The organism is Variovorax saccharolyticus, from assembly GCF_030316765.1.
Lineage (GTDB): Bacteria > Pseudomonadota > Gammaproteobacteria > Burkholderiales > Burkholderiaceae_C > Variovorax > Variovorax saccharolyticus.
Window position 1 is genome coordinate 1 of the sequence record NZ_JASZYT010000004.1, and the last position, 109,178, is coordinate 109,178.

At 69.6% G+C, this 109,178-nt stretch carries 110 protein-coding genes (1 of these 110 running past the window's edge); 46 read left to right on the forward strand and 64 right to left on the reverse strand.

Annotated elements, in window-relative coordinates:
- Positions 1-706, forward strand: a 706-nt coding sequence (gene phaZ, locus QTI45_RS13775) for a polyhydroxyalkanoate depolymerase (protein WP_286654732.1), incomplete at its 5' end; no start/stop codon positions are given.
- A gap of 22 nt (positions 707-728) precedes the next feature.
- Here the strand turns inward: phaZ and QTI45_RS13780 are convergent.
- The 4 genes from QTI45_RS13780 to QTI45_RS13795 form a co-directional block, all read right to left on the reverse strand.
- Positions 729-1,103, reverse strand: a complete 375-nt coding sequence (locus QTI45_RS13780) for a helicase SNF2 (RefSeq protein ID WP_286654733.1) — start codon at positions 1,101-1,103, stop codon at positions 729-731.
- Positions 1,104-1,218: 115 nt separating this feature from the next.
- Complete coding sequence (locus tag QTI45_RS13785) at positions 1,219-2,286, reverse strand: class I SAM-dependent methyltransferase (protein ID WP_286654734.1); 1,068 nt, start codon at positions 2,284-2,286, stop codon at positions 1,219-1,221.
- Positions 2,287-2,412: 126 nt separating this feature from the next.
- Positions 2,413-3,456 carry a GlxA family transcriptional regulator gene (locus QTI45_RS13790; RefSeq protein ID WP_286654735.1) on the reverse strand — a complete coding sequence of 348 codons (1,044 nt, stop codon included), beginning with the start codon at positions 3,454-3,456 and terminating at the stop codon, positions 2,413-2,415.
- Between the two features lie 145 nt (positions 3,457-3,601).
- Positions 3,602-4,840, reverse strand: a complete 1,239-nt coding sequence (locus QTI45_RS13795) for an MFS transporter (RefSeq protein ID WP_444813278.1) — start codon at positions 4,838-4,840, stop codon at positions 3,602-3,604.
- A 94-nt stretch (positions 4,841-4,934) separates the two neighbouring features.
- On the opposite strand from QTI45_RS13795, the gene QTI45_RS13800 reads away from it, so the two are divergent.
- On the forward strand, positions 4,935-5,378 hold the full coding sequence (locus tag QTI45_RS13800; RefSeq protein ID WP_286654736.1) for a winged helix-turn-helix transcriptional regulator: 444 nt from the start codon (positions 4,935-4,937) through the stop codon (positions 5,376-5,378).
- 56 nt (positions 5,379-5,434) lie between these two features.
- Here the strand turns inward: QTI45_RS13800 and QTI45_RS13805 are convergent, their stop codons facing one another.
- Together QTI45_RS13805 and QTI45_RS13810 are read right to left on the reverse strand one after the other, a co-directional pair.
- Positions 5,435-8,479 (reverse strand): FAD-binding and (Fe-S)-binding domain-containing protein, encoded by a 3,045-nt coding sequence (locus QTI45_RS13805; RefSeq protein WP_286654737.1) that lies wholly within the window; start codon positions 8,477-8,479, stop codon positions 5,435-5,437.
- Positions 8,480-8,489: 10 nt separating this feature from the next.
- The gene (locus tag QTI45_RS13810) at positions 8,490-9,185 is read right to left on the reverse strand and encodes a GntR family transcriptional regulator (RefSeq protein WP_286654738.1); all 696 of its coding nucleotides are present in this window, start codon (positions 9,183-9,185) and stop codon (positions 8,490-8,492) included.
- Between the two features lie 125 nt (positions 9,186-9,310).
- On the opposite strand from QTI45_RS13810, the gene QTI45_RS13815 reads away from it, so the two are divergent.
- Together QTI45_RS13815 and QTI45_RS13820 are read left to right on the forward strand one after the other, a co-directional pair.
- Positions 9,311-10,552 (forward strand): pyridoxal-phosphate-dependent aminotransferase family protein, encoded by a 1,242-nt coding sequence (locus tag QTI45_RS13815; protein WP_286654739.1) that lies wholly within the window; start codon positions 9,311-9,313, stop codon positions 10,550-10,552.
- A gap of 36 nt (positions 10,553-10,588) precedes the next feature.
- Positions 10,589-11,566 (forward strand): Bug family tripartite tricarboxylate transporter substrate binding protein, encoded by a 978-nt coding sequence (locus tag QTI45_RS13820; protein ID WP_286373330.1) that lies wholly within the window; start codon positions 10,589-10,591, stop codon positions 11,564-11,566.
- A gap of 24 nt (positions 11,567-11,590) precedes the next feature.
- On the opposite strand, the gene QTI45_RS13825 is transcribed toward QTI45_RS13820, so the two are convergent.
- The 5 genes from QTI45_RS13825 to QTI45_RS13845 form a co-directional block, all read right to left on the reverse strand.
- A complete protein-coding gene (locus tag QTI45_RS13825) occupies positions 11,591-12,070 on the reverse strand; it encodes an SRPBCC family protein (RefSeq protein ID WP_286654740.1) in 480 nt (159 codons plus the stop codon).
- On the reverse strand, positions 12,067-12,408 hold the full coding sequence (locus tag QTI45_RS13830; protein ID WP_286654741.1) for an ArsR/SmtB family transcription factor: 342 nt from the start codon (positions 12,406-12,408) through the stop codon (positions 12,067-12,069). The genes QTI45_RS13825 and QTI45_RS13830 overlap by 4 nt, the downstream gene beginning before the upstream one ends.
- The gene (locus tag QTI45_RS13835; protein ID WP_286654742.1) at positions 12,408-13,058 is read right to left on the reverse strand and encodes a glutathione S-transferase family protein; all 651 of its coding nucleotides are present in this window, start codon (positions 13,056-13,058) and stop codon (positions 12,408-12,410) included. The genes QTI45_RS13830 and QTI45_RS13835 overlap by 1 nt, the downstream gene beginning before the upstream one ends.
- 87 nt (positions 13,059-13,145) lie before the next feature.
- Positions 13,146-14,354, reverse strand: a complete 1,209-nt coding sequence (locus QTI45_RS13840; protein WP_286654743.1) for a M20 family metallopeptidase — start codon at positions 14,352-14,354, stop codon at positions 13,146-13,148.
- 7 nt (positions 14,355-14,361) lie between these two features.
- On the reverse strand, positions 14,362-15,255 hold the full coding sequence (locus QTI45_RS13845; protein ID WP_286654744.1) for a LysR family transcriptional regulator: 894 nt from the start codon (positions 15,253-15,255) through the stop codon (positions 14,362-14,364).
- Between the two features lie 95 nt (positions 15,256-15,350).
- Here QTI45_RS13845 and QTI45_RS13850 point away from each other — a divergent pair, with 95 nt between their 5' ends.
- Positions 15,351-16,103, forward strand: coding sequence for a sulfite exporter TauE/SafE family protein (locus tag QTI45_RS13850; RefSeq protein WP_286654745.1), 753 nt, complete (start codon positions 15,351-15,353; stop codon positions 16,101-16,103).
- A 60-nt stretch (positions 16,104-16,163) separates the two neighbouring features.
- Complete coding sequence (locus QTI45_RS13855) at positions 16,164-16,865, forward strand: Crp/Fnr family transcriptional regulator (protein WP_286373337.1); 702 nt, start codon at positions 16,164-16,166, stop codon at positions 16,863-16,865.
- A 10-nt stretch (positions 16,866-16,875) separates the two neighbouring features.
- Here the strand turns inward: QTI45_RS13855 and QTI45_RS13860 are convergent, their stop codons facing one another.
- Together QTI45_RS13860 and QTI45_RS13865 are read right to left on the reverse strand one after the other, a co-directional pair.
- Positions 16,876-17,529 carry a peroxiredoxin family protein gene (locus QTI45_RS13860; protein ID WP_286373338.1) on the reverse strand — a complete coding sequence of 218 codons (654 nt, stop codon included), beginning with the start codon at positions 17,527-17,529 and terminating at the stop codon, positions 16,876-16,878.
- A 23-nt stretch (positions 17,530-17,552) separates the two neighbouring features.
- Positions 17,553-20,723, reverse strand: coding sequence for an adenylate/guanylate cyclase domain-containing protein (locus QTI45_RS13865; protein WP_286654746.1), 3,171 nt, complete (start codon positions 20,721-20,723; stop codon positions 17,553-17,555).
- 116 nt (positions 20,724-20,839) lie between these two features.
- Here QTI45_RS13865 and QTI45_RS13870 point away from each other — a divergent pair, with 116 nt between their 5' ends.
- Positions 20,840-21,511: a hypothetical protein gene (locus tag QTI45_RS13870; RefSeq protein WP_286654747.1), complete on the forward strand. Its 672-nt coding sequence runs from the start codon at positions 20,840-20,842 to the stop codon at positions 21,509-21,511.
- A 17-nt stretch (positions 21,512-21,528) separates the two neighbouring features.
- Entirely contained in the window at positions 21,529-21,993 is a 465-nt protein-coding gene (locus QTI45_RS13875; RefSeq protein ID WP_286654748.1) for a guanylate cyclase, read from the forward strand.
- Here the strand turns inward: QTI45_RS13875 and QTI45_RS13880 are convergent.
- From QTI45_RS13880 to QTI45_RS13895, 4 genes are all read right to left on the reverse strand, one after another.
- Positions 21,990-22,406, reverse strand: a complete 417-nt coding sequence (locus QTI45_RS13880) for a GFA family protein (RefSeq protein ID WP_286654749.1) — start codon at positions 22,404-22,406, stop codon at positions 21,990-21,992. The genes QTI45_RS13875 and QTI45_RS13880 overlap by 4 nt on opposite strands.
- 26 nt (positions 22,407-22,432) lie before the next feature.
- Entirely contained in the window at positions 22,433-22,897 is a 465-nt protein-coding gene (locus QTI45_RS13885; RefSeq protein ID WP_286373343.1) for an SRPBCC family protein, read from the reverse strand.
- Between the two features lie 2 nt (positions 22,898-22,899).
- The gene (locus tag QTI45_RS13890; RefSeq protein WP_286373344.1) at positions 22,900-23,214 is read right to left on the reverse strand and encodes an ArsR/SmtB family transcription factor; all 315 of its coding nucleotides are present in this window, start codon (positions 23,212-23,214) and stop codon (positions 22,900-22,902) included.
- Positions 23,215-23,305: 91 nt separating this feature from the next.
- Entirely contained in the window at positions 23,306-24,259 is a 954-nt protein-coding gene (locus tag QTI45_RS13895) for a hypothetical protein (protein ID WP_286654750.1), read from the reverse strand.
- A gap of 103 nt (positions 24,260-24,362) precedes the next feature.
- On the opposite strand from QTI45_RS13895, the gene QTI45_RS13900 reads away from it, so the two are divergent.
- From QTI45_RS13900 to QTI45_RS13945, 10 genes are all read left to right on the forward strand, one after another.
- Positions 24,363-25,115: a GntR family transcriptional regulator gene (locus QTI45_RS13900; protein ID WP_286654751.1), complete on the forward strand. Its 753-nt coding sequence runs from the start codon at positions 24,363-24,365 to the stop codon at positions 25,113-25,115.
- Positions 25,112-25,915, forward strand: coding sequence for a transporter substrate-binding domain-containing protein (locus tag QTI45_RS13905; protein WP_286654752.1), 804 nt, complete (start codon positions 25,112-25,114; stop codon positions 25,913-25,915). The genes QTI45_RS13900 and QTI45_RS13905 overlap by 4 nt, the downstream gene beginning before the upstream one ends.
- Positions 25,916-25,928: 13 nt before the next feature.
- The gene (locus QTI45_RS13910; protein ID WP_286654753.1) at positions 25,929-26,756 is read left to right on the forward strand and encodes an IclR family transcriptional regulator; all 828 of its coding nucleotides are present in this window, start codon (positions 25,929-25,931) and stop codon (positions 26,754-26,756) included.
- A 170-nt stretch (positions 26,757-26,926) separates the two neighbouring features.
- A complete protein-coding gene (locus QTI45_RS13915; RefSeq protein WP_286654754.1) occupies positions 26,927-27,562 on the forward strand; it encodes a TRAP transporter small permease subunit in 636 nt (211 codons plus the stop codon).
- The gene (locus QTI45_RS13920; RefSeq protein WP_286654755.1) at positions 27,559-28,866 is read left to right on the forward strand and encodes a TRAP transporter large permease; all 1,308 of its coding nucleotides are present in this window, start codon (positions 27,559-27,561) and stop codon (positions 28,864-28,866) included. The genes QTI45_RS13915 and QTI45_RS13920 overlap by 4 nt, the downstream gene beginning before the upstream one ends.
- A 44-nt stretch (positions 28,867-28,910) precedes the next feature.
- On the forward strand, positions 28,911-29,951 hold the full coding sequence (locus tag QTI45_RS13925; RefSeq protein WP_286373350.1) for a TRAP transporter substrate-binding protein: 1,041 nt from the start codon (positions 28,911-28,913) through the stop codon (positions 29,949-29,951).
- Positions 29,952-29,957: 6 nt separating this feature from the next.
- Positions 29,958-31,328, forward strand: coding sequence for an amidase (locus QTI45_RS13930; RefSeq protein ID WP_286654756.1), 1,371 nt, complete (start codon positions 29,958-29,960; stop codon positions 31,326-31,328).
- Between the two features lie 49 nt (positions 31,329-31,377).
- Positions 31,378-32,148, forward strand: coding sequence for a fumarylacetoacetate hydrolase family protein (locus tag QTI45_RS13935; RefSeq protein ID WP_286654757.1), 771 nt, complete (start codon positions 31,378-31,380; stop codon positions 32,146-32,148).
- A 19-nt stretch (positions 32,149-32,167) separates the two neighbouring features.
- Positions 32,168-32,893 carry a maleate cis-trans isomerase family protein gene (locus tag QTI45_RS13940; protein ID WP_286654758.1) on the forward strand — a complete coding sequence of 242 codons (726 nt, stop codon included), beginning with the start codon at positions 32,168-32,170 and terminating at the stop codon, positions 32,891-32,893.
- A 123-nt stretch (positions 32,894-33,016) separates the two neighbouring features.
- Positions 33,017-34,918: a methyl-accepting chemotaxis protein gene (locus QTI45_RS13945; RefSeq protein WP_286654759.1), complete on the forward strand. Its 1,902-nt coding sequence runs from the start codon at positions 33,017-33,019 to the stop codon at positions 34,916-34,918.
- Between the two features lie 18 nt (positions 34,919-34,936).
- Here the strand turns inward: QTI45_RS13945 and QTI45_RS13950 are convergent, their stop codons facing one another.
- Genes QTI45_RS13950 through QTI45_RS13970 form a run of 5 tightly spaced genes read right to left on the reverse strand, consistent with a single transcriptional unit; the run spans position 34,937 to position 39,581 of the window.
- Positions 34,937-35,383: an OsmC family protein gene (locus tag QTI45_RS13950; RefSeq protein ID WP_286654760.1), complete on the reverse strand. Its 447-nt coding sequence runs from the start codon at positions 35,381-35,383 to the stop codon at positions 34,937-34,939.
- On the reverse strand, positions 35,380-36,759 hold the full coding sequence (locus tag QTI45_RS13955; protein ID WP_286654761.1) for an LLM class flavin-dependent oxidoreductase: 1,380 nt from the start codon (positions 36,757-36,759) through the stop codon (positions 35,380-35,382). Before QTI45_RS13955 ends, QTI45_RS13950 begins: the two co-directional genes overlap by 4 nt.
- A gap of 3 nt (positions 36,760-36,762) precedes the next feature.
- Complete coding sequence (locus QTI45_RS13960) at positions 36,763-37,887, reverse strand: ABC transporter substrate-binding protein (RefSeq protein ID WP_286654762.1); 1,125 nt, start codon at positions 37,885-37,887, stop codon at positions 36,763-36,765.
- Positions 37,888-37,938: 51 nt separating this feature from the next.
- Complete coding sequence (locus QTI45_RS13965) at positions 37,939-38,679, reverse strand: ABC transporter ATP-binding protein (RefSeq protein WP_286654763.1); 741 nt, start codon at positions 38,677-38,679, stop codon at positions 37,939-37,941.
- Entirely contained in the window at positions 38,676-39,581 is a 906-nt protein-coding gene (locus QTI45_RS13970; protein WP_286654764.1) for an ABC transporter permease subunit, read from the reverse strand. Before QTI45_RS13970 ends, QTI45_RS13965 begins: the two co-directional genes overlap by 4 nt.
- 179 nt (positions 39,582-39,760) lie before the next feature.
- Here QTI45_RS13970 and QTI45_RS13975 point away from each other — a divergent pair, with 179 nt between their 5' ends.
- Entirely contained in the window at positions 39,761-40,636 is an 876-nt protein-coding gene (locus QTI45_RS13975; RefSeq protein WP_286654765.1) for an SMP-30/gluconolactonase/LRE family protein, read from the forward strand.
- Here QTI45_RS13975 and QTI45_RS13980 read toward each other — a convergent pair whose 3' ends face one another.
- Positions 40,637-41,467, reverse strand: coding sequence for an IclR family transcriptional regulator (locus tag QTI45_RS13980; protein ID WP_286654766.1), 831 nt, complete (start codon positions 41,465-41,467; stop codon positions 40,637-40,639). It abuts the gene before it with no gap.
- A 126-nt stretch (positions 41,468-41,593) separates the two neighbouring features.
- On the opposite strand from QTI45_RS13980, the gene QTI45_RS13985 reads away from it, so the two are divergent.
- Both QTI45_RS13985 and QTI45_RS13990 read left to right on the forward strand, forming a co-directional pair.
- The gene (locus QTI45_RS13985; protein ID WP_286654767.1) at positions 41,594-42,277 is read left to right on the forward strand and encodes a hypothetical protein; all 684 of its coding nucleotides are present in this window, start codon (positions 41,594-41,596) and stop codon (positions 42,275-42,277) included.
- 44 nt (positions 42,278-42,321) lie between these two features.
- Positions 42,322-43,338, forward strand: coding sequence for a TRAP transporter substrate-binding protein (locus QTI45_RS13990; RefSeq protein WP_286654768.1), 1,017 nt, complete (start codon positions 42,322-42,324; stop codon positions 43,336-43,338).
- An 18-nt stretch (positions 43,339-43,356) separates the two neighbouring features.
- Here the strand turns inward: QTI45_RS13990 and QTI45_RS13995 are convergent, their stop codons facing one another.
- Positions 43,357-44,541 carry an amylo-alpha-1,6-glucosidase gene (locus QTI45_RS13995; RefSeq protein WP_286373364.1) on the reverse strand — a complete coding sequence of 395 codons (1,185 nt, stop codon included), beginning with the start codon at positions 44,539-44,541 and terminating at the stop codon, positions 43,357-43,359.
- Between the two features lie 79 nt (positions 44,542-44,620).
- On the opposite strand from QTI45_RS13995, the gene QTI45_RS14000 reads away from it, so the two are divergent.
- From QTI45_RS14000 to QTI45_RS14010, 3 genes are read left to right on the forward strand one after another with little or no spacing between them, the layout of a single operon-like run.
- Positions 44,621-45,121: an Lrp/AsnC family transcriptional regulator gene (locus QTI45_RS14000; protein ID WP_286654769.1), complete on the forward strand. Its 501-nt coding sequence runs from the start codon at positions 44,621-44,623 to the stop codon at positions 45,119-45,121.
- Positions 45,122-45,169: 48 nt separating this feature from the next.
- The gene (locus QTI45_RS14005) at positions 45,170-46,123 is read left to right on the forward strand and encodes an MlaD family protein (RefSeq protein ID WP_286654770.1); all 954 of its coding nucleotides are present in this window, start codon (positions 45,170-45,172) and stop codon (positions 46,121-46,123) included.
- Positions 46,120-46,959, forward strand: coding sequence for a tetratricopeptide repeat protein (locus QTI45_RS14010; protein ID WP_286654771.1), 840 nt, complete (start codon positions 46,120-46,122; stop codon positions 46,957-46,959). The genes QTI45_RS14005 and QTI45_RS14010 overlap by 4 nt, the downstream gene beginning before the upstream one ends.
- Before the next feature lie 45 nt (positions 46,960-47,004).
- Here the strand turns inward: QTI45_RS14010 and argC are convergent, their stop codons facing one another.
- Positions 47,005-47,922 carry an N-acetyl-gamma-glutamyl-phosphate reductase gene (argC, locus tag QTI45_RS14015; RefSeq protein WP_286654772.1) on the reverse strand — a complete coding sequence of 306 codons (918 nt, stop codon included), beginning with the start codon at positions 47,920-47,922 and terminating at the stop codon, positions 47,005-47,007.
- A gap of 82 nt (positions 47,923-48,004) precedes the next feature.
- Between argC and QTI45_RS14020 the strand changes: the two genes are divergently transcribed.
- The 7 genes from QTI45_RS14020 to QTI45_RS14050 all read left to right on the forward strand — a co-directional run bounded on the left by QTI45_RS14020 (position 48,005) and on the right by QTI45_RS14050 (position 53,882).
- Positions 48,005-48,883, forward strand: a complete 879-nt coding sequence (locus QTI45_RS14020) for a LysR family transcriptional regulator (protein WP_286654773.1) — start codon at positions 48,005-48,007, stop codon at positions 48,881-48,883.
- Between the two features lie 72 nt (positions 48,884-48,955).
- Positions 48,956-49,798, forward strand: a complete 843-nt coding sequence (locus QTI45_RS14025) for a MurR/RpiR family transcriptional regulator (protein WP_286655124.1) — start codon at positions 48,956-48,958, stop codon at positions 49,796-49,798.
- Between the two features lie 243 nt (positions 49,799-50,041).
- Complete coding sequence (locus tag QTI45_RS14030) at positions 50,042-51,499, forward strand: MFS transporter (RefSeq protein WP_286654774.1); 1,458 nt, start codon at positions 50,042-50,044, stop codon at positions 51,497-51,499.
- A gap of 19 nt (positions 51,500-51,518) precedes the next feature.
- Complete coding sequence (locus QTI45_RS14035) at positions 51,519-52,199, forward strand: aspartate/glutamate racemase family protein (protein ID WP_286654775.1); 681 nt, start codon at positions 51,519-51,521, stop codon at positions 52,197-52,199.
- A 146-nt stretch (positions 52,200-52,345) separates the two neighbouring features.
- Positions 52,346-52,726 (forward strand): DUF3597 domain-containing protein, encoded by a 381-nt coding sequence (locus QTI45_RS14040; protein ID WP_286654776.1) that lies wholly within the window; start codon positions 52,346-52,348, stop codon positions 52,724-52,726.
- 117 nt (positions 52,727-52,843) lie between these two features.
- On the forward strand, positions 52,844-53,215 hold the full coding sequence (locus tag QTI45_RS14045) for a type II toxin-antitoxin system Phd/YefM family antitoxin (protein ID WP_286373373.1): 372 nt from the start codon (positions 52,844-52,846) through the stop codon (positions 53,213-53,215).
- 10 nt (positions 53,216-53,225) lie between these two features.
- A complete protein-coding gene (locus QTI45_RS14050; protein ID WP_286654777.1) occupies positions 53,226-53,882 on the forward strand; it encodes an ATPase in 657 nt (218 codons plus the stop codon).
- A 9-nt stretch (positions 53,883-53,891) separates the two neighbouring features.
- Here QTI45_RS14050 and QTI45_RS14055 read toward each other — a convergent pair whose 3' ends face one another.
- The 12 genes from QTI45_RS14055 to QTI45_RS14110 form a co-directional block, all read right to left on the reverse strand.
- Positions 53,892-54,806, reverse strand: a complete 915-nt coding sequence (locus tag QTI45_RS14055; RefSeq protein WP_286373375.1) for a LysR family transcriptional regulator — start codon at positions 54,804-54,806, stop codon at positions 53,892-53,894.
- A 27-nt stretch (positions 54,807-54,833) separates the two neighbouring features.
- The gene (locus QTI45_RS14060) at positions 54,834-55,172 is read right to left on the reverse strand and encodes a 4Fe-4S dicluster domain-containing protein (RefSeq protein ID WP_286654778.1); all 339 of its coding nucleotides are present in this window, start codon (positions 55,170-55,172) and stop codon (positions 54,834-54,836) included.
- A 26-nt stretch (positions 55,173-55,198) separates the two neighbouring features.
- Complete coding sequence (locus QTI45_RS14065) at positions 55,199-55,975, reverse strand: enoyl-CoA hydratase-related protein (protein ID WP_286654779.1); 777 nt, start codon at positions 55,973-55,975, stop codon at positions 55,199-55,201.
- Complete coding sequence (locus QTI45_RS14070; RefSeq protein WP_286654780.1) at positions 55,972-57,138, reverse strand: CaiB/BaiF CoA transferase family protein; 1,167 nt, start codon at positions 57,136-57,138, stop codon at positions 55,972-55,974. The genes QTI45_RS14065 and QTI45_RS14070 overlap by 4 nt, the downstream gene beginning before the upstream one ends.
- Positions 57,135-58,514, reverse strand: coding sequence for an FAD-dependent oxidoreductase (locus QTI45_RS14075; protein ID WP_286373379.1), 1,380 nt, complete (start codon positions 58,512-58,514; stop codon positions 57,135-57,137). The genes QTI45_RS14070 and QTI45_RS14075 overlap by 4 nt, the downstream gene beginning before the upstream one ends.
- A 61-nt stretch (positions 58,515-58,575) precedes the next feature.
- Positions 58,576-59,424 (reverse strand): ABC transporter permease, encoded by an 849-nt coding sequence (locus tag QTI45_RS14080; protein WP_286654781.1) that lies wholly within the window; start codon positions 59,422-59,424, stop codon positions 58,576-58,578.
- Between the two features lie 11 nt (positions 59,425-59,435).
- Positions 59,436-60,218, reverse strand: coding sequence for an ABC transporter ATP-binding protein (locus tag QTI45_RS14085; RefSeq protein WP_286654782.1), 783 nt, complete (start codon positions 60,216-60,218; stop codon positions 59,436-59,438).
- A 4-nt stretch (positions 60,219-60,222) separates the two neighbouring features.
- A complete protein-coding gene (locus QTI45_RS14090; protein WP_286654783.1) occupies positions 60,223-61,251 on the reverse strand; it encodes an ABC transporter substrate-binding protein in 1,029 nt (342 codons plus the stop codon).
- Positions 61,252-61,499: 248 nt separating this feature from the next.
- Positions 61,500-61,937 (reverse strand): CBS domain-containing protein, encoded by a 438-nt coding sequence (locus QTI45_RS14095; RefSeq protein WP_286373383.1) that lies wholly within the window; start codon positions 61,935-61,937, stop codon positions 61,500-61,502.
- A gap of 44 nt (positions 61,938-61,981) precedes the next feature.
- Complete coding sequence (locus QTI45_RS14100) at positions 61,982-63,037, reverse strand: 2-oxoacid:ferredoxin oxidoreductase subunit beta (RefSeq protein WP_286373384.1); 1,056 nt, start codon at positions 63,035-63,037, stop codon at positions 61,982-61,984.
- The gene (locus tag QTI45_RS14105; protein WP_286654784.1) at positions 63,034-64,860 is read right to left on the reverse strand and encodes a 2-oxoacid:acceptor oxidoreductase subunit alpha; all 1,827 of its coding nucleotides are present in this window, start codon (positions 64,858-64,860) and stop codon (positions 63,034-63,036) included. The genes QTI45_RS14100 and QTI45_RS14105 overlap by 4 nt, the downstream gene beginning before the upstream one ends.
- Positions 64,857-66,668: an FAD-dependent oxidoreductase gene (locus tag QTI45_RS14110; RefSeq protein WP_286654785.1), complete on the reverse strand. Its 1,812-nt coding sequence runs from the start codon at positions 66,666-66,668 to the stop codon at positions 64,857-64,859. Before QTI45_RS14110 ends, QTI45_RS14105 begins: the two co-directional genes overlap by 4 nt.
- 198 nt (positions 66,669-66,866) lie before the next feature.
- Here QTI45_RS14110 and QTI45_RS14115 point away from each other — a divergent pair, with 198 nt between their 5' ends.
- Complete coding sequence (locus QTI45_RS14115; RefSeq protein ID WP_286654786.1) at positions 66,867-67,142, forward strand: hypothetical protein; 276 nt, start codon at positions 66,867-66,869, stop codon at positions 67,140-67,142.
- 11 nt (positions 67,143-67,153) lie between these two features.
- On the opposite strand, the gene QTI45_RS14120 is transcribed toward QTI45_RS14115, so the two are convergent.
- The 5 genes from QTI45_RS14120 to QTI45_RS14140 form a co-directional block, all read right to left on the reverse strand.
- Positions 67,154-67,489, reverse strand: coding sequence for a hypothetical protein (locus QTI45_RS14120; protein ID WP_286373388.1), 336 nt, complete (start codon positions 67,487-67,489; stop codon positions 67,154-67,156).
- Positions 67,490-67,513: 24 nt separating this feature from the next.
- Positions 67,514-68,146, reverse strand: a complete 633-nt coding sequence (locus QTI45_RS14125; protein WP_286654787.1) for a LysE family translocator — start codon at positions 68,144-68,146, stop codon at positions 67,514-67,516.
- A 72-nt stretch (positions 68,147-68,218) separates the two neighbouring features.
- Positions 68,219-68,950, reverse strand: coding sequence for a hypothetical protein (locus QTI45_RS14130; protein ID WP_286373390.1), 732 nt, complete (start codon positions 68,948-68,950; stop codon positions 68,219-68,221).
- Positions 68,951-69,071: 121 nt separating this feature from the next.
- On the reverse strand, positions 69,072-69,545 hold the full coding sequence (locus QTI45_RS14135; RefSeq protein WP_286654788.1) for an RES family NAD+ phosphorylase: 474 nt from the start codon (positions 69,543-69,545) through the stop codon (positions 69,072-69,074).
- The gene (locus QTI45_RS14140; RefSeq protein ID WP_286654789.1) at positions 69,545-70,117 is read right to left on the reverse strand and encodes an Xre family toxin-antitoxin system antitoxin; all 573 of its coding nucleotides are present in this window, start codon (positions 70,115-70,117) and stop codon (positions 69,545-69,547) included. Before QTI45_RS14140 ends, QTI45_RS14135 begins: the two co-directional genes overlap by 1 nt.
- 187 nt (positions 70,118-70,304) lie before the next feature.
- Between QTI45_RS14140 and QTI45_RS14145 the strand changes: the two genes are divergently transcribed.
- Entirely contained in the window at positions 70,305-71,012 is a 708-nt protein-coding gene (locus tag QTI45_RS14145; RefSeq protein ID WP_286654790.1) for a DUF899 domain-containing protein, read from the forward strand.
- A gap of 21 nt (positions 71,013-71,033) precedes the next feature.
- On the opposite strand, the gene QTI45_RS14150 is transcribed toward QTI45_RS14145, so the two are convergent.
- From QTI45_RS14150 to QTI45_RS14185, 8 genes are all read right to left on the reverse strand, one after another.
- Positions 71,034-73,772 carry a winged helix-turn-helix domain-containing protein gene (locus QTI45_RS14150; protein WP_286654791.1) on the reverse strand — a complete coding sequence of 913 codons (2,739 nt, stop codon included), beginning with the start codon at positions 73,770-73,772 and terminating at the stop codon, positions 71,034-71,036.
- Positions 73,773-73,839: 67 nt separating this feature from the next.
- The gene (locus QTI45_RS14155) at positions 73,840-75,726 is read right to left on the reverse strand and encodes an acyl-CoA synthetase (RefSeq protein ID WP_286654792.1); all 1,887 of its coding nucleotides are present in this window, start codon (positions 75,724-75,726) and stop codon (positions 73,840-73,842) included.
- A 14-nt stretch (positions 75,727-75,740) separates the two neighbouring features.
- Complete coding sequence (locus tag QTI45_RS14160) at positions 75,741-76,874, reverse strand: DUF5938 domain-containing protein (RefSeq protein WP_286373394.1); 1,134 nt, start codon at positions 76,872-76,874, stop codon at positions 75,741-75,743.
- A 25-nt stretch (positions 76,875-76,899) separates the two neighbouring features.
- Positions 76,900-77,667: an SDR family NAD(P)-dependent oxidoreductase gene (locus QTI45_RS14165; RefSeq protein ID WP_286654793.1), complete on the reverse strand. Its 768-nt coding sequence runs from the start codon at positions 77,665-77,667 to the stop codon at positions 76,900-76,902.
- On the reverse strand, positions 77,664-78,425 hold the full coding sequence (locus QTI45_RS14170) for an SDR family NAD(P)-dependent oxidoreductase (protein ID WP_286373396.1): 762 nt from the start codon (positions 78,423-78,425) through the stop codon (positions 77,664-77,666). Before QTI45_RS14170 ends, QTI45_RS14165 begins: the two co-directional genes overlap by 4 nt.
- Positions 78,426-78,530: 105 nt before the next feature.
- The gene (locus QTI45_RS14175) at positions 78,531-79,013 is read right to left on the reverse strand and encodes a GNAT family N-acetyltransferase (RefSeq protein WP_286373397.1); all 483 of its coding nucleotides are present in this window, start codon (positions 79,011-79,013) and stop codon (positions 78,531-78,533) included.
- Positions 79,014-79,082: 69 nt separating this feature from the next.
- A complete protein-coding gene (locus QTI45_RS14180) occupies positions 79,083-80,990 on the reverse strand; it encodes an acyl-CoA synthetase (protein ID WP_286654794.1) in 1,908 nt (635 codons plus the stop codon).
- A complete protein-coding gene (locus QTI45_RS14185; protein WP_286654795.1) occupies positions 80,987-81,889 on the reverse strand; it encodes a phytanoyl-CoA dioxygenase family protein in 903 nt (300 codons plus the stop codon). Before QTI45_RS14185 ends, QTI45_RS14180 begins: the two co-directional genes overlap by 4 nt.
- Before the next feature lie 178 nt (positions 81,890-82,067).
- Between QTI45_RS14185 and QTI45_RS14190 the strand changes: the two genes are divergently transcribed.
- The 3 genes from QTI45_RS14190 (at position 82,068) to QTI45_RS14200 (ending at position 84,407) form a co-directional block, all read left to right on the forward strand.
- Positions 82,068-82,856, forward strand: a complete 789-nt coding sequence (locus QTI45_RS14190; RefSeq protein ID WP_286654796.1) for an SDR family oxidoreductase — start codon at positions 82,068-82,070, stop codon at positions 82,854-82,856.
- A 65-nt stretch (positions 82,857-82,921) separates the two neighbouring features.
- On the forward strand, positions 82,922-83,938 hold the full coding sequence (locus tag QTI45_RS14195) for a DUF2272 domain-containing protein (RefSeq protein WP_286654797.1): 1,017 nt from the start codon (positions 82,922-82,924) through the stop codon (positions 83,936-83,938).
- A gap of 124 nt (positions 83,939-84,062) precedes the next feature.
- Entirely contained in the window at positions 84,063-84,407 is a 345-nt protein-coding gene (locus QTI45_RS14200) for a hypothetical protein (protein WP_286373400.1), read from the forward strand.
- Here the strand turns inward: QTI45_RS14200 and QTI45_RS14205 are convergent, their stop codons facing one another.
- The 7 genes from QTI45_RS14205 to QTI45_RS14235 form a co-directional block, all read right to left on the reverse strand.
- On the reverse strand, positions 84,408-85,475 hold the full coding sequence (locus tag QTI45_RS14205) for an ABC transporter ATP-binding protein (RefSeq protein WP_286654798.1): 1,068 nt from the start codon (positions 85,473-85,475) through the stop codon (positions 84,408-84,410).
- A gap of 18 nt (positions 85,476-85,493) precedes the next feature.
- Entirely contained in the window at positions 85,494-86,381 is an 888-nt protein-coding gene (locus QTI45_RS14210) for a carbohydrate ABC transporter permease (protein WP_286654799.1), read from the reverse strand.
- The gene (locus QTI45_RS14215; protein ID WP_286654800.1) at positions 86,368-87,276 is read right to left on the reverse strand and encodes a carbohydrate ABC transporter permease; all 909 of its coding nucleotides are present in this window, start codon (positions 87,274-87,276) and stop codon (positions 86,368-86,370) included. Before QTI45_RS14215 ends, QTI45_RS14210 begins: the two co-directional genes overlap by 14 nt.
- An 11-nt stretch (positions 87,277-87,287) precedes the next feature.
- Positions 87,288-88,640, reverse strand: a complete 1,353-nt coding sequence (locus QTI45_RS14220; RefSeq protein ID WP_286654801.1) for an ABC transporter substrate-binding protein — start codon at positions 88,638-88,640, stop codon at positions 87,288-87,290.
- 20 nt (positions 88,641-88,660) lie between these two features.
- Complete coding sequence (locus QTI45_RS14225) at positions 88,661-89,626, reverse strand: TauD/TfdA dioxygenase family protein (RefSeq protein WP_286654802.1); 966 nt, start codon at positions 89,624-89,626, stop codon at positions 88,661-88,663.
- Positions 89,627-89,667: 41 nt separating this feature from the next.
- Positions 89,668-90,630, reverse strand: coding sequence for a CysB family HTH-type transcriptional regulator (locus QTI45_RS14230; RefSeq protein ID WP_286654803.1), 963 nt, complete (start codon positions 90,628-90,630; stop codon positions 89,668-89,670).
- Between the two features lie 131 nt (positions 90,631-90,761).
- Complete coding sequence (locus QTI45_RS14235; RefSeq protein WP_286373407.1) at positions 90,762-91,241, reverse strand: Lrp/AsnC family transcriptional regulator; 480 nt, start codon at positions 91,239-91,241, stop codon at positions 90,762-90,764.
- A gap of 125 nt (positions 91,242-91,366) precedes the next feature.
- Between QTI45_RS14235 and hppD the strand changes: the two genes are divergently transcribed.
- The 5 genes from hppD to QTI45_RS14260 are packed head-to-tail and all read left to right on the forward strand — an operon-like array spanning position 91,367 to position 95,834.
- Positions 91,367-92,455 (forward strand): 4-hydroxyphenylpyruvate dioxygenase, encoded by a 1,089-nt coding sequence (hppD, locus tag QTI45_RS14240; RefSeq protein ID WP_286654804.1) that lies wholly within the window; start codon positions 91,367-91,369, stop codon positions 92,453-92,455.
- A 28-nt stretch (positions 92,456-92,483) separates the two neighbouring features.
- Positions 92,484-92,789: a 4a-hydroxytetrahydrobiopterin dehydratase gene (locus tag QTI45_RS14245; protein WP_286654805.1), complete on the forward strand. Its 306-nt coding sequence runs from the start codon at positions 92,484-92,486 to the stop codon at positions 92,787-92,789.
- 22 nt (positions 92,790-92,811) lie between these two features.
- Positions 92,812-93,720 (forward strand): phenylalanine 4-monooxygenase, encoded by a 909-nt coding sequence (phhA, locus tag QTI45_RS14250; protein ID WP_286370891.1) that lies wholly within the window; start codon positions 92,812-92,814, stop codon positions 93,718-93,720.
- The gene (locus QTI45_RS14255; RefSeq protein WP_286654806.1) at positions 93,717-94,418 is read left to right on the forward strand and encodes an SDR family oxidoreductase; all 702 of its coding nucleotides are present in this window, start codon (positions 93,717-93,719) and stop codon (positions 94,416-94,418) included. The genes phhA and QTI45_RS14255 overlap by 4 nt, the downstream gene beginning before the upstream one ends.
- Positions 94,419-94,475: 57 nt before the next feature.
- Positions 94,476-95,834 (forward strand): class II 3-deoxy-7-phosphoheptulonate synthase, encoded by a 1,359-nt coding sequence (locus tag QTI45_RS14260; protein WP_286654807.1) that lies wholly within the window; start codon positions 94,476-94,478, stop codon positions 95,832-95,834.
- A gap of 21 nt (positions 95,835-95,855) precedes the next feature.
- On the opposite strand, the gene QTI45_RS14265 is transcribed toward QTI45_RS14260, so the two are convergent.
- The 7 genes from QTI45_RS14265 to QTI45_RS14295 all read right to left on the reverse strand — a co-directional run bounded on the left by QTI45_RS14265 (position 95,856) and on the right by QTI45_RS14295 (position 104,894).
- Positions 95,856-97,058, reverse strand: a complete 1,203-nt coding sequence (locus QTI45_RS14265) for a PP2C family protein-serine/threonine phosphatase (RefSeq protein ID WP_286654808.1) — start codon at positions 97,056-97,058, stop codon at positions 95,856-95,858.
- A gap of 14 nt (positions 97,059-97,072) precedes the next feature.
- Positions 97,073-97,567: a Rab family GTPase gene (locus QTI45_RS14270; RefSeq protein ID WP_286654809.1), complete on the reverse strand. Its 495-nt coding sequence runs from the start codon at positions 97,565-97,567 to the stop codon at positions 97,073-97,075.
- A gap of 15 nt (positions 97,568-97,582) precedes the next feature.
- Positions 97,583-99,445, reverse strand: a complete 1,863-nt coding sequence (locus QTI45_RS14275) for an OmpA family protein (RefSeq protein WP_286654810.1) — start codon at positions 99,443-99,445, stop codon at positions 97,583-97,585.
- A gap of 49 nt (positions 99,446-99,494) precedes the next feature.
- Positions 99,495-100,115, reverse strand: coding sequence for a hypothetical protein (locus QTI45_RS14280; RefSeq protein ID WP_286654811.1), 621 nt, complete (start codon positions 100,113-100,115; stop codon positions 99,495-99,497).
- A gap of 60 nt (positions 100,116-100,175) precedes the next feature.
- Entirely contained in the window at positions 100,176-100,616 is a 441-nt protein-coding gene (locus tag QTI45_RS14285) for an ATP-binding protein (protein ID WP_286654812.1), read from the reverse strand.
- The gene (locus QTI45_RS14290; RefSeq protein ID WP_286370883.1) at positions 100,616-100,972 is read right to left on the reverse strand and encodes an STAS domain-containing protein; all 357 of its coding nucleotides are present in this window, start codon (positions 100,970-100,972) and stop codon (positions 100,616-100,618) included. Before QTI45_RS14290 ends, QTI45_RS14285 begins: the two co-directional genes overlap by 1 nt.
- A 166-nt stretch (positions 100,973-101,138) precedes the next feature.
- The gene (locus tag QTI45_RS14295; protein ID WP_286654813.1) at positions 101,139-104,894 is read right to left on the reverse strand and encodes a response regulator; all 3,756 of its coding nucleotides are present in this window, start codon (positions 104,892-104,894) and stop codon (positions 101,139-101,141) included.
- Between the two features lie 188 nt (positions 104,895-105,082).
- Between QTI45_RS14295 and QTI45_RS14300 the strand changes: the two genes are divergently transcribed.
- From QTI45_RS14300 to QTI45_RS14320, 5 genes are all read left to right on the forward strand, one after another.
- Complete coding sequence (locus QTI45_RS14300) at positions 105,083-105,613, forward strand: hypothetical protein (RefSeq protein WP_286654814.1); 531 nt, start codon at positions 105,083-105,085, stop codon at positions 105,611-105,613.
- 14 nt (positions 105,614-105,627) lie between these two features.
- Positions 105,628-105,891 carry a hypothetical protein gene (locus QTI45_RS14305; protein WP_286370880.1) on the forward strand — a complete coding sequence of 88 codons (264 nt, stop codon included), beginning with the start codon at positions 105,628-105,630 and terminating at the stop codon, positions 105,889-105,891.
- A gap of 44 nt (positions 105,892-105,935) precedes the next feature.
- Complete coding sequence (locus QTI45_RS14310) at positions 105,936-106,850, forward strand: LysR substrate-binding domain-containing protein (protein WP_286655125.1); 915 nt, start codon at positions 105,936-105,938, stop codon at positions 106,848-106,850.
- A gap of 102 nt (positions 106,851-106,952) precedes the next feature.
- Complete coding sequence (locus QTI45_RS14315; RefSeq protein ID WP_286654815.1) at positions 106,953-108,434, forward strand: MBL fold metallo-hydrolase; 1,482 nt, start codon at positions 106,953-106,955, stop codon at positions 108,432-108,434.
- A 153-nt stretch (positions 108,435-108,587) separates the two neighbouring features.
- Positions 108,588-109,178 carry the start of a DUF4387 family protein gene (locus QTI45_RS14320; RefSeq protein ID WP_286654816.1) on the forward strand. It continues 1,491 nt past the right edge of the window, so the window shows 591 of its 2,082 coding nt (coding positions 1-591); the start codon lies at positions 108,588-108,590; the stop codon falls past the right edge of the window.

Genomic DNA, 109,178 nt, shown 5'->3' on the forward strand with positions numbered 1-109,178 from the left:
GGCCGCGGTGTCGCTGATGGCCAGCCGCGGCGAGAAGACGCCGCTGTCGATGACCATGATGGGCGGCCCGATCGACGCCCGCAAGTCGCCCACCGCGGTCAACAACCTGGCGATGAACAAGAGCTTCGAGTGGTTCGAGAACAACGTGATCTACCGGGTGCCGGACGGCTTCCCGGGCGCCGGACGGCGCGTCTATCCGGGCTTCCTGCAGCACACCGGCTTCGTGGCGATGAACCCCGACCGCCATGCCAGCAGCCACTACGACTACTTCAAGGACCTGATCAAGGGCGATGACGCCAGCACCGAGGCGCACCGCAAGTTCTACGACGAGTACAACGCGGTGCTCGACATGGACGCCGACTACTACCTGGAGACGATCCGCACGGTGTTCCAGAAGTTCGACCTCGTGAACGGCACCTGGGAAGTCAAGAACCCCGCCGGCGAGCGCGAGCCGGTGCGCCCGCAGGACATCCATTCGACAGGCCTGCTGACGGTCGAGGGCGAACTGGACGATATCTCCGGCTCGGGCCAGACCCGCGCGGCGCATGAGCTGTGCACCGGCGTCTCGGCCAAGGAGCAGCGCCATTTCGAGGTCAAGGGCGCCGGCCACTACGGGATCTTCAGCGGACGCCGCTGGCGCGAGCAGGTCTACCCCGAGGTCCAGGCTTTCATTGCGCAGCAGGAGCGCGGCAATCCCCGAGGCTGAGCGCTTCCTGGCTTGGCGGGCCTCAGATCGCGAGGCGATCGCCGCGTGCGGTCGCGCGGGCTTGGGCCCGCACGCTGGCGCGGTCGACGCTCGGCGCCACGCGGGTCACGCCCTGGCCGTAGCCCTCGGCGTAGGGGTTCGCGCTGTGCGCGGCGGCGACGCCCTGCGAGCGCATCGCGGCGCGGTCGGTCGAACTGGCGACGCTGACGACGCCTTGCCCGGCCACATCGCTGAACGGGTCGCCGCTGCGAGCGGTCGCCACGGCTTCGGCGCGCACTGCGGCACGGCTCTGGGTCGAAGTGACCTTGATGACGCCGTCATAGGTTTCTGCCTGAACGCCGGCGGCAGCGAGGATCGCGAGCGCAAAGCCGGAGAGGAGCTTGGAGGCGGTGTTCATTGTCGGATTCCTTCAGGTGGATGGATGGGCTGGCATGGGGCGAAGTTTGCGCCTGCAGGGTGCGGTCTGAATGTGCGTTTTCGCACCCCTGAATGCATGTCGTGCGGCAACCCGGTCATCGCCGCACTTCGAAGATGCGGTTGAAGGGCGTCTCGGCGACACACCGGAAGCGAGTGAACCCGGCCCTGAAGAAGACCTCCTCCAATCGCTTCGGGCCCGCCTGCGCACCGAGCACCAGCTTGCCGCCTTCGGAGATTGCGTGGGCGCAGCACATGACCGATGAACCCGCGTAGTAGAGCTGCCCCACAGGCGAGAGGTTCTGCTCGATCCGGTCGTGAGCGAAGGGCTCGACCAGCAACACCGTGCCGTCCGGCGCCAGCGCATCGGCCGCGTGACGCGCCGCGGCGACAGGGTCGCCCAGGTCGTGCAGCGTGTCGAAAAAGCAGATGAGCCCGTAGCGCCGGCCGGGATAGTCGACCGCCCGGGCCAGCGAGAAAGCCAGGTTCGACGAAAGGCCGGCAGCTGCCGCGTGGGCCCGGGCTGCGCCGATCGAAGCCGCGTGGGTGTCGAAGCCGGAGAAGTGCGAATTCGGAAAGGCCTGCGCCATCAGCAGGGTCGAGTGCCCATGGCCGCAGCCCACGTCCGCCACCTCGATGCCCGCTTCGAGCTGCGAGACCACGCCGTCCAGCGCGGGCAACCATTGCGGCACCAGGCTTGCGCGATAGCCATTGCGGTAGAACGCCGCCACGCCGCATGACATCCGGGCATCGTGCTCTCCCCATGCGACCCCATCGCCGCTCCGGAAGGCGTCGATCGCCAGCTGTTCATCGGCCCACATGGCCGCCGGCACGTTCCAGGCATGCGGGATGAAGCAGGGGCTGTCCTCGTCGGCCAGCACCAAGGCATGTTCGCCGGAGAGCTCGTAGGTGTCGCTGCCGGCGTGATAGACGAGGTAGCCGCCGGCGGCCTGCGAGTTGAGCCATTCGCGCACGTAGCGTTCAGCGCAGCCGCAGCGACCGGCGACTTCCTTGGCGCTGAGCGGGCCGGCGCCGGCCATGGCCCTGTAGAGGCCGAGTTTGCTGCCGAGGCTGACCATGACGCCGGTGTAGCCGGCAGTGACGTCGCCGATGGCGCGCATGGCAAAGGCCTCGAGCTTTGCGGAGTCGATGACAGGTGATTGCATGGTGTTCGGGGGATGAGTTGCGATGACCTGATCGTCTCGAAACTGCGTCGACCCCGGTAGAGCTGATCGCTCCCTCGAACGGTTCTTTCGTGCCACCGCCGCCTGGCGAATCACCGGACAAGGCACTCAGGAGCGTGCGAAATCGGGGATGGCGAAGCGTGTGCGATAGGCCCCCGGTGCGAGGCCCGTCGTGCGCTTGAACAGGCGGCGGAAGAACGCGGCGTCTTCGTAGCCGACGCGCCAGCTGATCTCGTCGACCGACGCGTCGGTGCGTTCGAGCCGGCGCTTGGCGTCTTCGACGCGAAGGCGCTGGACATAGGCGATCGGAGCGATGCCGGTGGCTGCCGTGAAACGCCGCTTGAAGCTTCGTTCTGCCAGCTTCGAGCGCTTGACCAATTCCTCGACCGGGCTGGCGACAGCGAAGTGGGTGGCGAGCCAATCCTGTGCGGCCCGGATCTCTGCATCGCCGTGATCGGTACGGCCTTCGAAGCTCATGTAGGGTGCCAGGCCATCCTGATGCCACTGCAGCGCAAACAAGCGTGCCACCTCTTGCGCATCCGTGGCTCCCGCGTAGCGGGCGATGAGGTAGAGCACCATGTCGTGCCAGGTCGTCGATGCGCCCGAACTGATCAGCTCCTCGCGCACCCCCGAGACCACGAGCACGCGCTCGGGATGGATCGGAACGTCGGGATGCGCGCTCGCGAAGTAGCCGGCGTAGCTGAAGTGCACCGTGGCGTCTCTTCCGTCGAAGAGACCGGTCTCGGCCAGCAGGAACACGCCCGAGCAGGCCGAACAGAGGACCGCGCCGCCGGCGTGCATGCGCTGCAGCCAGTCCACCAGTTCGGGGTAGCGGCCTTTTTGCCAGCCGGACCCGCGCACCAGCACCGACGGCACGATCACGATGTCCGTGGCATCGATCGACTCGACAGTGCGCTGGACGTGGATCGGAACGCCGCTGGCCAGCAAGAGAGGGCCGGTCGACTCGCCGACGATCTCGACCTCGAAAGGCGGGCAGGCGTGGGCGCTCCGCAAGCCCATCAGCGCAGGCGCATTCATCACGTCGTAGATGCCGGCCAGTGTCGCGATCACCGCGTCGGGCAGCGCCAGCAGCGAGACGTGGCGGACGGACGCGCCTGAGCACGCAGCGGCCTGGGCATGGGTGTTGGACATTTCGGGCACCAAGGTGGAGCTTGGCACGAATCGGCAGATTCGTGTGCGCCTCTGGCATCGGCGAGGCCCGGCCTGTACTGCAATCATCGGGGCACCGGGCAGCTTCTTCGCATGCCGAACGAAAGACCATGTCTTTGCCGCTTCCCTACGGTACGCAAGCATCGTTCGCCAATCGCTCCGAAGAATCGCCCGGCGCCGCCTGGTACGTCGTCGCGATCCAGACGGCGAGCGCGACTGCGCTCACGGAGGCTCCCAGGATGCACACGCCGGACCAGCCGGCGTGCGCGTACGCGGCGGTCGATGCGATCGCACCGGCCCCGCTGCCCACGGCGTAGAACAGCATGTAGCACCCGATCAGGCGACCATGCAGTTCGGCCGGCCCTCGGAGGATCATCGCCTGGTTGGTGACATGCAAGGCCTGGCTGCCCACATCGAGCACCAGGATGCCCGCAGCCAGCCACCACAGGGAGGACTGCGTGAAGCTGAGCGGTATCCAGGCCAGAAGCAGCAGCACGAGCGCGGCCGCGCTGGTGTGCTGGCCCCGACCCTGGTCGGCCCATCGCCCCGCTCGCCCGGCGAAGAACGCGCCGACAGCGCCAAGCAGACCGAAGGCGCCGACCGCCGAGTGCGACAGCGACAGCGGTGGTGCCGTGAGCGGCAATGCCAGCGCACTCCAGAAGATGCTGAAGGCAGCGAACATCAGCAGGGCCAGGGTGCCTCGGGTTCTGAGCACCCGGTCCGTCCGCAAGAGTCCCAAGGTCGACCTCAGCAGCCTCAGGTACGGGAGACGCGGGGCCGTGGGCGGCTGTGCGGGCAACTGTCTCCAGATGAGCGCACCGAGCGCAGCCATGACTGCCGCGGAACCGAGGTACACGCCGCGCCAGCCGACCAGGTCCGAAACGCTGCCCGACCAGACCCTCGCGAGCAGGAGTCCGACGACCACCCCCGCCTGTGCGGCCCCGACGACGCGCCCGCGCTCCCGAGGGGCAGCGGTACTCGCCGCATAGGCAATCATCCCTTGCGTCATGGCGGTCCCGAGCAGGCCGACAGCGAGCATGCCGGCCATCAGGGCGACAGTGCTGCGGGCCATGGCGACGCCGCAGAGGGCCAGCACCAGGCCCAGCAGCTGGAGGCGGGCGAGCCGCCGGCGGTCATGCTGGTCGCCCAGGGGAACGAGCAGCAGCAAGGCCAGCACCGACCCGGCCTGAGTGGCCGTCACGACGCCGCCGATGGCGGCGGCTGCTACCTCGAAGTCCACCGCCAGGGTATCGAGCAAGGGCTGGGCGAAGTACACGTTCGCGACGCTGACGCCGCTCGTGCAGGCAAAGAGTGCGACCAGCTTCCGCGGCATCGCCGGGGTGGTGCTCGGAGTCATCGTGGGCATGGCTTTTCTGGTTTTAAAATGAAACCAAAACGAGTCTAGCCTATCGGTTTTAAAATGCAACCAGAAGGCGGTCTGTTGCTGCCAGGAGATCCAGATGGCTGAACGAAAGCGAATGAACACGGCCAGTTGTCCGGTGGCGCGGGCGCTGGACGTCGTCGGTGACCGTTGGTCGCTGCTGATCGTGCGGGACGCGTTCGACGGGGTCAGTCGATTCAGCGACTTTCAAGCGAGCCTGGGCGTCGCGCGCAACATCCTGGCCAGCAGGCTCAAGGCGCTCGTGGAAGAAGGCGTGCTGGAGGCCCAGCCGGCGTCGGACGGTACCGCGTACCACCAATACGTCCTGACGCCCAAGGGGCAGACGCTCTTTCCAGTCATCGTCGGCCTGAGGCAATGGGGCGAGCGCAACCTCTTCCGCCGCGGCGAGCGTCATTCACGGCTTGTCGAAAGAGCGACCGGCAAGCCGGTCGCACGCCTGGAGGTCGCCGATGCCGAGGGGCGCGCCCTGGCATTCGGCGATGTGGTCGTGGTCGAGAAGTAGGGGCTGCCAGAAAGCACCGGCCCGACCCATGCTCGATGCCGCAGCGCCCTGCCGCCTCAGGCGAGCTGCGCGTCGAGCAGGCGGGCCACGTGCACCGCTTCGCGCTGCGCTCCGTCGGCGATCTGGTGGCGGCAGCTGGTGCCGTCGGCGACGACGATGGCGGCCGGGTTCCGGCGCACGGCGGGCAGCAGGGCGGCCTCCGCCATCTGCATCGAGACCTCGTAGTGCGAAGCCTCGTAGCCGAAGCTGCCGGCCATGCCGCAGCATGAACTTTCGATCAACTCCGGCTTGGCACCGGGAATCAGCCTGAGCACGTCGAGGATCGGGCTCACCGCGCCGAAGGCCTTCTGGTGGCAGTGCCCGTGCAAGAGGATCGGCCGGTCGATCGCCTTGAGTGCCAGCTGGAAGCGCCCGGCCGCCACTTCTTGCGCGATGAATTCCTCGAACAGCAGCGCCCGGCCCGCGACGGTCTCGGCCTTCGCGCCCAGGCCCATCACCAGCGTCTCGTCGCGCAGCGTCAGCAGGCATGAGGGTTCGAGCCCGACGATCGCGATGCCCGCATCGGCCAAGGGCAGCAGGGCGTCGATCAAGGCGCCGGCCCTGGCCTTGGCCTCGTCCACCATGCCGTTGGCGAGATAGGTGCGGCCGCAGCAGTGGTGGCCGCCGTCCTTCTGCACGGTGTGGAGCAGGTAGCCGGCGGCCTTGAGCACGCGCGCGGCGGCGAGTGCGTTCTCGCTCTCGAAGTGGCCGTTGAAGGTATCGACGAAGAGCACCGCGACCTTGCCGCCTTGGCCCGCGGCGGCGATCGCCTCTTCGCGGCTCGCGAACATCGAAGGATCGCCCACGCGCCAGAAGGTGTCGCTGCGCCATTCGGGCAGCGAGCGCTGCGCGGAAAGCCCCAGCAGCTTCTCGCCGAGCCAGCGCGCGCCCGGCACGGTGTTGCGCAGATTCAGCAGCCACGGCATGCGGCTGGCCGCATGGGCATAGTCCGGCAGCCGGGCGATGAGCCTGTCCTTGAGCGTGTGGCCGTGCTTCTTCTTGTAGTGCGACAGGAACTCGATCTTCATCTTCGCCATGTCGACGCCGGTCGGGCAATCGCGCTTGCATCCCTTGCAGCCGACGCACAGGTCCATGGTCTCGTGCATGGCTTCGCTGGTGAAGGCGTCGGGGCCGAGCTGGCCGGAAATCGCCAGCCGCAGCGTGTTGGCGCGGCCGCGCGTGAGGTGCTGCTCGTCTCGCGTCACGCGGTAGCTGGGGCACATGGTGCCGGCATCGAACTTGCGGCAATGGCCGTTGTTGTTGCACATCTCCACGGCCTTGGCGAAGCCTCCGGTGATGTCGCCGCCGGTGCCCGGGGCCGTCGTCACTTCCGTCACCGGGTCGGCTTGCACGTTCCACGCCGACCAGTCGAGCACCGGCGTGAGCGGAATGCGCTTGTAGGGCCTGGGAGCGGTCGCCGGCGCGAAGCGGAACAGCGCGCCGTCGTCCATCTTCGGCGGATCGATGATCTTGCCGGGGTTGAAGAGGTTGATCGGGTCCAGCTTCTGCTTGATGGAGCGGAAGGCCTCGTTGAGTACCGGCCCGAACTGCCACTCGATCCATTCGCCGCGGCACAGGCCGTCGCCGTGCTCGCCGCTGAAGGCGCCCTTGTACTTGCGCACCAGCGCGCTCGCCTCCTCGGCGATCGCACGCATCTTGGCCGCGCCGTCGGTGCGCATGTCCAGGATCGGCCGCACGTGGAGCGTGCCCACCGAAGCGTGCGCGTACCAGGTGCCGCGGCTGCCGTGCCTCGCGAACACCTCGGTGAGGCCGTCGGTGTATTCCGCCAGATGCTCCAGCGGCACGGCGCAGTCCTCGATGAAGCTCACCGGCTTGCCGTCGCCCTTGAGGCTCATCATGATGTTGAGGCCCGCCTTGCGCACTTCCCAGAGGTTCTTCTGCGGCGCGTCGTCGCGCATCTCGACCACGCTGCCCGGCAGGCCGAGTTCGCCCATGAGCTCGACCAGGTCCTTCAGCTTCGGCAGCAGCGATGTCTTGTCGCTGCCCGAGAACTCGACCAGCAGGATCGCGGCAGGCCGGCCGATCAGCGCGGTCTCGACCGTGGGCCGGAAGGCGGGGTTGGCGAGGCTCAGCTCGATCATCGTGCGGTCGACCAGCTCCACCGCGGTGGGGCCGAGCTTCACGATGTGCTGCGCCGAATCCATCGCGGCGTGGAAAGTCGGGAAGTTGACGATGCCCAGCACCTTCGCGCGCGGCAGTTCGGAGAGCTTGAGCGTCAGGCTGCGCGTGTAGGCCAGCGTGCCTTCGGCGCCGACCAGCAGGTGCGCCAGGTTGACGCTGCCGTCCGCGGTGTAGGGCTTCTCGCTCTGGTTGTCGAAGATGTCCAGGTTGTAGCCGGCGACGCGCCGCAGCACCTTGGGCCAGTTCGCCTGGATCTGGCTGCGGTGCTGCACCACCAGGTTCCGCACGTGCAACGCGATGTCGCTGGCGCGGGCGCCCAGGTTCGACACCGGACCGAAGTCGACCAGTTCGCCGTCCGAGAGCCACGCGCTGGCGCCCGCGACGTTGTGAACCATGTTGCCGTACGCGATGGAGCGCGAGCCGCAGGAGTTGTTGCCCGCCATGCCGCCGAGCGTGGCCTGCGCGCTGGTGGACACATCGACCGGATACCACAGCCCGTGCGGCTTGAGCTGCGCATTGAGGTGGTCGAGCACGATGCCCGGCTCCACCGTGACGGTGCGGTGTTCGAGATCGAGATCCAGCACGCGCCGGAAGTGCTTGCTGTTGTCGATCACGAGTGCCGCGCCGGTGGTCTGGCCGCACTGGCTGGTGCCGCCGCCGCGCGCCAGCACCGGCACCTTGAGATCGCGCGCCACGTCGATGGCGGTCGCGATGTCGCGCTCGGTCTTCGGCACCAGCACACCGACCGGCATGATCTGGTAGATCGACGCATCGGTCGCATAGCGGCCCCGCGATGCGTCGTCGAAGAGCACTTCGCCCTGCGTCTCGACCGCCAGGCGCCGCGCGAGCGCCGCGCAGATGTCGTTGGGCGGAAGGACGGTACCGGCTGGCTGCAGATGGCTGGCGGGCTCGATGCGCATGGCTGGGGCTTCAGGACTTGGCCGCGTGCGACCGTGGATAGATTTCACCGGCGCGCAGCAGCTCCAGCACGGTGTCGCGCTTGCGGTTCAGGTGTTCGACCAGGACCTGGCGCATCGCGACCGGGTCGCGCGCGCTCAGGGCTTCGATCATTCGTTCGTGCTCGGCCACCGCGCCGGCCCACTTGGCTTCGTTCTGGTTGGTGCGAAAGCGCAGCGACTGCACGCGCGCGTTGATCGAGCGGTAGGTGCTCGTCAGCACCGGGTTCCTGGCCGCCTCGTTGATGGCCGCATGGATGCGCGCGTTGATGCGGTAGTAGCCGGAGAGGTCGCGCCGTGCGAAGCAGGCCATCATTTCGTAGTGCAGCGCGCGCAGCTCGGCCAGTTCTTCGTCGGTGATGCGCTGCGCCGCCAGTTCGCCGGACATGGCTTCGAGCGTCGCCAGCAGCTCGAAGGTGTTGACCACATCGGCCTCGGTCAGCTTGACCGCCACCGCGCCCCGGTTGGGCAACAGGTCGACCAGCCCCTCCGCCGCCAGCAGCTTGATGGCCTCCCGCAGCGGGGTGCGCGAGACGCGCAGCTGCTCGCACAGCTCGCGCTCGTTGAGCTTGGCGCCGGGTGCGATCAGGCCTTCGATGAGCATCGTTCGCAGCCGCGATGCCACCTGGTCGTGCAGCGCCAGCCGCGAGATTTCGATCACTTCCGCCATGCGTTCATTCCTCTTGATTTGTATTTTGAATGCAAATTAATCGGGTGGCAACCTCGTGTTCTAGGGGATAACCAGCATACATTTTTGTGTTTTGAATGCAAAACTAAAAAGGAAAGGACGGCTCCATGCTTCAACTCGACTCCCATCCCACCGGCAGGCACTTCCTGCAGATCCCGGGCCCGAGCCCGGTACCCGACCGCATCCTGCGCGCGATGAGCCTGCCCACCATCGACCACCGCGGCCCCGAATTCGGGGCCCTGGGCCGGCAGGTGCTGGGCGGCATCCGGAAGATCTTCAAGACGCAGCATCCGGTCATCATCTATCCGGCCTCGGGCACCGGCGCCTGGGAGGCCGCGCTGTCGAACACGCTGAGCCCCGGCGATCACGTGCTGATGTACGAGACCGGCCACTTCGCCTCGCTGTGGCAGAAGATGGCCACCCGGCTCGGCATCTCGACCGAGTTCCTGGCCTTCGACGGCACCGACGACGAGCTGCCGCAGGCCCCGGGCTGGCGCCGCGGCGTGCAGGCCGAGCTCATCGAGGCGCGGCTGCGCAAGGACACCGGGAAGAAGATCAAGGCCGTGTGCGTGGTGCACAACGAGACCTCGACCGGCGTCACCTCCGACATCGCGTCGGTGCGCCGCGCCATCGATGCGGCGGGGCATCCCGCGCTGCTGATGGTCGACAGCATCTCCGGCCTCGCGAGCGCCGACTTCCGCCACGACGAATGGGGCGTCGACGTCACCATCAGCGGCTCGCAGAAGGGCCTGATGCTGCCGCCGGGCATCAGCTTCAACGCCATCTCGCCGCGCGCCCTCGAAGCGATGAAGAGCGCCAGGCTGCCGCGCGCGTTCTGGGCCTGGGACGAGATCGTCGAGATGAACAAGGACGGCTACTGGCCCTACACGCCCAACACCAACCTGCTCTACGGCCTCTCGGAGGCGCTGGACATGATCCTCGACGAGGGCCTGGACAACGTCTTCGCGCGCCACCAGCGCTGGGCCGCCGGCGTGCGCGCCGCAGTGAATGCTTGGGGCCTGCCGATCCAGTGCGCCGACCCGGCCGTGTACTCGCCGGTGCTCACCGGCGTGATCACGCCCGAGGGCGTCGATGCGGATGCGGTGCGCCGGCTCATCCACCAGCGCTTCGACCTGTCGCTGGGCACGGGCCTGGGCAAGCTCAAGGGCCGCATGTTCCGCATGGGCCATCTCGGCGACAGCAACGACCTGACGCTGGTCGCGATGGTCGCCGGCGTCGAGATGGGTCTGAAGCTCTCCGGCGTGAAGCTCGCCGGCAGCGGCGTGCAGGCATCGATGGACTACTTCGCCGGCCATGTCGCGCCGGCCGCCCTGCAGAAGGCGGCCTGAGCGCCCAGGCGTTCATTCAAGAAAAACGGAGACAACATGCAACGACGTTCCTTCATCCAGGCCGCAGGCGCAGCGGCGGCCACCCTCGGCGTGCCCGGCGTGTTCGCGCAGGAATGGCCCTCCGGCCCGGTGCGCATCGTGGTCGGCTTCCCGCCGGGCGGCGGCACCGACGCACTGGCCCGCGTGGTCGCGCAGAAGCTGGCATTGATGTGGAACCAGACGGTCATCGTCGAGAACAAGGGCGGCGTGGCCGGCGTGCTGGCGGCCGAGTACGTGGCGACCCAGCCGAGCGACGGCAGCACGCTGCTGATGGCGCACATCAACAGCCATGCGCTGGCGCCGAGCCTGCAGCCCAAGCTGCGCTACGACGTCCAGCGCGACTTCGTGCCGATCGTGCTGGTCGGCGTCACGCCCAACCTGCTGATCGCGAGCCCGACGCAGAAGGCCGTGACGGTGAAGGACATCGTCGCCCTGTGTGCCGCGGAGCCGGGCAAGGTGAGCTTCGGCTCGGCCGGCGCCGGATCGGCCCAGCACCTGGCGCTGGAGATGTTCAAGCTGCAGGCAAAGGTCGATGCGATGCACGTGCCCTACAAGGGCAGCGGACCGCTGCTGGCCGACCTGATGGGCAGCCAGATCCAGTACAGCTTCGAGACGATGACCGCAGCGACCCCGCACGTGAAGAGCGGCAAGGTGATCGGTGTCGCCCAGACGCGGCTCAAGCGCGCCAAGGGCCATCCGAACATCCCGACCATGCAGGAGCAGGGCTTCGACGGCTTCGAGGCGACCACCTGGTACGGCCTCGCCGGCCCGGGCAAGCTGCCGTCCGGTATCGCCGACAAGATCAACCGCGACGTCAACACCGTGCTGGCGATGCCCGATGTGCAGGAGCGGCTCGACACCTACGGCGCCGAGGACGGCGGCGGGTCGCGCGACAAGTTCGCCAAGTTCATCTCGAGCGAGATCGACAAGTGGGCGCGCGTCGTCAAGGACGGCAAGGTGAAGGTCGACGCCTGATCGGCTGGCCGGCGCATCCGGGCATCAGCCCTCCAGCCAGGCGCTGAGCTTGTCCACGATCTCGCGGCTGCCGCGCTCGCGGCTGCCGTTGTCGTCGTAGCCGTCGAGGAAGGCGCCTTGCTCCGTCATGACCAGCCTGGCGCCGGTGCCCGACGGCTTGAACTCGAAGGTGGCGAGCGAGACCGAGATCTTGCGCCCGTCCAGGCGCATCTCGTATGTGTAGACGATCCGCTCGCCCGGGATGATGTCGAAGTAGGTGGCGTCGAACTCGGTGACGAGGCCGTTTTTCCAGCGGCCCTTCAGCCGCTCGCGGCCACCGACCCGGAAATCCAGGGTTCGCTCGACGACCTCCCATCGGTCGTTGGGCGCGGTGAACCAGCCGTTCTTGCCCTCGATGGTCGCGAACGCGTCGAACACCCGCTGCGGTGTCACCGACGCATAGCTGCGCTCGATGGTGAAGATGCCGTGGGCGACGCTGCGCCGGGTTGCGGTCGGGGTGGTCATTCGGGTTCTCCGTCGGGAAAGCGTTGGAGGTGGTCGCCGAGACGGTCCAGGCGCCGGTCCCATTCGGCCCGGCGCTGGTTGAACCACTGCTCGGCGAGGCTGAGTGCGGCGGGATCGATCCGGCAGGTGCGCACCCGGCCGAGCTTCTCGGACTGCACCAGGCCGCTGTCCTCCAGCACCGCGAGGTGCTGGACGATGGCCGGCAGCGACATGCCATAGGGCCGGGCCAGTTCGCTGACGGTCGCAGGGCCGCGCGACAAGCGCTCGACCATGTCGCGGCGTGTCGGATCCGCCAGTGCCTGGAAGGTCAGGTCCAGATCGGCAGCCAGGGTCGGCATCAGCCGTCCTTCAGGGGAAAGTACTGGAAGAAGGGTTCGGCCTCGGCCAGCACCCTGGCCACGCTGGGCCGCGCCCTCAGGCGGCCGAGGTAGGCGGCGAGCTCGGGCGAATCGGCCAGGGAAACCGAGTGGTCGGCGTAGAACAGCGCCGGCAGCGCCGCGCAGTCGGCCATGGTGAAGGTCTCGCCCAGCGCCCAGGGGCCGGCGATCATCGGGGCGATCAGCTTGTAGCCGGCGCGGATCTGGCCGCGCGCCTGCTCCACTCCGAAGGCATCGTGTTGCCCGGGCGGGCGCAGGCGCTCGGCAACCACCTGCTGGAAAGGAAGGTGGATGTAGGCGTCGATGAGCCTGTCGATCAGGCGGGTCTGCAGCGACAGGTCCGGGTCGCTCGCCAGCAGGTTGGAGGCCGAGTGCTCGCTTCGGGCCAGGTACTCGATGATGATGCTCGACTCGGGGACCGTGCGGCCCAGCAGGTTGTCGCGCAGGACCGGGAACCTGGCCAGCGGCCAGACCGCCTCGAAGGCGGCGTGATCGGCTGCATCACCGAGGTTGATCTGCCGCGGCTCGAAGGCGATATCCGCCTCGTAGAGGGCGATCAGCGCCTTCCAGCAGAAGGAGGACAGCGGGTGGTAGTAGAGGCTCCAGCGCATGTGGCGAATCTCAATACTTAAGTGATTGCCTAAGTATGTGCGTGCACCAGCCGGGCGTCAAGCGGACGTCGGCGCCGAAGGCGCAGGCTAGGCCGCTGGTGCCGCGCGCTGCAGCCGGCGCAGCGCGTCGCGATAGATCCGGTAGACCGGGCCGATGCTGTCGAGTGCGATGCGCTCGTCGGCGGCGTGGATGTTCTCGCCGCGCAGCCCGAAGCCGCACAGCGCCGGCACCCCCAGGCCGTGCAGGTAGTTGCCGATGTTCGAGGGCCCGGCCACGCCGGTCGGCAGCGCGTGGCCCAGTTCGGCGCGGCTGGCCTCGCGCAGCGCCGCGACCATCGGGTTCGAATCGGGGACCCGGTAGGCCGGCCAGCCGGCGGTCCATTCGATCGTGGTCGCGGCCCCGCCTGCCCAGGCCGCGTCCAGACCATCGACCGTGTGCCGCATCCAGTCGCGCGCCTGCGCATCGGCGAAGTCCGGCGTGAGCCGCAGGTCGACGCGCAGCTCGCAGAGGTCGGGCACCTGGCTGTAGCCGCCGTCCCCGGCCTCGATGCCGGTCAGCGTCAAGCGGGGCGCCAGGCCGAAGGCCGGGTCGGTCCCGGGCAGCGGGGCCGCCTCCAGGGCCTGGACCAGCGCGGCGGCTCGCGTGATCGCGTTCAGGCCGCGCTGGCGCGTGGCGCCGGAGTGGGCGGCGATGCCGTGCACTCCGAGCCGTGCGCGCAGGAAGCCGCGTCCGCCGGTGACGATCCGCTCGATGCCCGGGTAGCCGATCAGGACCCCGTCGGGCCGCGGCGGCGGCGCGCCATCGTGCGGCTGGTCGAAGAAGGCGCGGGCACCGCCGAAGCGGCCGGAGTGCTCGTCGAGATCGAACAGCACGCCGAGCCGGCCGGCGAAGCGATCCCGCTCGCGGCCGAAGTCCTGCAGCAGGTGGGCGAAAAGGGCAGCGCCACCCTTGGAGTCGGCGCTGCCGCGCCCGTGCAGCCAGCCGTCGGCGATGCGCGGATCGGTGGCCGACGCGCCGGTCCAGGTCGCTGCATCGCCGAAGCCCGCGGTGTCGAGCGTGGCGTCGAGCACGGTCCAGGGCCCGTCGGGCCGGCTGCCGGCGACTTCGGCGTAGAGGCCGAGGATTTCGCCATCGGCGCCGCGCAGGCGGCGGAAGGCCAGGCCGCGGGCGTCCAGCCAGTCCTGCATGCGCCGCACGACCGGCGCTGGCGCATCGATGCCGGCGCGGCTCGGCGTGCGCACCAGCGTCTGGAGCAGGGCGACGATCGAGTCGATGGGAACCGCGGGATCGGGCATGGCGTCGCTAGGATGCTGCTGGAGCCAGCAGGTGGTTCAGCATGCGGCGCGCGTGCAGCGGCAGCGCATCGGCATCCCGCACGCAGGCCAGCAGTTGCCGGGCCGCCCACGCCTCGGCGATCGGCACCGCACGGATGCGCGGCAGCGAAGGCGAGCGGTCCGCCGCCGCCTTGGGCACGATGCCGACGCCGATGCCCTGTTCGACCATGCGGCACACCGCCTCGAAGCTGCGCACGCGGACCCGGTAGGACAGCCGGCGGCCGAGGCGGCGCGCGTGCAGCGCCACGTGCTCCTGCAGCGGGCTGCCCTCGGGCAGGCCGACGAAACTGCAGTCGATCACCTCGGCCAGGCCGACGCGCCGGCGGCGCGCCAGGGCGTGGCCGCGCGGCAGCACCAGCACCAGGTCGTCAGGCCGGAAGACGAAGTGCTGCAGGCCCTCGACATCCACCACGTCGGAGACGATGCCGATATCGCCGAGCCCGGCGCGCAGCGCATCGACGATGTCGCTGCTGGCCTGCTCCTCGAGGTCGACCGAGACCCGCGGATGCTGCACCAGGAAGGCCCCCAGCGCCTCGGGCAGGTGTTCGGTCATGGCCGAGGTGTTGCACAGCATTCGCACGTGCCCCTGCAGGCCGGCGCCGTACTCGCCGAGCTCGCCGCGCAGGCGCTCCATCTGCTGCAGCACCAGCCGCGCGTGATGGGCCAGCGTGCGCCCCGCCTCGGTCGGCCGCACGCCGAGCCGGGATCGCAGCAGCAGCGGCGTGCCGAGGCCGGCCTCCATGCCGAGCACGCGCTGGCTGGCCGAAGCCAGCGTCATGTGGGTCTGCGCGGCGCCGCCGGTGATGCTGCCGGCCTCGACGATGTTCTCGAACAGCCGCAGGTCGGTGAGGTCGAATCGCATGGGAGCAAGTTAACACGACAGGCTCAGGCTGCGCCTGAGGCCGGGTCCGCGAGATCCGCATTTTCAGGCGCGGCCGCGGCCGCGACACTGGGCCGATGCTGGAATCCGATCTTTTGCTGTGGGCCGGGGTGTCGGCCGTGTTCGTGCTGGCGGGCGTGGTCAAGGGCGTCATCGGCCTCGGCCTGCCGACCCTGTCGATGGCGCTGCTGGCCGTGTGGATGCCGCCGGCGACCGCGGCCGCGCTGCTGATCGTGCCCTCGCTCGTGACCAACCTGTGGCAACTGCGGCCCTGGGCTGGCGTGCGGGTCCTGCTGCGCCGCCTGGCCGGCATGCAGCTCGGCATCGGGGCCGGCACCCTGCTCGGCGCCTGGTGCTTTGGTGCCGCTTCCGCTCCGGGGGCGATGCTGGCGCTCGGGCTGGCCCTGTCCGGCTATGCCGCCTGGGGGCTGCTGGGGCGTCCGCTGGCGCTGCCGGCGCGCCACGAGGCCTGGCTCGGGCCCGTCGCGGGCGCGCTCACCGGCGCGATCACGGCGCTGACCGGCGTGTTCGTGCTGCCGGCGGTGGTCTACCTGCAGGCGCTGGGCCTTTCTCGCGACCAGTTGATCCAGGCGATGGGGCTGTCGTTCACGAGCTCCACCATCGCGCTCGGCATCGCGCTGGCGGGGCAGGGCGGCTATTCGGCGCCGTGGGCCGGCGCCTCGCTGGCCATGCTGGTGCCCGCGCTGGCCGGCATGTCGCTCGGCCAGCATCTGCGGCAGCGGCTGCCGCTGGCCGTGTTCAGGCGCTGCTTCTTCCTGGGTCTGGCACTGCTGGGGCTCTACATGGCGGGCCGTGAAATGCTGCGTTGAGAATCGGGCGCTCCGACGCACAATCGGCGCGAGGCGAATCGGCCGAGACAAGGAGCATGCATGGCACTGGCACTGTGGGACACCGCGATCGTGACTCTCACGGCGTCGATCGCCACCCCGGCAGGCATCGTCGCCGTGTGTTCGGCGGCGGTGGCCGGCGCGCTGGTGGTGGTGAGCTCGTTCGTCAAGACCATGATCCCGCTGCGCTGCCTGGCGGTGGGGGGCAACCTCGGCTTCCTGGTCTATGGCGCGCTGCACCCGTCCCTGATCATGATGCTGCTGCACGGGGCCCTGCTGCCCATCAACATCTGGCGCACCGCGGAGATGGTCCGGCTGACGCGCCGCGTCACCGCGGCGGCGGCCGAGAACGACCTGTCGGGCGTCTGGCTCAGGCCCTACATGCGCAGCCGGCGCATGAAGGCCGGCCGCGTGCTGTTCCGCAAGGGCGATGCCGCCACCCACCTCTACTTCCTGGCGTCGGGCCGGATCGAGTTCGTCGAGATCGGCGAGATGATGGAAGAGGGCCGCCTGTTCGGGGAGATCGCCTTCTTCGCCCCCGACAAGCGCCGCACGCTGACCGCGCGCTGCGCGACCGACTGCACCGTGCTGCGCATCGACGAAACCACCTTCAAGCAGCTGTACTTCCAGAACCCGGCCTTCGGCTTCCAGGTCGTCAACCTGGTGACCTCGCGCCTGATCGCCGACCGCCAGCGGCTCGAGTCGGTGGTCGAGGCCAGCCGGCCGGCGTCGCTGGGGAGCTGAGCGCGCGGGTTCAGGCGACGCAGGCGCGCGCCGCCTCGAGGATCATGTCCTCGGAGGGCAGCTTGCCGATGCCGGCCAGCCCTTCGCGGGCGCACTCGATGTCGTGCCAGCGCACGATGCCGTCGCGGTCGATCATGAACAGGGCCTTCAGCTGCGGCCATTGCCGGTCGACATCCCCCAGGTCGGCGGGCGTGCAGACATAGCCGTCGAGCTTCTCGATGGCCTTGGCGGCCGCCGGGACCGGCAGCGCCTCGGGCAGCTCGCCGGTCGGATTGACGCGGGTTTCCTGCATCGCCTGCAGCATGGCGGGCGTCGGTTCGGGCTTGGGCACCCGGTAGGCCCGGTGGGTCGACAGGGCCGGGTCGGAGGCCAGCCGCAGCGCGGTCGGCCTGAACTTGAAGTAGAGCCTGGCGTTCTCGGGGTCGGTGGCCAGCACCACCAGGCTCTCGATGCCGAGCGGCTTGAGCTTGACCTCGAACTTGCCGAGCTGCACCAGCTGGCGCCGGCAGAACGGGCACCACAGGCCGACCATCAGCGACAGCAGCAGCGGGCTGCGTCCGCGGTAGTCGGCCAGCGACACGGTGCCGGGGCCGGCCACGGCCGGCAGCGCGAAGTCGGGGGCGGCTTCGCCCGGTGCCACGGGGGGGATGGTCGAGGAGGTCATGTTCGAGACTCCTTCGGGCAGGTTCAGCAGAGGAACGGCAGCACCATCAAGGCGTCGGGTTCGAGCCCGGCGCGCTCGCAGACGGTTTGTGCCTTGGCCAGGTAGGCCTCGGCCTGTGGGATGCGTCCGGCGTCGAGATACAACGTCGCCAATCCATCGTAGCAGGGAAAAAGCAGCTGGGGCTCGTCCACCTGCTCGGCCAGCTGCAGGGCTTCGCTGTAGGAGGCGAAGGCCCGCGCATGGTCGCCGTGGCACTGGTAGATCTGCCCCAGCACGATCAGCGGCACCGCGAGATGGTCGAGCAGGCCGAGCCGCCGGTCCAGGCTGGCGGCGGCGCGCGCGGCCTCGATGCCTTCCTCTTCGCAGCGGTTGGTCAGGGCACAGTAGGCCACCGCGAGATTGGCATACAGCCGCGACTGGAAGCCGAGGTCGCCGACCTTGCGCGCGGTCTCCAGGCCGCGCAGGCAGGTCTCGATGCTGCGCTGCGGATCGAGCGTCGCATATAGTACGCCGAGATTGGTGTAGCCCCGGCAGGCGGCCTGCAGCAGCTGGTGCGCCTCGGCCTGGGCCACGCTGTTCTCGATCTGCGCCACCGCCTCGGCGGGGCGGCCCAGCCGTGCCAGCGCGACACCGAGGGTGTTGCAGGCCTCGGCCCGCACGACGGTGGCCTCGCGGCCGCTTCCGGGGGCGTCGGCGGCGGGCAGCTCGGCCAGTGCCCGCTCGGCCAGCGCCAGGGCGGCGGGGCTGTCGCCGGCACGAAAGGCGAGCCGGCCCATCTCCTGGAACAGATGGGCGCGCTCGATCGGGTCGCCGTCCGCGCCCAGGCGCTCGAGGCCGGCGCTGAAGCAGGCGCCGGCGCGTTCGCGCTCGCCGGCTTCCCAGTGCAGGCCGCCGGTCTTGCGCAGTGCCCGCGCGGCCCGTACCGGGTCGCACCGTGTCTCGGCGGCGCGCTGCACCAGGTCGTACTGCGCCAGCGCCTCGGCCCGGCGTCCCTTCAGCCCGTAGAGGTCGGCCAGCCGCTCGCGCGCATCGAGCACCAGCGGCTCTGCCTCGGGCGCCGCCGCCGGCGCCTCCGCCGGCTCTTCGGCCAGCGTGCGCAGCGCCCGTTCGTAGTGGCGGATCGCGTCGTCGTTCGCATAGACGGCCCGCGCGCGGTCGCCGGCGGCCAGCAGGTAGCGGGCGCCGCGCCGGGTGTCCGGCGACAGGCTCCAGTGGTGGCCGAGCGCCTCCAGCTCGGCCAGGCGAAGCGGGTTGCGGGCCTCGTCGCCGGCGGCTTGCTGCCGGTCCGCCGCGAATGCTTCCTCCAGGGCGCGGCCGGCCCGCTGATGCAGTTCGCTGCGCCGTGCCAGCAGCAGGTTCTGGTAGGCGACCTCGTGCAGCAGCGCGTGCGTGAAGCGCCAGCGGCGCGCATTCGACGGCTCGGCCCGGATCAGGTCGGCGGCGGCCAGCCGGCCCAGCGAGGCTTCGGCCGACGGCGGGTCGGTGGCGATGCACTGCAGCAGCGCGGCATCGAAATCGGCCCCGAGCACGGCCGCTTCCTGCAGCGTCCGCCGGTCCTGCGCAGCCAGCCGGTCGATGCGCGACAGCAGCAGGCCGTACAGCGTGGGCGGCACGTCCGCCGCCTCCTGGGTGGCCTCGCAGATCCAGCGGTCGCCCTGGCGCAGCAGCAGCCCGCAGCCGGCCAGGCTGCGCACGATCTCCTCGACGAACAGCGGATTGCCGCCGGCCCGCGTGCGCACCAGATCGCGCACGGGGGCCAGGCCGTCGTCGGCCGGGGCGCCCAGCAGGTGGCTCACCAGCGCCGCGGCGTCCTGGTCGCTCAGCGGGCCCAGCTCGATCACCAGATGCGCGGCCCGCACCGGTCGCAGGGCGCGCGCGTCGGGGCGCTGGGCCGCCAGCAGCATCAGCGGGCGGTCGGCCAGCTGGTCGACCACCTCGCGCAGCAGGTCGACCGATGCCGCATCGGCCCATTGCAGGTCGTCGATCACGATCAGCACCGGCTGTCGGGCGAGGCGGCGCTCGAGCAGCGCCCGCGCCGCCAGCGTGATCTGGCGCTGCAGCTGCTCGGGCTCGATGTCGCGCGGGCCGGCATCCTCGATGCCGAGCAGGTGGTTCACCACCCGGGCAACCGCGTCGACCTCCTCGGCATCGGCCCCGAGCGCCTGCAAGCCCTGGTGCAGCTTGTGCCGCGCGACCTCCAGCGAGTCGCCGGCGTCGACTTGGTAGACCTCGCGGAACAGCGTGCCGAAGGTGCCGTAGGTCGGCTCCCCGTGCGAGGAGCAGGTGGCGCGGCGCACGCCGGTGGCGGCGAGGCGGCTGTCGCCTTCCAGCTTTGCGAACAGTTCGGCCAGCAGCCGCGACTTGCCGGCGCCGGCTTCGCCGACGATGCTGACCAGCTGGGCCTGGCCGCCCTGCATGCGCTCGAAAGCGCCGATCAGCCGCTCGACGGCATCGTCGCGGCCGACCAGCGGCGCCGCCAGTCCGAGTTCGGCGAGGCCACGCGCGGAGACCGCGTCGGTGCGCGCGCCGCGCAGCCGGTGGACCCGCATCGGCTGCGCCTTGCCGCGCAGCGCCAGCTCGGTGGCCGGCTCGAAGTCGAAGCGGTGCCGCACCATCGACCAGGTGGCCTCCGACACCAGCACGGTGCCCGGCTGCGCGGCCGCGAGCAGCCGCGAGGCGGTGTTGACGGTGTCGCCGGTGACCGCATAGGCGCCGCCGGCGCCGCTGCCCAGGCTGCCGGCGACCACCGGGCCGCTGTGGACGCCGATGTGCAGCGTCACCGGCCGCCCGAGCCGCGCGGCCCACTGCAGGCTCAGGCGGCCGACGCGCTCGAGCAGGTCCTGGGCCGCCTCGAGCGCCCGCAGCGGATCGTCCTCGTGCGCGCGCGGGGCGCCGAACACCGCCATCACCGCGTCGCCGACGAACTTCTCGACGAAGCCGTCGCAGCGTGCGATGGCCTGTGCCATCGACTCGAACAACGCGTTCTGGAAGGCGCGCACGGTCTCCGGGTCGAGCTCCTCGGCCAGGGCCGTGAAGCCGGTCAGGTCGGCGAACAGCACCGTGACCTGGCGCCGGTCGGCCGCGGGCTCCGGCTCGGGCGGCGGGCGCGGCGCGTCCAGCCGGCAGCCGCAGCGCTGGCAGAAGGAAGAGGAGGGCAACACCTCGGCGCCGCAGCCTGCACAGGTCATGGTCATGGCGAGTCCCGAGCCGGATGCTGCGCCAGTTCGGGCGCTGGCGCCACTCGGGGCGCCCCGGGGCGCCATCGGCCCTCGGCGCCATCGGGAAAATCCGCGATGATCCCGCCACCGCCATGGAATTCCTCAAGTTCATCCGCTCGCTCGAAGAACTGCTCTACGAGGTGATGACGTGGCTGCTGTTCTATCCGCGCACGCTGTGGCGCGTGCTGCGGCATCCGCTGGCGCTGGCGGCGCAGGCCGAGGCCGAGATGAGCGAGCGGCCGGAGGACCAGTTCATCGACCTGGTCAGTCCGCCGCTGTTCCTGATGCTGTCGATCCTGCTGGCCCATGCGCTGGAGATCGGCCTGCACGCCAACCTGGCGCCCTTCACCTCCGAGGTGGCCAAGGAGGTGCTGTCCTCCGACGCCAACCTGCTGATCTTCCGGGCCATCACCTTCAGTCTCTTCCCGCTGATGATGGCGTCCGGCCTGCTGCGGCGCCAGCGTCGCGAGATCGATCGCAAGACTCTGCGCCGCCCCTTCTTCCTGCAGTGCTTCATCGCCTCGCCGTTCGTGGTGGCGCTGTCGGTGGCGTCGGTCTTCGCCCGGCTCGGCTTCCCGATCGTCGCCACCGCGATGACCAGCAGCGCGGTCGTCTGGTACCTGGCTGTCGAGACGGAGTGGTTCCGCACCCGCCTGGGCATCGGGCGGCTGCGCGCCTTCGGCATCGCGATGAAGCTGGCGTCGATCGCCTTCCTGCTGGCCTTCGGCATCGCCTTCCTGCTGCTGGGGCCCGAGACGTCGTGAGGCGATACAGTGCGCACATGACATCCCCTCGCGACATCCAGACCTTCTCGCGCATGCTGGCAAGCCAGGGACCGGAAGCAGCGCTGGCCTATCTCAACGACGCGGTGCCGCATCGCTACTCGGCCATCTACCGCGTCGACGGCGGCATGCTGCGGAACATCTTCCTGCACGACAAGAAGCACGAGACCCGGCCGGAGTTCCTCGCGGTCGTGCCCTTCGAAGTCAGCTTCTGCCAGTTCGTCCTGCGCGACGGCGCATTCCAGACCAGCGATTCGGGCGGCGACTCCCGGCTCGACGGCCATCCGTACCAGGGCGTGATGGTCAGCTACCACGGCGTTCCGCTGACCGACGCAGCGGGTGCGCTGATCGGCACGCTGTGCCATTTCGATGTGGTCGCGCACGGGCTGGCCGACGAGGAGTTCGACCTGCTCCAGCGCGCCGGGCGAGTGCTGCCGGAGTACCTGCCGCCGCCGGCAGCCTAGCCGGCCGGCATTCGCTCGAAGGCCTGCAGCGAGGGATCGATGGCGTCCCACGCCAGTCCGCGCATGCTGTAGGTGAGTACCTGCGGCGCGAAGCGGCCCGGGTCGTCCAGGCTTCCCGCCGGGACCGCGATCAGCTCCGGCATCGCGGCAAAGCGCAGGAAGACCGGCGTTCCGCAGACCGGACAGAAGGCGTGGACCTTCAGGTTGCCGCTGTCGCCCGCCACCTCCCACTGCGTCGCCTCGCCGGTGATCGCCATCTCGGCGCGCGCAGCAAAGGTCAGCCAGGAGCCGTGTCCGGTGCCGCTTCGCCGCTGGCAGTCGCGGCACTGGCAGTGGTTCTGGAAGAGGGGCGCGTGCGGGGTGGCGTAGCGGATCGTGCCGCAGGCGCATCCGCCCGTGTAGGACTGGGTCATGGAGGTCTCCTGGTTCGGGCCGTCGATCAGGCCGCCTTGGGCTTGGCGAAGACGTCGATGCCCTGTCCCGTCTCGAGCAGCGACTTGAGGCTGGAAAGCACGATCGGCCAGCCCTGCTGGATGCCCTTGGCCATCCCGCTGCCGGCCTCGAGTTCGTCGTGGGTGACGGTCAGCCGCACCATGTCCTCGTAGGCCGCGATGTCGAAGCAGACGCGGCTGTAGCTGGCCGGATCGGCGGCCTGCGAGGCGTTCGCCCAGGTGATGACCAGGCGCGTCGGCGGCGAGACCTCGACCACCTTGCCGACCAGCTGCACCGTGCGCTGCGCATCGGCACGCACATGCTCCCAGCCCGATCCGGGCTGCCAGTCGGAGACGTTCTCGTGGCCCCAGTAGCGCCGCGCGATCTCCGGCCGGGTGATGGCTTCGAACACCTTGTCCGGCGTCGAGCGGATGTAGGTCACGTAGACGAAGCTGGTCTTCTGCGGGTTCATCGTCACTCTCCTTCGAGTTCTTGCTTCAGGTCGTGCAGCAGGCTGAGCCGCTGGCGTTCGAATTTCCGCACCCACCGCTCGTAGACCTCGTGCAGCGGCACCGGGTTGATGAAATGCAGCTTCTCCCGGCCGCGCCAGACGGTGCTGACCAGATTGGCCGCCTCCAGCAGCCCGATGTGCTGCGTCGCCGATTGCCGCGTCATGTCCAGGTGCTCGCAGAGCTGGCCCAGCGTCTGCCCGTTGTTCTCGTACAGCAGGTCGAGCAGCTGTCTGCGTGTCGGGTCGGCCAGCGCCTTGAAGATCTTGTCAGCGTCCATCGGTTGCGTTCATGCGGGAGCGGATGATATGCAGGTAAATACCTGCATGTCAAGCGGCACATCGGCCGATGGCGCCTGCACGCCTGCACGCCTACAGATAGAGCGCCAGGATCTCGACCACCGAGCCCTCGCGCAGCACCGGTATCGCCAGCAGCGCCCAGCTTCCGATCGCCGTCGCCGCGGCAGCGGAGGCGCCGGGCTCCGCGGCGGGCCAGTCGCTGATGGCCGGCGCGCCGCTCGCGCAGGCGCTGGCAATGGCACCCGCAGGCGCGAGCGCCGAGAAGGGCAGCGTCGCCTCCGCGAGCGAGGCGCCGCCGTGCAGTTCGCTGAAGGCGTAGACCCGCCGCAGCCGGGCTGCCGTCGCATCGAGGACCCAGCGCTCGATGCGGCGGGCCAGCGGCAGCGCCGGACCGGCGAGAAAGGTCACGGCGTGGTCGATCGTCCGCTGGGCGGCGACGGGGATCGCGAGGCCACGCAGCAGACCCGCGGCGGCGGCCTCTCCGGCGCGCACGAAGCGATCGGCGGACAGCGGCAGGTCTTCCAGGAATACGGCTTCGCCGCGCTCCCAGGCCTGGCCCGGGAGACCCACCCCGCGCGGCAGGCGGGTCTGGCGCGAGATGGCTTCGAAGCCTTGGGCATTGCTGCCATAGGCACCGTCGACCAGCGTCATGTCCTCGCCGGTGTGCGCGTCGTGGTGCCAGAGCTCGAGCCCGCAGGCGGTGGCGGCATCGTGACCGCAGAAGATCACGAGCACCGAGGTCAGGCGATCGTTCAGCCACAGCGGCCAGGCGACCGCGCAGCTCAGGCCGGCGGCGTGCGCGGCTTCCGTGCGGCGGAAATACGATCCTTCGAAGCGGCCCAGGAGCACCGGCCTGCCTTCATCCCAGGCATGGCCCGGCAAGCCCTCGCCGCGACCCCAGCACAGCTCGCGGCTGGCGGCAGCCAGTCTCTTCGCCGGGCCGTACGCACCGCCGCCGAACTCGAGGAGAGAGCCGTCGGCGCTGGGCAACCAGACCTCGGCGGCCTTGATGAATGTTGAAGCCATGTGACCTCCTGGAGTGCGGCAGTCCACGCAAGTTGCAGGCCACGGCAGCACAGGGCGGCCGTCTTGCATACCTCGGGCATGGAAACTGCTCGCTCAGCGAAGCATGACAACGCCCACGGAAATCAGCGCCCGCATCATCGAATCGATCCTCGCCAGGCGACTTGTTCCCGGTGCCCGGCTGGGCGAGCAGCAGCTCGCGACCGTGTTCGGCTGCAGCCGGACGCTGGTGCGGGAGGCGCTCACCGCCCTGGCCGTGCGCGGCATCGTGGTGGTGAGCGCACGCCGGGGCTGGTTCGTCGTCGAGCTGTCGAAGGAGGAGGCCCGCGAGGCTTTCGAAGCCCGGCTGGTGATCGAGACCGGCCTGCTGCGTCGCCGCCGGCCCGACGCGGCCGCGCTGCGCAGGCTCCGCGAGCACCTCGCCCGGCAGCGCGCCGCGCTCGATGCCAGCGATCCGGGCGCGCGGAGCTTCCTGCTGGGCGACTTCCATGTGTGCCTGGCGGAGTGCCTGGGCAACGGCATCCTCGCGGAGTCGCTGCGCGACCTGACTGCGCGCACCACCCTGGTGGCCATGCGCTTGCAGTCGGCGCACGACGCGCACCGGTCGTGCCGGGAACACGCGGCAATCGTGGAGGCGCTGGAGGCGGGCGACATGCCTCTGGCCGAAAGCCGGATGGCCCATCACCTCGAGACCTGGGAGACCAAGCTTCCGATGCCGGTGGAGACGGATCCGGTCGAACAGCTCCGGCAGGCGCTGCGGCCTGTCGATCAGATGGCATCCAACTTGCATACAAGCCTGCCGACGCAAGTCCGCACATCCCATTCCAAACGCCACGTCCCCTTCGGAGCCACAAGATGACTTTCCCGACCCGCTTGCTCACCCGCGCCTCCATCGGCCTGTCGACCGCGCTGATCCTGGCTGCCGCCGGCACCGCCTCAGCGCAGACTGCCCTCGACGAGGTGCTCAGGACCAAGACCCTTCGCGTCGCCATCCCGACCGACTTTCCGCCCTACGGCTCGGTGGGCACCGACCTCGCGCCGCAGGGCCTGGACATCGACATGGCGCGCTACATCGCGGCCAAGCTCGGCGTGAAGGCCGAGCTGCTGCCCGTGACCACCGCCAACCGCATCCCCTACCTGCAGACCCGGAAGGCGGATCTCGTGATCTCGACCCTCGGCAAGAATCCCGAGCGCGAGAAGGTCATCGACTTCTCGATCGCCTACTCGCCCTTCTTCATCGGCGTGTTCGGGCCGAAGGCGATCGCACTCAAGTCACCCGCCGATCTCGCGGGCAAGTCGATCGCCGTCACGCGCGGCTCGGTCGACGACGCCGAGCTGACCAAGGTCGCACCGCCGTCGACCGAGCTGCGCCGCTTCGAAGACAACAACACGACGATCTCCGCCTTCGTCGCCGGCCAGACCCAGCTGGTCGCCACCAGCGCGCAAGTGGCCTCGGCCATGATGAGCAAGAACCCGCAGCTGGGCGCCGAATACAAGTTCGTGCTCAAGGACTCGCCCAACTTCGTCGGCGTCGCCAAGGGCGAGGACAAGCTGCGCGCGCGGGTCAACGAGATCCTGGCGGAAGCCGGCAAGAGCGGCGAGCTCGACAAGCTCTCGGTCAAGTGGCTCGGCCGCCCGACCGGCGACCTGCCCCAGTGAGGAGCCGGTCGCCATGACAGCCAGCTCGCCGCGCCCTTCCGGCAAGACCACCAAGGTGACCCGCATCGACCGCGACAGCGACAGCACCGTGCAGTCGCTGACCCGCGCCATGCAGCTGCTGGAGCTGCTCGCCGACGACGACGAAGGCTATCGCCTGGTCGACATCGCGGCGCACAGCGGGCTCTCGTCGTCCACCGCGCACCGGCTGCTGACGACGCTCGAGCAGCGGCAGTTCGTCCAGTTCGATCGCGAGACCAGCCTCTGGTACGTGGGGGTGCGCTGCTTCTCGGTCGGCTCGGCGTTCGCGCGGCGCCGCCGCATCGCGCAGCTCGCGCTGCCCGTGATGCGCCGCCTGCGCGACAGCACCGGCGAGAGCATCAACCTGGGCCTTGCCGACCTCGGCGACATCGTCTTCGTGACGCAGGTCGAAAGCCGCGAGACGATGCGCGCCATCGGCAAGCCCGGCTTTCGTGCACCACTGCATGGCACCGCGATGGGGCAGTCGATCCTGGCGGCCATGACCGAGGACGACGTGCTGCAGTACCTGCGCGCCTACGGCCTGCCGAAGCTCACCACCAACACCATCGCGCGGGCCTCGCGGCTGCACGAGACGCTCGGCGAAGTGCGCCGGGCGGGCCACGCGATCGACGACGAGCAGAACGCGGTCGGCCTGCGGTGCATCGCCGCCGCGATCCGCGACGAGCATGCGCAGCCCTTCGGCGCGATCTCTCTGGTCGGCCCGACACAGCGCATCCGGAGTGCCGATTTCGATCGGCTGGGCACTGCGGTGCGCGCGGCCGCCGACGAGATCAGCGCCGCCTACGGCGGCCGCCCGCGCTGAGGCCGGCTGCCGCCTGTTCCGGCCCCGGCCTTCCACCGGCGCAAGGCGCCAAGTGATTGATTCCAAAGGCCTTTTGCCGCTTGTCCCGCGCAGCGGAATAGTCCGCAACGCGCGCGCGATGCAGGCTCCAATGCATGCACTTCCAACCGCATCTGCCTGCAGACAAGACCATGAAAACACTGCTTCCACAGCACGGCATCAGCCGCACGCTGACGCGGGTCTGCGACTGGACCGTGATCGCCTGCGGCTGGTGGCTGATCGCGCTGTCGGTGCTGACCTGCGTCGAGATGCTCGGCCGCAAGGTGTTCTCGTTCAGCCTCCAGGGCATCGACGAGATCGGCTCCTACACCTACGGCATCGTCGGCGCGTTCGGCTTCGCCTACACGCTCATCACGCGCAGCCACACGCGGGTCGACTTCCTGCTGTCGCGCTTCCCGGTGGGCACCCGTGCGCTGCTCAACATGCTCGCCATGGTGAGCCTGGCGGCGTTGTCGCTGCTGTGCCTGTGGCGCGGCTTCAACGTGGTGGTCGAGAGCATCGAGCTGCAAAGCACGGCGGCCACGCCGCTGGCCACGCCGATGTGGATCCCGCAATCGATCTGGCTGGGCGGCTACCTGATGTTCGCGCTGGTCGCGGCCTGGGCGGCCTTCGATGCGCTGCGGCTGTTCGCCGGGCGCCAGACCGGCGAGCTCAACGAGCGCTTCGGCCCGCAGACGATCGAGGAGGAGATCGAGGCCGAGACCGAGGTGCAGCTCAAGGCGCCGCCGTCGGCGCCGCACGCCGCCGCCGCAGGAGCCGCATCATGATCGGCCCCTTGGAGATCCTGGCCGGCCTCGCGATCATGCTGGGCCTGATGTTCATCGGCTTCCACGTCGCGACGACGATGCTGGTGGTCGGCCTGCTCGGCGCGATGCTGCATTTCGGCATGCCGGCGATCAACGCCGTGGGCGAGCAGCTCTGGGCCGCGGGCGAGGACTACCTGCTGCTGTCGATCCCGCTGTACATCCTGCTCGGCGAGATCCTGATGCGGGGCGGCGCGACCGACAAGATGTACCAGTCGCTCGGCCAGTGGCTCAACCGCATGCCGGGCGGACTGCTGCACACCAACATCGGTGCATCGGCGCTGTTCTCGGCCGTGTCGGGCTCCTCGGTCGCGACCGCGGCGACGATCTCCACGGTGGCGCTGCCGGCCTTCAGGAACCGCAAGTACGACCAGCGCATGGTGCTCGGCACCATCGCCGCTGGCGCCAGCCTGGGCAACCTGATCCCGCCGGGCGTGGCCTTCATCATCTACGGCTCGATGACCAACACCTCGGCCGCGCGGCTGTACATGGCCGGCATCCTGCCCGGCGCGATCATGACGGTGCTGTTCCTGCTCACCATCCTGGCGATCTGCGTCTGGCGTCCCTCGGTCGCGGGCACCCGCGAGGCCCGCACGCCGCTGATGGAGAAGCTGCGTCATTCGGTGCACCTGCTCGGCCCGCTGGCCGTGTTCGCGGTGGTGATGGGCGGCATCTACACGGGCTGGGCCACCGTCACCGAAAGCGCCGCGCTGGGCGTGATCGTCTGCCTGCCCATCGCGGCCGGCTACCGCAAGCTGAACATCGCGATGCTGCACGAGTGCTTCCGCTCGACCATGCGGCTCACCGCGATGACGGCGCTGATCCTGGTGGCGGCGCTGTACCTGAACTTCGTGCTCTCGATGCTGGGCGTGCCGCAGGCGCTCGCGAACCTCATCAAGTCGGCCGAGGTCTCGCCGATCATGCTGCTGTGGATGCTGGCGGTGCTGTACCTCGTGCTGGGCATCGCGCTCGAGACGATGCCGATGCTGGTCGGCACGCTGCCGGTGGTGTTTCCGATCATCCAGGCGGCGGGCATCGACCCGGTGTTCTTCGGCGTCTTCATGGTGCTGATGTGCGAGATATCGCTCATCAGCCCGCCCATCGGCATGACGCTCTACGTCATCCAGGGGGTGCGGGGCGAGGGCTCCATCAACGACGTGTTCCAGGGCACCTTGCCCTTCTTCGCCGCCATGATCGTGATGACCGCGATCCTGATCCACAACCCCTCGATCGCCACCTACCTGCCGAACCTCATGTTCGGCAAGTGAGGGCGGCGCTGCGCAATCCCGATTTTTCTTCCAAGGAGTCAGGCATGAAACTGAAGTTCGTCCTTCCGCTGATCGCGGCCACACTCGCGCTGTCGCTGCCGGCGCATGCGGACAACACCCGGCTGCGCGTGGCCGGCAACCTGGTCGCCACCGGGCTGATCCAGCAGACCAAGGAGCAGCCCTTCTTCGAGAACTTCGCGAAGAACACCGGCCTGCCCATCGACGCCGACTACAAGCCGATGGACGTGCTCGGCATCAAGGACGCCGATGGCCTGCGCGTGCTGAAGTCGGGCCTGTTCGACGTGGTCACGCTGCGCCTGGCCCAGGTGTCGCGCGACGAGCCCTTCTTCCTCGGGCCCGACATCGTGGGCTTGTCGACCGACTACGAGGTCGCGCGCAAGGTCGTCGACGCCTACCGCGAGCCCTTCGACAAGCGCCTGCAGGAACGCCATGGCGGCAAGCTGCTGGGCATCTACCCCTTCGGTCCGCAGGTGGTGTTCTGCAAGGTGCCGATCAGCGGCCTGGCGGACCTCAAGGGCCGCAAGGTGCGCGTGTACGACCAGTCGCTGGCCAAGTTCATCGAGAAGCTCGGCGGCATCCCGGTCACGATTCCCTTCGGCGAGACGCAGCAGGCGCTGGAGCGCGGCGTGACCGACTGCGCGATCACCGGCCCGAGCTCGGCCAACTCGGCCGGCTGGCCCGAGGTGACGACGCATTTCATGCCGATCGGCTTCCAGATCGCGCTCAATGCCTACGCGATCAACCTGTCGAAGTGGAACGCCATGACGCCCGACCAGCAAGCCAGGCTGACGGCCGCGTTCAAGACCTTCGAGACCGAGGTCTGGGCCTATTCGAAGGAGCTGTTCGATGACGCTTCGCGCTGCAATGTCGGCAAGGAGCCGTGCCGGACGGTCAAGAAGTTCACGATGAAGGATGTGCCCGTGAAGGCAGCCGACCAGCAGCTGGTTCGCGATGCGCTCACGACCGTGTCCTTCCCGACCTGGAGCGAACTCTGCGACAAGTCCTATGACAAGTGCTCGGCGATCTGGAAGCAGGTGGTCGGCCCGGTGGTCGGCTTCAAGTAGGCCGGCATGCAACCTCTCTGGCAACTCACCGCGACCGAGCTCGCCGCCGGCTATCGCGACGCCGCCTTCACGCCGGTCGATGCGCTGCGGGCCTGCCTGGCGCGCAGCGAGGCGGTCAATCCGCGGCTCAACGCACTGATCACCCTGGACACTGAAGCAGCGCTGGAGGCCGCCGGGCACAGCAGCGCCCGCTGGCGCGACGGATGCGCGCTGGGTGCGCTCGACGGCGTGCCCGTCACGATCAAGGACAACCTGCAGGTGCGGGGCCTGCCGACCCACTGGGGCAGCCGCGCCCTGGCCGGCTTCGTGGCCGACCGCGACGAGCTGCCGGTCGCCCGCCTGCGCGAGGCCGGCGCCGTGATCTTCGGCAAGACCAACGTGCCCGAGTTCACGATGCAGGGCTACACCGACAACCCGGTGTTCGGGCCCACGGGCAATCCCTGGAACCCTGCGCTCACGCCCGGCGGCTCGTCCGGCGGGGCGGTGGCGCTGGTGGCCGCCGGCGGCTGCCCGGTCGCGCTGGGCACCGATGGCGGTGGCTCGATCCGAAGGCCCGCCTCGCACACCAACCTGGTCGGCTTCAAGCCTTCGCGCGCCCGCGTGCCGCGCGGCCATGGGCTGCCGCCGATCTTTCTCGACTTCGAAGTGGCGGGTCCGATCGCGCGCAGCGTGGCCGACGTGGCGGCGGTGATGCAGGTGATCGGGCGCGGGGCCGCGCAGGAGGGGAGTTCGCGCGGCGCGCGCATCCTCTTCATTCCGCGCTTCGGCGACCACCCGGTCGATCCGCAGATCGCGGCCTTGACCGAGACCGCCGCGCGCCGGCTCGCCGACCTGGGCCACGAGCTCACGACGGCGCAGCACTTCGACATGGCCGAGGCGGTCAACCAGCGCTGGCCGCTGCTCTCGCAGGTCGGCCTGGCGTGGCTGGTCGCGCATCCGCAGGAGCTGTCGCGGCCCTTCGATCCCTCGCTGTTCGGGCCGCTGATGCAGGCGAATGCCGAGAGCGGTCGCCGGGCGTCCGCGGCGGATCTGTTCGATCTGCTGTTCGAGGCCGAGCGGCTGCGAAGCGGCCTGTCGGGGCTGTTCGACCGCTACGACTTCCTGTTGACGCCGGCGGCGGCCGCGCTGCCGTGGCCGGCCGGAGAGACCCACCCGACGCGCATCGACGGGCGCGAGGTCGGCCCGCGCGGCCATGCGGTGTTCGCGGGCTTCGCCAACGCCGCCGGCCTGCCGGCCATCGCGCTGCCGTGCGGCTTCGCCGGCGACATGCCGGTCGGCATGCAGCTGGTCGCCCGCGAAGGCGGGGACGACGCGCTGCTGGCGCTCGCCCGCTCGATCGAGAAGGCCCACCCATGGCAGCGCTTCCCCGAGCTCTGACTTTGAGTGCATCCTTCTGACTTTTCAAAGCCGACAACAGGAGAGCCAGATGTCCCATTCGAAGATCGATGCCGTGGTCGAAGCGCTGCTCAGCGCGCGCCGCGACACCACCCCGTGCGCCGCCGCGCCGCTGGCCGACGGGCTGGCCGACGCGGGCGAGGCCTATGCGGTTCAGCAGCGCGTGGCCGATGCGCTCGGCTGGTTCGCTGCCGCCCCGCCCAAGTTCTGGAAGGCCGGCGGCCCGTCGCGCGATGCCGTGCTGACCCATGCGCCGCTGCCGCCGGCCGGTGTCTGGACCAGCCCGGCACGCGCCGGCGACTGGCCGTTTCACATGCGCGGCATCGAGGCCGAGGTGGCGCTGCGGCTCGGACGCGAGGTCGATCAGGCGCTCGCCTCGACGCTGGACGTCGACACCGCCGCGCAGCTGATCGATGCGATGGCGGTCGCTATCGAAATCGTCGATTCGCGCTGGCAGGAGGCCAACGATGCGCCCGCCTTGTGCAAGCTGGCCGACCTGCAATCGCATGGTGCGCTGGTGCTGGGCGACTGGGTCCCCTTCGCGCGGCGCGACTGGAGCGCCCAGACCTGCCAGGTGCAGATCGGCGCCGAGCCGCGGGTCGAGCGCCGCGGCACGCATTCGCTCGGCGACCCTGCCTGGCTGCTGCCCATCTGGCTGCGGCATGCGACGCGCCATGGCGATCGCCTGGCGGCCGGCACGGTCGTGACCACCGGCACCTGGGTGGGCGTCCTGCAGGCGCAAGCGGGCGACCTCGTCAGCGTCGAGTTTCCGGGCATCGGCAGCGCCTCGGTGCAGTTGTAGGCGCCTTCGAATCCGCCAGATGTCCAGGCCAAGACGCATCGGCGTGCTGACGCCTTCCTCCAACACCGCGCTCGAGCCGCTGACCAGCGCGATGGTCGCCGGCGTGCCGGACGTCTCCGCGCATTTCTCGCGGTTTCGGGTGACCGAGATCTCGATGGGAGACCGATCGCGCAACCAGTTCGACGAACGCGCCATCCTCGACGCCGCCGGACTGCTGGCCGACGCCAGGGTCGACGTGATCTGCTGGAGCGGCACCTCCGCCAGCTGGCTCGGCTTCGAGCGCGACCGCGCGCTGTGCGCGCGCATCGCCGAAGCCACCGGCATTCCCGCGACCACCTCGGTGCTGGCACTGAACGAGCTGCTGGCCGCGCAGGGGGCCGGCACGCTGGGGCTGGTCTCGCCCTATGTCGAGGACGTGCAGCGGCGGATCGTTGCCAACTACGCGGCGCTCGGTGTCGCGTGCGTGGCGGAGCGCCACCTCGACCTGAGCGTGAACTTCTCGTTCGCCGAAGTCGACGCGAACACGCTGCGCGCCATGCTGCGCGAAGTCGCGCAGCACAAGCCCGATGCCATCACCGTGATGTGCACCAACCTGCATGGCGCGCCGCTGGCGGACGAGATGGAGCGCGAGCTCGGCATTCCGATCTACGACTCGGTGGCCACCGTGGTGTGGAAGGCCCTGAAGATCACCGGCATCGACACCCGGCAGGTAGCGGGCTGGGGCGGACTGTTCGCCCTGTCTTGACGCCGATGCGGGTGATTTCGGCGCCCGGCCCTTCAGCTTTCGGTGGCGGCTGCCGATAGCCTTGAATTGCGCCGCGCTGCTTCCCACCCTCATTCCATGGCTTTCGTTTCCATTGCCCGCACCATGACCCGCAGGATCGCGCTGGCCATCGTGCTCGTGACGCTGCTGATCCTCGGTGTCTTCTACCAGCTGGCCTCCTCGCAGCAGCAGCGCGGTGCCGCGCGCTATGCCAACGCGAAGGCCGAAGCCGTCTCGCGCTCGCTGGACATCTTCGACCAGACCATGCAGCTGACCGCGGACAATGCCTTCGGTGTCTTCCGGCGCCAGTTCGGCGCCACCTTCGAGGCCGACGCGGCGGCGCCGGGCCGCCTGAGCAGCGGCGGCGCACCGATCGACGGCAGCGTGACCGCGCAGGTGGACGGCTTCGCGCGCGATTTTCCGGGCGCCAATGCCACCGTCTTCGCGGCCGAGGGCGAAGACTTCCGCCGCATCACGACCTCGGTCAAGAAGGAGAACGGCGAGCGGGCCATCGGCACCCTGCTCGATCGCAAGAGCGCGGCCTATGCGCTGCTGCGCCAGGGCCAGCGCTTCGTCGGCCGGGTCACGCTGTTCGGGCGCCCCTTCATGACCGTCTACGAACCGGTGCGGGACCCGGCGGGCCGGGTGGTGGGCGTGCTGTACATCGGCCTCGACATCTCGCAGCAGCAGCTGGCCCTCGCGGAGGCCGTGAACCGGACCAGGCTCTTCGACACCGGCGGGCTCTACATCGTCGGCCCGGCGCCCGACCCTGCAGAGGCGCTGCTGGTCTTCCATCCGACCGCCGCCGGCAAGAAGCTGGGCGCGGTGCTCGGCGACCCCGCGGCCTGGATGGGCCGGCTGGCCGGCGAAGACGTCTTCTGGATCGCCGGAGCGCCGGCGGTGCTCGATGCCTCGCAGGCCGGCGAACGCTACGCCTCGGTCGCGAAGAGCGCGGCCACCGGCTGGCTGGTGGTCGCCGAGGCGCCGGCGTCCGAGGTGCTGGCCGACCTGTATCGCCAGATGGCCTGGCTCGCCTGCTTCATCGCGCTGGCGGCGCTGGCGATGGGGACGGCGCTGGTCTTCTTCATCCGCCGCACGGTGGAGCCCCTGCGGGTGCTCAGCGAGCACGTGGACGTCATCGGCCAGGGCGACCTCTCGCAGCGCATGGCGTCGACGCGCCGGGACGAGATCGGTGTCATCACGCGGGCGGTCGAGCACATGCGGGAGAACCTCGGGCGGGTGGTCGGCGAGGTGCGCACCGGCACCGACTCGATCGCCGCGGCCTCCGGCCAGATCGCCGCCGGCAACCACGACCTGTCGTCGCGCACCGAGGAGCAGGCCAGCGCCCTGCAGCAGACCGCCGCCTCGATGGGGCAGCTCACCGGCACCGTGAAGCAGAACGCCGACAGCGCCCGCCAGGCCAACCAGCTCGCGGCCTCGGCCTCGGAGGTGGCGGCCAGGGGCGGGGCGGTGGTCGACCAGGTGGTGGAGACCATGGCGTCGATCCATGCCTCGTCGCGCAAGATCGTCGACATCATCGCGGTCATCGACGGCATCGCGTTCCAGACCAACATCCTGGCGCTGAACGCCGCGGTGGAGGCGGCGCGCGCGGGCGAGCAGGGTCGGGGCTTCGCCGTGGTGGCGTCGGAAGTGCGCGGCCTGGCGCAGCGGTCGGCTGCGGCGGCGGGGGAGATCAAGGGCCTGATCGACGACTCGGTCGGCAAGGTGGGCGACGGCAGCCGGCTGGTGGACGAAGCCGGCGAGGCGATGAAGGCGATCGTCAGCAGCGTGAAGGGCGTCACCGGCATCATCGGCGAGATCGCCGCGGCCAGCCACCAGCAAAGCGCTGGCATCGAGCAGGTCAGCCAGGCGATCACGCAGATGGACCAGGTCACGCAGCAGAACGCGGCGCTGGTGGAGCAGGCGTCGGCGACGGCGCAGGCGATGCGCGAGCAGGCCGGCCAACTGGTGGAAGCGGTCCGGGTGTTCAGGCTGGCGCGCGCGTAGCGGCGCGCCACCGGCCGCTCAGCGGATCGCCGTCGTGGCCTCGATCGGCCCGCCCCGCTTCAGCGTGTTGTAGATCGGGCAGGTGCCCGTGAAGGCGTCGACCAGCGATCGGGCGGTCGGCAGGTCGACCCCTTCGAGCACGAAGGCCAGCCGGATGGCCGCGTAGCGCGTGCCGTCCTCCGGGTCGCGCTCGAACGAGACTTCGACCTCGGCGCCTTTCAGCGGCAGCTCGCGTTCGCGCGCGGTCTTCTGCACCAGCCCGAGCCCGCAGGAGGCCAGCGAGGCCAGCAGCAGCTCCCCCGCCTGCACCGCGTCGCCGGGGCCGCCGGCCGCCGCCTTCGCATCGGAGACGAAATGATGCTGGCGCGCGCTCGCGAGGAAGCGGCCGAAGGTGTCGAGGGTGCGCGCGCGCACCGTGACGATCTCGCCGGTCACGGCAGATTCGGTCACGGCCGCTTCGCTCATGCCGCTCCCCTGGCGCGGACGCCCGAGGCGGCCCGTTCCTTCCAGGCGCCGACGCCCGGACGCTCGAGGCCGAGGTTCTCGCGCAGGGTCGCGCCCTCGTAGGCGGTGCGGTAGAGGCCGCGCCGCTGCAGCTCGGGCACCACCAGCCGCACGAAATCCTCGAAGCCGCCGGGCTGGTAGGGCGCGCTGATCATGAAGCCGTCGCAGGCGCCTTCGCGGAACCAGCGCTCCATGCCGTCGGCCACCTTCTCCGGCGTGCCGATCAGGTCGCCTTCATAGCGGCTGCCGTAGCGCTTGCCGAGGTCGCGCAGGGTCAGCTTGTCGCGCTCGGTGGCTTCGCGCACCTCCTGGTAGTGGCCCTGCACGCCGGGTACGTCGATGTCGGGCAACGAAGAGTCGAGCGGGTACTTCGACAGGTCGACATCGAGGTGGTAGGACAGCGTCGAGAGTCCCGCATGCGGATCGACCAGGGCCCGCAGCGCGCGGTCCTTCTCGTCGGCGATCGCCTGCGTCTCGCCGACCAGCGGCGTCGCCGCGGGCAGCACCTTGAGCGAATCGGGGTCGCGGCCATGCGAGCGCACGCGGTCCTTGATCTCCTTGTAGAAGGCCTTGGCGCTGTCCAGCGAGTCGTGGCTCACGAAGATCGCATCGGCCCACTGCGCCGCGAAATCGCGGCCGCGGTCGGAGGCACCGGCCTGCAGGATCACCGGATAGCCCTGCGGCGGCCGCGACACGTTCAGCGGCCCCTTGACGCTGAACCATTCGCCCTCGTGGTCGACGTAGTTCACCTTGGCCGGGTCGGCGAACAGCGGCGTCTTGCGGTCCTGCACCAGCGCGTCGTCCTGCCAGCTGTCCCACAGCTTGAAGACGACTTCCAGAAATTCGTCGGCCCGGTCGTAGCGCTTGTTGCGCGGGACCTGCTCCTTCTTCGAGAAGTTGCGGGCCTCGGCATCCTGGAAGGAGGTGACCACGTTCCAGGCCGCACGGCCGGCGCTCAGGTGGTCGAGCGTCGCGAACGAGCGCGCGACCTCGAAGGGCTCGTAGTGGCTGGTCGAGCGGGTCGAGGCCAGCCCGAGGTGCCGCGTCGCGGCCGCCATGATCGACAGCACCACGACCGGGTCCAGCCGCAGCGACCCGAGCGCGCCGTAGCGCAGCTGCGTGTCGTTGCTGCCCTGGTAGCGATCGGGCACCGCGAGGATGTCGGCGAAGAAGGCGAGGTCGAACAGCCCCTTCTCTAGCGTGCGCGCGATGCCCTGGTAGTAGTCGGCATCGAGCCAGCCGCTTTCGGAGGCCGGGTAGCGCCAGCCGCCCGGACGGCCGGGGCCTGCGGTGACGAAGGCCGCGAGGTGGATCTTCTTGTCGCTGGGTCGGGTCATGGATCAGGCTCCCAGTTCGGCGGCGACCAGCTTCTTGATCGAATCGAACTTGGGGTCGAGCAGGAAGCTGCGCACGTCGACCTTGTTCGGCAGCACGCCGAGCGACTGGAAGTTGTCGGCCAGGTCCTGCGTCGAGTCGGCGGCCGCGCCGTCGATCGGCTTGAGCACGACGGCCCCCGAATCGGACAGGCGGGCGTCGACGATGAGCTGGCGATAGACCTTCTCTTCGACGCTGCCCGGCTCGAAGCCCCCGAGCTTGGCCCAGGAGGCCACCGTCTCGTCCGGATGCGCGACCGCGTACTGCTGCGCCTCGCGGATCAGCCGCACCAGCCGGGCCACCACCTGCGGGTTCTTGTCGGCGAATTCGGCGCGCGCCACGTAGAAGGCGTAGTCGTAGGTCTTGACGCCCGGCAGCGTGCGCGCCTTGTCGCCGAGCTTGGCCAGGGCCAGGCCGCTGGCCGGCTGCCAGTGGATCCATGCGTCCACGCTGCCCTGGGCGAAGGCGGTGTAGGCGTCCGCGCCGCTGAGGCTGACCGCCTGCACATCGGACAGCCGCAGGCCTGCGCTTTCGAGGTACTTGATCAGGCTGTAGGTGCCGGTGGTGCCGTTCTGGTGGGCGATCTTCTTGCCCTTGAGATCGGCGGCGGAGCGGATCGGCGAATCCTTCGCCACCAGCACGTCGACCTCGGTGGCCGGCAGCGGGTAGGCCGCCAGCGGCACGATCGGCACGCCGGCCGCGACCGCGTTGACGATCGCGGTGGCGGTCGCGAAGCTGAAGTCGACGCCGCCGGCCTTGATGCCTTCCATGACCGGCAGCGAGGCGGTGAAGCCCGGCTGCCACACCACCTTGGCCGCGATCTCGTCTTCGAGCTTGCGGCCGCCGTCGCCGGCGCGCAGCGACGCGAAGACGCCCGTGCGGCCGTCGCCGATGATCGCGATCGTGAGTTGCGGGACGGCGGCAGCGGTCGATGCGGCGGGTGCAGTGGCAGCGGGCGCGTCGCTCTTGCCGCAGCCGACCAGCGCCAGGGCGCCGGCGCCGCCGGCCAATGCCAGCCCGCTCAGGCTGAGGAAGCGACGCCTTGCGGCCAGGGATGCGGTGTCGGGATGAGAGTGCTTGTCGATCGGCATGGGAGAAAGTCCTGTGATGGGCCTGGAAAGAAATGGGGGGTGGAGAACGGCTCAGGCGCCCGCCTGCGCGGCCTGCGCAGTCACGAGCCCTTCGAGCAGCTCCTCCTTGAGCGCGGCCAGCTCGGGGTCGCCGCGATGGCGCGGCCGCTCGCGGTCGATGGACAGGTCGCGGGCCACGCGGCCGTCGCGCATCAGCAGCACGCGGTCGGCCAGGATCAGCGCCTCCTCGACGTCGTGCGTGACCAGCAGCACGGTGCGCGGCCGGCGCGCGAGCAGGCCTTCGAGCAGCAGCTGCATCGACGCCCGCGTGATCGCATCGAGTGCGCCGAAGGGCTCGTCGAGCAGCAGCAGTTCGGGTTCGTGGATCAGCGCGCGCGCCAGCGCCACCCGCTGGCGCTGGCCACCGGACAGCACCACCGGATAGTCGTTGTCGCGACCGGCCAGGCCCACCGCGGCGAGCAGCCTGCGGGCGTCGTCGTCGCGGCCGCGCAGGCCCAGCGTCACGTTGCGCAGCACCGATCGCCAGGGCATCAGCCGGTCTTCCTGGAACATCATGCGGATGTCCGGCGAGGGGCTGCGCGAGCGCAGTTCGACCCGGCCCGAGGTCGGCGGCTCGAGCCCGGCGACGATCCGCAGCAGGGTCGACTTGCCGACGCCGCTGGCGCCGATCAGGGCGACGAACTGGCCGGCCGGAATCTCCAGGTCGAGCGCGTGCAGCACGCTGCGTTCGCCGAAGGCCTTGGCGACGCCGCGCAGGCTGAGCCCGTCGCCATGGGGCGTTGCCCGGGTCATCGCGCCGCTCCCTTGGCGTAGTTCGGATGCCAGCGCAGCAGGCGCCGCTCGATCGCGCGCGTGAGCGAGTCGGCCAGCCAGCCCGCGATCGCATACAGCACGATCGCCAGCAGGATGACGTCGGTGCGCAGCAGTTCGCGCGCGTTCTGCACCATGTAGCCGATGCCGTCGCGTGAGGCGATGGTCTCTCCGACCACCAGCGTCAGCCAGGCCACGCCGAGCGCGTAGCGGATGCCGGTCAGGATGGGCGGCAGGGCGCCCGGCAGCACCACGCCGGCGATCAGGCCGAAGGGACCGAGCCCGTAGGAGCGGCCGAGCTCGATCAGCTTGGGATCGACGCCGCGGATGCCGCTCATCGTGTTGATGTAGACCGGGAACAGCGAGCCCATCGCCACCAGCAGCACGCGCGGCTCCTCGCCGATGCCGAACCACAGGATCATCAGCGGCACCAGCGCCAGGTGCGGAATGGTGCGCACCATCTGCAGCGAGCGGTCGAGCAGGCCGTGCGCCAGGCTCGACAGGCCGACCAGGAAGCCCAGCACCAGGCCGGTCGCGGCACCGGTCAGGAAGCCGATGGCGACGCGGCGCAGGCTGACCAGGATGTCGCGCTGGAGTTCGCCGCGCTCGGCGAGCACCCAGGCGGCGCGCAGCACCTCGGACGGTGCCGGCAGGATGCCCGCGGGCAGCCGGCCGATGGCCGAGAAGTACTGCCAGAGCGCGACCAGCACGACCGGAAGCAGCCAGGGCAGGAGCAGGCGCCAGCGGCTGGGCGCGCGGCGCAGCGAAGCCCCTTGCTTCGGATCGTGCGCGGCATCCGCGATGACGGTGACGTGGCTCGCGGCGACAACGGCTGGCGGGGCGGAGGACGGCTCGGCGGAAAGGCGGGGGAGGACGGCACTCATGGAAGGCGATGCGAAGTGCGCGAGCCGAAGCGGCGGCACGGGGGCGTGCGGGTCGAACACACAGGGGGGCGAAGTCCAACCTTATCGCCGGCCGCCTGCCGCGTGAACCTTGATTTCCGCATGTCGATATGCGGCGGGCGAGCAAGCGGTTATGGTTGGACCACAAGGAGCGGATACACATGCCGAGCAGCCTGCGAGTCGTCATCAACACCCGGGACCAGTTGGGCGAAACGCCGCTGTGGTGCCCGCGCACGCAAATGATCTGGTGGCTCGACATCGAGCGTCCCAGGCTGCAGTCCTTCGACGAGCGCAGCGGCCGGCACGAGGTCCATCGCTTCGCGAGCAGCTTCGCCGGCAGTCTGGCGCTGCACCGCGCAGGCGGATTCGTCGTCGGCCTCGACAACAGCCTGCAGCGCTTCGACCCGGCGACGTCGAGGCTGGCTCCGATCGTCGACGTGGAGCCCGCCGATGCCGGCACGCGCCTGAACGACGGCCGCTGCGACCACCGAGGCCGCTTGTGGATCGGCACCATGGACGCGGCCATCGAGAAACCGCTCGGCAGCTTCTACCGCGTCGACCCTTCAGGCGTGGTGCATCGGCTCTTCGGCGACATCATCGTCACCAATTCGATCACGACCTCGCCCGACGACCGGACGCTCTACATGTCGGACACGCGGCGCTTCAAGATCTGGGCCTTCGACCTCGACCCGGACGATGGCGTGTTGTCCAACCGCCGGGTGTTCGCCGACTATTCGCAGGACAAGGGGCGCCCCGACGGCGCCTGCGTGGACAGCGATGGCTGCCTCTGGAACGCGGTGTTCGCCGGCGGCCGGGTGATCCGCTACACGCCCGCGGGCAAGGTCGACCGCGTCATCGAACTGCCGGTCACGAACCCGACCTGCGTCTGCTTCGGCGGCGCCGACCTCGGCACGCTCTACATCACGACCGCCACCAAGATGATCGCGCCGGAGGTGCTGGCGAACGAGCCGCTGGCGGGCGCGTTGCTGGCGATCGAGGCGGGCGCGAGGGGCCTGCGGGAGCCGATGTTCGGTTAGCTAGCGTCGGGCCTTGCGCCGCTGGGTCGCGACATTGCCCCAGGTGCCCACGTTGGCCGATTTCAGCAGCGACGACGAGTTGCCCGCCACCACCAGTTCCTCGGCGGCGGCGAGCAGCGCCGGGCCGAACTGCTGCATGCGCTTCAGGGTGAGCCGCGCCGAGGGGCCGGCGATCACGACGATGCCGGTGGCCGGTTCGTTGGCCCGCTTGATCGGGGCGGCGATCGAACTCATGCCGGGAGCGTAGGCGTCCTGGATGATGCTGTAGCGGCGCTTGCGGTGCTCGTCCAGCAGCTTCAGCAGCGCCTTCATGCTGGTGGGCGCGTTGGGTCCGAAGTCCTTTGGCTCGCCGATGCCCTGGCGCGAGACGTACTCGATGGCCACGTCCTCCGGCAGGGTCATGAGCCAGGCCTGGCCCGCGGCGCTGCACGACAGCCGCAGGTCGATGCCCATGTCGGGGTCGTAGAGCAGGCCCGACTTGGCGCCCTGGGCCTTGGCGACGAGGGTCAGGCGGTCGCCGTCCACGATCGCCAGCCGCACCAGCTCGCCGGTGGCCTGGGCCAGCCGGTCGATCACCGGCTGGGCGATGTCCAGCACGCCCGACTTGCTGAGGAAGCTGAGCCCCATCGACGCCATCTTGGTCGTCAGCGCGTAGTCGCCGCGCTGCGGCATCTGGCGCACGTAGCCGTAGCGGATGAGTTCCTGCAGCGCGCGGTGGCAGCCGCTGCGCAGCTGGTTCAGGTCGGTGGCGATCTGGACCAGCGCGACGCCGTCGGGGTAGTCGGTCAGGTATTCGAGGATGTCCAGCGACTTTTCCAGCGCTCCGCTCATGGCAGCTTTCTGCTTTCAAAATTTGAATGGTATAGAAAAGTTGAAAGGCTTTCAACTTTCTGAGATATTCAGGCCGCGCGGGCCCTGGGGCCCTGAACTGCGGCACCAAATAATGCGAGGAGGCAAATGGCCCTGATTGGAAATGCGGCGCTCGCCATGTGGTGGGACATGGCGCCGGACATGAAGGCGGAATTCGAGGATTGGCACTCGCACGAGCACTTCCCGGAAAGGCTCGGGATTCCCGGCTTCCGGCGAGGCTCGCGCTGGACCAGCGCCGGCGGCGGCGAGGGCGTCTTCGTCATGTACGAGCTGGAGGCGCACGCGGTGCTGTCTTCGAGCCCCTACCTCGAGCGCCTCAATGCGCCGAGCCCCTGGTCGACGAAGATGATGCCGCATCACCGGCACATGGTGCGATGCCAGTCGCACGTGCTCGAAAGCCGTGGCGCTGCGGTGGCCCGGCAGGCGCTGACCGTTCGCCTGGCGCCTGAGCCCGGTCGCGAAGACGCGCTGCGCGCGACGCTGCGCACGCTGGTCGCGAGCCTGACCACGCGTCCCGGCCTGACCGGCGCGCACCTGCTCAGGCACGAGACGCCGCGCATCGCCCGGACCACCGAGCAGAAGATCCGCGGCAACGCCGACCAGGTGGCCGACTGGGTCTTCGTCGCGGTCGGCTACGACCCGTCCGCCCTCGAGGCGCTGGCCGGCTCCGAACTGTCCGCGGCCTCCCTGGCCGCATCGGGCGCCGCCGGCGGCCCCGTGGTCGATCGCTTCTCGCTGTCCAGTTCGGCCACGCCGGCGGACATCGCATAGCCCGGCCGCAGCGGCCTCATTCAAACGTAGACAGGAGACATCCCATGAAATCCAGAAGAAGCCTTCTCATCCTCGCGGCGCTGGCGGCAGCCTGTGCCGGCAGCATCGCGCAGGCGCAGGCGCAGGAGCACATCGTGCGCTTCGGCCATGTGGTGCAGCCCGGCCATCCGATCTCGCTGGCGACCCAGAAGATGGCCGAGATCGTCGCCGCCAAGAGCGGCGGCAAGATGCGGGTCCAGGAACTCGGCGGCGGCTCGGTCGGCGGCGAGCAGCAGCAGCTGAGCGCGGTGCAGGGCGGCGTGCAGGACATGACGCTGCCCTCGGCAACCGTCATGGGCGCGGTGGTCAAGGAGTTCACGCTGCTCGACGTGCCCTTCTCCTTCAGCAAGGGCGAGCAGGTCGATGCGCTGCTGGCGGGCCCCTTCGGCCAGGCCCTGATGGCCAAGCTGCCCGAGAAGGGCCTGGTCGGGCTGGGCTTCTGGGAGACCGGCTTTCGCAACTTCACCAACAGCCGCAAGCCGATCGTGAACATCGAGGACCTCAAGGGACTGAAGCTGCGCGTGATCCCGAATCCGCTGTTCCTCGAGAGCTTCGCCGCGCTCGGCACCAATCCCGTGCCCATGCCTTTCCCGGAGCTGTACGGCGCCCTCGAATCGAAGGCCATGGACGCCCAGGAGAACCCGTTCAGCGTCGTGCTGACGAGCAAGTTCTACGAGGTGCAGAAGTACATGAGCGTGACCAACCACGTCTACACCGCGAACCCGGTGGTGATCAGCAAGAAGGTCTGGGACAAGCTCGCGCCGGCCGACCAGAAGATCATCCAGGACGCCGTGGCCGAGGCCGGCGCCTACCAGCGCAAGCTCAGCCGCGACGCCTCGTCCGGCGCGCGCAAGGAGCTGGAGGCCAAGGGGATGCTGGTCAACGACGTGCCGCCGGCCACGCTGGCCCGCATGCGCGAACTGACCAAGCCGGTCGCCGACAAGTTCGCGGCTTCCTACGACCCGGCGCTGGTGCAGCTGTACCGCAGCGAGTTGGCCAAGGTGCAGACCGCGAATCCCTGATGCGCGGCGGGGTCGGCCTCACCAGGCCACCCCATCCCCCTGCAGCGCGCGCCGTGCCAGCAGGAAGGTGGCAGCGTTCCAGCTCTGCCCGGCCATCCCCATCGGCGCCAGCGTGCGGCCGTGGAACCATTCGGTGAAGCGCCAGTCGTCGAGCTGGTTGGCGCGTGCCAGCCGTGCGAGCTCGGACCCGGCCAGTTCGGTCAGGCCCAGACGGGCCAGCGCCATGACCCAGAAGCCGCCGACGAAGGGCCAGATGCCGCCGTTGTGGTACTGGTGCACGATGTTCTGCTGGTGGCGTCCCATGTAGGCCCGCCACAGCGTGTGCTGGCGGGTCAGCGGGTGCAGCACCACCCGCACCGGATAAGGCTGCGCGGCATGCGCCGCGACGATGGTGCCGACGATGCGGCGCGCCATGTCGGCATCGGCCAGCCCGCTCTGGATTGCCAGCACGTTGCCGAAGACGTCGCCCTCGTCGCCGACGACCGCGAGGTTGACGAAGCTGAGGTACATGCCGGGGTCGAGCCGGCCGCGCCGCGCGTAGTGCCGCAGCAGCCGGGCCCGGTGGTATTCGGGCAGGTCGCGCTGGAACGGATTGAACAGGTGGTTGAAGTGGTGCTGCGTCGCCTCGGCATGGTCGAGCGCGAAGCGGCGCTTGACGTCGTACCACAGCGCGTTGCTGTAGAGCACGTAGCCCGAGCGCGGCATGATGTCGGCCCAGTCGCTGGCCTCGTTCTGCTGCAGCAGCCTGAAATGCTGGTGCTCCTGCGCCAGCAGCCAGCCGATCGCGCGCTCGACCTCGCGCCCCCAGTGCGAGGCGCCGACGGCGCCATGGCGGCGCACATGGTCGACCGCGATCAGCCACCACAGGGTGGCGTCGATGCAGCCCAGGTACCAGAAGTCGGCATCGCGGCCTTCGGGGTCGACGTACTTGGGGATCTGGCCGTTGGCCGCCTGCTGGGCCGCCAGCGCATCGAGGCTGGCCACCGCGCCCTGCTCCAGCGCCGGCACGCCGCTGCCGCACATCGCCATCACGCAGATCGCGGCGTCGCGCCCGAAGATGCGCGTGTAGCGCCGGGCCTCGGCCGCCTCGGTGCGGCTGGCCGCCAGGATGCCGTGCGGCGTGAGGTTGCGCTGCAGCAGATCGAGCGATGCCCGGGAGCAGGCGTCGATCAGTGACAGCGCGGGGGCGTCGAGGTGGGTCATGGGATGAGCTGCCATTCTCGCGGACATTCAAGCGTCGATAATCAATTCACCGAATCGCAGTTTCAAGACCAGGTTATCCATGAAGATTGATCTCGACGATGTGGATCGGCAGTTGCTCGGCGCCTTGCAGCGCAATGCGCGGCAGACCACCGGGGAGCTGGCGCAGATGACGGGCCTGTCGCAGTCGCCGTGCTGGCGCCGCATCAGGCGCATGGAGGAGGCCGGGCTGATCCAGGGCTACCACGCGCGTCTCAGCCGCAGCGCCCTGGGCTATGGCGTGGTGGCCTTCGTGAGCGTCAGCATCGACTTCCAGACCGAGGCCCGCTCGGCCGAGTTCGTGGAGGCGGTGCGCGCCATCCCGGAAGTCGTGATGTTCCATGGCGTCACGGGGCTCGCCGACTTCCTGCTCATGGTGGTGGCCGAAGACCTGGAGGACTTCTCCCGGCTGCTGCAGCGCAAGCTGCACCGCCTGCCCGGCGTGAAGCAGGTCCAGAGCAGCATCTCGCTGCAGGAGTTCAAGCGCTTCGACGATCTGCCCCTGCCGGCAAAAGCCGCAGTCAACGCGCCCGCGGGGCCGTAGCATCCGAGCACCCGCTGCGATCCCTCGCACATCCGATGGAGGACCCCGATGCCCCGATCCGAACCCAGACGCTGGACCGCGTTCGCAATCCCCTTGCTGGTGCTGGTCATCGCCACGCTGCTGGCCTGGCTCTCCTGGCAGCAGGGCCTGTTCACGCGCCATGACCGGCTCTACCTCGATGTGCCCGACGCGGCCGGGATGGCCGAGGGCATGCCGGTGACCACCCACGGCGTGGTGATCGGCCGGGTGCGGTCCATCGCGTTGGCGGCGACGCCGGCCGGCGAACGCGGTGCGCGGGTCGAGCTGGGCATCGGGCGCGAGTTCATGGCGCAGATCCCGAAGGGAAGCCGGGCCCGGCTGGTCCAGCAGGACGCGATCGGCAGGCCGGCGATCGACCTGCTGCCGCCGCGCGGCAGCGCGCAGCCGGTGACCGAGGGCGACCTGCTGGCATTCGAACGCGCCCGGGACGGCAGCCAGATCGTGCAGGAGGTCCAGGCCGCGCTCCTGCCGGCGATCGCTGATGCCCGCAAGCTCACCGACAGCCTCAGCGACCCCGAGGGCAGCTTCCAGCAGACGCTGAAGGCGGGCCAGGAGGTGGTCTCGAAGATGCCCGCGATCGCCGAGAAGACCGGCGAAGTGCTCCAGCAGACGCAGCAGGCCGTAAAGGCGATCGAGAGCGGCGCCACCGCGACGCTGCAGAAGGCGGGCCGCACCATCGAGGTCGTGGCGGAGGCCGCGCCTTCGGTGATCGACAAGGTCCAGCAGGCAGCCGCCACGTCGCAGCAGGCGAGCGCCGAGCTGCAGGCCATGGCGGCCCAGGCTTCGGAGCGCCTGCCCGGCGTCCTCGAACAGGTCCAGGCCGCGGCGACCCAGACCAACCAGATGGTGAGCAATGCGCGACAGACCTGGCCGATCAGCCTGCTGACCGGCACCCCGACGACGCCGCAGTCGCTGCCGATCGACAGCATTGGCGGTCTGCCGCTGCCGGGGGAGACCCCATGAGGCCCGCACTGCGAGCCATGGCCTGCGCCATCGGCGCCGCCGCGATGGCCGTGCTGGCCGGCTGCTCGTCGCCACCGGTGCGCTCGCCGGCGGACATCCGGGCCCAGGGCTACAACACCCAGGGCATCGACCGGTACAAGGCGGGCGACCTGCCGCGGGCACTGGGCTTCTTCGAGCAGGCCCTGGCGGTCGGGCAGTCGATCGAGGACGACGATGCCATCGCGGCGACGCGGCTCAATCTGTCGATGGTGTACCTGGGCATGGGCCGCCAGGACGAGGCGCTGAAGCAGTTGAGCCTGGTGCAGGACGAGCCCCGCCTCGCGTTCAGCAACGACCGGCGCGCCGAAGCCGCATTGCGTCGCGCCATGGCCCTGCAGGCCAGCGATGCCGCGGCCGCCGGGCAGTCGCTCGACCGGGCCGCCGCGCTCTGCGGCAGCAGTTGCAGCGTCAGGGGCAAGATCCTCAATCTGAAAGCCTGGCTGGCGCTGAACGCCGGGCGCCCCGAGGAAGGATTGCGGCTCGCGCAGCAGGCCCAGGGCGCGGTGGCCAAGGACGATACGCTGGAGAAGGCCAACGCGCTGCGTCTGCAGGGCAGCGCCCACATCGCGCTGAGAACGCCGGCAGCGGCTCTGGCGCCCCTTTCCGAGGCGCTGAAGATGGACAAGGCCGCGGGAGCCAGCGAGAAGATCTACCAGGACCTGCTGCTGCTGGGCCAGGCCTCCGCGGACAAGCCGGATGTCGCCCGGGACTACTGGACACGGGCCCGCGACGTCGCGCTGGCGGCCAGGAACCAGGCGGGCGTGGAGCGCACCGCGAAGCTGTTGGCGGTGCCTTAGCGGCGCCACGGCGCCACGGCGCCACGGGGGCCGGATCGGCTGGGGCTACGAAGCCCGCGTCATCAGGCGCAGGTTCTGCACCGCCGCGCCCGCGGCACCTTTGCCCAGGTTGTCCAGCACCGCGCCCAGGACGATCTGGCCCGTGCGTTCGTTGCACGCAACGGCCAGGCTCATGTCGTTGGAACCGTTGTGGACCTGCGGGTCCAGTTCGGTCAGGGGCGCGGCCGAAGACATCGGCATCACGTGCACATGCGCTGCACCGCGGTAGCGTTCGCCGAGGCATTCGTGGATGCGCACGCCGGACGCATCGGCGGGGAGCATCCGCTGGTGCAGTCCGATGCTGAGCACGATGCCCTGCCGGTAGCTGCCATAGGCCGGCACGAAGACGGGCCGCTCCGCCAGGCCGGCGTAGGTCTGGATCTCCGGCACGTGCTTGTGCTCGAGTGCCAGGCCATAGACCTTCAGCGAATGCGCCGCCGCCCCGGCCTCGTGCGCTTCTGCTCCCGCCCTGCCTTGACCCGAATAGCCCGAGACGGCGTGGATGACCAGCGGATAGTCGGCCGGCAGCAGGCCCGCATCCGTCAGCGGCCGCAGCAGGGCGACCGCGGCCGTGGGATAGCAGCCCGGATTCGTGACCCGCAGTGCCGAGGCGATACGTTCGCCTTGCCGTGCATCGAGCTCCGGCAGTCCGTAGACCCAGCCCGGGCTGGTGCGGTGGGCCGAGCTGGCGTCGATGACACGCACCGAAGGGTTCTCGATCATCGCCACCGCGTCGCGCGCCGCGGCATCGGGCAGGCAGAGGATCGCGATGTCGCATTCGTTGAGCGCGGCCCGGCGGGCCGCCGTGTCCTTGCGCAGGCTCGCCGGCAAGGTGCGGATGCGGAATTCCCCGCCCCGGAGCCTGTTCTGCAGGTCGAGTCCGGTGGTGCCCTGGTCGCCGTCGATGAAGATTTGCTGTTCCATGGCCTGCGATCGTAGGGAAATGGCCTCGATGGCTCCAGCTAAATATATGGAACCCAGGATTAAGAAAAGTTAAATTCGCGACATGCGAGAACTCAGCCTCGACCATCTGCGCACGCTGGTCGCCATTGCCGACCTCGGGTCCCTGGTGAATGCCGCGCGCGCCCTTCACCTGGCGGCACCGACGGTCACCGTCCAGATCGCGGAGCTGGAGTCGCGCCTGGGTGGCCAATTGCTCGTTCGCGGGCGGGGACCCGCGCAAGCGACCGCCCTGGGAGAGCGCTTCATCGCGCGTGCCCGCCGGCTGCTGGCGGACGCGGACGATGCGGTGGAGGATGTCCGACGCCAGCTCGCAGGCCAGACCGGCCGCGTGCGGGTCGGTGCCTCGACCGGCGCCATCGCGCACCTGCTGCCGCCCGCGCTCGAAATCCTGGCGCGCGACCATCCCGGCATCGACGTCAACGTGCAGGTGCTGACCTCCAACGACAGCATGGCCCGGCTCGCCGCAGGCAGCCTGGACCTCGCGGTCGTGGCGCTGCCGCAGGCGCCCGTGCGCGGCGTTCATGTGACGCCCCTGCGGCGCGAGGCTGTGCTCGCCTTTCTGCCGGCCGCCTGGAAGGCACCCAGGCGCCTGACCCCTCAGTGGCTGGCCCAGCGGCCGCTGATCATGAACGACAGCTCCACGCGTCTCTACCGGCTGACCGCGGAATGGTTCTCGGCGGCGGGCGTTCATTGCCGGCCGCGCATCGAGCTCAACTACAACGATGCGATCAGGACACTGGTCGCCGCCGGCTACGGAGCGGCCCTGCTGCCGGAGGAATCGACCGCGCCGGCGCCTGATCCCCGCATCGCCGTCCGCCCGCTCAGCCCGGCGCTATGGCGCCAGCTGGGCCTCGCCGTGAGCGAGCGAGGCGCCAGCGGACCGACGCGCTTCGTCCTGGAGGCCTTGCAGGCCCGCACCTAGAATCTCGATTTCACTCCCCGGCGAAGCTGAAAGGCCGCAGTCAGGCCCTTCGTGCCTTCGTCCCTGCTCACGATGCGCAACGCCACCGAATCCTTTGTCCGCCGCGTGCGCAGCCAGCTCGACGCCCTGTCCGCGACCGAAAGGCAGCTCGCCGATTTCGTGCTCGAGTTCCCCGGCGAGCTCGCCAGCTACGCGGGCAACGAGCTGGCCGAGCTCGCGGGCGTTTCGCCCTCCACGGTGAGCCGCTTCATCCGGCGCATCGGCTACGAGAACTACGAGGAAGCCCGGCGCCAGGTCCGGGAAGAAAAGGAGAACGGCTCACCGCTGTTCCAGACGGCGACCGAGGCCTCGCGGCGGGGGCAGCTGGTGGCGACGCACTTCCAGCGCTCGCAGGCCAACCTGGCCAGCACCTTCGACCGCCTGAGCGACCGGCAGTTGGGGGAGATCGTCAAGGCGATCATCGGCGCCGGGCAGGTGCTGATCTTCGGCAGCCGCAGCAGCCATGCATTCGCCCAGTACCTGCGCTGGCAGATCATCCAGGTGGTGCCTCGCGTCACCGCGATCCCGGGCGCCGGAGAGACCCTCGCCGAGCACCTGGCGGGGATCGGCGAGCGCGATTGCGTGATCGTCTTCGGCACCCGCCGCCAGACCCGCCAGATGGACCTCCTGCTGGCAGGCGCGAGCAAGGCGAAGGCGAAGATCCTCTTCATCAGCGACCAGGCATCGCCGGACTTCGCGGGCGCCACCTGGTCGCTGCAGTGCGACTGCCGGGGGCCGGGCCTGCTCGACAACCATGTGGCGGTGATGGCGGTCTGCGACCTGATCGCGACCATGGTGATCGAAGCCTCCGGCGCCGCGGGCCGCAAGCGGCTGGCAGCGATCGAGCTCGGGCACGAAGAGACCGGCGAACTCTGAGCGCGGCCGCGCCACGCACGCTGGCAGGGCGTCGCGTACCGGCCCGGTGCGCTCGCGCCTGCCGTGGCCACCCGGATCCTGGCATGCGGCTTGCACGAGTCCGGATGTTGCTGAAATTTGCATTTCACTGACATAAGGTAAGTGAAATCCATATGGCAACACCGGGCACCGCGCCGTAGCATCCGGAAGGAGATTGCTGGCTTGCGGCGCCGTGCACGCAATTCCTTCATCAAGGGGCTTCAAATGGCTGGTGGACCTGTACTGTCATCCGGGACCGACTCACCCCGAGTCGCCGAACTCGATCGCGCGCTCGACCAGATCGGTGTCACGCGCTCGCATCACACGATCATCTTCCTGATCCTCATCGGCTGCCTGTTCGACAGCTTCGAGCAGAACGCGGTCGGCATCGTCGGTCCGATGCTCAAGGAGCAGTGGGGGCTCACGGCTTCCGACATCGGGCTGCTCAACACCGTCACTTTCGCCTGCGCGGCGCTGGGACGCATCATCTCGGGCTACATCGCCGACCACTTCGGCCGCCGCGTGATGCTGACCATCGACCTGCTGCTGTTCACGCTCGGCGCCGGCGTCTGCGCGCTGGCGCCGAACCTCACCGTGATGGCGATCGGCCGCGCGATCGTCGGCTTCGGCCTCGGCGGCGAGATCGCGATCGCGGTCACGATGCTGTCCGAGTTCTGCTCGACCAAGTTCCGCGGCACCGCGGTCGGCCTCGTCAACGTGGGCGCGGGTGGGCTGGGCAACTTCCTCGCGCCCGCCTTCGGCCTGCTGGTGTTCTGGCTCTTCCCGGGCGACAACGGCTGGCGCTGGCTGTTCGCCTGCCTCATGGTGCCGGCATTGCTGGCCGCCTTCTATCGCCGCTTCATCCCCGAGACGCCGCGCTTCCTGCTGGCTCAGGGCCGCGTGAAGGAGACCAATGCGGTGCTGTCGCGGCTGGCCTCGGGCCGACTCACGGCGCGCAACGTGCCGCAGCATCAGTACATCGGCGACGACGGACAGGCGGCGCCCAGGGCCAAGGTCAAGGTGCGCGTCACCGAGATCTTCCGCGGTGCGCTGGCGCGCCGCACGATCCCGTTGTGCATCACGATCTGGATGACCTACGGCGCCCAGATCTCGGTGCTGACGCTGATGCCGACCATCCTCGTCGCGCTCGGCTACAGCATGTCGAAGAGCCTGCTGTTCACGATGGTGATGCAGGGCGGCAGCCTCCTGGGTGCCATCGCGGCGTCGCTGCTCGGCTTCCACTTCCCGCGCAAGCGGGTGCTGACCGCGGGCGCCGTCTGCGCCTGCCTGGCGGCGCTCACCATCGGCTTCCTCGCCAAGAGCATCGTGGTGATACTGATCGCGGGCGCGGTGTTCCAGTTCTTTGTGCTGCTGCTGAACACGACGATCTGGATCTTCGCGCCCGAGCTCTATCCGACCCGCGTGCGCGCGTTCGGCACTGCCTTCATCCTCGCGACCGGCACGGCGGCAGGCGCCTTCATGCCACTGGTCGCCGGGCGCCTGTTCGATGCTTTCGGGCTGGTCGGGGTGTTCGGCCTGGCCGCCGGGATGTACGCGGTCTTCGTGATCAGCGTGCAGAGCGTGCCCGAGACCTATGGCAAGTCGCCCGATGCGCTCTCGCTGCCCGGGGACGCGCCGTCCCCCGGCGCGCCCACCTCCACCGCGGCCGCACCGGCCAACTGATTCCCCGGACCCCACGCCGATGCCACTGGATATCCTGCTCATCAATCCGAACTCGTCGGCGGGCACGACGGCCATGATGGTCGAGATCGCGGCCGCCGAGGCGCCTGCGGGCTTCCGTATCGAAGGCCGGACCGCGCAGGGCGGCCCGTCGATGATCGTCAATCCGCGCGAACTCGAGGCCGCGGCCGGCGAGGTCGAGCGCAGCTGGCAGCAGGCCGGGACCCATTGGGCAGGGGTGATCATCAGCGCCTTCGGCGATCCGGGCATCGAGCGTGTGCGCGCCGCCTGCCGGGTGCCCGTGGTCGGCATCGCCGAAGCTGCGATGCTGGAGGCCTCCGCGGCCGGACGGCGATTCGGCATCGCCACCGTGACGCCCGACCTGGTGCTCCCGATCGAAGGCCGAGCCCGCGCGCTCGGCCTGCTCGGCGCCTATTGCGGCATCCGCCTGACCGATGGCGATCCGCGCGCGCTCGCAGCCGATCCCCAGGCGCTCGAAGAGGCGCTGGCGCGGGCGGTGCAGCGCTGCGTCGACGATGACGGCGCCGAGGCCGTGATCATCGGCGGCGGCCCGCTGGGGCAGGCGGCGATCGGGCTCCAGCGGCGCTTTGCGTTTCCGGTCATCGCGCCGATTCCGTCGGCGATGCGGCTGCTGCTGTCGCGCATCGAGGCCGTGGTGGCCGTGAGGGCCCCGCGCCAGTAACAGATTGCACCTGCGCGCCATCCGTGCCCGATTTCACGCTTCCCGGCGCTTTCCCGCCGCCCCGGGTTGCAGAATGCCGGCACGAAGCGCCGCGGCCGGTCCCTGCACCGGCGCTCGTTCAACTTTGTTCGCACCAAGGAGAAACCATGAGCATCTTCAGCAGCATCCTCGCCAAGATCCTGCCTTCCGCCAGCGCGGCCACCGTGCAGCCCGAGGCCTCGGCCCCGGTCGCCAGCGGGGCACCGGCCCCCGCGGCGCCGCCGGCAGCGATCACGCTGGTCGACGTGGAGGCATTGCTCGACGGCATGCCCGGCGCGAAGAGCCTGAACTGGCGCACCTCGATCGTCGACTTGATGAAGCTGCTCGACCTGGACAGCAGCCTCGCGTCGCGGAAGCAACTCGCCCAGGAACTGAGCTACGGCGCGGACACCAGCGACAGCGCCAAGATGAACGTCTGGCTGCACCGCCAGGTCATGACCAAGCTGGCCGCCAACGGCGGCAAGGTGCCCGCGGAACTCATCGCCTGATCGGGGCGAAGCCCGAAGGCCGTGCTTTCGGCCTGCTTGCCGCGGATCTCCCAGAAAATACCTAAAATGGCCAAATCGGTTAAAACAGGTATTTCGGAGATCCAGCGGGAGCTTCCCATGTCCATCACGAGCAATTCGCGTCCAGAGGCCCTCGATCGTTTCACGCGCGGCCTGCCAGCCGTCTCGGCCACCAAGCTGGTCTCGGGGATGCAGAAGGTCACCAGCGCCGTCATGACGCATGGCGCCGTGGTCGTCACCCGCCACGACGAGCCGGCCATGGTGCTGATGTCGATCGACCGCTATCTCGCGCTCGAACAGGCGGCCGAACCCGATCTGGACGCGCTCACGCGGCAGTTCGACGACGTGTTCGCCCGCATGCAGGGCGACCAGGCCGCCCAGGCGATGGAAGACGCCTTCGCCATGTCCCCGGCCGAACTGGGCAAGGCGGCGGTCCGCGCCGCAGGCGGCAGCAAGTCCGCCAAGAGGTGACGCCCCACTGATGGCGGCGCGCATCTTCGTTCTCGCGGGCGTCAACGGCGCCGGCAAGAGCAGCATCGGCGGCGCGGCGCTCCAGGCACGCAAGCTGCCGTACTTCAACCCCGACCTGGCAGCGCGCACGCTGCTCGACGCCAATCCCGCGCTCACGCAGGAATCGGCCAACGCCCAGGCCTGGGAAATGGGCCGCGCCGGCCTCGAACGCGCGCTGGCCGAGGGCCTGAACTTCGCGTTCGAGACCACGCTGGGCGCGCGCACCCTGCCCGACATGCTGCTGGCGGGCGCACGCAGGGGCGCGCAGGTCCACGTCTGGTACGCGGGGCTCGATTCGCCCGAAAAGCACATCGAGCGCGTCAAGGAACGCGTGATCGCCGGCGGCCACGACATTCCCGAGGACAAGGTCCGCGCCCGCTACGTGAGCAGCCGCGCGAACCTGGTCCGACTGCTGCCGCACCTGGCCAGCCTGCGCATGTACGACAACAGCATCGACGGCGACCCCAAGGCCGGCGTCAGGCCGCAGCCGGTGCTGGTGCTGCACATGGAGGGCGGGCAGATCGTCTCGCACATCGCGCTCGACCAGGTGCCGCAATGGGCCAAGCCGGTGGTGGCCGCCGCCTTCGACGCCGCGAAGAAGAAGGCGACGAAGGGGCGGCCGCACTGACCGGCATCTTCAGAGCGTCGCGGCGATGGCTTCCAGCTGGGTCAGTCGCCGGGCCATGCGGCCGACGAAGTTCTGAGTGACGTGCGGCAGCACGCGCTGCGTGGGCACCACGATGCCCACCTTCATCCCGTTGAGCGCCTCCAGCTCGAAGGGCCGCCAGAGCAGTTCCCCGCGCTTGAGTTCCTCGATGAAGGCGATCTTGGAGAAGCAGGAAATGCCCTTGCCGCCCATGATCAGGCGCTTGAGCAAGGGCGTGGAATTGCAGGTGGCGGCCGGCTCCATGTCGTCCCAGAAGTTGGCGAACTCGGGCGACGACGCGGCGCTGAGCACCGGATGCGAACTGGAGCGCAGAAAGGGAAACTTCGCGCATTCCTTGAGCGACACGACATCGAAGCGGGCCAGCGGATGCCCCGGCGGCATCACGATGCCGATCGGCAGGTGGGCCACGTTCATGGCCCGCACGCCGCCGGGCAGCCGCCCCAGGAAGGTCAGGCCGACGTCGGCCTGGCCGGCCATGACCATCTGGGCCACTTCCATGGGCTGGGTCGAGGTGATGGTGTAGGTCACGGCGGGAAAGATCTGCAGGAACTCCTCCACCGCGGAAGGCAGGAGTTCCTCGAAGAACGAATCCATGGCCGCCACCTTGACGTGGCCGGTGCGCTCGCCCTTGAGCGCGTCCAGCTCGGTGCGCATCACCTGGAACTGGTGCAGCGTCTCTTGCGCATGCTTCAGCAGCCGTTCGCCGGCCGGGTTCAGCCTGAGGCCGTTGGGCATGCGGTCGAACAGTTCGACGCCCAGCTCGTCCTCGAGCTTGTGGATCTGCCGGTTGACCGCGCTGGCCGCCACATAGAGGCGCTCGGAGGCCTTGCGTACCGAGCCGCACTGCGCCACCTCGATGAAGTACTTCAGGACGCTGGCATGCATCAGCCGGCCCTCCTGCCCCGCTGCGCACTACGCGGCCGCTCCGACGGTTGGCAGCACCTTGGCGATGCCGGGATGGTCGCAGCCGCTTGACCGGCCATCGGCGCCGCCGGGCGAACCCAGTCCGCTGACCGCGTCGCCGAAGTACTCGCGGTTGATCGCCGTGAAATTCGCGAGCTCGGGCGGCAGCCGAGACTCCTCGTAGATGGCCTGCACGGGACAGGCCGACACGCAAACGCCGCAGTCGATGCATTCATCCGGATGAATGTACAGAGTCCGGGCGCCTTCGTAGATGCAATCGACCGGGCAGCAAGGGACGCAGGCGCCGTCCTTGCAGTCGATGCAGGCGGTGGTGATGACATGGGCCATGGCGTCGTTCCCTTCTTGCCCAGGCCTCAACGCCCCTGCCAGCGCGGCTTGCGCTTCTGCTGAAAGGCCAGCACGCCTTCGTTGGAGTCTTCCGACTGCAAGGCGGCGACCAGCGCAGGCAGGCGCATGCCATGGGCCTGCGCCGGCGAAAGCTGGCCGGTCTGGCGCACCACCTGCTTGATCGCGCGCAGCGACAGCGGAGCGCAGGCCAGCAGCTGCTGCGTCCAGCGCTCGACCGCGGTGTCGAGCTCGACGCGCGGCACGACCTCGTTGACGAGCCCCATCTCCAGCGCCTGGCGCGCCTTCACGCGCTGGCCGGTCAGCATCATGCCCATCGCCTGGCGATACGGGATCTGGCGCTGCAGCAGCAGCATGCCGCCGTCGAGCGGCAGGCGACCGACCAGCGGCTCGGGCAGGCCGAAGCTGGCCTCCTCGCAGGCCACCACCAGGTCGCAGCCGAGCACCATCTCGAAGCCGCCACCGAGCGCGAAGCCGTTGACCCGCGCGATCACCGGCACATCGAGCGTCTCGCGCAGCGCGATGCCACCGAAGCCGCCCGGGCGGCTGGCCGCCCAGTACTCCACGCCCTTGAGGTTGCTGGTGTTCTTCAGGTCGGCGCCGGCGCAGAAGGAACGCTCGCCCGTGCCGGTCAGCACCACCACGCGCACGTCGTCGCGCCGCTCGATGTCGTCCCAGATGCGGATGAGTTCGGCTTCAGTCGGCAGGTCGACCGCGTTGAGCACGTCTGGCCGGTCGATGGTGACGCGGGCGACGTGCTCCTTGACTTCGTAGTTCACGCTCATTGGGCCACCTCGCTCAACGCGCGCGCTTCGTCCAGCACTTCGTCCGTGTGCTCGCCCAGCCGGGGCGGCGCGCGGCGCAGGCCGGTGGCCGCGCCCGACAGCTGGATCGGGCTCGCGATGAAGCGCAGCGGACGGCCGCCGGACGAGCCGCCGTCCATGATCATCCCGTTGTGCAGCGTCTGCGGGTCGACCAGAGCCTCGCGCATGTCGCGCACCGGCGCCGACAGCAGGTCCTGCTCCTCGAGCCGGGCCAGCCAGTACTCGCGGGTGTTGGTGGCGAGGCGTTCGCGGAAGATCGCGTGCAGCTCGGCCTTGTGCCTGAACTGGGCCTGCAGGTCGGCGAAGCGCGGGTCCTGCGAGAGATCATCGATCTCCAGCGCCGCGCAGATGTCGCGCAGCGGATGGGCCTTGAACGCGCCCACCAGCACCAGCGGCCCGTTCTGCGTGTCGAACACGCCCGACAGCGGCATCGCCGCCCAGTTCACTTCGGAGTCCTCCATCATGATCATCGCGGCTTCCTGCATCTGCATGGCCAACATGGAGTTGTAGAGCGACACCGAGACCTTCTGCCCTTCGCCGGTGCGCTCGCGCTGCAGCAGCGCGAAAAGAATGCCCTGCACCATGTGCATGCCGGCGGTGTAGTCGGCCAGCGCGGTGGGATAGATCGACACCGGCACCGAGGCATCGGCGCGGCGCGCCATGACGCCGGTCAGGGCCTGCGCGAGCACGTCCTGGCCGCCCTTGTGCGCATAGGGCCCGCTCTCGCCGAAGCCCGTGCCCACCGCGTAGATGATGCGCGGGTTCAGGCGCTTGCAGTCCTCGTAGCCCAGGCCCAGTCGCTCCATCACGCCGGCGCGGAAGTTGTTCGTGACCACGTCGGCGTCGGCGATCAGCGCCTTCACCAGTTCCACCTGCGCCGGATCGCGCAGGTCGATCTCGCAGCTGCGCTTGTTGCGGTTGAGGCTGCAGAAGATCGGGTTGTCGTGACCCGCCACCGGCGCGAAGGTGGAGCGGCTCAGGTCGCCCGCGCCCTTGCGCTCGATCTTGATCACGTCCGCGCCGTGGTCCGCCAGCATCTGCGTGCAGACCGGGCCCATCATCACCTGGGTGAAGTCGATCACCCGGATACCTGCCAGCGGCAGCGTCTTGGTGTTGTTGGTCATGCGGCCTCCGCGAAGGAACGGGCGATCTCGGGCACGTCGGCATTCGGCCCCTTCTGGTCGCCCGGATCCGCGCCCTGCGCGCGCAGCGTGCGCTGCAGCTTGGCGATGTCGACCTTGCGCACCGCCACGCCGGCATCGAGCGCCAGCGCGGCAGCGGTGCCGGCGGCCTCGCCCATCGCCATGCAGGGCGGGATCTCGCGCGAGATCTTCTGCGCCGCCGAGGTCGACGAGTAGTGGCGGCCCGCCACCAGCAGGTTCTCGACGCTGCGCGGCACCAGCGAGCGGTAGGGGTAGTAGTAGTCGCGGCCGCGCGCCACGCTGTCCTCGAAGCGCAGGCGCTGCGTCACGTCGTCCTTGCTCATCACGTACTCGCCTTCGAGCAGGCGGGTCTGGCGCACGCCGGTCTGCGGCGCGAGGTCGATCAGGTAGCAGTCGGCAAAGCCCGGCAGCTTGGCGCGGATGAACTCGATCACCTTGTGGATGGTGGCGCGGCCCTGCACCTCGGCGCGCGTCAGGTCGGCCACCTTGAGGCCGTCCAGGCCCGCCATGTGCGGGCAGTTGCACCACACCACGCCCGGCAGCGGGGTCTTGAGCCACCAGCTGTCCCAGGCGCCGCCCAGCAGGTGCTTGACCTCGCGGTCGATCGCCTGGAAGGCGGCCGGCTCTTGATGCTCGAAGCGCTCGGCCTCCTCGGTGTCGACGCCGCCGAGCCGGAACACCGTGGTCACGATGTAGGCGCCGCTGACGTGCGGCGCGCCGGCCGAGGCGGCCACGTCCAGGTCACCGGTGGCGTCGATCACCACCTTGCCCAGGATCGCCTCGCGACCGCTCTTGCTTTCGCAGATCACGCCCTTGACCTGGCCGTCCTCCACCAGCGTGCGCGAGAACCAGGAATGCAGGCGCAGCTCGATGCCGGCCTGCGTCACCATCTCGAGCGATGCGCGCTTGAAGGCGTCCGGGTCGAAGGCGGCCGCGAAGCAGATGGGATGCGGCTTCTCCTTGCTGTGGAAGTCGAAGGTGCCCCAGCGCTTCCAGCGGCGGACCGATTCGGGGAGGCTCCCCCAGTCCTTCTGCTTCGGGTACTCGGCCAGGCCGCGCTCGGCCATGCGCTCGATCATCTCCAGGCAGATGCCGCGCACCGAGATCTCCTGCAGGTGGCTGTCCCACATGTCGTCCAGCACCAGCACCATGCCACCGGAGGCCAGGCCGCCCAAGTGGTTGTAGCGCTCCAGCAGGGTCACGCTGGCGCCGTTGCGCGCGGCCGCCAGGGCTGCCGCCTGGCCGGCGGGGCCGCCGCCAACCACCACCACGTCCGATTCGGCTGCGACACGAACATCGTGCGCGCTCTCATGCATCCAATCGCCAATACGGCTCATCGCTATCTCCTTGATTGAGGGGGGAACGGAGCGGCGCGCAGCGCGCCGTGCTCCTGGGGGTTCAATGGCTGCCTTCGGGCTGCCAGCGGATGACGAGACGCTCGGCCACGGTCACGAGCAGGAAGAAGAGACCCGACAAGGTCGCGCTCATCACGATCGCGGCGTAGAGCAGCGGCGAGTCGAAGTTGAAGGTGGCTTGCAGGATCATGGCGCCGATGCCCACGGTGGCACCGACCCACTCGCCCACCACCGCGCCGATCACGCTCATCGAGGCCGCGATGCGCAGCGCCGAGAACAGGTACGGCAGCGAATTGAGCAGGCGCAGCCGGAAGAAGATCTCGGTCTTGCTGGCCGACAGCACGCGCATCAGCTCCATGGCCTGCGGGTTCACCGACTCCAGCCCGCGCACCATGTTCACCAGCGTGGGGAAGAAGCACACCAGCGCCGCGATCGTGATCTTGGGCTCCATGCCGTTGCCCATGATCAGCACCAGCACCGGCGCCTTGGCCACCAGCGGGATGGCGTTGAACATCAGCACCACCGGGAAGAAGATGTCCTGCAGCGTCTTGTTGTGCACGAACACGGTCGCGATGGCGATGGCGGCGAGGTTGCCCAGCAGGAAGCCGCCGGCCGCTTCCAGCGCGGTGGGGATCAGGTTGTCGAGCAGCACCGCGCGCTTGGCGTAGAGCGTCTCGAGCACCGCCCAGGGCGAGGGCGCGATGAAGGGCTTGACGTCGAAGATCGCGATTACCGCCCACCACAGGGCGACGAGCCCGCCGATGCCCAGTGCGGGCAGGATGCGGCGGCGCCAGAGCTTGCGGCGCCGCGCGGCGGCCCAGGCGGCGTGTTCGGGATCGGCGGCCACGGAAGCGCGCACCGTCACGGGGGTTTCGAGGGAACTGGTGGTCATGTCGGCGGCCTTCAGCAGGTTTCCAGCACGCGGCGCAGATGGCCGGTGAGCTGCACGAATTCGGGGGTCTCGCGGATGTCCAGGCTGCGGTCTTCCGGCAGGTTCACCGGCACGATCTCGCGCACCCGCCCGGGATTGGCGGCCAGCATCAGCACGCGCTGGCCGAGGAAGGCCGCCTCGTGGATGCTGTGGGTGACGAAGAGGATGGTCACGCCGGTCTCCTTCCAGACGCAGCGGATCTCCTCGTTGAGCCGGTCGCGCGTGATCTCGTCGAGCGCACCGAAAGGCTCGTCCATGAGCAGGATCTTCGGATCGCTCGCCAGCGCCCGTGCGATGGACACGCGCTGGCGCTGGCCGCCGGACATCTCGTGCGGCCAGGCGTTGGCGCGGTCCTTCAGGCCGACGAGGTCGAGCAGTTCCTGCGGCGACCGGCGGCCCTTGCGGCCGGCGCCGCCGCCCACCTGCAGCGGCAACTGAACGTTCTGCAGCGCGGTGCGCCACGGCAGCAGCGCCGCGTCCTGGAACACGAAGCCGATGTCGCGGCGCTGGCGCGCCTGCTCGGGCGTGGCGCCGAGCACGCTGACGGTGCCGCGGCTCGGTGCCAGCAGGTCGGCCACCACGCGCAACAGCGTGGACTTGCCGCAGCCCGAGGGGCCGAGCAGCGTCAGGAACTCGCCCTGCGCCACTTCGAGGTCGAGCGACTTGATCGCGGTGACGTCGCGCCGCTCGGTGAAGAAACGCATGCCGACATCGCGGCACGAGATCGCGGGGGCGTCGTTGAGCACGGCGGCCATGGCTTCAGGCCTTCACGCGTGCTTCGACCGTGCCCTTGAGCGCGCCGAGCCAGATGACGTCGTCGACCTTGGGCGTGCGGGCCGTGAACTGGCCCAGCTCGGCGTAGGTCGTGATCTGCGACTGCCAGACCGCCGGGTCCATCGTGCCCCAGCCCTGGGTCTGCGCGGCGCCGCCCAGTGCGTACTCGATCATCACGTCGATGGCCGCGCGTTCGTCCTCGCGCTTGAGGTTGGGGTATTCCTTCAGCAGCAGGTCCACCGCCTGGTCGCGATTGGCCTTGGCATGCTGCCAGCCGCGCGAGGTGGCGCGGACGAAGGCCTCCAGCACCTTGGGCTGCGTGTCGATGGTCTTGGTGGTGGCGTAGTAAGGCAGGCCGTAGAGCTGCACGCCCGCATCCCACAGCGTGAGGTCGACCCGGTCCGGGCCCAGCGCCTTGAGCGCGGTGGTGCTGGTGAGCCAGCCCGTGACCACGTCGACCTGCCCGGTCAGGAGCGGCGCCATGTCCGAGCCGACGGTGACCACGGTCACGTCCTTCTCGGCGATCTTGTTCTTCGCGAGCAGGGCACGCAGCAGGATGGCCGCGGTGGACGGAATGCCCACCTTCTTGCCCACCAGGTCGGCGGGCTTGCGCACCGGGTTCTTCGCCAGCGAGAAGAAGGTGAACGGATGTTTCTGCGCGCCGACCGCGAAGCACCTGATCGGCAGGCCCTGCGACACCGCCAGCATCACCGAGGGGCTCGACGACACCTGGCCGACTTCGTAGCGGCCGGAGGCGACGATCGCCACGCCGTCGATGTTGGGACCGCCGGGCTGGATCGCGAACTCGATGCCCTCCTGCTCGTAGAAGCCCAGGCGCTTGGCCACGACTTCGCCGACCTGGTTGACGCTCGGGATCCAGCCGAGCTGCATGTTGATGCGCGTCTTGCCCTGGGCCAGCGCGTCGATCGAGAGAAAGCCACCGGCCGCCAGGCCGCCAGCGGCAAGCGAGGTCTTGAGCAGGCGGCGGCGTGCGGGATCGCAAGGGTGATTCATGACGGAGTTCCTGGTTGGTGGATTCGGGTCGTCTGCCGTGTGGCGTGACCGAAATTTAGGAGCTGCCGGCGTTCTCGCAAAGCACCGTTTTTAGGGACGGGCGATCTAAAAATTAGCGCCGGTAGAAACCCTGAAGGCAGGGCGCACGCACCCATTGCGGGCGCAGCGAAGCTCTTTTTAAGGGGGTGGGAGGGCCGCGATGACGGCGGCTCCCCGTGGAGGCTCAGCGCCTCGGAACCGGGAAGGCCTCAACCCAGGACGTCGTTCACCTGCTCGTTGAACTCCGCCTGGCTGAGCGCCGCGCCGATCTCGCGCGGCAGCGCGTCGCGGACCGAGAACACGCCGAGGATCTTGCTGCCCGACACCAGCGGCAGATGGCGGAAGCCGCGCTCGAGCATCAGCACGACGGCGTCGGACACCAGCGTCTCGGGCGGCACGCAGATCGGGTTGGGCGTCATGACCTCGCGCGCCGTGGTGCGGTCCGGATCGAGCCCCCGGGCCAGCACCCGCGTCATGAGGTCGCGTTCGGTCAGGATGCCGAGCAGGGTGTCCGGCGGCTCCATGACGAGCACGCTGCCGCAGTTGGCGCGCGTCATCACGCAGGCGGCGTCGCGCGCACTCGCCTGCGGGGCCAGGCTGGTGACATGTTTGCGCGAGATGGACTGGAAAACAGTGCGTTCGGCCATGGTCCGCCCTCCGAAGGAAGCGCTATGGTGCCCGCGGCACCGGCTCAGCGCAAGGAGTCGTTGAGGCGTTCGAGCGCCTTCGCGCCGGGGCACAACTGGCTTGCCTCCAGCGCGTTGAGCGGCCGGTCGCAGGTGTTGAGCGCCGTGTGCAGGTCGGTCGCCAGCGGATCGACATAGAGCAGGCCGGTGACCACCTCGCCCATCTCCTGGTGCTTCTGCATGTGGGCCATGGCGGCGTAGCGGTCGCCGGGGTCGTAGCCGGCGTGCAGGCTGCGCAGCCGCAGCAGGGTGCCGTCGTGCTGGCGCACGTCCAGCACTTCGCCCGGGGCCATGTCGACCGTGATCTCGTCGTGCGAGCCGATGAAGTCGATCCGGCTCACCGCCTCGTTGTGCTCGCGCACGTAGTCGTAGCTCTTGGTGCTGCCCGGGTGGTTGTTGAAGGCGACGCAGGGGCTGATGACGTCGATGAAGGCCGAGCCGCCGTGGCTGATCGCGCCCTTGATCAACGGCACGAGTTGCGCCTTGTTACCCGAAAAGCCGCGGCCCACGTAGCTGGCGCCCAGCTGCAGCGCCATGGCGACGAGGTCGACCGGGCTGTCGGTGTTGACCACGCCCTTCTTGCTCTTCGAGCCCTGGTCGGCGGTGGCCGAGAACTGGCCCTTGGTGAGGCCGTAGACGCCGTTGTTCTCGACGATGTAGGCCATGCGCACGCCGCGGCGCATCGCGTGGGCGAACTGTCCGAGGCCGATGGAGGCCGAGTCGCCGTCGCCCGAGACGCCCAGGTACAGCAGGTCGCGGTTGGCCAGGTTGGCGCCGGTCAGCACGCTGGGCATGCGGCCGTGCACCGTGTTGAAGCCGTGCGAGGCACCGAGGAAGTAGTCCGGCGTCTTGGAGCTGCAGCCGATGCCCGAGAGCTTGGCCACGCGGTGCGGCTCTATGTCGAGCTCCCAGCAGGCTTCGATGATCGCGGCGGAGATCGAATCGTGGCCGCAGCCGGCGCACAGGGTCGAGATCTTGCCCTCGTAGTCGCGCCGCGTGTAGCCGACCTTGTTGGTGGCCAGGGTCGGGTGGCGCAGCCGGGGCTTGGCGAGGTAGGTCATGCGGTCTCCTGCAGCCGGGTGGCGCTGCTGATGGCGTCGACGATGAAGCGTGCGGTGATCGGCGTGCCGTCGAAGTGCAGCACGCGGATCAGGCGCGCGGGGTCGGCGTCCAGCTCGTTGACCAGCAGGCTGCGCATCTGGGCGTCGCGGTTCTGCTCGACCACGAACACCCGCGGGTGCTCGGCGAGGAACTGCACCACGCTGTCGGGGAAAGGAAAGGCCCGCAGCCGCAGCGCGTCGAGGTGGATGCCGCGCTGTTCGAGCTCGTCGAGCGCCTCGTGCATCGATGGGCTGGTGGAGCCGAAGTAGATCACGCCGAGCCCGGTCTTCCGGGCGGCGGGGCGCAGCACCGGCTGCGGCACCAGCGTGGCGGCGGTCGCGAACTTCTTGAGCAGCCGCTCCACGTTGTAGATGTAGTCGGGGCCGCGCTCGGAATAGCGGGCGTAGGCGTCGCGCGTCGTGCCGCGCGTGAAGAAGCTGCCCTTGCTCGGGTGCGTGCCCGGCAGCGTGCGCCACGGGATGCCGTCGCCGTCCACGTCCTTGTAGCGGCCGAAGTCGCGCCCGGCCTCCAGCTCCTCGGCGGTCATGACCTTGCCGCGGTCGTAGTCGCGGCCGTCGTCCCACGCGAAGGGCGCGCACAGGCGCTGGTTCATGCCGATGTCGAGGTCGGTCATGAGGAACACCGGGGTCTGCAGCCGGTCGGCCAGGTCGAGCGCCGCGGCAGCATGCTCGAAGCACTCGTGCGGGTCTTCGGGGAACAGCAGCACGTGCTTGGTGTCGCCGTGCGAGGCGTAGGCGCACGAGAGGATGTCGGCCTGCTGCGTGCGCGTCGGCATGCCGGTCGAGGGGCCGCCGCGCTGCACGTTGACCAGCGTGACGGGGATCTCGGCGAAGTAGGCCAGGCCGATGAACTCGGTCATCAGCGAGACGCCCGGGCCCGAGGTCGCGGTGAAGGCGCGGGCGCCGTTCCAGCCGGCGCCGACCACCATGCCGATGGAGGCGATCTCGTCTTCCGCCTGCACGATGGCGAAGCGGTTCTGTCCGGTGGACGGGTCGACACGGAACTTGGCGCAGTACTTCTGGAAGGCCTCGGCCACCGAGGACGACGGCGTGATCGGATACCAGGCCGCGACCGTGGCGCCGCCGTACACGCAGCCCAGCGCGACCGCGCTGTTGCCGTCGACGAAGATGCGGTCGCCGACGCGGTCGGCGCGCCGCACCTGCAGCCCGACCGGCTCGAGCAGGTTCTCTCGCGCGAAGTCGCAGCCCAGGTGCAGGGCCTGCACGTTGGAGGCCAGCAGCTTCTCCTTGCCCTTGTACTGCTCGCCGAACAGCTTCTCGACCACCTCGGGCTCGATGCCCAGCAGGATCGCCAGCGCGCCCACGTAGACGATGTTCTTGAACAGCTGGCGCTGGCGCGGGTCGTGGTAGACCGCGTTGCAGATCTCGGTCAGCGGCATGCCGATGACGCGGATGTCGTCGCGGAACTTCGACGGCGGCAGCGGCCGCGTGCTGTCGTAGAACAGGTAGCCGCCGGGCTCGAGCTCGGCCACGTCGGCGTCCCAGGTCTGCGGATTCATCGCCACCATCATGTCGGTGCCGCCGCGCCGCCCCAGGTGGCCGCGCTCGGTCACGCGAACCTCGTACCAGGTAGGCAGCCCCTGGATGTTGCTCGGGAAGATGTTGCGCGGGCTCACCGGCACGCCCATGCGCAGGATGGCCTTGGCGAAGAGCTCGTTGGCCGAGGCCGAGCCCGAACCGTTGACGTTGGCGAACTTGATGACGAAGTCGTTGACCGCCTCGATGCGTGGCACGGCGCTCATAAGGCAAGCTCCTTGGCGCGCACGTTTCCCGCCGGCGTCATCTTCAGCAGGAACTTCTGCATGTCCCAGGCACCCGTCGGGCAGCGTTCGGCGCACAGGCCGCAGTGCAGGCAGACGTCCTCGTCCTTGACCATCACGCGGCCGGTCTTGAGTCCGCCGGACACGTAGAGATCCTGTGCCGGGTTGAGTGCCGGCGCCTTGAGTCGGGAGCGCAGATCGGCTTCATCGCCGTTGACGGTGAAGCTGATGCAGTCCATCGGGCAGATGTCCACGCAGGCATCGCATTCGATGCAGGCGGATTCGGTGAACACGGTCTGCACGTCGCAGTTGAGGCAGCGCTCGGCCTCCTTGAAGGCGGTGGCGGCATCGAAGCCCAGCTCGACCTCGACCCGGATGCTGGCCAGCGCCGCCTCCGCTTTGGCCCACGGCACCTTGTAGCGCAGGTCGTTGGAGGTGTCGTTGTCGTAGCTCCACTCGTGGATGCCCATCTTCTGGGACACCAGGTTGGTCATCGGCGGCGGGCGCAGGTGGACCGGCTCGGCATGCAGCAGCTGGTCGATGGAGACCGCGGCCTCGTGCCCATGGGCCACGGCCGTGATGATGTTCTTGGGTCCGAAGGCCGCATCGCCGCCGAAGAACACCTCGGGCACCGAGGACTGGAAGGTCTTCTCGTCGAGCCGGGGCAGCCCCCACTTGTCGAAGGCGATGCCGCAGTCGCGCTCGATCCAGGGGAAGGCGTTCTCCTGGCCCACCGCCACCAGCACCTCGTCGCATTCGAAGAAGGCGTCGGGCTCGCCGGTGGGCACCAGCGTGCGCCGGCCTTCGTCGTCGTACTGGGCGCGGACGATCTCGAAACGCATGCCGAGCAGCCGGCCGCCTTCATGCACGAAGGCCTTGGGCACGTGGAAGTTGATGATCGGGATGCCTTCGTGCTGGGCGTCCTCCTTCTCCCAGGGCGAAGCCTTCATCTCCTCGAAGCCGCTGCGCACGATCACCTTGACGTCGGTGCCGCCCAGGCGCCGGGCCGAGCGGCAGCAGTCCATGGCCGTGTTGCCGCCGCCGAGCACGATCACGCGCTGTCCGATCTGCGTCACGTGGCCGAAGGAGACCGAGTTGAGCCAGTCGATGCCGATGTGGATGCTGGCCGCGGCTTCCTGGCGGCCGGGCACTTCAAGGTCGCGCCCGCGCGGTGCGCCGCAGCCGACGAAGATCGCATCCCAGCCCTGCGCCATCAGGGCCTTCATCGAGGCGATGCGCTCGCCGCCGCGGAATTCGACCCCGAGGTCGAGGATGTAGCCGGTTTCCTCGTCGATCACGGATTCGGGCAGCCGGAAGCGCGGGATCTGGGTCCGGATGAAGCCGCCGGCCTTGGCTTCGCCGTCGAACACCGTGACCTCGTAGCCCAGCGGCGCCAGGTCGCGCGCGACCGTGAGCGAGGCCGGCCCCGCGCCCACGCAGGCGACGCGCTTGCCGTTCTTCGGCGCCGGCCTGGGCATGCGCGAGCGCACGTCGTCCTTCATGTCGGCCGCCACCCGCTTGAGCCGGCAGATCGCCACCGGCTCGGGTGCCTGAGCGTTGTTTTCCTCGACCCGCCCGCGCCGGCAGGCCGGTTCGCAGGGCCGGTCGCAGGTGCGCCCGAGGATGCCCGGGAACACGTTGGAGACCCAGTTGACCATGTAGGCGTCGCCGTAGCGGCGCTGCGCGATCAGCCGGATGTATTCGGGGACGGGGGTGTGCGCCGGACAGGCGTACTGGCAATCGACGACCTTGTGGAAATAGGCCGGGTTGGCAATGTCGGTTCGCTGCAAGGCGTGTCTCCTGGCTGCCGCCCGCGGCCTGGTGGGGGTCGGCGCGGGTCTGACCTCAGTATGCGCCGCCCGGGGCGGGACCATGCCTTGGTGGAATCCCGCAGCACCCGTGCCCTGTTCCAAAGGCCAGTTCACAAAGCGCTCGCAAAGGCGCAATATTTCGGCGGCCAGGATTGCTCGCCGGCGAGAGGCACCACCATGGATTCGGACAACGGGCACAGCGAGAAGCTGGCCAGGCGCTTCGAGGAGAACTACAACGAGGCCACGCGCGCGATGGCCACGCTGCAGGTCATCGGCATCGCGCTGCTGGCAGCGCACGGCATCGCCGACGACCGCTTCAAGCAGTCGTTCCGTGCCTTCGTGCGCGGCTGGCTCGAGGATCGGGGCGTCGACGAAGGCGAGTTCCACGGCGCCGTGACCGCACTCGAAGAACTGCTGGACCACTCGGACATCCCGTCGATCCTCCGGCACTGAGCCAACCCGGGTCAGGGCCGGCCCGACAGCACGATCGCCGCCAGCGAAACCGCCGCCAGCATGCCGAACAGCGAGCCGATGAACCAGCGCACCGTGACCCGGTAGGTGGCCTCGTCGTCGTCGGCCACCAGCAGGGCCCGGTAGAGCGTATAGATCTCGGCGGCGATCGGGATCAGCAGCGCGATCAGCGCGACCACCGAGCGCGCCGTCCAGTCGCCCGGTGCCTCGAAGGCCCAGTAGCGCACGAAAGACAACGAGAAGCCGATGATCACGGTGACGGCCGTGATCATGCCCTCGCGGTAGCCGGGCGGCAGCGGCGAGCGGGGTCGGTCCCTGGCCTTGTCCATACGCGTGCGGCCGCGCGCCGAGGTCTAGCCTGCGCTGCGCCGATAGAAGGCCAGCGAGCCCGCCAGCGCCAGCAGTGCCGCACCGCAGGAGCGGTCGAGCCACAGCACCGCACGTTGGCGCAGCAGCCTGACAGCGCGCGCGCCGATCAGCGCATAGGCCAGCATCACGGTGAAGTCGAGGCCGGCAAAGACCAGGCCGATCGCCAGGTACTGGGGCCACTGCGGCGCCGAGGCATCGATGAACTGCGGCAGCAGCGCCGAGCAGAACAGGTAGCCCTTGGGGTTGGTCACCGCGACCAGAAAGGAGCGCGCGAAGATGCGCCGCGCGCTCGCGCTGCCGAGCTTCTCGTCGAGCTGGGAAAGGTCCAGCCCGCCCTTGGAGCGCAGCAGCCGCAGGCCCAGCCACGCGAGGTAGGCGGCCCCCACCCACTTGACGACCGAGAACCAGAACTCGGACGCGGCCAGCAGGGCGCCGAGGCCCAGCGCGACCGCACCGACCAGCACGAAGTCGGACAGCACGGCGCCGAACATGCCGGGCAGCGATCGCCGCACGCCATGGCGCGATCCGTTGGCCAGCGCCAGCAGCACGGTCGGGCCGGGCGTGGCGATGGCCACGAAGGCGACCAGCGCGAAGACGGTGAGGGTCGTGGCGTTCATGGCGGCGGGCTGAAGTCGGGACGGGGACGATACACCCGAAGCGGGCGGCCCGCCACTGCGCGGCGGCACGCCTCAGGAAGCCGGGCCGGGGCTGGCGGCGGGCAGCCGGGCGAGACGCCCCTGGACCTCGGCGACCAGTGCCGCCGTCTGCGGGCCGTTGGACCTGGCCTGGTCGAGGAAGGGCTGGAGCTCCGAGATGTTGGTGCGCAGCGCCTCCGGCGTGGTCTCGCGCAGGATCACGAGTGCGTTGATCGTTCCGCTCTGGTTCGAGGTCCGCGTGCCGCCGACCGACAGCAGGTCGGGCACCAGCCTGGGGTCGCCGATCCATTGCTGGATCAGTTCGGTCGTCGCCTGGATGCGCTTCTGCTTGTCGGCGTCGTAGATGCGCGCGAGCAATGCCTTGCGCCGGCTGTCCAGTGCGCTCAGGGCTTCGGTCGCGCGGGCCTGCTCCGGTCCGCTGCCGCGGGACTGAAGGGTTTCGAGCACTGTCGTGGCCTTGAGCTTCTCGGCCAGCTGGGTCACGAAGTCCTGGTCCGTGAAGGCCGCCATCGTGAGCAGCGCGGCGTCGCGCGTCTCGGGCTTCTGGATGTGCGGGATGAAGCGCTCGACGGTCTGGGCGGTCGCCAGGCGGCTCTGCATCCAGGCCACGCCGACCTGCAGGCCGGACACGACCAGCGCCACGGCGGAGATCGCCAGGGTCAGGCGCTGCATCTTCTTCTGCTCGAACTCGAGTTTTTCCCTTTCGAGCCGGGCCCGGTCCTGGTCGAGCTGCTTCAGCTTGTCGGCAAGTGCTTTCTCGTCCATGCGCGAGCTCCGAGGGTGAAGGCGCAGTGTGAGCCGGCCTTCGGTCGGGTTCCATAGGCCGTTCGCTGTAGCGTCGGCGATCGAGCCGCGGCTGGGGCCCGGTCAAGGTGCCCGTTCTTTTCTACGGGCCGAACATGCGGTCATCGAAAAGGAATGGATTGCGCTCGACTGCAACCGCGATCGACGCGAACTGCACATGGTCGGGGTCGAGCACCAGGTTCGAATCGCCCGGCTCCACGGCCGAGGGCACCCACAGACCGAGAGATGCGCCCGATGCGCGCCAACGGATGCCAGCGCCTTGCGTCCACGGCTCGTCGTCGCGCCAGTTGGCCGGCAGGCTCTCCAGCGCGCGGATATCGAGCAGCATGGCATCGTCAGGCAGGTCCAGGCGCAGCAGCGCCTGATTGCGCGGCTGCACGCCGTTGCCATGGACGCGCTTTTCCAGTTGGCACAGCGATCGGCTGGCACCGGAATAGACCACCGGCTGGCCATCGGGCGGCGTGCGGTGCCAACGACCGGATTCGAGCGTCGAGCCGAACGCCAGTGAGTTGAGGGTGAGGCTCTTGGTGCTGCCGATGCGCCAAACCGACAGCATCAGACGACACCACCGTATTCGATGGCGTTGAGAATCTGGCGGACTTTCGCTCCGCCGAACTCATTGCTCGCGTACTCCACAGGGGCCTTCCCACCGAGCAGATCGTGCGGCTTCGTCATCCAAGTGGATCCGTCGTCGCCGAAAACCTCGGCTGCGCGTACGAACAGCTCGCTCTGGCGCAGCATGCGCTCGGTCACGGCGGCGTCGAGCTTGGTATTGGGCTTGGCGCGCGAGATCGTCGACGCGCTTACCTGCAGCGCAGTGAAAAGGTCCTTCCTTTTCTCCAGGCCGGTCGCGGCGAACCACTTCTCCACAGCCGTGGCCCGCAGGCTGTTGCACGCCCACAGGGCGGCTGCATCGCGATTCAGCGTGGGCGCCTCATGATTCGCCAGCGTAACGAAAAGATGTTGCTTCGCGCTGGTGAACGCCGACTTTGCGGTCCCCTTGGTGCCAAAGACGATATACGCATGGAACACGTCTTCGAACTTCTTCGCCATGTCCGCGGCGGCATCGGGCACAGTCGGCGGCTGAGCGGACTTGGTGGTGGAGGCCGCGGTGGTGTGGGTTTTCATTCGCATCAACTTAGCATATTTGCGATTGCAATGCTTGAGTATTGCCAATGCACCGGTCTCTGGGATGGGGATCGGGCCCGTGGCGACCTCCCGTTCTGCCGCTTCGATTGGCGCCACATTTGTTACTCCCTCCGACGGAATTCCGGCGCCAGAATCTCCCACGGCAAGCAACCAGGAGATTCCAGCCATGACGATGTCGCAGGAGAACGGAAAGCCCGGCATGCCCGAGCCCACGGTCGTGTCGCCGCAGGCCTGGGAAGCCGCCCGCGCGCAGTTGCTCGTGAAGGAGAAGGCCCACACCCGGGCCCGCGATGCGCTGGCCGCCGAGCGCCGCCGCATGCCGTGGATGGCCGTGGAGGGTGCCTATGCGTTCGAGGGGCCCGCGGGCAAGCTCAGCCTGCCCGAGCTCTTCGATGGCCGGCGCCAGCTGATCGTCTACCGCGCCTTCTACGAGCCCGGCGTGTCCGGCTGGCCCGACCACGGCTGCCGCGGCTGCTCCATGGTGGCCGATCAGGTCGCCCACCTCGCGCACCTGAACGCGCGCGACACCACCCTCGTGTTCGTCTCGCGCGCGCCCCAGCCGGACATCGCGCGGCTGAAGGCGCGGATGGGCTGGGAGATGCCCTGGTTCACCCTCACCGACGCTTTCGACGCCGACTTCGGGGTCGGCGAGTGGCACGGCACGAACGTCTTCCTGCGCGACGGCGAGCGCGTGTTCCGCACCTACTTCATCAACAGCCGTGGCGACGAGCAGATGGGGAGCACCTGGAACTACCTCGACATCACGCCACTGGGCCGGCAGGAGGTCTGGGAGGACTCGCCCGCAGGCTATCCCCAGACGGCGGCCTACCAGTGGTGGAACTGGCACGACAGCTACGGCGCGAACGCCGGCTGAGCGGCTTGCGCGGCGCCGCGGCTACAACAGCGAAATCTCCTGGGCCCGCGCCAGCGCGCTGGTGCGGTTCTTCACGCCGAGCTTGGCGAAGATGTTGTGCAGGTGCCATTTCACGGTCGCCTCCGACAGGAACAGGCTCTGCGCCAGCTCCCGGTTGCCGAGCCCGGCCTTCAGCAGGCGCAGGATCTTCAGTTCGCGTTCGGTGAGTTCTTCGGCATCGCCGCGCTCGGCGGCCGCGCGCGGCGCCGGCTGCGGGCTGCGGCCGGCGGCTTGCAGCAGTTGCTGCAGGTAGCCGGTCTGCTGCGATTCGCCGCGGCTCGCGTGAATCGCCTGCGCCATGTCGAGCAGCAAGGCGTCGCCGTCGAGCAGGCTGCGCAGCAGGCCGCAGCGGGCCGCCAGCGCCAGGGCTTCGTCCAGGGTCCGCAGCGCCTGGGCGCGGTCCAGCGCGCGGTGCTGGTGCAGCGCCTTCTGCACCAGCAGCCGGGCCAGCTGCCCCTGGTGGCCGTCGCGCTGGGCGCGGCGCAGTGCATCGTTGAGGGCGCCGAGCACGGCGGCGCCGGCGTTGTGCGCCGACAGGCGAAGCCGCAGGCTCAGCAGGCACACGCTGTCTTCCTCGATCAGCTCGGCGGCCGGCGGACTTCCGGCGCCATGGCCGACGAAGCCGTAGGACTGGGCGAGCTTCAGCGCGTCTTCGGCCGCCCCCGATTGGAGCCGCAGCGTGCAGCGCTCGGCCGCGAGGATGCGCACCAGGCGGGGCAGCTTGAGCCGATGGCCCAGCGATTCGCCCTCCAGCAGGCAGGCGTCGGCCGCAGCGGGGTCGCCGCGCAGGCGCAGCAGGCGGGCCCGCGTGAGGTAGCCGGCGGTGGTCATCTCGACCAGGCCGTGCTCGTCGATGAAGGGCAGGCCCTGGTCGACGAAGCGCTGCGCCTGCACGAGATCGTTCTGCTCGTAGCAGACCTCGGCGGCGAGCAGCGTGATCATCGATCCGGCATACGAGGCCACGCCGAGGCTGCGCTCGACAGTCGCGATGCCGGCCCTTGCCTGCGCCATCGCCTCGTGCTGGTCGCCGCGCCGCATCGCGATCATCATCGCCAGCGCGCAGGCCCAGGCCAGTCCGTAGTCGGCCCGGCACTCCTCGAGCGCGCGCCGCGCGATGGCCAGCGCGCGCAGGCCCTGCTCGAAGGCTTCGGTGGCGCAGCATCCGCTCGCCAGCACGTTCGCCACCACGCCGGTCAGGAAGGCATCGGCCTCGGGCCAGGTCTGCAGCCACGCCTCGCTGCGCGCCTTGGCCAGCAGCAGTTCGCCGGTGTGGGCCCAGTAGACGCAGCGGATCATCTCGACGATGCGGCGCAAGGCGTCGTCGCCGCTCTCTGCACAGGCGGCTTCCAGGGCCCGCAGCTCCTGGTCGGCCTCGGGGTAGCGCCGGGTCAGCACCAGCGACCAGGCGTGCCCGGTGCGGATCTTCGGCCGCGCATGCACCAGTGCCTGCGGCAGGCGGGTGAGCCAGCCGAGCAAGGTCGCATGTTCGCCGCGGTGCTGCACCAGCTCGCCCGAGAAAGAGGCGACCAGGTCCGCGGCGCGCTCCAGGTCCTGGGCCTCGAAGGCGTGGCGCACCGCCTCGTGCGGCAGCCGGTGGCGGTGGAACCAGTCGCTCGCGCGCAGATGGATCGCCCGCACCGTGTCGCCCGGCAGCTCGCGCGCACGGCCGCGCAGGTAGTCGGCGAACAGATGGTGGTAGCGGAACCAGGTGCGCGAGCGGTCCAGCCCCGAGAGGAACAGGTTGCGGCTCTGGACCTCGGCCAGCATGGCGCGGCTGTCGTCCCGGCGCAGCACCTCGTCGCAGAGTTCGGTGCAGAAGCGGTCGAGTCCGGCCGTGCGCAGAAGGAAGGCGCGCAGTTCGGGACGCAGGCTGTCGAGCACCTGCTCGCCCAGGTAGTCGGTGATGTCGCGGTCGGTGCCGGAGAAGTCCGCGAGGAAGGCGCTGCGGTCGCCGCTTTCACGCAGGGCGAGGGAGGCGAGCTGCAGGCCGGCGATCCAGCCTTCGGTCAGTCCGTGCAGGGTCTCGACCTGGGCGCGGTCGAGGGGCGCACCGCTCACGCGGCCCACGAAGTCGGCCGCCTCGTCGAGGTTGAGGCCGAAGTTCGCGGCATCGAGTTCGAGCAGCTCGCCGCGCAGCCGCAGCTGGCTCACCGACAACGGCAGCCGCGTCCGGCTCGCGATCACCAGGCCGACGGTCGGCGGCAGGTGGGCGACCAGCCACTCGAGCTTGCGGTGCACGGCTTCGTGGTGCACGAGATGGAAGTCGTCCAGCACCAGCAGCAGCCGCCGGTCGTGGCCGGTCAGGTCGTGCAGCAACGAGGCCATCAGCGCATCGATCGAGGCCAGGTTGCCGCCATCGGCCTGGGCCAGCGCATTGCGGCCGAGCCGCGCGTCGGCATGGTGCAGCGCCGCGGCCAGGTAGCGCATGAAACGCAGCGGGTCGTTGTCCTCGGTGTCCAGGCTGAGCCAGGCGGAGCCGATGCCGAGCGGCTCGACCTGGGCGACCCACTGCGCCAGCGCGGTGGTCTTGCCGTAGCCGGCCGGCGCGGTCACGCTGATCAGGCGCCGGCTCAGGCCCGCGTGCAGCAGCGACGAAAGCTGGGAGCGCGCCAGCAGGCTCAGCGACAGCTGGGGCGGCGCGAGCTTGGCCTCCACCAGCACGGCGGCCGATGCCTCGGCCGCGCCGGACCTGCGAGCCTGCTGCCTTTGCTGCTGCGCCATGCCTGGATGTCTCCACTCGTCTTTTTCGTGCGCCTCAGTGTGCCTGAGAGGGGCGCCCCGCGCACCCTCAGGCCGCCGGACGCCAGTCGATGGTCCAGTGCACCGGCAGCCGTCCGAGTTCGGCTTCGGCCTGCTTCATCAGGGCCACGCCTCCGGCCCCTGCGGGCGCGGCAGCGACGATGCGGGCTTCGAGCCCATGCCGGGCATGCGGCGCCACCTCGACCGTCACGCCGCCCGGGCCGCAGGCTTTCTCCACCGTCTCGGCCAGCGCCCTGGCGATCGCCAGTTCGCGCAGCTTGGGTTTGTAGATCTTGTTGACCGCCGTGAGCGGCATCGCGTCGATCACCACCACGTCGACCGGCACCGCCGCACGCTCCGTGATGGTGGCGCGCGCATGGGCCAGCAGCTCCGAGGCGCTGCACGGCGTGTCCTTGCGCAGGGTGACGTAGGCCATCGGAAGCTCCCCCGCATGGCCGTCGGGCTTGCCGACCGCGGCCGCGAGCTCCACGGCAGGGTGGCGCATCAGGCCTTCCTCGATCATGGCGGGGTCGATGTTGTGGCCGCCGCGGATGATCAGGTCCTTGGCCCGCCCGGTGAGCCAGAAATAGCCCTGCGCGTCCTGCCGGCCGAGGTCGCCGGTGTTGAGCCAGCCGTCGGCCAGGCAGATGCCGCGGTTGTCGCTGTCCTTCACGTAGCCCGAGAAGACGTAGGGGCCGCGCAGCAGGAGGGTGCCGATCTCGTCGATCCCGGCATCGCGCTGCAGCGCGCCGTCCGCGGCGAGGTGCGCGACCTTCATCTCCTGGTAGGGCAGGCGCAGGCCGATCGAGCCGATCGCGCGCCGGCCGTCGCGCGGGTTGATCGAGCTGACGCAGGTCGCCTCGGTCATGCCGTAGCCCTCGAGCAGCTTGAGCCCGGTGGCGGCCTCGAAGCGCTGGAACAGCTCGGGCGAGAGCGGCGCCGCACCGCAGATCGCGAAGCGCAGGGAAGCCAGGTCGGCGTCGCCGCGCGGGACGTTGAGCAGCGCCGACAGCACCGTCGGCACGGCGCTGAACAGGGTGGCGCGCCAGCGTTGCACCGAGCGCCAGAAGGCGGCGAAGGTGCGCGGATCGCGGTAGCCCGCGGTCGACAGCATCACCACGTGCGCGCCGATGCTGAAGGGCGCCAGCCCGGTGATCATCATCGCGTTCGAATGGAACAGCGGCAGGCCGCACAGCAGCGTGTCCTGCGGGCCCATCGCCGTCACCGCGGCCACGCCCCAGGCATTCGCGGCTTCGTTGAAATGCGTTCGGCGCGCCAGCTTGGGCGTGCCGGTGGTGCCGCCGGTGTGGAAGTAGGAGGCCAGGTCGTCGCCCTGCGGCGGCACGATGCCGGCCAGCTCGTCCTCGGGCTGGGCCGCGAGCAGGGCCTCGAAGTCGAGCGCCCAGGGCGGGCAGAGGCCGCTGCCGCCCACCCGCACCACGGCGCGCAGGCTGGGCACGCGGCCGCGCAGCGCCTCCACCTTCTCCCAGATCCCGGGCTGCTCCAGGCGGCCCTGGGCCACCAGCACTGCAGTGCCGGCGGCGTTGAGGATGCCGGCCATGTGGTCGACCTCGAGAAACGGGTTGACCGGGTTCACGATGCCCGCGGCCTCGGCGCCCCACAGCGTGAAGTGGGTCTCGGGCAGGTTCGGCAGCAGGTAGGACACCACATCGCGCCGGCCCACGCCCAGGCCGGCGAAGGCGTTGGCCGCCTGCGTGACGCGGGCCGCGAGCGTCGCGTAGTCGAAGCGCGTCTCGCCGTCGGCCGGGTCGCCCGTGGGCACGAAGGTGAGCGCCGGCGCGGCGGGCGTGGCGGCGGCCTGGCGGCGCAGCGCGGCGTAGCTCGACACCGGCTGCGTGAGCCGGGCGGCGATCGGCAAGGCCTCGATCGCCTCGATGTCGGCCAGGTCCCGCAGGGGCGGATGAGCCGTTGCCATGCGTGCCGGCCGCCTCAGGCGTGAACCGTCAGTTCGGGCTTCGCCACCAGGCCGAAGCTGCGCAGCTGGCCGAGCAGTTCATGGTGGCCGAAGGCCTGGCAGCCGGACGCGAAACCGGCCCGTTTCGGCGCCTGCTGCAGCAGCGAATGCGCGGCGAAGGCCTGCAGCATGCCGGTCTGCTTGTAGTTGCAGTTGCCGAAGATCGTGCAGTGGGCGCGCCCCAGCGGGCCCGAGGCGTGGACCGAATCGACCGACTTGTTGAGGCGCGGGTTCTCGCGCGGCGGCATCGAGTTCATGACGCCGGCGGCGGTCTGCGCCAGCGCCGCATAGCGGTCTTCCTCGTTCATGCCCTCGGTGGCCTTCAGGGCGGCTTCCACGATCTTCGGCACCCCGAGCATCAGCGGCTTGTTGAACACGCCGCCCAGCACCTTCACGTTGGCCACGCGCGGGTCCTTGCGGAACCACACGGGATGCGAGGTGCCGCCCCAGGGCAGGGCCAGCGCCATCTCGTGCTGTCCGGGGATCGCGAGGCTGTAGAGGCCGGCGTCGGGCTGCCACTCGACGTAGCGGTTCTGCTGCAGGTGGAAGGCCTTGGAGGTCGCCGCGTTGACCAGGATCGTCTGGGTCGAGGCGATCGTCGGGCTGCCGCCCCAGAACACGGCGATGTCGAGCGTGTCGAGGCCCGGCGTCTCCAGGCACAGCTGTGCCGCGATCTCGCCGGTGGTGTACATCTGCGCCAGGCCGGGCGACAGCAGCAGGCCGGCGGCCTCGAACTTCGCGCCGTACTCCTGGTCGAGCGTGATCAGCCAGTCCTGCTCGCCCGTGGTGTCGGTGTAGTGGCAGCCGGCGGCGAGGCAGGCCTGGACCACCTCGGGGCCGAACTTGGCGAACGGGCCGACCGTGTTCAGGACCACCGACGCACCGCGGAACAGCTCCGTCAGCGCCTCGGTGCCGTGCTGGACCTCGACCACCTCGAAGTCTGCGGTCTCGATGCCGGGCACGTTCGCCTTCATGGCCGCATTCAGCTTGTCGGCGCTGCGCCCGGCGGCGATGAAGGGGATGCCGTACTCGCGCAGGTATTCGCACACCAGCCGCCCGGTGTAGCCGCTGGCGCCGTAGACGACGACCGGTTTCTTGTTGCTGCTCATCGATGACTCCTGGAATGTGGCCGATTCAAAGAAGCGACGAGCTGACGCCGCCATCGAGGACGTAGGCGCCGCCGTTGCAGAAGCTGGAGCGGCCCGAGGCCAGGAAGACGGCGAGGTTCGCGACTTCCTCGGGCGTCCCGTAGCGGCCCTGGCGCTGCGCAACCACGGCGTCGAAGTCCGGAATGCCCAGCTGCTGCTCGAACTCGTGCTTGTGGCTGGAGACCAGCTCGGTGCCGACGAAGCCCGGCAGGATGGCGTTCACGCGGATGTTGTGGCTGCGCAGCTCGACCGCCGCCGTCTGCGTGAGCGACACCACCCCGGCCTTGGCCGCCGCGTAGCTGCCGATCAGCGCGCAGGCCGCCTTCGCCGTGACCGAGGCCATCGTGATGATGGTGCCGCTGCCGGCCGCCACCATCGCGGGCGCCGCATAGCGGATGCACAGGAACACGCCGTCGAGGTTGACCGACGTGACCGCGCGCCATTGCTCGTAGCTGGTGCTCGCGAGCGGCGCCACCACGGCGATGCCGGCGTTGGGCACCATGATGTCCAGGCGCCCGTGCTGCTTCACGGTCGCCGCCACAAGGGCCTCGACCTGTGCCGGCACGCGAACGTCGCAGGCGGCCGCGGTGGCCCCGGGCAAGGAGGCCGCGACCCGGTCGGCCGCGGCGCCGTCGATGTCCGACACGATGACTTTCGCGCCTTCGGCCGCGTAGGCCCGCGCCACGGCTTCGCCCAGGCCGCGCCCGGCGCCGGTGATGATCGCGACCTTGTCGTTCAGCAGCAGCTTGCTCATAGCAATCCGGCGGAAAGCCCGCCGTCCATGATGTAGTGGGAGCCGGTGGTCCAGCTGGCGGCGTCGGAGGCCAGGAAGGCGGTCATCTCCGCCACCTCTTCCGGGGTGCCCAGCCGCAGCTGCTTGGCCGCGACCAGGGCGCTGAACGGCACGCCGACGATCGCCTCGACCGTCGGGATCAGCCGCTCGACCATGGCGGTGCCGACGAAGCCAGGGCAGACCGCGTTGACGCGCACGCCGGCGGGGCGCAGCTCGGCCGCGGCGGTGCGCGTGAGCTGGATCACCGCCGACTTCGAGGCCGCGTACGAGCCGAACAGCGGCACGCCGTTGGTGCCGGCCAGCGACGAGATGTTGACCACCGAGCCCTTGCCCGAGGCGACCAGGGCGCCGAGCGAGTGCTTCATGCCGAGGAACACGCCCATCACGTTGATGCTCATGAGTCGGCCGACCTCTTCCTCGGTCTGGTCGAACAGCGGCTTCACGATCTCGATGCCGGCGTTGTTGACCAGCGTGTCATAGCTGCCGAAGGCGGCGCTGGTGGCTTCGACGGTGCGCGCCCAGTCCGCGGCGCGGGTCACGTCGCAGCGCACCGAGCGGGCCTGGGGTCCGAGCGCGTCGGCGGCCTTGGCGGCGCCGGCCTCGTCGATGTCGGCCAGCATCACCTGCGCGCCGCGCTCGACGAACAACCGGGCGATCGCAAGGCCAAGCCCCTGCGCCGCGCCGGTGATCAGGGCCTTGCGGCCCTCCAGTTCGATCATCTGTGTCTCCTGCGCCTGTGTTCGGCGGTGGAGGCATTCGATCAGGGCAGGGGCCGCGCGGCCGCCCACCTAAAGATTGGTTTTTCGTGCTGCGCTGCAGCACGCTCACGCGAGCAGCAGCCCCATGACGTACTCGTCCACGTAGTGCGCCTGGTCGGCACGTTTGTAGAAATCGCGCAGCGTGCCTTCGTGCACGAAGCCGAGCTGGCGATAGAAGCGCAGGGCCTGCGTGTTGTCGCTCTCGGCGTAGAGCTCGATGCGGCGGATGCCGTCGGCGCGCAAGCGCTCGATCGCGTCGGCGACCATCGCGCGGCCGACGCCCTGGCCGTGCCGGCGCGGGTCGACCGCCAGCGTGCCGAGCAGGGCCACGTGGCGCACGCGGCCCGGGTAGCGCGTGCTCCGGTAGAAGCCGGCGATCTCGCCGTCGACCTGCCAGACGAAGAAGCTGCCGCTTGCCAGCAGCTCCGCATACACGCCCTCGAAGTCCTCGAAGGACATCGGCTCGTAGGTCAGGAAGGGCACCACCTGCTCGTGGGAATAGATCGAGAAGACGTCGCGGATGTCATCGGGAAGGGCGAGGCGGCGCATGGCGGTGTGGAGGCGTCCGAAGGGCGGGCGAGTGTAGTCGGGACCGGCACCGCCTGCGGCAAGCCGGACTCAGCGCCAGACCGTCTCGTGCTTCAGGACCAGCGGGTCCAGGCGCTCGTCGATCTGCCGCGCGACCGATTCGCGATCGCCCGTGGCCACGCCGGTGACCGCGACCGCGACCAGGCTGCCGTGCAGCGCGTGGGCGCCGACTTCGACCGTCAGTTCGCGATCGGCTTGCTGCAGGTCCGACAGCAGGCGCAACGCCACCCGCTGCGCCGCCTGCCATCGCAGCGCGGGCTTGAAGACCTTGCCCACCGCGGTCAGCGGCAGGGCCTCGACGAACAGCACCTCGACCGGCAGCGCCGCGCGTTCCGGCGTGCCGGCGGCAACGAAGGCGAGCAGGTCGGCCGCCTCGACCGCCGCGCCCGGCTTGAGCTGCACGAACGCGATCGGCAGCTCGCCCGCATAGACGTCCGGCTGGCCGACGACGCTGGCCTGCGCCACGGCGGGATGCTGGAAGAAGACCTCTTCGATCGCCATCGGGTCGATGTTGTGGCCGCCGCGGATGATCAGGTCCTTGGCGCGGCCCGTGATCCAGAGGTAGCCTTCGGCGTCGAGGCGGCCGAGGTCGCCGGAGTTCACCCAGCCGGGCGCGACGAAGGCCTCGCGGTTGTGGCTGTCGCTCAGGTAGCCGCTGAACACGCCGGGCCCGCTCATCGCCACGACCCCGCTCTCGCCCACCGCGCAGTCGCGCGTGGCGCGCCCCTCGGCATCGACTTCGACGATCCGCACCCGGCTGTATGGCACCGGATGGCCGACCGAGCCCAGGCGGATCGGCCGGTCGAGGTAGGCCAGGGTGTGGACGCTCGAGGTCTCGGTCATGCCGTAGACCTCGACCACCGGCACCTCGAAGCGCTGCGCGTAGGCCCTGCCGATCGGCACCGGGATCGCCGAGCCGCCGCCCGAGCAGATGCGGATGCTCGAGACGTCGGCGCCGGCTAGCGGCACGTTGAGCGCCGCTCCGAGCACGGTCGGAACACCGCCGAACACTTCGGGCCGAAAGCGTTCGACCAGCCGCCAGACATTGCGCACCGCCACCGGGTTGCGCCAGCCCGACGGCGACAGCACGACGATCGTGCCGCCCGCGCTCAGCTGCGCCAGGCCCTGCGTCAGCGCACCCCCCACATGGAAGAGCGGCAGGCCGAACAGCAGCGGCGCGCCGGCGCGCACGTGCAGCATCAGGCCCACGGTCCAGGCCTGGTACACCTGGTTGCCGTGCGTATGGCGCACCAGCTTCGGCATGCCGGTGGTGCCGCCGGTGTGGAAGTAGGCGGCGGTGTCGCTGGCCGCGATCCGGCGGCCGCCGAGCAGCCGGTCGGCGGGCTGCCGGTCCGCCAGTGCGTCGAAGCCGTGCACGGCGCGGGCCGGATCGCTCTCGCCGCCGACCACGACGATCGCCTTCAGCCCCGGCAACTGGTCGCGGATGCGTTCGACCTTGGCCCAGATGTCGGTGCCGGGCACGGGGCCGAGCGCGACCAGCACCTTGGTGTTCGCGGCGCGCAGGATCTCGGCGATCTGGCCCGCCTCGAGCAGCGGATTGACCGGATTGGCGATGCCGGCCGCTTCGGCGCCGAACAGGCAGAAGAAGCTCTGGGGAACCAGCGGCAGCAGCAGGCTGACGACGTCGCCGGGGCCGACGCCGAGTTCGGTGAACAGGTTCGCGGCCTGCGTCACGCGGCCGACGAACTGCCGATGGCTGATGCGCAGCGGTGCTTCGTCGGGCTCCGCCTGCGGCAGGAACACGATGGCATCGGCGTCCGGGTCGCAGGCGGCGCCGCGCTGCAGGGCCTCGTAGGTGCTCTGCGCTGCGATGCGCTCGGCATAGGGCGTGGCTTCGAAGGCCCGCAGCTGGGCGTCGGTCGCGAAGGCCGGCCATTCGTCGCCGATCAGCCGGTCCAGGGGGTGCGCGGGTCTCATGGGTTCTCCTGTTCGCGCCGGCCGTCGCGAGGCGCTGCGGCTACGGCATTGACATGGTCGGGTTGCAGCACCTTGGCCGGATGCGAGGCCGTGACGTGGCCCATGAAGGGCGGCATGATCTCGTAGCCGAGCAGCGACTTGAGGCGCGGCGACATGCCGCGCACCAGCGCCGGCGGGATGCCGAGGTAGAAGTTCTCCTGGGTGCGCGCCCAGGGCTCGCAATACTGGTTCGAGAACGCCAGCCGCGGCGCCGCACTTCGATTGGCGCCGCCGCGGTGCATCAGGGTGCCATGGAAGAAGATGCAGGCCCCTGCCGGCACCACCATCGGCACCAGCAAGCGCTCCAGCGAGGAGGGCATCGGCGCATCGGCATCGCGGCCGTCGTAGGCCCCGATGATCCGGGCGTCGCTCCAGCGGTGGCTGCCGGGGATGAGCTCGGTGCCGCCGTTCTCGGCCGTGAACGCATCGACCGCGACGATCGTGCTGAAGCTGATGGAAGGCCGCGGGCGCGGCACCGGGTAGAACGAGTCGTCGTAGTGGATCGGCTGCGGCGTCTCGCCCGGATGGATGCAGATCGCCTGGCTCGCCGTCAGCAGGTAGCCCGGCGCCAGCAGCCGGTCGAGCAGGGCCAGCACGCGCGCGTCTTCGGCGATGTCCTCGAAGCAGCGGCCCCGGCCGACCAGCGTATAGACCCGCTCGGTGCGCACGCCCTCGAAGCTGTTGCGTCCGGTGTGGCTGCCCAGGTGCGGCGCGAGGCCCGCGCGGACCCGCTGGAGATCGTCTGGCCGGAGAAAGTCGGGGATGACCGTGTAGCCCTGGGCGTCGAGTTCGGCGAGATGGCGCTGCACGCCGATGGCGCTGTCCTGGTGGCCTGGCGCCGTGTCCGTCAGTGTGGTCATGAAGATCCTCGGTCGCGCGCAGCGTAGCCCGGAACGCCGGCCCGGACAACCAAGAGGAACCCCGAGGCCGGCGGCCTGACCCGGTGGCGCGCTGCCGTGCGCGTGCAGCACCACGCAAGCCGGAGCGCTCTGGCACAGTGGACCCTTCGACACCGGAGGTCTCGTCCAAGGAGGTGCCATGGATCTTCAATTGAGCGGCAAGCACGTGCTTGTCACGGGCGGCAGCCGCGGCATCGGGCTGGCCTGCGCCCGCGAGTTCCTGCGCGAAGGCGCGCGGGTCAGCCTGGCCGGGCGTACGGCTGCGCACCTGGAGGCCGCCGTGGCGGCATTGCGCGCCGAGGGCTACGCGGCGCACGGCCAACTCGCCGACCTCGCTGATGCGGGTGCGGCGCTCGCCATGGTGGATGCCGCCGAAGCCGAGGGTGGCCCGATCGACGTGCTCGTCAACTCGGCCGGGGCCGCGCGCCGCACGCCCTTCGACGAGTTGCAGCCGCAAGCCTGGCAGGATGCGATGCAGGCCAAGTTCTTCACCTACGTCAACGTCATGGACCCGGTGATCAAGCGCATGGGCGCGCGCGGCACGGGGGCGATCGTCAACGTCATCGGCATGGGCGGCAAGGTCGCCACCACCACCCACCTGGCGGGCGGTGCCGCCAATGCGGCGCTGATGCTCGCGACCGCCGGCCTGGCCGCGGCCTACGGGCCGCGCGGCGTGCGCGTGAACGCGGTCAACCCGGCACTGACGCTGACCGACCGCATGGCCGAGGGCCTGGCCGCCGAGGCCCGGCTGCACAAGACCAGCGCCGAGGCGGTGCTGCGCGATGCGCAGGCGCGGATGCCGCTCGGCCGACTGGCCACGCCCGAGGACATCGCGCGCGCGGTCGTTTTCCTGGGCTCGCAGGGCGCGGCCTACATCTCGGGGGCCATCCTCTCGATGGATGGCGCCGCGGTTCCGATGGTTGTGTGAGCCCACGCGGCGCGCCGGGTCGGTGAGCCGGTGCAGCCGGGCGTGCGGGCTATGCTCGGACCCGCATGTTCTTCATCACCGCGCTGCGGCGCAGCGTCCCGCTCGCCTTTGCCCTCCTGCTGGTGGCCGCGCCGATCGGCGCCGCAGCCGCTTCGCCTTGCCTCGACACCGCCGCGCAGTCGCCCGCGCCGCCGCGGGCGCTGGCCATGGCCGCCGCCGCGCGGCGCGAGCACCTGGCCTTCGGCGGCCAGGCCATGGATGCCGAAGGCCGGCTCACCGTATCGGGGCTCACCGAAGCCGAGGACGTGCGCTCGCGCCGGTTCGCCCGGGCGCCCTGGGAGCGGGTGCTCGGCTACTGGGGCGCGGTCGACTCGCCGCCAGGCCGCCTGCCCTACCTGGTCCGGTTCGGCGCCCTGCGTCCGGCCGACCGGCAGTTGATGGCGCAGGCGCTGAACCAGGCTACGGCGGCGCGCCTGCAAGGCCTGGGCGTCGGGCCCGACCAGGGGCTGGAATCGCACGAACTGCGCGCCGCCCTGGCTGCGATCGACCGCGTCGCCGTGATCGACACCCCCTGGTCCGCCGCCTTCGTGAGCTGGATCGCGCGCGAGGCCGGGCTCAGGGCCGGGGAGTTCGAATTCTCCGAGGCGCATGCCGACTACGCCGGCGCCGCCTGGCAGGCCGGCAGCGCCGAAGCGGCCGGCCGGCCGAGCGCCTACGCGATGCGTGCCTGCGACATCACGCGCACCCCGCCGCGCATCGGCGACCTGGTCTGCCAGGCGCGGGGTGCCGGCGCCGCCCTCGACAGCTTCGAGAAGATCGGCGAGGTGCTGGCCGCGCGCCCGAGCGGCGGCGGTGCCCTGCCGATGCACTGCGACGTCGTCGTCGCGGTCGACGCCCAGGGCTTCGAGGCCATCGGCGGCAACGTGCTGCAGTCGGTCACCTCGCGCCGGCTGGCCTTCGCCCCGGGAACGAACCTGCTCGACCCGAGCTACCTGCCCGATGGCTGCCATGCGGGCATGGCCGGATGCGTCGACCGCCACATGAGCCGCCAGCCCTGGTCGCTGCTGCTGCAGTGGCGCTGACCGGTCGGCATGGATTTCGCGCGCCGCCATGGGACCAAGGTCGTATGGTCGGGGCGCCGGCGCGTGGCTACAGTCAACGATCGCACCGCCTTCATCCACATTCTTCCGGAGCGAGGATGCCACCATGCGATCGATCCGACCCCTGATGCTGCCACCCTTGCTGGCGGCGATCTTCATCACGGGCTGCGCCTCGGGCCCGCCCTTCATCGACCAGATGCAGCCGGAGGCCATCTCGATGGCCACCCGCCGCGGCCAGTTCGAGCTGAACTGCCCGGCCGCCACCGGCGAGATGCTGTCGCGCGAGACGGTCCAGCCGCTGGTCCAGAACTGGCGCTTCCAGGGCACGGTGCGGGCCGAGTACACCATCGGCGTGTCGGGCTGCGGCCAGCGCACCACCTACGTCGTGATCTGCCCCGAGAACGGCAACAGCTGCTTCCCGGCCGGCTCGCGCCTGGGCATCGTGCGCTGATCAGTTGAGCCGCTGGCCGCCGGCGGCATCGAACAGGTGCGCCTCGGCGGCCACCGGCCACAGCGCCAGGCGGTCGCCTGGCCGCGCGGCGATGCGGTCGCGGAAGGCCGCCATGATCGGCTGCGCGCCCAGCCGCAGCGCGACCTGGGTTTCCGAACCCGTGGGCTCGACCACCACCACGTCGGCGGACAGGCCGCGCCCGGCATCGATCTCGAAGTGCTCGGGCCGCGCGCCGTACAGCACGCGGTCGCCGTGCGCGCCGCGCGGGCCCTGCGCCAGCGGCAGCCGCAGGCCGTCGTCGGTCAGCACATGCGGGGCGCCTTCGAGCTGCAGCCGCCCGGGGATGAAGTTCATCGCCGGCGAGCCGATGAAGCCGGCCACGAAGGCGTTGCGCGGCCGGTCGTAGAGTTCGAGCGGCGCGCCGGCCTGCTCGACCACGCCGTCCTTCAGCACCACGATGCGGTCGGCCATGGTCATCGCCTCGACCTGGTCGTGCGTCACGTAGACCGTGGTGGTGCCCAGGCGCTGGTGCAGCGCCTTGATCTCGGTGCGCATCTGCACCCGCAGCTTGGCGTCGAGGTTCGACAGCGGCTCGTCGAACAGGAAGGCCTGCGGCTGGCGCACGATCGCGCGGCCCATCGCGACGCGCTGGCGCTGGCCGCCCGAGAGCTGGCTGGGCCGGCGCTGCAGCAGCTCGCCGAGGCCCAGCGTGTCGGCCGCCTGCCGCACGCGCCGCGCGGCCTCGTCGGCCGGCACGCCCTGGATGCGCAGGCCGAAGCCGAGGTTGTCGGCCACCGTCATGTGTGGATAGAGCGCGTAGTTCTGGAACACCATCGCGAGGTCGCGGTCGCGCGGCGCGGCGTCGTTGATGCGGCGCTCGCCGAGCAGGATGTCGCCGCCGTCGACGCTCTCGAGCCCGGCGATCATGCGCAGCAGGGTCGACTTGCCGCAGCCCGAAGGCCCGACCAGCGCGACGAATTCGCCGTCGCGGATGTCGATGTCGATGCCGCGGATGACCGGCGTGCTGCCGAACTGCTTGCTCAGGTGTCGAAGGGTGATGGAGGCCATGATTCGTCGCTTTGGTTGTCAGTCCTTGACGCTGCCGGCCGTCAGGCCGCGCACCAGGTATTTGCGCACCAGCACCGTGAAGACCACCACGGGCAGCATCACCAGCGTTCCGCTGGCCGCGATCTTGGTCCACTCCCAGCCCTCGTACTGCAGGAAGTTGACGATCGCCACCGGTGCCGTGATCGCGTTGGTGCGGGTCAGGATCAGCGCATAGAAGAAGTCGTTCCACGAGAAGATGAAGCACAGCACCGCGGTGGCCGCGAGCCCCGGCGCGGTGAGCGGCAGCGCCACGCGCCAGAAGGCCTGCCAGACGCCGCAGCCGTCGATCCAGGCCGCCTCTTCGAGCGCTGCCGGCACCGCCTCGAAGAAGGTCTGCATGAGCCAGATCACGATCGCGAGGTTGAAGGTCAGGTAGACGATCGCCAGGCCGATCACGGTGTCCTGCAGGCCGAGGAACTGGTAGGCCAGAAAGAAGGGGATCGTGAACGCGATCGGCGGCGCCATGCGCGTCACCAGGATCCACAGCGCGATGCGGCTGCGGCCCTTGAAGTTCCAGCGCGTCAGCGCGTAGGCGGCCGGCACGCCGATCAGGAGCGAGAACGCGGTCGACAGCGTGCTCACCAGAAGGCTGTTCCAGAACGACTTCAGGAAGTTGCCTTGCAGCAGGCTGGCGAAGCCGTCGAGTGTCGGCACGAACAGCAGCCGCTCGTCGAAGATGTCGACGGCCGGACGGAAGGCCAGCTGCACCAGCCACAGGAAGGGCGAGAGCACCAGCAGCAGCAGCAGGGCGACGACGATCGAGCGGGCGTGGCGCGAGAACCAGCCGCGCACCGGCGACGCCGCGGCGCTGCGGGCGGGCGGCGCCGGCACGGTGCCGGCGTCGATCGCGGTGCTAGCGCTTGTCATGGTCGCTCCATCCGAGCTTGCCCACCGCCCAGCTCAGTGCGAAGACGCCGGCCAGCATCACGGTCGCGATCGCGCTCGCATAGCCCCAGTACGAGAAGTTGAAGGCCTGGATGAACCCGTAGTAGTTGGTGACCTCGGTGACGCTGCCGGGCCCGCCGTTGGTCAGCACGTAGATCAGCGGGAAGGCCTTGAAGCTGTCGATCAGCCGGAACAGGCCGCACACCACCAGCACCGGACGGATGTAGGGGAACACGATGTGGCGGAACAGCTGCCAGCGGTTCGCGCCTTCCAGCGTGGCCGCCTCGATCGGCTCGTCGGGGATCATCTGCAGCGAGGCCAGCACCATCAGCATCGTGAACGGAAACCACTGCCAGGTGTCGGCCAGCGAGATCGCCCACAGCGCGGTGTCGGGGTTCGCGATCAGCGAGCGCAGCGGCCAGCCCGCCGCTTCGAGCGCGCGGTGGATCGGGCTGACGTCGGGCGTGTACATGATCTTCCAGATCAGCGCGACCACGATCGGCGGCAGCACCATCGGGATCAGGAAGGCGGTGCGCGCACCGTCGAGCAGGCGCGACTTGCCGTTGAGCAGCAGCGCCAGCCCGAGCCCCACGCCCAGCTGCAGCAGCACGCTCGAGGCCGACAGCTTGAGCTGCACCGCGATCGAATGCAGGAAGCGGTCGTCGTGCAGCAGCTGCCGGTAGTTGACCAGCGGGTCGTCGAATCGAAACGTGGCCGCGGGATCGGTGAGGCTCAGCGGCGTGAAGCTCGCGATCACCAGCGCCGCGGCGGGCACCAGCGTGATGAGCAGCAGCACCGCCAGCGATGGCGAGAGCCCGAGCAGGAAGGCGCGGCGCCGCTCGGCTTGCCAGCCGTCCGCTGAAAGTGCATGCGCCATCGCCCGCATCCTCAGAGCTTGGCGCCTGCGCGCTTCAGCTCGGCGATCGTGTTGGCCTGCGCCTGCTGGAAGGCCTGCTTCGCCGACAGCTGGCCGCTCGCGATCAGCTCGATCGCCTTGTTGAGCTGCTGGTCCACTTGCGGATAGACCGACACCGTGCGGTACTTCATGTGGCCGGTCCTGGCGGCCAGCTCGATCGATTCGAGCGACAGCTTCGCGAGGTCGCTGCCGTTGATGACCTGCTTCTCGCGGAACACGGCCGAGTCGATGTCGGAGCGCCGCGCCGGCGAGCCGTAGCCCGCGGCGACCGCCCGGCCCGTGGTCTGCTTGCTCAGCGCCCACTGGATGAAGGCCCAGGCGGCCTCCTTGTTCTTCGAGCCGGCCGGAATGCCCAGGCCGTGCACCGCGGTGCCCGGGAAGCGGCCCGCGGGGCCCTTGGGCACGAGGCCGAACTTGACGGTCTTGATCGTCTTGCTGGTGGCGGCGTCGCCCAGCTGCGCCAGGTGCAGCTGGCCGGCGTCGGTGAAGTTGACGCGCCCGAGCTTGAGCGCCTGCGTCACCTGGTCGGGCTGGTAGGTGATCGCGCCGTCGGGTCCGAACTCCTTCAGCAGGTTCGCGTAGTACTCGCCGGCGGCGATCGCCTCCGGCGTGTCGAGCGTCGGGAACAGGTCGTCCGGCGCCTTGCGGAAGACGTCGCCGCCGAAGGCGTGCAGGTAGGGAACGAAGGTCCAGCCGTAGTGGTTGTCGGCCACGAAGCCGGCCACGCGTTCCTTCTTGTTGACCGCGCGCAGCACCTTCACCAGGTCGTCCGTGGTGTCGGGGAAGGCCAGGCCCGCTTTCTCGACCAGGTCGAAGCGCGAGGATGCGGTCAGCAGCGCCTCGGCCGTCCACGGCACGCCGTAGAGCTTGCCGTCGCGGCCGGTCTCGGGCGCGCGCGCGCCGGGCAGGAAGTCGTTGATGTCCCAGTCGGCCGGCGTCAGGTTGGGGTTCCTGATGAAGTCGTCGAGCGGCGTCAGCCAGCCCGAGTTGATCCAGCGGCTCGAATAGATGAAGGTGACGTTGACCACGTCGTAGGCCGAGCCCTTGGTCGACAGTTCGAGGTCGGCGCGCTGGTTGTAGACCGGGAACGACGGCGCGTCGAAATTCACCTTGGCGCCGGTGGCGGCCTCGAACTCCGGCAGCCACTGCTGCAGCAGCTTGGGATAGGCGGCGCTGAAGGTCGACACGTTGAGCGTCACGCCGGCGAACTTCTTCGCGCCGCCTTGCGCCGCGGCGAGGCCGGGCAGCAGCGCGCCGGCGCCGACGGCGGCCGCGGCCTGGAGCAGCCGGCGGCGCTCGGGATCTGGATGCGATGGATGGGTCATGGGAGGGCTCGTGCAGGGTTTCAGGCGGTGGCGGCGATGACTTCGTCGATGCGGGCGTCGTTGGTGGCTTCGGGACGGCTGCGGGTGCGGCTGCGCTGGCCGTCGACCGCCACCGCCGGCTCGCCATGCACCGTGACCCGGCGCACCAGGCGCGGCTGGTTGCCGTAGTCGTTGATCGCGAAGTGCTGCGTCGCGCGGTTGTCCCAGATCGCGACGTCGTCCTGTCGCCAGCTCCAGCGAACCGTGTTCTCGAGCCGGATCACGCGGTTCTGCAGGATCTCGAACAGGCGTGCCGATTCGGCGGTCGACAGGCCCACCAGCTTCTTCACGAAGTGCCCGAGCAGCAGGGCGCGCTCGCCCGACACCGGATGCACGTGCACCACCGGATGCTCGGCTTCGTAGACCGCCGAGACGAACACCTTGCGATGGTGGTTGAGCCTTTCTTCCTCGACCTGCACGCGGTCGGCGCCGTAGTCGTAGTCGTTGCTGTGCACGGCCCAGAGCTGGTCGGCGAGCTGCTTGAGCTGTGCCGGCAGGCGCTCGTAGGCGAGCGCGGTGTTGGCCCAGACGGTGTCGCCGCCATAGGCCGGGATCCTGACGCCGCGCAGGATCGAGATCTTCGGGAACGCATCGACGAAGGTCACGTCCGTGTGCCACGAATCGGCCCGGCCGCCGCCCTTGGAGGCATCGAGCTCGAACAGCTTCGTGCCCTGCGGCGACGGCACCGTCGGGTGCGCGACCGTGCGGCCGAAACGGGCGCCGAAGGCCTGGTGCCTGGCGTCGTCGAGCTGGTCCTGGCCGCGGAAGAACAACACCTTGTGCGCCACCAGCGCGGCGTTCAGGTGCTCGATCACATCCGGGTGGAGCTGCGGGTCGAGCTTCAGGTCGAGCACTTCGCCGCCGATGTGGCCGGCGACGCGGCGGATGCGAAGGTCGCCGAAGCGGGTGTCGATGCTGTCGATCGAAGGGGGTGCGCTGCTGCTCATCGAGGGATCTCCTGGGTCTGGGGTGTCAACAAGGAACGGGTTCAATACGCCAGCGCCGCTTCGGGCGCCTGGATGTCTTCGGCACTGCCGCCGCCCAGCGCCTCCTCGACCACGGCGCGCGACAGCGTCGGCGCGAACGACTCGATGAAGGCGTAGACGTAGGTGCGCAGGTAGTTGCCGCGGCGCACCGCCAGCTTGGTCTCGTTGATGCCGAACAGATGGCCGGCGTCGACCGCACGCAGCTGCGTGTCGCGCTCGGTCTCGTAGGCGATGCCGGCGACGATGCCCACGCCCAGGCCGAGCTCGACATAGGTCTTGATCACGTCGGCGTCCATCGCGGTGATCGCGAAATCGGGCTTGATGGCGCGCGAGGCGAAGGCCTGGTCGATGCGCCTGCGGCCGGTGAAGCCGCTGTCGTAGGTCACCAGCGGATGGCGTGCCAGCCGGTCGATGGTCAGCGGGCCCTGGAGCACCGGATGGCCGGGCGGCGCGATCACCGAGTGGGTCCAGCGGTAGCTGGGCAGGGCGACGAGTTGCGGATAGTCGGCCAGTGCCTCGGTCGCGATGCCGACGTCGGCATCGCCGTCGAGCAGCATCTGCGCGACCTGCTTGGGCGAACCCTGGCGCAGGTGCAACTGCACGTGGGGGAAGCGGCCGCGGAACTCCTGCACCGCGACCGGCAGCGCATAGCGGGCCTGCGAGTGGGTCGCCGCGATCGACAGCGAGCCGCTTTCCTGGGCCAGGAACTCCTGCCCCGCCTGCCGCAGGTTGTGGCTCTCGAGCAGCACGCGCTCGATGATCGGCAGCAGGTGGTCGCCAGGCCCGGTGAGGCCGGTCAGGCGCTTGCCGGCGCGGGCGAACAGCGCGATGCCGAGCTCGTCCTCGAGTTCGCGGATCTGCCGGCTGACGCCGGGTTGCGAGGTGTGCAGCGCATGGGCCGCTTCGGTCAGGTTGAAGCCGCAGCGCACGGCTTCGCGCACGGAGCGCAGTTGTTGGAAATTCATCGGAGCCGCATCGAAAGGCCGTGCCAATCAGCACAAGGCGGCCGATTCTGCGGGCGCGGCTTTCGATGACGAACTACCGATTCGTTGCTTTCAAATAAGGGAAGTATCTGTAGCGGCTCGCCCTGCCGAAGTCACACCAGCGTGGCCGTCGCCTTGACCGGCCGCATCACGAAACTGGTCTTGCAATCCTGCACGCTGGGGTGCTTGAGCAGCGTGTCCATGACGAAGCGCGTGTAGTGGTCCATGTCGGCCACGACGATGCGCAGCAGGTAGTCCATCTCGCCGGTCAGCGAAACGCAGTCGATGACCTCCGGCCAGGTCTGCACCGTGGCCGCGAAGAGATCCATCGGGCTGCGCTTGTCGCCGCCCGTGTGCTTTTCCATCCGGACGTTGATGTAGGCGGTCAGGCCCAGGCCGATCTTGCGGGCCCGCACCAGGGCCACATAGCCCGCGATGACGCCCGATTCCTCGAGGCGTTTGACCCGTCGCAGCGCCGCCGAGGCCGAGAGGCCGACCTGGGTGCCGAGCTCCTCGTACGACAGCCGGCCGTTCGCTTGCAAGGCCGAAATGATGCGTTGATCCAGGGAGTCTAGCGTGCTTTCTGGGTTCATCTTTGGAATTCTCACACGATTCATGCGTAGAAGCGTCGATTTCGACGCGAAACGCATGATCCCTGCGGGCGACTGTGCCTACAGTCGTGGAACCGATTCATCCCCACCGCACCGGAGCCGCAGCCATGACCACCGACCTCTTTGACAACCCGATGGGCCTGATGGGCTTCGAATTCGTCGAGTTCGCCTCGCCCACGCCCGACACGCTGGAGCCCTTCTTCGAGAAGCTCGGATTCACCCTGGTGGCCAAGCACCGCTCCAAGGACGTGGTGCTGTACCGCCAGGGCGACATCAACTTCATCGTCAACCGCGAGCCCAACAGCCCGGCGGCCTACTTCGCGGCCGAGCACGGTCCCTCGGCCTGCGGCATGGCGTTTCGCGTCAAGGATTCGCACAAGGCCTACTCGCGCGCGCTCGCGCTGGGCGCCCAGCCGATCGAGATCGCCACCGGCCCGATGGAGCTGCGCCTGCCGGCCATCAAGGGCATCGGCGGCGCGCCGCTATACCTGATCGACCGCTTCGAGGACGGCAAGTCGATCTACGACATCGACTTCGAGTTCATCGAAGGCGTGGAGCGCCATCCCGCGGGCCACGGCTTGAAGCTGATCGACCACCTGACCCACAACGTCTACCGCGGGCGCATGGCCTTCTGGGCCAACTTCTACGAGAAGCTGTTCAACTTCCGCGAGATCCGCTACTTCGACATCCAGGGCGAGTACACGGGCCTGACCTCCAAGGCGCTGACCGCGCCGGACGGCAAGATCCGCATCCCGCTCAACGAGGAGTCGGCAAAGGGCTCGGGCCAGATCGAGGAGTACCTGATGAAGTTCAACGGCGAGGGCATCCAGCACATCGCGCTGCTGAGCGACAACCTGATCGACACCATCGACCAGCTGGGCCTGGCTGGTGTGCCGCTGATGACCGCGCCCAACGACGTCTACTACGAGATGCTGGAGACGCGGCTGCCGGGCCACGGCGAGCCGGTGGGCGAACTGCAGGCGCGCGGCATCCTGCTGGACGGCACCACCGAGGGCGGCACGCCGCGCCTCTTGCTGCAGATCTTCTCGGAGACGGCCTTCGGCGGCCCGGTGTTCTTCGAGTTCATCCAGCGCAAGGGCGACTACAGCGAGGGCTTCGGCGAGGGCAACTTCAAGGCGCTGTTCCAGTCGATCGAGCGCGACCAGGTGCGCCGCGGCGTGCTCGCTGCAGGCTGAACCCAGAGACAGCGCAGCAAGGCAAGCCATGACCCGACTCGACATCTCCCGGGCCGCCGAACTGCTGGCCGACCTGCCAGGGTGGCGCTGCGAGGACGTGCGCGGCGGCGTGATCAAGCGCGAGCTGGTCTTTGCCGACTTCGCCCAGGCCTTCGGCTTCATGACCCAGCTGGCCCTCGCGGCCGAGAAGCACAACCACCATCCCGAATGGTTCAACGTCTACAACCGGGTGGACATCACATTGACCACGCACGATGTCGACGGCATTTCGATGCGCGACATCGAGATGGCGCGCCTGGCCGAGCGGATCCACCAGGCCCTCTCGGCGTCCTGACGGCCGCAACTGGAGCACTCACATGCAGCGACAACTCAACGAACAGTCCGGGGAAGGGGCGGAGCACGCCCCCGTCGAAGGCGACGGCCAGCCCCATCGGCCCGACTGGACCATCGACCAGGGCTGGGCCAACTACACGGCCGAGGAGCACGCGGTCTGGAAGACGCTCTTCGAGCGCCAGAGCAAGCTGCTGCCGGGGCGCGCCTGCGACGAGTTCGTGCAAGGCATGAAGAACCTGCCGATCGGCCCCGATCAGATTCCGGACTTCGCCGCCTTGAGCGAAGTGCTGATGAAGAAGACCGGGTGGCAGGTGGTCGCCGTCCCCGGCCTGGTGCCGGACGACGTCTTCTTCGATCACCTCGCGAACCGGCGCTTTCCCGCCGGGCACTTCATCCGCAAGCCCCACGAGCTCGACTACCTCGAGGAGCCGGATGTGTTCCATGACGTCTTCGGTCACGTGCCGATGCTCATGAATCCGGTCATCGCCGACTACATCCAGGCCTATGGCCATGGCGGGCTGCGCGCCAAGGAACTGGGCGTGCTCGACAAGCTGGCGCGGGTCTACTGGTATACGGTCGAATTCGGCCTGGTCAGGCAGCCCGACGGGATCAGAATCTACGGTGCCGGCATCGCGTCGTCGTTCACCGAGAGCGTGTTCGCGCTCGATGACCCCTCGCCTTCGCGCATCGGCTTCGAACTGGAGCGCGTGATGCGCACGCATTACCGCATCGACGATTTCCAGGAGAGCTATTTCGTGATCGACGACCTCGACGAGCTGCTGGCGCTGGCACGGATCGACTTCGCGCCGGTCTATGAACGCATCAAGGGACTTCCCGACTATCAGCCGGGAACGGTATTGCCGGGCGATCGCGTCCTCTCCCGAGGAACCGGGCGCTATCACCAGGCCAAGCGAGCGGGAGCATCGGCATGAACTTCCAGGACAAGACCGTGGTGATCACCGGGGCCGCCGGCAACCTGGGCCGGGTCGTGGCCAGGCGCTTTGCCGACGAGGGCGCGCAGCTGGTGTTGATCGACCTGCAGACCGGCGACCTGGAAAGCGACTTCCCGAACCGGGAGCGCCACCTGCTGGTGGAGGCCAACCTGCTGCAGCACGACGAGGTCGTGGCGGCAGTCGACAAGGCGATGGCGCGCTTCGGCCGCATCGATGTGCTGTGCAACCTGGCGGGCGGCTTCCGCATGGGGGAGGCCGTGCACGAGACCTCGCAGTCCAACTGGGAATTCCTGCTCGGCCTCAACGCCGGCTCGGTGTTGAACATGAGCCGGGCCGTGGTGCCTCGCATGCTCGCCGCGGGCGCCGGGAAGATCGTCAACGTGGGTGCCTTCGCGGCGCAGAAGGGCGCCGCCCAGATGGGCGCCTACGTGGCCTCCAAGAGCGTCGTGATGCGACTCACCGAGTCGTTGGCGGCGGAGCTGCGCGAACAGGGCATCAACGTCAACTGCGTGCTGCCGACCATCATCGATACGCCGGAGAACCGGCTCGCCATGCCGGGTGCCGACCCGTCGCGCTGGGTGGCGCCGGAAGACCTGGCGAACGCGATCCTCTTCCTGGCGTCGGACCAGGCCAGGGCGATCCACGGGGCTTCGCTGCCGGTTTCCGGGTTGAGCTAGCAGGGCTACCATCCACAGCGTGCTCTCTCTGTTCGTCGACCGTCCGGAGCTCCCACGATGTCCCCTCTCCAAGACTGGCGTCCATCCTCCTGGAGAAGTCGCGCTGCGCTGCAGCTGCCGTCGTATCCCGACGTTGAGGCGCTGCAGCAGACCGAGCAGCGCCTCTGCGGCCTGCCCTCGCTGATCTTTCCCGGCGAGGCCTTGCAGCTGCGCGAACGGCTGGCGGATGTGTCCCGCGGCAAGTCCTTCCTGCTGCAGGGCGGCGATTGCGCCGAGAGCTTCGACGAGTTCGGCCAGGAGCCGGTGGAATCCACCTTCCGCGTGATTCTCCAGATGGCCGTGGTGCTGACCTACGCCGCCGCCTGCCCGGTGGTCAAGGTGGGCCGCATCGCCGGCCAGTTCGCCAAGCCCCGCTCGTCCGAGATGGAGCAGCAGGAGGGGGAGTCGCTGCCCTCCTACCGCGGCGACATCATCAATGGAAGTGCATTCACCGCCGACGCGCGGCAGCCGGATCCCGCTCGCCTGCTCGGCGCCTACTCGCATTCCGCGACCACGCTGAACCTGCTGCGCGCCCTGGCTCAGGGAGGCTTCGCCGACCTGCACGAGGTGCATCGATGGACCGCCGACTTCGTGCGCAGGAGCCCGCAGGGCGAGCGCTTCGAGGAGCTCGCGGACCGCATCACGCAGTCGCTGGCCTTCATGGAGGCCTGCGGCTTCGATGCCGCCCGCGCGCCCCAGCTGCATGCGGTCGAGTTCTACACCTCGCACGAGGCCTTGCATCTGCACTACGAGGAGTCGCTGACCCGCTTCAGCGAGCGCAACGGCGCATGGTACGGAGGCTCGGCCCACATGCTCTGGCTGGGCGAGCGCACCCGGCAGCTCGACGGCGCCCATGTCGAGTACCTGCGCGGCATCGGCAACCCGATCGGCGTCAAGCTGGGGCCCTCGGCGAGCGCGGACGATCTGCTGCGCCTGATGGACGTGCTCGACCCTGGCGGCGATCCCGGCCGGCTGGTGCTCATCACGCGCATGGGAAGCGACAAGGTCGCCGACCGGCTGCCGCCGCTGCTGCGGGCCGTGCACCGCGCGGGACGCAGGCCGGTGTGGTGCTGCGACCCGATGCACGGCAACACGGTGACCTCGTCCAACGGCTACAAGACGCGCGATTTCGAACGCATCCTCCAGGAACTGCAGGGCTTCTTCGCCGCCCACGGGCAGGAAGGCACCTATCCCGGCGGACTGCACTTCGAGATGACCGGCCAGGACGTCACCGAATGCCGCGGCGGCGCGCAGGCCTTGACCGACGAAGGGCTCGCGGCGCGCTACCGCAGCGCCTGCGACCCGCGGCTCAACGGCTCGCAGAGCCTGGAGCTGGCTTTTCGGATCGCCGACGTGCTGAAGGCGGCCCGCGGGTAGCGGGACCGGGCTCCCGGGGCTTCAGACCGTCATCCTGACGATCGTGAAATCGTCCTCCAGCACGCTGTCGCCGTGCGTCTCGCGGGCCCAGTGCAGCAGGCGGTCCAGCTCGGACTGCCCATCACGGGTCGGCTGCACGAGGATCTCGCTGAAGTCCGAATAGTCGAGCAGGGAGCCATCGGGCCGGTGGATCTCGTAGGCGCCGTCGCTGAAGACGAACAGCCGGGCCGGCGACGGCAGGCTGCACTGCTGTTCCTGGTAGCGGGCGACCGGCGAGATGCCGATGCAAGGGCCCGATGACGGCAGGGGCCTGGCCTCGCCGTCGCCGCTCACCAGCAGCGCCGGAGGATGGCCGGCGGAGGCGTAGCGCAGGCGCCCGCTGGCGCGGTGGTAGACGCCGTACCAGACGGTGGAGAACAGCTCGCCGTGGCGCTCCATCTGGTAGGCCTGGTTGAGCGCGGTGAGCACTTCGCCGGGGTTGAGGAAATCGGTCCGCGGCAGCGCTTCCGAGCGCAGCGTGTTGCCGACCGCCACCGAGAGCAGGGCCGCTCCCACGCCGTGGCCGCAGACGTCGATCAGGTAGAGCGCGAAATGCTCGGCGTCGATCCAGTGGTAGCCGAACGAATCGCCGCCCAGTTCGGTCGTCGGGACGAAGCGCCAGTCGACCGCCATGGGCTCGGCGAGCGGTGCGGGCAGCACGGCGCGAACGTAGCGCTCGGCTTCGCGCAGTTCCTGCTGCAGCCGGTCGTGGGTGCGCAGCAGGGCTTCGCGCGATGCCGCCAGTTCGCCGTGGGCGCGCGTCAGCTCCTGGTTGGTCGATTCGAGCTGCGCGATCAGGCGGGCTTCGCGCTGGCTCAGCAGGGTCATGTCGTAGGCCTTCTGCTGCACCAGCCGCGCCTCTTCGTATTCCGCCGTGACGTCGAGCAGCAGCACCCAGACGGTGCCGTCGTCGGCGAAGAAGTGGATGTCCGCCACGCGCCCGCTCGGCATTTCCATCGAGCGGATGAGGAAGGGCGTCTCCGCCAGCGGCAGCAGGCCTTCGAGGAACGGGATCTGGTCGCTGGCGAGGCGGCCGGCCTGGAGGCCGTCGAGCCCGTAGTGCGCGAGGTGTCCGCCCGCCTGCGTCAGCTGCTGCGAATCATCGATCACCAGATGGGCGAGGAAGCGCTGCGCATGGATCAGTTCCAGCAGCGAGTCGGAGATCCGGGTCGGGAGGTCGAGCATGGCGCTGCGCTTGCCTAGGACGCGAGCCGCGCCGCCAGTTCCTGGAAGGTCTCTTCGACGCCGACGCCGGTCTTGGCGCTGGTGCGGCGAAAGTGCCAGCCCGCAGCCTCCAGCGAGGCCATGCGCTCCGGCGCGAGGGTCCAGTCCTCCTCGAGATCCGCCTTGTTGAGCAGGGCGACGAAGGGAACGCTGCCGATCTCGGCGTCGACCCGGGCCTGGATCGACACCGCGGTGTCCAGCGTCTCGGGCCGCGTGCCGTCGATCACCAGCAGGTAGCCGGCGGCGCCGCGCAGGTAACTCACGCGCACCGCCGAGACCGCATCCTCGCCGGCGATGTCCCACAGGATCAGCGCCATCTGCTCGCCGCCGATGGCCAGGGTCTTCTTGTCGATCTTCACGCCGACCGTGGTCAGGTAGGCATCCGAGAAGATGGTGTCGACGAAGCGGCGCACCAGGCTGGTCTTGCCGACGCCGAAGGCACCGAGCAGGCAGATCTTCTTTTGCAGCATGGGGGTGTCTGTTCCTCAGTCGCCGGTACTCACGCCGAAGGAGACGCGGCGGTTCATCGACAGTTCGTCTTCGCTGGCGCCGGGCCGCAGCGGCTCCAGCGGGCCGGCGCCGCGCACCGCGAGCACGGCCGGGTCCACGCCGCGCGCGCGCAGCATCGAGCGCACGACTTCCGCGCGGCCCACGCTCAGCGCGAGGTTGGAGGTGTCCTTGCCGGTGGCATCGGCGTGGCCGACGATCGTCACCTTCACCGGGATCCCGAGGGCGCGCGCCACCTGGGCCAGTTCGCGCATGTAGCCGGCCACCGCGTCGAGCTTGCCGTCCTGGTCGGCCGCGGGCCGCGGCATGCTGAAGTCGAAGTGGATCAGCTGGGCCTGGATGGCGTCGCGCAGGCGGATGTAGTCGGGGTCCTGCACGTCCTGGAGGGCGCTCAGGTCCACCGCGGGGGCGCCGGCCGGCAGGGTCAGGACGAAGGCCCGCGCCCGCTCCATCCAGCGCTGCGGCGCGCTGCCGGTGGCGCGGATGCCGTTCGCATCCTGCGCCAGGCTGACCGTTGCCGGCGGGTTCAGGCTCGCCTGCAGGCGCTTCAGCATGATCGCCGGATGCAGCGCCTGGTAGGGTTCCCAGCGGCCCACGATGCGGGCCGGGTCGAGGCGGGTCTGGGCCAGCAGCGCATCCGGCTGCGCGGCCAGCGGGTCGCGCAGCCCGGACACCCACCACTTGCCGTCGCGGCGCTCGGCGGCGGTGACGACGATGCCAGGCTGCTCCTGCAGCGCCGCGACATAGGCGTCGACGCGCCGGCCCTCGACCACCCGTTCCCCGATCCAGTAGCCGAGCGCGATCAGCAGCGCCAGCGGGATGATCCAGAGCAGGGGCGACTTCTTCTTGTGCGTCTCGGCCACCTGCGAGATCAGGCAGGGCCGCATGAGGTTCGCGGCCTCGTCGAAGGCCGCGGTGTCGCCCTGGAAGTCATCGAGCGCGCCGCGCCACTGGTCGTGGATCGAGCCCAGGGTGTCGCCCAGGCGGGTGCGCAGCATGGCCGGCGGATTGCCGTGGATCACGGCGGCGAGAAAGGCCGACGGCCCTTCCTCGCACCACAGCAGCAGGTCGCCCAGGCGCAGGCTGTCGATGCTGCGGCCGCTCGTGCCGCCGCTGCCGGATTCGTCGAAGGAGTCGCGCACGAAGTCCTGGATCGCCGACAGCATCGCCGACACCAGCTGCGGGTCCCGTGTGGTCGCGTCGTCCCGTGCCACGTGGGCCAGCAGCAGGCCGGTCTTGCGATGGACCAGGAACAGGTGCTCGACGCTGAACACGGCCGTGTGGCGCATCACGACGTCGGCGAAGGTGCTGCCGCTGCGCCAGGCCTCGATGCGCCACTTGAGGCCGCGCCACGACAGGCTGTGCTTGAGGGCCTGGTTCAGCGACTGCAGCGTGCCCTCGAGGGTCTCGGCGATGGCCTTGCGGATCGCCGGCCCCATCACCGGGTAGAGGATGTCGACCATCTTGCCCGGGTTCTTCTGGATCGAGGCCTGGGTCGCCCGCTCGACGGTGGGCGCGATCGACTGGCCGAGGCGGTCGCCATCGGTCGCCGCCAGCGCGAAGGCGGCCGGCAGCACCGCGCCCACCGCATCGGCGAACTCGCGCGGGTCGTCGAATTTCTGCTGCAGCCGCGCCAGCGCCACCTGCTCGCGCTCGAGCAGCACGCCGCGCATCGCCTCCAGCCGCGGATCGTCATCCAGGCGGCTGGGCAGCGTCGCCGCCACGTCCGGATCGACGCAGCGCGCCAGCTCCAGCAGCAGGGCCGCGAGCCGGGCGTTCGGATCTTCTTCGGCGGCGCCGCCGGCTGCACGTGTCGCGGCCAGCGACAGGCGTGCGTTCACCGCGCCTCCATTGCGGCGCCCCGGCCTGCTGGCGCGCCGTGCGCGCGACTCAGCCGGCGTGGCCGTTGCTGCCCTTGGGCGCGACGTCCTGGTTCAGGCATTTGGCGATCTCGACGAACAGTCCCGCGAGCAGGTTGCGATCGGTCTTGACGTTGCTGAGCTCGGCGAACATCCGCTCGGTCGTGGCCCGGGCGTCGTCCTGGCGCTTGCGCATCTCGTCGCGCAGCACCTGGACCTCGTGGCCGAGGCGGTCGGTGAACTCGCGCTCCTGGCGCGCCAGCTGGTCCGACAGCTGGGCGAGGCGCTTCTCCAGCGCCTGGGTGTGGTCGCGCAGGCTGCGCTCGAGCTCCTTGTCGGCGTCGGCGCGCAGGTCTTTCTCCTCGCGGAACTGGCCGGCGACGGATTCGAGCTGCTTCTTCATCGTCGATTCGAGGCTGCCCACGCTGCGCGAGGCCTCGGACTCGATGTCGCGCATCCGTTGCTGGAAGCGGTCCTCGAGGATCGCGAAGCGCTTGTCGTAGTCCTGCATCTGGTTGCCGAACAGCAGTTCGCGCATCTTGTCGACGCCCGAACTCTCGCCGGCGCCGTTGGTTTGTCCGGCCAGGGCCGCCTGGGCCGCCAGCGCGCTCTGGGTGTCGATGCTGAGTGAGGGTTTGGCTGCTGATGCCATGAAGACGTCTCCTCTGTGGTGGATGAACGGGTGGGTGGGAAAAGCGGGGCAGGGCGGTCGTCAGGGCGGGGCGGTCGCCCTGAACAGCAGGGTGAGGCAGTTGCGGCCGTCCCGGTGGCGGTACTGCAAGCCGTCGGAGAAGCGCCGCACGATCGGGATTCCCCAGCCGCCGACGCGCGCATCATCCAGGCTGCTGGCCGGCTCGGGTTCCGCGGCCTGGCGCGGGTCGAACTCGCTGCCTTCGTCCTCGACCTCGAGCGCCACGTCCCCGTCCTGCCAGCCCAGGCGCAGCAGGATGCTCGGCGCGGCGCCCTGGCCGCTGGCGTGGGTCATGATGTTCGTGACCACCTCGGTGGAGCAGAGGTCGAGGCTCATCGCCAGCCGCGCCGGCAGATGCTGGCCTTCGGCCCAGTCCTGCACCCAGGCGCTCACGCGCGAGAGTTCGCGCAACTCGCTGCCGACGATCAGGGATGCCTGGGGCTGCCCGCCGGACGGCGACATCAGCGGCCCTCTGCTGCCGCCATCAGCGCGCTGCAGGCGGTATCGACGTCGGGATAGACGGGAATGATGGTGTCGATGCCCGCCAGCTTGAGCACCTCCGCCACCAGGGGTTGCGGGTTGGCCAGCGCCATCACGCCGCCGTGGGACGACTGCGCCCTGGCGTTCACGACCAGGGTGCGGATGCCGATCGATGCCAGAAACGAGACTTCGGAGAGGTCGACCACGGCAAGGGTCTTGCGGGTCGCCACAAGTTCCGCCAGTCGCACGTTGATGTCATGTCCGCCGATGCTGTCCATGCGGCCGACCAGACTGATCTTCTCGACGCCGTCGGCCAGTTGCTCGCTTCTCAGATCCATAAGCTCTCCGCAGTCGCTGTCGATGGGTTCCGGATCGGGCCTTCGTCTTCTTGTTCGTAAAAGCAAACAAGAGCGTCTTCCGGGCAACAAATAGAACCTTTTTCTAGCTTACGCCCAATTCGAGACCACGTCGACAACGCGCCCTCCACTGCATGGGGGAGGGCCGTCAGCGATCCTGGCGCGCCGGCACCCGGCCCAGGGCCTCGACCAGGCGGTCGACCCGGATCGGCTTGGTCACGTAGTCGTCCATGCCGGCCGCAATGCACATCTCCTGGTCGCCCTGCATGGCGTTGGCCGTCATCGCGACGATGTGCGGCCGCCGCTCGGCGTCGACCAGCGTGCAGATCTGCCGGGTCGCCTCGAGCCCGTCGAGCTCGGGCATCTGCACGTCCATCAGCACCACGTCGTAGGTCTGGCGCTGCACCGACTCGACCGCCTCGATGCCGTTGGAGGCGAGGTCGGCGCGATAGCCCATCTGCTGCAGCAGCCGCAGCGCGAGTTTCTGGTTCACCACGTTGTCCTCGGCCAGCAGGATGCGCAGCGGATGCCGCGCCGCCATCGTCGGGTCGATCTGCGGCTTGGCGCTGCCGCCGGTCGCCGCCCTGGCGACCGTCTCGCGCGCCAGCAGGCTCACCAGCGTGTCGAACAGGTGCGACTGGTGGATGGGCTTCGACAGGTAGGCGTTGAACAGCGACTCGGCGTCGCCGGCCTCGCGCCGGCCCAGCGAGCTGAAGAGCACCAGCGGCAGGAGGGTGTCGTTGGCGCGGATGCGCCGCGCCAGGTCGATGCCGTCCATCTCGGGCATGTGCATGTCGAGGATCGCGAGATCGAAGCGCTCGCCCCGGGCCAGCCACTGCAAGGCCTCGGCCGGCGACTCGGTGTCGCGCGATTCCATGCCCCAGCGGGCGGTCTGGAGCGCCAGCACGCGCCGGTTGGTGGCGTTGTCGTCGACGATCAGCAGGCGCTTGCCCTGCAGCTCGACGTGGACGCCGGTGACGACGTGGTGCTTGCTGAGCGGCATCTCCGCGATCGACACGTCGATGGTGAAGAAGAAGGTCGAGCCTCGGCCCGGGCCATCGCTCTCGACCCACATGGTGCCGCCCATCAGCTCGGCCAGCCGCTTGCTGATCGCCAGGCCCAGGCCGGTGCCGCCGTACTTGCGGGTGGTGCTGGAGTCGGCCTGCGAGAACGACTGGAACAGCCGGCCCATGCCCTGCGGCGACAGCCCGATGCCGGTGTCGCGCACCGCGAAGGTCAGGCCGACCCGGCCTGCGGCCATGGCTTCGGCGCCGACCGTCAGCACCACCTCGCCGGCCTCGGTGAACTTCACGGCGTTGCTCAGCAGGTTCAGCAGGACCTGCCGCAGCCGGGTGAGGTCGCCGCTGACGCCCATCGGCACGTCGCCGTCGAACACGTAGGCGATGTCGAGGCGCTTCTCGGTGGCTCGCGCGCTGATCAGGTCGAGCGCCGACTCCACGCAGTCGCGCAGGTCGAAGGGGTGCGACTCGATGTCCATGCGGCCGGCCTCGATCTTCGAGTAGTCGAGGATGTCGTTGATGATGGTCAGCAGCGCGTCGCCCGAATCGCGGATGGTCGAGACGAAGTCCTGCTGCTCGGCATCGAGCGGCGTGTCCAGCAGCAGGCCGCTCATGCCGATCACCGCGTTCATCGGCGTGCGGATCTCGTGGCTCATGGTCGCCAGGAAGGCGCTCTTGGCCTCGTTCGTGGCCTCGGCCGCGGCGCGCGCTTCCTTGGTCTCATTGAACAGGCGCGCGTTCTGGATCGCGATCACGGCCTGGTCGGCGAAGGTCTCGAGCAGCTTGATCTCCTTGTCGGCGAACGGGCCCGGCGGCTGGCGAGCGACATGCAGCGAGCCGATGTTGCGGCCCTCCCACATCAGCGGGGCGAGCATCACGGCGTAGTCGCCGATCTGCTCGGCGACCTCGCGCATGAACGAGGGCAGGTTCGGCTCGGCGAGCGCGTCCGGAATGTGCAGCACATCGGGGCCGGCCATCGCGGCGCCCATCGGCGAGTGGTCGATCGGCCGCGGATAGTGCCGCTCGAGCGCCTCGCGCGCGGAGCCGCGGTGCGCGCCCAGGTGCATCATCCCGTCGTCGCCGACCAGCGAGATGCCCAGCTGCGTGCCGGCGAACAGGCGCTGGCAGCTCTCCAGGATCTTGTCGAACACGGGCCGCGCGTCTTCCATCGATTCGCTGATGACCTGCAGCACGTCGGCGGTGGCGGTCTGCCGTTCGAGCGCCTCGCGGGTCTCGTTGATCAGGCGCACCTTCTCGGTCGCGATCACGGCCTGGTCGGCGAACATCTTGAGCAGGTCGATCTGGCGCTGCGGCGTCGGGCCCGGTTCCGACCACGCGGTGGTGATCGCGCCGATCGGCACGCCGTCCTTGAGCATCGGCGCGGCGATCATGCGGCGCCGGTTGCCCGAGCTTGCCAGCCGGCGGTCGTAGGCCGGATCCGACCAGGCGTCCTCGGTGCAGAGGGCCCGGCGCTCGAGGATCACGCGGCCGTTCATCTGGCGCGGGTCGGGCGGCGCGGGCCACAGCGCGCGCGCCGCCTCCAGCGCATCCGCGGACCAGTTGCGGGTCGCGGCCAGGTGGACCCGGCGCCCATCGAAGCTGAAGATCGCCGCGGTGGGGCCCTCGAACAGCCACATGGTGCAGTCCAGGATGGCCTCGAACACCGGCGTCACGTCGGTGGGCGACTCGCTGATGACGCGCAGCACGTCGCTGACCGCGGTCTGGTATTCCAGCGACTCGGTCAGCTCGGCGGTGCGCTCCTCGACCTTGTGCAGGGCCTCCTGCGCTTCATTGAAAAGCCGCGCGTTCTGGATCGCGATCACGGCCTGGTCGGCGAAGGTCTTGAGCAGCGCGCGCTCGCTGGCCCGGAACGGGCCGACCTTGGTGCGCTGCATGCTCAGGATGCCGATGCCGCGGCCTTCCCAGAGCAGCGGCGCCGCCAGGTTCGCGAAGCTGGTCCCGACCTGCTCGGCGTTGCGGCGCAGCACCAGCGGCGCCCCGGCATCGGCCAGCACATCGGCGAATTCCACCAGGTCGCCGGTCTTGAAAGCGGACTCGGCCGAGGTGCCTTCGAGCGCCATCGGGTAGTTCGACTGCATCGAGGCCGCGAGCTCGGCCAGGCGCTGCGTGTCGACCGAGGCGCGGCCGGCCGCCGTCACCCGCCATCGGCTCAGCTCCAGCTTTCCCTGGGCATCCACCATCAGCAGCGCGAAGGAACTGCCGTCGAACAGGCGCTCGCAGCATTCGAGGATCTTGTCGAAGACCGGCCCGGGGTCGGCCACCGAGCCACCGATGACCTTCAGCACCTCGGCGGCGGCGGTCTGGTGCGCCAGGGTCTCCTGCATCTCGAGGCCGTGGCGCTGGCTCTGGTCGAACAGGCGGACGTTGGCCAGGGCGCCCGCGGCCTGGCGCGCCAGCGTGGCCAGCAGGTCGAGCTGCCTGCGGTCGAAGCGCCCCTGGGCTCCCTCGATGTCGGCGTAGAGGAAGCCGAAGCTCTCCTGCTGCGCCAGCAGCGGTGCGACCAGGCAGGAGCGCTGCTCGGCCGCCCCGGCGCCGTCGGGCCCATGCCGGAGGCTGGGCTTGCGGGTGCGGCGGGCTTCGGCGAGCCAGGGCGTGATGGCGCGCAGCAGCTCGGCGGGGTCTTCGGCGGCCGGCAGCCGGGCGCCGGCGCTGCGCAGCCCGGCCTCGGTGGCGGTCACCAGCAGCACCCGTTGCGCGCCGATCAGCCGGGCGGCTTCATCGACCAGCATCTCGCGCACCGCGTCGACGCTGCGCAGCGCATTGAGCCGCAGCCCGGTATCGACCAGCCGTTCGAGCGGATCGCGCAGATCGCTGCGCGCACGCGGGGCGTGCTTCGACAGGGGGCGAGAGCGGGACTCGGCCATAGGGCATATGCCTTCCGCGATCAGCGGGTCGGGGCGCCGGCGGCGCGCCACGGCGTGGAGTCTAGCGGCGAAGCGCGAGTCGGGCGACTGCCTGTCGTACCGAGGTATTCAGCAGATGACTTTTGACAGGCCCTGCGGAACAATCGCTGCGGACTTTGGTTTGCTCACAGGAAACAATCAGAATGCGCATGTTCAAGAAATCCGGCCTCGCTTCCCTGGCAGCGGCCTCGCTGCTGCTGCTGGCCGGCTGCACGACCACCGGCATGGGGGGCGGCGAGATCATCCAGAAGGGCCAGCCCGACAAGCCCGTGCTCTTCTCCTGGAAGAGCACCGACGGCGGCATCACCGGTACCATGACTGCCACGCTGCCCACCGCCACCTTCCAGGGCCCCTTCCTGCAGATCACGCAGCAGACCCAGAGCGACGCGATGGCGCCGATGTGGGGCGGCGGCTGGCCGGTGGGCTGGTCCGACTGGTCGTACTGGGGCTACGGCGGCATGGCCGGCATGGGCGGCATGGGCCTCGGCATGACGCCGGGCTTCGACTCGGTGCAGTTCGCCACGGTCTACAGCGGCAAGGTGATCGCGAACCTGAAGAGCCCCCAGGGCGGCCTGATGCGCTGCCGGCTGCACATGCTGAAGCCGCAGCAGGGGATGTCGGGCGGCGGCACCGGCGAATGCCAGATCCAGGGCGGTGCCACCATCCAGGCGAACTTCTGAAGCCAGGCGCGTCCGTGCCCTTTAGACCGTCCTTCTCCGCGGTGCAGATGAAGCTGGTGCTCGAGTCGTACGAGCTGGGGCTGGCCTCCCGCGCCGAGTCGAACCAGCTGCTGGACGCCTGGACCCGGCTGGGCACCTTCTCGGCCGAGCAGCGCTGCGCCGTCGACGCCCTGTTCGCGCTCGGCTACGACGACATGATGCGCAGGCTGCACGACATCGCCGACGGCTCGGAGGCGCGCGCGGTGGTCCGCGCCGAGCTGATCCGCAAGCTGGGCTGAGGCGCCGGCGCCGGAACGGGGAGTCCGTCATCCAGCTTCGCCACCTGCGCTATTTCGTCAAGATCGTGGAGGCGGGGAGCTTCTCGCGCGCCGCGGCCACGATCTTCGTGGCGCAGCCCGCGCTGAGCCAGCAGATCGCCGAGCTGGAGGACGAGCTCGGCGTCAGCCTGCTGCATCGCAGCGCCCGCGGCGTGCGGCCGACGGCTGCCGGCGAGGCCCTCTACCGCGAGGCGGTGGCGATCCTGCGGCAGATCGAGAAGCTGCCCGACATCGTGCGCTTCACCGGCGGCGAGGTGGCCGGCGCGGTCAGCCTGGGCATGTCGTCGACGCTGGCCTCCTTCCTGGCGGGGGAGCTCATGAAGGCCTGCAAGACCGCGCTGCCGATGGTGAACCTCAGCTTCGTCACCGAGGACAGCGTGTCGCTCAAGGCGCGTGTCGCGGCCCACACGCTGGACCTCGCGATCCTGTTCGAGGAAGCGCCGACGCCGGGCCTGGTGCGCCAGCCGCTGTTCCGGCAGCGGCTCTACCTGGTCGAGCGCAAGCCGTCCGCGCGCGCCGGGCCGAAGTCGGTCTCGCTGGCCGAGGCCGGGGCGCGGCCGCTGGTCCTGCCGAGCCTCCCCAACGCGATGCGCAGCCTGCTCGACCAGCATTTCGCCGCGGCGGGCATCGCGCCGGAGGTGGTGGCCGAGGCCAACATGCTGCACGGCATCCTGTCGGCGGTGCAGTCCGGCCTGGGTGCGACGGTGGTGCCGATGGGGGACTTCAAGGCCGCCACCGGGGGCATGGGGCTGGTCGCGATACCGATCCGGCCGGCGATCCACCAGACCGCGCATGCGGTCTGGTCGGACGGCGTGCCGCTGACCCGCGCGGGCGAGGCGGTGCGCGGACTGCTCGGGCCCTTCGTGCTGCGCTTCCTCGACGAGCAGGCCCCGCTCGGGATGGAGCGGATCGAGGGCTGAGGCCGGGCCGCGGCAGCGTCGGTACCGATTTCGCAACCACCCCGCGCCACCCAGAATCGGGCCGCGGCGGCCGCGCCAGGTTCGCCGCTACAAGGAGACACCATGACGCGATCCGCCTTCACGCTCCCTGCCGCCTTCCGATCGGGCCCGGTCATCGCCCTGGCCTGCGGACTCGCGGCCTGCGCCTCGAAGTCCGATGACGCCGGCGCTGTGGTGGCTCGCGCATCCACCGCGATGGGCGGGGCGCAAGCCGGCAGCCTGCGCTATGCGGCCGAGGGCGTGGGCTACACCTTCGGTCAGGCCTACAAGCCCGGCGGCGCCTGGCCACGCATCACGCTGCATTCGTTCACCCGCACCATCGACTACGACAAGGGCGCGATGCGCGACGAGATCGTGCTGAGCCGCGCCGAGCCCACGGGCGGTGGCGGCTATCCGCTGTCGGGCCAGCAGCGCAACGACCAGCTGCTCAGCGGCGAGCTGGCGTGGAACCAGACCGCGGCCGGCGCCGTGCCGGGTCCGCGCTTCGTCTCCGATCGGGTGCACCAGCTCTGGATCACGCCGCACGGCGTGCTCAAGGCGGCGGCGCGGAACAACGCGCAGGCGCGCCGCGGCCCGGATGGCGGCTCGACGCTGAGCTTCACCGAGCCGGGCCGCTTCAGCGCCACCGTCCAGATCGGCAGCGACGGCCTGGTGACGCAGGTCGATTCGGTGTTTCCCGATCCGGTGCTCGGCGACACGCGCACCCTGACCTCCTACTCCGACTACCGGGATGTCGCCGGCATCAAGTTCCCGATGCGGATCCGGCAGACGAGCGGCGGCTTCCCGGTGCTCGACCTCACGGTCAAGGAGGTGCAGACCCGTGTCGACACCGCGCCGCTGCAGGTTCCCGAGGCCGCGCGCAACGTGGCCGAGCGCGTCACGGCCGAGAAGGTCGCCGACGGCGTGTGGTTCCTCGGCGGCGGCTCGCACAACAGCGTGGCGATCGAGCTGCGGGACCACCTGGTGCTGGTCGAGACGCCGCTCAACGACGCCCGCACCCAGGCGGTGATCGGGCAAGCCAAGGCCCTCGCGCCGGGCAAGCCGATCCGTTTCGCGGTCAACAGCCACGCGCACTTCGACCATGCCGGCGGCGTGCGCACGGCGGTGGCCGAAGGCGCGACCATCGTCACGCAGGCAGCCAGCGTGCCCTTCTTCGAAAGCGCCTTCGCGCAAGCGAACCGGGTGCGGCCCGACCGCATGGCGCAGGAAGGCAAACGCCTGGGCACGCTCGCGGTCGGCGACAAGCTGGCGATGGGCGATGCGTCGCGTCCGATCGAGCTGCACCGCATCACGGACAGCGTGCACAGCGACAGCTTCCTGATGGTCTACCTGCCCAACGAGAAGCTGCTGATCCAGGCTGACGCCTTCACGCCGGGCGCGCCGAACACGCCCCCGCCGGCGGTGCCGAACGCGAACAACCTCAACCTGATCGCCAACATCGAGCGCCTCGGCCTGAAGGTCGATCGCATCCTGCCGCTGCACGGCCGTGTGGTCCCGCTGTCGGAGCTCTACGCCGCCGCCGGCAAGCCCTTGCCCGCGCGCTGATCGGCGGCGCCCGGGCGCCGGCGGCCCATATCCGCCGGCTATGGCTGTATACCCAGACGGTATTTCCCGGCCGCCGCCGCCGCGGGCACAGTTCGCTCCCATGTCGAACCAGAGCGCAGCAGCCCGCTGCCTCCGACCACCGGGAGTACGGTCATGGCCAAGCTTGTGTATCGCGTGGTGTCCGCCTGCGGCGCCCTGGGTTATGGATTTCCGAGGGAGTCGCTGCAGAAGGCGCTCGAAGGGCGCATCGACGCCATCATCTCCGACGCCGGCTCGATGGACGCCGGGCCCTACTACCTCGGCACCGGCAACGAATACTTCGAGCGCGAGGCGGTCAAGGCCGACTACCGGCACATGGTCGAGGCCGGCCTGCAGACCGGCAGCCCGGTGATCCTCGGCAGCTGCGGCATGGCGGGCGGCAGGCGCAACCTGGACTGGATGCTCGAGGTGGCGAAGGAAGTCTTCGCCGAGCTGGGCGTGAAGGATGCGAAGGTGGCGGTGATCCATTCGGATCTCGACCCCGGGGTGGTCGTCGACGAGCTGCGAAAGGGCGCCCTGCTGGCGACCGGCGCCGGGCCCGAACTCGACGAGGCGGCGCTGCGCGAGAGCGTCATCGTCGGCCAGATGGGCATCCATCCGCTGATCACCGCGCTCGAGAGCGGCGCCCGCTACATCTTCGCCGGCCGCGCCTGCGACATCGCGCTGTTCGCGTCCGACATGATCCGCCGCGGCATCGATCCGGGC

What these genes read in the sequence shown, in the direction of transcription:
- QTI45_RS14080 (WP_286654781.1), bottom strand. Translation starts at nt 59,424, where the DNA reads ATGACCACCAGTTCCCTCGAAACCCCCGTGACGGTGCGCGCTTCCGTG.
- QTI45_RS13980 (WP_286654766.1), bottom strand. Translation starts at nt 41,467, where the DNA reads ATGAGCGGAGCGCTGGAAAAGTCGCTGGACATCCTCGAATACCTGACC.
- QTI45_RS13815 (WP_286654739.1), top strand. Translation starts at nt 9,311, where the DNA reads ATGCTTCAACTCGACTCCCATCCCACCGGCAGGCACTTCCTGCAGATC.
- QTI45_RS13905 (WP_286654752.1), top strand. Translation starts at nt 25,112, where the DNA reads ATGACTTTCCCGACCCGCTTGCTCACCCGCGCCTCCATCGGCCTGTCG.
- QTI45_RS14135 (WP_286654788.1), bottom strand. Translation starts at nt 69,545, where the DNA reads ATGCTGTCGGTTTGGCGCATCGGCAGCACCAAGAGCCTCACCCTCAAC.
- QTI45_RS14215 (WP_286654800.1), bottom strand. Translation starts at nt 87,276, where the DNA reads ATGGCGCATGCACTTTCAGCGGACGGCTGGCAAGCCGAGCGGCGCCGC.
- QTI45_RS14095 (WP_286373383.1), bottom strand. Translation starts at nt 61,937, where the DNA reads ATGGCCGAACGCACTGTTTTCCAGTCCATCTCGCGCAAACATGTCACC.
- QTI45_RS13895 (WP_286654750.1), bottom strand. Translation starts at nt 24,259, where the DNA reads ATGGCTTCAACATTCATCAAGGCCGCCGAGGTCTGGTTGCCCAGCGCC.
- QTI45_RS13970 (WP_286654764.1), bottom strand. Translation starts at nt 39,581, where the DNA reads ATGAGTGCCGTCCTCCCCCGCCTTTCCGCCGAGCCGTCCTCCGCCCCG.
- QTI45_RS14100 (WP_286373384.1), bottom strand. Translation starts at nt 63,037, where the DNA reads ATGACCTACCTCGCCAAGCCCCGGCTGCGCCACCCGACCCTGGCCACC.
- QTI45_RS14175 (WP_286373397.1), bottom strand. Translation starts at nt 79,013, where the DNA reads ATGCGCCGCCTCGCCCTTCCCGATGACATCCGCGACGTCTTCTCGATC.
- QTI45_RS13800 (WP_286654736.1), top strand. Translation starts at nt 4,935, where the DNA reads ATGGCTGAACGAAAGCGAATGAACACGGCCAGTTGTCCGGTGGCGCGG.
- QTI45_RS14255 (WP_286654806.1), top strand. Translation starts at nt 93,717, where the DNA reads ATGAACTTCCAGGACAAGACCGTGGTGATCACCGGGGCCGCCGGCAAC.
- QTI45_RS14180 (WP_286654794.1), bottom strand. Translation starts at nt 80,990, where the DNA reads ATGAGACCCGCGCACCCCCTGGACCGGCTGATCGGCGACGAATGGCCG.
- QTI45_RS14000 (WP_286654769.1), top strand. Translation starts at nt 44,621, where the DNA reads ATGAAGATTGATCTCGACGATGTGGATCGGCAGTTGCTCGGCGCCTTG.
- QTI45_RS14150 (WP_286654791.1), bottom strand. Translation starts at nt 73,772, where the DNA reads ATGGCGCAGCAGCAAAGGCAGCAGGCTCGCAGGTCCGGCGCGGCCGAG.
- QTI45_RS14235 (WP_286373407.1), bottom strand. Translation starts at nt 91,241, where the DNA reads ATGAACCCAGAAAGCACGCTAGACTCCCTGGATCAACGCATCATTTCG.
- QTI45_RS13960 (WP_286654762.1), bottom strand. Translation starts at nt 37,887, where the DNA reads ATGCCGATCGACAAGCACTCTCATCCCGACACCGCATCCCTGGCCGCA.
- QTI45_RS13835 (WP_286654742.1), bottom strand. Translation starts at nt 13,058, where the DNA reads ATGCGCTGGAGCCTCTACTACCACCCGCTGTCCTCCTTCTGCTGGAAG.
- QTI45_RS14145 (WP_286654790.1), top strand. Translation starts at nt 70,305, where the DNA reads ATGACGATGTCGCAGGAGAACGGAAAGCCCGGCATGCCCGAGCCCACG.
- QTI45_RS14295 (WP_286654813.1), bottom strand. Translation starts at nt 104,894, where the DNA reads ATGGCCGAGTCCCGCTCTCGCCCCCTGTCGAAGCACGCCCCGCGTGCG.
- QTI45_RS13965 (WP_286654763.1), bottom strand. Translation starts at nt 38,679, where the DNA reads ATGACCCGGGCAACGCCCCATGGCGACGGGCTCAGCCTGCGCGGCGTC.
- QTI45_RS14055 (WP_286373375.1), bottom strand. Translation starts at nt 54,806, where the DNA reads ATGCATGCCAGCGTCCTGAAGTACTTCATCGAGGTGGCGCAGTGCGGC.
- QTI45_RS14165 (WP_286654793.1), bottom strand. Translation starts at nt 77,667, where the DNA reads ATGAGCAAGCTGCTGCTGAACGACAAGGTCGCGATCATCACCGGCGCC.
- QTI45_RS13920 (WP_286654755.1), top strand. Translation starts at nt 27,559, where the DNA reads ATGATCGGCCCCTTGGAGATCCTGGCCGGCCTCGCGATCATGCTGGGC.
- QTI45_RS14285 (WP_286654812.1), bottom strand. Translation starts at nt 100,616, where the DNA reads ATGTCGCCGTCCGGCGGGCAGCCCCAGGCATCCCTGATCGTCGGCAGC.
- QTI45_RS14040 (WP_286654776.1), top strand. Translation starts at nt 52,346, where the DNA reads ATGAGCATCTTCAGCAGCATCCTCGCCAAGATCCTGCCTTCCGCCAGC.
- QTI45_RS13900 (WP_286654751.1), top strand. Translation starts at nt 24,363, where the DNA reads ATGACAACGCCCACGGAAATCAGCGCCCGCATCATCGAATCGATCCTC.
- QTI45_RS14200 (WP_286373400.1), top strand. Translation starts at nt 84,063, where the DNA reads ATGCGATCGATCCGACCCCTGATGCTGCCACCCTTGCTGGCGGCGATC.
- QTI45_RS13995 (WP_286373364.1), bottom strand. Translation starts at nt 44,541, where the DNA reads ATGACCCACCTCGACGCCCCCGCGCTGTCACTGATCGACGCCTGCTCC.
- QTI45_RS14290 (WP_286370883.1), bottom strand. Translation starts at nt 100,972, where the DNA reads ATGGATCTGAGAAGCGAGCAACTGGCCGACGGCGTCGAGAAGATCAGT.
- QTI45_RS14115 (WP_286654786.1), top strand. Translation starts at nt 66,867, where the DNA reads ATGGATTCGGACAACGGGCACAGCGAGAAGCTGGCCAGGCGCTTCGAG.
- QTI45_RS14245 (WP_286654805.1), top strand. Translation starts at nt 92,484, where the DNA reads ATGACCCGACTCGACATCTCCCGGGCCGCCGAACTGCTGGCCGACCTG.
- QTI45_RS13810 (WP_286654738.1), bottom strand. Translation starts at nt 9,185, where the DNA reads ATGGCGGAAGTGATCGAAATCTCGCGGCTGGCGCTGCACGACCAGGTG.
- QTI45_RS14105 (WP_286654784.1), bottom strand. Translation starts at nt 64,860, where the DNA reads ATGAGCGCCGTGCCACGCATCGAGGCGGTCAACGACTTCGTCATCAAG.
- QTI45_RS13875 (WP_286654748.1), top strand. Translation starts at nt 21,529, where the DNA reads ATGACATCCCCTCGCGACATCCAGACCTTCTCGCGCATGCTGGCAAGC.
- QTI45_RS13940 (WP_286654758.1), top strand. Translation starts at nt 32,168, where the DNA reads ATGTCCAGGCCAAGACGCATCGGCGTGCTGACGCCTTCCTCCAACACC.
- QTI45_RS13795 (WP_444813278.1), bottom strand. Translation starts at nt 4,840, where the DNA reads ATGCCCACGATGACTCCGAGCACCACCCCGGCGATGCCGCGGAAGCTG.
- QTI45_RS13840 (WP_286654743.1), bottom strand. Translation starts at nt 14,354, where the DNA reads ATGCCCGATCCCGCGGTTCCCATCGACTCGATCGTCGCCCTGCTCCAG.
- argC (WP_286654772.1), bottom strand. Translation starts at nt 47,922, where the DNA reads ATGGAACAGCAAATCTTCATCGACGGCGACCAGGGCACCACCGGACTC.
- QTI45_RS14020 (WP_286654773.1), top strand. Translation starts at nt 48,005, where the DNA reads ATGCGAGAACTCAGCCTCGACCATCTGCGCACGCTGGTCGCCATTGCC.
- QTI45_RS14070 (WP_286654780.1), bottom strand. Translation starts at nt 57,138, where the DNA reads ATGACCAACAACACCAAGACGCTGCCGCTGGCAGGTATCCGGGTGATC.
- QTI45_RS14185 (WP_286654795.1), bottom strand. Translation starts at nt 81,889, where the DNA reads ATGACCACACTGACGGACACGGCGCCAGGCCACCAGGACAGCGCCATC.
- QTI45_RS13790 (WP_286654735.1), bottom strand. Translation starts at nt 3,456, where the DNA reads ATGTCCAACACCCATGCCCAGGCCGCTGCGTGCTCAGGCGCGTCCGTC.
- QTI45_RS13985 (WP_286654767.1), top strand. Translation starts at nt 41,594, where the DNA reads ATGGCCCTGATTGGAAATGCGGCGCTCGCCATGTGGTGGGACATGGCG.
- QTI45_RS14300 (WP_286654814.1), top strand. Translation starts at nt 105,083, where the DNA reads ATGTTCAAGAAATCCGGCCTCGCTTCCCTGGCAGCGGCCTCGCTGCTG.
- QTI45_RS13785 (WP_286654734.1), bottom strand. Translation starts at nt 2,286, where the DNA reads ATGCAATCACCTGTCATCGACTCCGCAAAGCTCGAGGCCTTTGCCATG.
- QTI45_RS13805 (WP_286654737.1), bottom strand. Translation starts at nt 8,479, where the DNA reads ATGCGCATCGAGCCCGCCAGCCATCTGCAGCCAGCCGGTACCGTCCTT.
- QTI45_RS14195 (WP_286654797.1), top strand. Translation starts at nt 82,922, where the DNA reads ATGTTCTTCATCACCGCGCTGCGGCGCAGCGTCCCGCTCGCCTTTGCC.
- QTI45_RS13860 (WP_286373338.1), bottom strand. Translation starts at nt 17,529, where the DNA reads ATGACCTCCTCGACCATCCCCCCCGTGGCACCGGGCGAAGCCGCCCCC.
- QTI45_RS13780 (WP_286654733.1), bottom strand. Translation starts at nt 1,103, where the DNA reads ATGAACACCGCCTCCAAGCTCCTCTCCGGCTTTGCGCTCGCGATCCTC.
- QTI45_RS13865 (WP_286654746.1), bottom strand. Translation starts at nt 20,723, where the DNA reads ATGACCATGACCTGTGCAGGCTGCGGCGCCGAGGTGTTGCCCTCCTCT.
- QTI45_RS13950 (WP_286654760.1), bottom strand. Translation starts at nt 35,383, where the DNA reads ATGAGCGAAGCGGCCGTGACCGAATCTGCCGTGACCGGCGAGATCGTC.
- QTI45_RS14025 (WP_286655124.1), top strand. Translation starts at nt 48,956, where the DNA reads ATGCGCAACGCCACCGAATCCTTTGTCCGCCGCGTGCGCAGCCAGCTC.
- QTI45_RS13885 (WP_286373343.1), bottom strand. Translation starts at nt 22,897, where the DNA reads ATGAACCCGCAGAAGACCAGCTTCGTCTACGTGACCTACATCCGCTCG.
- QTI45_RS14205 (WP_286654798.1), bottom strand. Translation starts at nt 85,475, where the DNA reads ATGGCCTCCATCACCCTTCGACACCTGAGCAAGCAGTTCGGCAGCACG.
- QTI45_RS13915 (WP_286654754.1), top strand. Translation starts at nt 26,927, where the DNA reads ATGAAAACACTGCTTCCACAGCACGGCATCAGCCGCACGCTGACGCGG.
- QTI45_RS14260 (WP_286654807.1), top strand. Translation starts at nt 94,476, where the DNA reads ATGTCCCCTCTCCAAGACTGGCGTCCATCCTCCTGGAGAAGTCGCGCT.
- QTI45_RS13880 (WP_286654749.1), bottom strand. Translation starts at nt 22,406, where the DNA reads ATGACCCAGTCCTACACGGGCGGATGCGCCTGCGGCACGATCCGCTAC.
- QTI45_RS14190 (WP_286654796.1), top strand. Translation starts at nt 82,068, where the DNA reads ATGGATCTTCAATTGAGCGGCAAGCACGTGCTTGTCACGGGCGGCAGC.
- QTI45_RS14170 (WP_286373396.1), bottom strand. Translation starts at nt 78,425, where the DNA reads ATGATCGAACTGGAGGGCCGCAAGGCCCTGATCACCGGCGCGGCGCAG.
- QTI45_RS14035 (WP_286654775.1), top strand. Translation starts at nt 51,519, where the DNA reads ATGCCACTGGATATCCTGCTCATCAATCCGAACTCGTCGGCGGGCACG.
- QTI45_RS14030 (WP_286654774.1), top strand. Translation starts at nt 50,042, where the DNA reads ATGGCTGGTGGACCTGTACTGTCATCCGGGACCGACTCACCCCGAGTC.
- QTI45_RS13890 (WP_286373344.1), bottom strand. Translation starts at nt 23,214, where the DNA reads ATGGACGCTGACAAGATCTTCAAGGCGCTGGCCGACCCGACACGCAGA.
- QTI45_RS14130 (WP_286373390.1), bottom strand. Translation starts at nt 68,950, where the DNA reads ATGGACGAGAAAGCACTTGCCGACAAGCTGAAGCAGCTCGACCAGGAC.
- QTI45_RS14220 (WP_286654801.1), bottom strand. Translation starts at nt 88,640, where the DNA reads ATGACCCATCCATCGCATCCAGATCCCGAGCGCCGCCGGCTGCTCCAG.
- QTI45_RS13955 (WP_286654761.1), bottom strand. Translation starts at nt 36,759, where the DNA reads ATGACCCGACCCAGCGACAAGAAGATCCACCTCGCGGCCTTCGTCACC.
- QTI45_RS13820 (WP_286373330.1), top strand. Translation starts at nt 10,589, where the DNA reads ATGCAACGACGTTCCTTCATCCAGGCCGCAGGCGCAGCGGCGGCCACC.
- phhA (WP_286370891.1), top strand. Translation starts at nt 92,812, where the DNA reads ATGCAGCGACAACTCAACGAACAGTCCGGGGAAGGGGCGGAGCACGCC.
- QTI45_RS14265 (WP_286654808.1), bottom strand. Translation starts at nt 97,058, where the DNA reads ATGCTCGACCTCCCGACCCGGATCTCCGACTCGCTGCTGGAACTGATC.
- QTI45_RS14225 (WP_286654802.1), bottom strand. Translation starts at nt 89,626, where the DNA reads ATGAGCAGCAGCGCACCCCCTTCGATCGACAGCATCGACACCCGCTTC.
- QTI45_RS13850 (WP_286654745.1), top strand. Translation starts at nt 15,351, where the DNA reads ATGCTGGAATCCGATCTTTTGCTGTGGGCCGGGGTGTCGGCCGTGTTC.
- QTI45_RS13825 (WP_286654740.1), bottom strand. Translation starts at nt 12,070, where the DNA reads ATGACCACCCCGACCGCAACCCGGCGCAGCGTCGCCCACGGCATCTTC.
- QTI45_RS14160 (WP_286373394.1), bottom strand. Translation starts at nt 76,874, where the DNA reads ATGAGCAGCAACAAGAAACCGGTCGTCGTCTACGGCGCCAGCGGCTAC.
- QTI45_RS13930 (WP_286654756.1), top strand. Translation starts at nt 29,958, where the DNA reads ATGCAACCTCTCTGGCAACTCACCGCGACCGAGCTCGCCGCCGGCTAT.
- QTI45_RS14050 (WP_286654777.1), top strand. Translation starts at nt 53,226, where the DNA reads ATGGCGGCGCGCATCTTCGTTCTCGCGGGCGTCAACGGCGCCGGCAAG.
- QTI45_RS14125 (WP_286654787.1), bottom strand. Translation starts at nt 68,146, where the DNA reads ATGAACGCCACGACCCTCACCGTCTTCGCGCTGGTCGCCTTCGTGGCC.
- QTI45_RS14270 (WP_286654809.1), bottom strand. Translation starts at nt 97,567, where the DNA reads ATGCTGCAAAAGAAGATCTGCCTGCTCGGTGCCTTCGGCGTCGGCAAG.
- QTI45_RS14280 (WP_286654811.1), bottom strand. Translation starts at nt 100,115, where the DNA reads ATGGCATCAGCAGCCAAACCCTCACTCAGCATCGACACCCAGAGCGCG.
- QTI45_RS14005 (WP_286654770.1), top strand. Translation starts at nt 45,170, where the DNA reads ATGCCCCGATCCGAACCCAGACGCTGGACCGCGTTCGCAATCCCCTTG.
- QTI45_RS13925 (WP_286373350.1), top strand. Translation starts at nt 28,911, where the DNA reads ATGAAACTGAAGTTCGTCCTTCCGCTGATCGCGGCCACACTCGCGCTG.
- QTI45_RS14120 (WP_286373388.1), bottom strand. Translation starts at nt 67,489, where the DNA reads ATGGACAAGGCCAGGGACCGACCCCGCTCGCCGCTGCCGCCCGGCTAC.
- QTI45_RS14060 (WP_286654778.1), bottom strand. Translation starts at nt 55,172, where the DNA reads ATGGCCCATGTCATCACCACCGCCTGCATCGACTGCAAGGACGGCGCC.
- hppD (WP_286654804.1), top strand. Translation starts at nt 91,367, where the DNA reads ATGACCACCGACCTCTTTGACAACCCGATGGGCCTGATGGGCTTCGAA.
- QTI45_RS14065 (WP_286654779.1), bottom strand. Translation starts at nt 55,975, where the DNA reads ATGAGCGTGAACTACGAAGTCAAGGAGCACGTCGCCCGCGTCACCATC.
- QTI45_RS13935 (WP_286654757.1), top strand. Translation starts at nt 31,378, where the DNA reads ATGTCCCATTCGAAGATCGATGCCGTGGTCGAAGCGCTGCTCAGCGCG.
- QTI45_RS13990 (WP_286654768.1), top strand. Translation starts at nt 42,322, where the DNA reads ATGAAATCCAGAAGAAGCCTTCTCATCCTCGCGGCGCTGGCGGCAGCC.
- QTI45_RS13845 (WP_286654744.1), bottom strand. Translation starts at nt 15,255, where the DNA reads ATGCGATTCGACCTCACCGACCTGCGGCTGTTCGAGAACATCGTCGAG.
- QTI45_RS13870 (WP_286654747.1), top strand. Translation starts at nt 20,840, where the DNA reads ATGGAATTCCTCAAGTTCATCCGCTCGCTCGAAGAACTGCTCTACGAG.
- QTI45_RS14090 (WP_286654783.1), bottom strand. Translation starts at nt 61,251, where the DNA reads ATGAATCACCCTTGCGATCCCGCACGCCGCCGCCTGCTCAAGACCTCG.
- QTI45_RS13975 (WP_286654765.1), top strand. Translation starts at nt 39,761, where the DNA reads ATGCCGAGCAGCCTGCGAGTCGTCATCAACACCCGGGACCAGTTGGGC.
- QTI45_RS14210 (WP_286654799.1), bottom strand. Translation starts at nt 86,381, where the DNA reads ATGACAAGCGCTAGCACCGCGATCGACGCCGGCACCGTGCCGGCGCCG.
- QTI45_RS14075 (WP_286373379.1), bottom strand. Translation starts at nt 58,514, where the DNA reads ATGAGCCGTATTGGCGATTGGATGCATGAGAGCGCGCACGATGTTCGT.
- QTI45_RS13855 (WP_286373337.1), top strand. Translation starts at nt 16,164, where the DNA reads ATGGCACTGGCACTGTGGGACACCGCGATCGTGACTCTCACGGCGTCG.
- QTI45_RS13945 (WP_286654759.1), top strand. Translation starts at nt 33,017, where the DNA reads ATGACCCGCAGGATCGCGCTGGCCATCGTGCTCGTGACGCTGCTGATC.
- QTI45_RS14085 (WP_286654782.1), bottom strand. Translation starts at nt 60,218, where the DNA reads ATGGCCGCCGTGCTCAACGACGCCCCCGCGATCTCGTGCCGCGATGTC.
- QTI45_RS14230 (WP_286654803.1), bottom strand. Translation starts at nt 90,630, where the DNA reads ATGAATTTCCAACAACTGCGCTCCGTGCGCGAAGCCGTGCGCTGCGGC.
- QTI45_RS13830 (WP_286654741.1), bottom strand. Translation starts at nt 12,408, where the DNA reads ATGCCGACCCTGGCTGCCGATCTGGACCTGACCTTCCAGGCACTGGCG.
- QTI45_RS14010 (WP_286654771.1), top strand. Translation starts at nt 46,120, where the DNA reads ATGAGGCCCGCACTGCGAGCCATGGCCTGCGCCATCGGCGCCGCCGCG.
- QTI45_RS14155 (WP_286654792.1), bottom strand. Translation starts at nt 75,726, where the DNA reads ATGGCAACGGCTCATCCGCCCCTGCGGGACCTGGCCGACATCGAGGCG.
- QTI45_RS14045 (WP_286373373.1), top strand. Translation starts at nt 52,844, where the DNA reads ATGTCCATCACGAGCAATTCGCGTCCAGAGGCCCTCGATCGTTTCACG.
- QTI45_RS14140 (WP_286654789.1), bottom strand. Translation starts at nt 70,117, where the DNA reads ATGAAAACCCACACCACCGCGGCCTCCACCACCAAGTCCGCTCAGCCG.
- QTI45_RS14315 (WP_286654815.1), top strand. Translation starts at nt 106,953, where the DNA reads ATGACGCGATCCGCCTTCACGCTCCCTGCCGCCTTCCGATCGGGCCCG.
- QTI45_RS13910 (WP_286654753.1), top strand. Translation starts at nt 25,929, where the DNA reads ATGACAGCCAGCTCGCCGCGCCCTTCCGGCAAGACCACCAAGGTGACC.